Consider the following 115343-nt stretch of genomic DNA (forward strand, 5'->3'; position numbering starts at 1 on the left):
TCCCCGCACACACGAGATCAATGAACTCAGTGCGAGTATTCGGCGGAAACAACTTGACCATAAAACGCTCCAATCACTAGAGCGTTGCTACGACCATATGACTTTGCCGAGGCCAATCCCCCCGATAAAGCCGTAACCGAGGTACACGAGCCACAATTGGTGGCTGAAAATGCCCACAGATCCGATCATGAACCCGCCAGACCAGAACAATGCCGCCACGAACATTGCCTTGCGCGGACCGTTCGTGTCGACCCAGGTGCCCATGAAGGCGGCCGACAGTCCGAGCATAACTATGGCGATGGAGAAAATCACGCCGATTTGGGTCAGGCTGGCGTCAAAATGCTCCACTAAAGCGGTCTTGTATACGCTGGATGCATACACCTGGCCAATGCATAGTGCACAGCGAGGGCCGCTGGCGGGATCAACCACCGGTTGAATCCAGGACGAGCAATGGTACGTTCTCGATCGAGCCAGCTCATTGATAACTTCCTTGTTATAGTTGCGACGTTGCGACGTTGCGACGTTGCGACGTTGCGACGTTGGGGCAGCCGGGGCTGCCTGGTGCGGCTGGGTGACGTGGCGCGGCGTGATGCTGCGGACGTAAGAAGGCCGCCAGCGACAGGGCAGTCACCGCGGCCTTCCCCAGGACTACATCGGTGCTCTCGCTGTCTTACTTACCGCCACTGCCGGGGCTCGACTCACCGCCGGCCGTGTAGGAGGCAGCACCAACGCCAGCAAGTTGACCGCCGTTGACGATGAGATATTCCTCCCGAATAGGTCGATCGGCGAACCAGTCTTCGAGAATCTCCCGGGTACCTGCGGCGTAGCGAGCCTGAGCGGACAGAGTCGACCCGGACACGTGGGGGGTCATGCCGTTGTGCGGCATCGTGCGCCAGGGGTGGTCGGCCGCTGGCGGCTGCGGATACCAGACGTCGCCGGCATATCCAGCGAGTTGCCCGGACTCCAACGCGCGAACGATCGCGTCACGGTCGGTGATCTCGGCTCGGGCCGTGTTCACGATGTAGGAGCCTCGTTTCATTGACGAGATCAGGGCATCGTTGAAGAGGTGATACGTCTCCGGATGCAGCGGTGCATGGATCGATACAACGTCGACGGCCCTCACGAGCGAGGCCGCATCCGGGTGGAAGGTCAGCCCAAGTTCGCGCTCGATTTCGGGGGACAGCCTGTTCTTGTCGGTGTAGTGCAGGCGAACATCAAAGGGTGCGAGTCGGCGCAGAACGGCACGACCGATGCGGCCGGCCGCGATGACACCGACGTTCATTCCTTCGAGGTCATAGGCGCGCTCGACGCTGTCGGATATGTTCCAGCCACCATTGACGACCCACTCGTGCGAGGGAAGGTAGTTGCGAACGAGAGCGAGGACTTGCATGACAGCGTGCTCGGCGACACTGATGCTGTTGCTATAGGTCTCCTCGACCACGGTGATACCGTGGCTGATTGCTGCGTCGAGATCAACGTGATCCGAACCGATGCCGGCCGTGATCGCGAGCTTCAATTTTGGCGCCTTCGCGATCCTTTCTGCGGTCAAATAGGCGGGCCAGAATGGTTGGGAAATCACGATGTCAGCGCTCACGAGCTCGCGTTCGAATACCGAATTCGGACCGTCCTTGTCCGAGGTGACCACCAATTCGTGTCCGGCAGCTTCCAGGAACCTGCGCAGACCGAGTTCGCCGGAAACCGATCCCAGGAGTGCACCGGGGGTGAAGTCGATGGCGGAAGGGCTCGGCAGTGTCTGACCATCTGGGTAGCCATCAAGTACAGGGATGCTGTCGCGTGCGTACTGCGGCGGGTACCCGGTGACGGAATCTGGGTAGAGGACGAGAAGAATCTTGGCCATGTGGACTCTTTCTGTGACGCCGGTTTGGCAGGTGCCCGCCCGGCTGATGCGCTGTACCCAGTGTCTGCCTCACTTTGCTGGCCTGTCCAAGACCAGAAATCGACCGGCCGATAACTGGCGGCTATCGAAGCGTCGGCGCCGTCGGCGCGGTCGTAGCGGAAAAGCCAGCTGAAAGCTCCTGGTTGAAGAGCTCGCCCAGCCTCTGGTCGAACAATTCGCCGAGCGAGAGTTTGGCGGCGACTGCCGCGAAGGCGCGGGCAATAACCGAACCGGGCGAGGCCGCACTGATCGCCACGACAACGCGAGCCGTTGCGACGGGATCGACCAGCGGTACGATCCGTGTCCGCGCCGGAGGGGTGATGGTTTGCACCCAGGTGTGCGGGACAATGCTGGCCCACCGGCCCGTCCTCATATGGGCGTGGAGGGACGCGATCGAGTCCGTCTCTACCTGAGGCACCAGCTGCACATGGTTCCGTTCGAACGCTGCGTCGATCACTTGTCTACTGCGCATTTTCGTCGTTAACACGGCAAGTGGTAATCGGGATGCCTGCACCCACGACATGGAGGTGGAAATGTCCGGTATGAGCATTTCAGAGGCAATCAGCACGTAGCGCTCCTCGTAGAGGGGCACGACATCGAGCCCCGGGTCGTCGCTAGCGTCGACGTACGTCACGCCAGCATCCAACTCGAAGTCATGCAATCGGTGTGCGATTTCGGTTGACGACAGGCCCGACTTGATCTGTACCTTGACCAGCGGATGCGCGGCACAGAACGCCGCAACCGGTAGCGCGACCGTTGTCGATGCGCTGGGCACGACGCCAAGACGCAGTACACCGGTCACGCCGGATTTGAGAGCGTGAACCTCCGCCTTGAGCGCGTCACGCTCCGCCACAATCCGTTTGGCCCACATCACCAACAGTTCGCCCTCCGGGGTCAACCCCTCAAAAGCATGACCACGGTTGATCAGTGAGACATTGAGCTCCTGCTCCAGCTTGCTGATTCCCGCGGAAAGGGCGGGCTGGGAAACGTGACAGGCCGCAGCGGCGTGCGCGAAGTGTCGTTCCCGTGCGACAGCGACAAAATATTCCAGTTGGCGAAAAAGCACGCGTTCTCCTTTGATTCGAGGGTAATGACCCAACCGCCTGCTCGACTCTAGTTGCTGCCAGACAGTGGACCGGCGCGTTGACTTGCCAGCCGAGCTGAATTAGGACATGCTTATGTCATGTTAATAGCTCACCGCCGCGGAAGCGCGGGCACAGAAGGGTCGCACCCTGGAGCGAATGGTCTGGAGGAACGCACCTGGGACCGCGTGCGGCAGATGCTCGCGGAGGATGGCCCACTGTCCGCAGCCGATCTGGCCGCGCGCTTGGGACTTACGCCCGCTGCCGTGCGCCGTCACCTCGACCAGCTGGCCGAGGAAGGGGCCGTCGAAGAACACGTGCCCGCTACATCAGGTGGCCGCGGCCGGCCGGCCCGCGCCTATGTCCTCTCCGTGTCCGGTCATGCCGGTCTGGGGGCTGACTACGTTGATGTGGCGACCTCGGCGTTACGCTTTCTCGCCGAACGCGCCGGAGCGGATGCCGTTGGCGAGTTTGCCCGTGAACGCAGCGCACGACTCGAGCGGGGGTATGCCGCACAACTGCCCTCGACCGGCGGAGATGTCCGCGCCCGTGCAGAGGCACTGGCGTCGGTACTGAACGACGAAGGTTTCGCGGCGTCGATCCGGCCGGTCGGAGCTGACCTGCCAGCGAATGGTGTGCAGCTGTGTCAGGGGCACTGCCCTGTTCTGCATGTCGCGGCCGAGTTTCCGGAGTTCTGCGACGCCGAGACCGAGGCATTCTCTCGGCTGCTCGGAGTTCCGGTTCAACGACGCACGACTCTGGCGGGGGGCGCGCACAGCTGCGCGACGTTCATCCCCCTTGACGCTCTGGCCACGACGACCACCTCCGACACGAACAATCGCAACGATGGGACAAATGCATGAGTACCAGTGCAGGACTAATCACGGGAGTGCGTCCGATCACCGGCTCCGAGGCCATCAGTTCTGACGTCGGCGCGAACGCGGCATTCAGTATCGAGGAGTCGGCCGCCATCCGTAGCGACTTCCCGATTCTCTCGCGTCTCGTGCGCGGCGGAAAACCATTGGTGTACCTCGACTCCGGGGCCACGTCACACAAACCGCGCCAGGTACTCGATGCCGAACGCACCTTCTATGAGCAGCACAACTCCGCGGTTCACCGTGGTGCTCATCAGCTGGCCGAGGAAGCCACCGAAGCATTTGAATCGGCGCGCGCGACCGTTGCACGGTTCATCGGCGCACAAACTAAGGAGGTGGTGTTCACCAAGAACGCCACCGAAGCCCTAAATCTCGTGGCGTATTCGTTCAGCAACGCGGCCGCTACCGGGGCCATGGGCGGCGTCGAAGCGGATGTTGCGGCGCGCTTCAAGCTCGGCGTGGGCGACGAGATCGTGATCACCGAGATGGAGCATCATGCCAATCTCATTCCCTGGCAGGAACTTGCCCGGCGCAGCGGCGCTACCCTGCGGTGGATCGGTGTCACCGATGACGGTCGCTTAAACCTGAACGACCTGGAGACGGTCATCACCGACCGTACCAAGGTGGTCGCCTTCACGCATGTGTCCAATGTTTTGGGTACCATCAATCCGGTTTCGGCCATTGTGGCTCGGGCCCGGAAGGTCGGGGCTCTGACCGTGCTCGACGCCAGCCAGTCGGTGCCGCACCTGGGGATCGACGTCGTCGATCTCGACGTCGACTTTCTGGCCTTCAGTGGCCACAAGATGTTCGGCCCCCTCGGGGTCGGCGTGCTCTGGGGCCGCTCTGGCCTCCTGGAAGCCATGCCCCCCTTTCTCACCGGAGGCTCGATGATCCACACCGTGCACATGGAGGGCTCAACCTACGCCGCACCGCCGCAACGTTTCGAGGCGGGTGTCCCGGTGGCCGCGCAGGCCGTCGGCCTGGCTGCGGCCTGTGATTACCTGACCCGGTTGGGGATGCCGCGGGTGAGCGCCCATGAGCAGGCCCTCACCGAAGTCCTGCTGGCCGGCCTGGCCCAACGCCCGTGGATCCGTGTCATCGGACCGGCCGATGGTGCGGACCGTACCGGTGTGGTGTCTTTCGTGGTCGACGGCGTGCACGCGCACGACGTTGGCCAAATCCTCGACGATGCCGGAGTCGCGGTGCGAGTCGGCCACCACTGCGCCTGGCCATTGCACCAGCGTCTGGACGTGGCCGCGACCACGCGAGTGACCTTCGCGGCCTACAACACGGCGGCCGAGATCACCGTGTTGCTCAACGCTCTCGACCAGGTCCCCGCGGTGTTCGGGGTGGAGACACTGTGACCTACGTCATCGCCTTGCCCTGCGTGGACGTCAAGGACAGGGCGTGTATTGATGAATGCCCGGTCGATTGCATTTATGAGGGTGACCGGGCGCTCTACATCCACCCCGATGAGTGCATCGACTGCGGAGCCTGTGAGCCAGTCTGCCCGGTCGAGGCGATCTTCTACGAAGATGACGTGCCGGAGCAGTGGGCCGACTACTACAAGGCCAACGTTGAGTTCTTCGACGACATCGGCTCCCCGGGTGGAGCGGCCAAGGTCGGCCCATACGCCAAGGATCACCCGCTGATCGCGGCACTTCCCTCACAGCGTCGCTGACCGAAACGATCGGGCTGCTCGCAGCCAACAACAACTGATATGGAGACGAAATGAGTGCACCCACAACCTCGACTGGTATCTCTGACGAGGTCCGCGAATTAGCGAACCAGGAATATCAGTATGGATTTGTGACCGATCTGGAAACTGACGTCGCACCCCGCGGGCTGAACGAAGACATCATCCGGCTGATTTCGAGCAAGAAAAATGAGCCGGATTGGCTGTTGGAATGGCGGCTCCGTGCCTACCGGCACTGGACCACGCTCACGGCACCGACCTGGCAGCACGTCACCTATGGGCCGGTCGACTACCAGGACATCATTTACTACGCCGCTCCCAAGCCGAAAAAACGCGTGGAGAGCATGGACGAGGTCGACCCGGAGCTGCGGGAGATGTTTGACAAGCTCGGCATTTCGCTCGGTGAGCAGGAGCGTCTCAGTGGCGTGGCGGTCGACGCGATCGTCGATTCGGTCTCGGTTGCGACGACGTTCAAAGACAAGTTGGCCGAGGTTGGAGTGATCTTCTGCTCCTTCTCGGAAGCCGTTCAGGAGCATCCGGATCTGGTGCGTCAGTACCTCGGCTCTGTGGTTCCGTACAACGACAACTTCTTCGCCTGCCTGAACGCGGCGGTGTTCACCGACGGTTCGTTCTGTTACATCCCCAAGGGCGTGCGCTGCCCGATGGAGCTGTCCACCTACTTCCGCATCAACGCCGCCGACACCGGCCAGTTCGAGCGAACCCTGATCATTGCCGAAGAGGGCGCTTATGTCAGCTACCTCGAGGGCTGCACGGCGCCTGTTCGTGATACGAACCAGCTGCACGCCGCCGTGGTTGAGCTGGTGGCACTGGACGATGCCCAGATCAAGTACTCGACGGTGCAGAACTGGTATCCCGGAGATGCCGACGGCAAGGGCGGCGTGTACAACTTCGTCACCAAACGGGGCATGGCTTCCGGCCGCAACGCAAAGATTTCCTGGACCCAGGTGGAAACCGGCTCCTCGATCACCTGGAAGTACCCCGGTGTGGTTCTTAAGGGTGACAACTCGGTCGGCGAGTTCTACTCGGTGGCATTGACGGCCAGACGTCAGCAAGCGGATACCGGCAGCAAGATGGTGCACATCGGCAAGAACACCAAGAGCACCATCATCTCGAAGGCTATTTCAGCCGGTCACGGGCAGAACACCTACCGCGGTCTGGTGGACATGCGACATTCGGCCGTCGGAGCCCGCAACTTCACCCAGTGCGATTCGCTGTTGATCGGCAAAGACAGCGGTGCCCACACGCTGCCATACATCGAGGTGAAGAACCAGACCGGGCAGGTTGAGCACGAGGCATCGACCTCCAAAATCGGCGAGGAACAACTCCTGTACTGCCGGCAGAGGGGTATCCCGGAAGAAGAGGCGGTGTCGATGATTGTGAACGGTTTCTGCCGTGAAGTCTTCAAGATGCTGCCCATGGAATTCGCCGTTGAGGCGCAAAAACTGTTAACCGTAAGCCTGGAAGGAAGCGTTGGCTAATGCTGAAAATCGAAGAACTGCACGCCAGTATCGAGGACAAAGAAATATTGCGAGGGGTGAACCTGCAACTGAAGCCGGGTGAGGTGCACGCGATCATGGGCCCGAACGGTTCGGGAAAAAGCACCTTGGCCAGTGTATTGATCGGCCGCGAGGGGTACCAGGTCTCTGGCAGCGTCACGTATGAGGGTCAGGACCTGCTGACCTTGTCACCGGAAGAGCGCGCTGCCGCCGGTGTATTCCTGGCCTTCCAACATCCGGTTGAGATTCCCGGCGTCGGAAACATGTACTTCATGCGCACCGCCTTGAACTCCCTGCGCCGCCAGCGTGGAGAAGAAGAACTGGATCCGGTGGACTTTCTGGCGCTGGCTCAGGAGAAGATGAAGCTCGTTGAGATGGACCAGACCTTCATGAATCGCTCGGTCAACGAAGGATTCTCCGGCGGTGAAAAGAAACGCAACGAGATCCTGCAAATGGCGATCCTGGAACCCAAACTCGCGATTTTGGATGAGACCGACTCCGGTTTGGACATCGACGCTCTGAGGGTGGTCGCCAGCGGGGTGAACGCACTCCGGAGCGAAGGCCGCAGCATGCTCGTCATCACGCACCACCAGCGCCTTTTGGACTACATCGTGCCCGACCAGGTGCACGTGATGACCGCCGGCCGGATCGTGCGTTCCGGGGGCAAGGACCTGGCCGTCGAGCTCGAAGCGCATGGCTACACCGGTACGCAGGAAGCTGACGCAGATCGATTGAGCACGGCCGGGATATTGCGATGACCGTTCTGAGCGCGGCCAGCGGAGTGCTCGCTGGCTTCGAACCTCGGCTCGGCGCGCGTGATCCCGCCTGGCTCGCCGAGGCGCGGGTAGCCGCCCTCCAGTGGGTGGGTGAGCACGGCTTCCCGACCCACAAGGATGAGGACTGGAAATACACCGGGTTGGCCCCGATCCTCGCCGTACCGTTCGATGCCGCCACCGTGGCATCCGGCAGCCGGGTGACGGCAGAAATGATCGACGAGGCAGCGGTCGATCTCGGTGGTCCACGGTTGGTCTTCGTCAACGGCCATTTCTCGTCCGAATTCTCGCGAGTGACCGGGGTGCCGGCCGGTGCAGTCGTCACGACCCTGGCCGCGGTGCTGGCAGCCGGGCCTGATCGCCTCGAACCCTTTTTTGCGCATGCACCGGGAGTGCGTCACGCCTTCGCAGCGTTCAATGACGCTCTGGCCGAGGATGGCGCATTCATTCATCTTCCCAGCGGCACCATCGTGGACGAGCCGATTCAGCTGGTCTACTTCTCCGACACCGGTGGAGTCCCGCTGATATCCAGTCCACGTTCGGTGATAAGCGCCGATTCTGACTCTCGTGCCACGATCGTCGAGACCTACGCCGGGATCGATTCCGACGTGTATTGCACCAACGCCGTCACCGAACTCCTCCTCGCCGAAGACGCCCACATTGAGCACTACAAGGTGCAAAACGAGCCGACGAGTGCTTTCCATGTGGCGCTGCTGTCCGTGCGGCAAGGGCGGGGCAGCCGATTCTCTTCCCGTTCCATCATGCTCGGCGCCAGCATCGCCCGGCACGAGGTGCGAGTTCAACTGGATGGCGTCGGCGCCGAGGTCAGCCTCGACGGCGTCTACCTGCCCCAGGGCGATCAACTCCACGACAACACGATCTTCGTCGATCACGCCGCGACCGACTGCACCAGCCACCAGCTGTATAAGGGAGTGTTGGACGGCCGGGCACACGGTGTGTTCAACGGTCACATTATGGTTCGTCATGGCGCTGACGGTACCGATGCGAACCAGAAGAACAAGAACTTACTGCTCTCCGACCGCGCCGAAGTCGACACCAGGCCCCGGCTGGAAATCTATACCGATGATGTGAAGTGCACGCACGGTGCTGCGGTGGGCCAAATGGATGAGGAGGCTCTGCTCTATCTTCAGACGCGTGCCATCCCGCTGGAAGCGGCCAGGGGCCTGCTCATCTACGCGTTTGTACACGAAATGGTGGACCGGATTGAGTTGGATCTACTGCGCGCCCAGTTGGAACGCGTGGTCGCCACCCGGTTCGGGAGTGACGCCACTGTGGTCGCTCCATGACGGCCGGCCCAGGGATCGCTTCGTTCAGTGCGGGAATCGCGGGTCTTTACCAGGAAATGGTCATCGACCATGGCCGCCGGCCACGGAATTTTCGTACAATCGACCGCGCGACGTGCTCGATCGAGGCCGTTAACCCGCTATGCGGCGATCAGTTAACTCTCGCCATTCAACTCACCGACGGCGTCATCGCCGACGTTGCCTTCACGGGGAGCGGATGCACCATTTCCCAGGCATCCGCTTCGCTGATGACCATGGCCGTCAAGGGTATGGCAGAGGAGGAAGCCCTGACGCTGTTCGCTCGCGTGCACACCATGCTCACCAGCGAATCCGAGGGGGAAGCGGCATTGGCCGAGGTGGGCAAGCTCGCGGTGCTCTCTGGCGTATGGGAGTACCCGACCCGGGTCAAGTGCGCCTCCCTGGCCTGGCAGGCGTTGCGCAGCGCGCTGGAAGGTGACGACCGCGCCGATGGCAGCCGTGTCGTCGGAACGGAGAAGTAGCCGATGGACTCAGGCCAATACAAGATCGTTGAACTCGAACACAGCTGCCAGGCGACGGTAATCCCGGGCGGGCAGCCGATGCTGCTTCAGGCCGGCGAGCAGGTTGTCATAACGCAAACCCTCGGTGCGAGCGTCACCGTCCAAACCTCAATGGGCTACCTCGTTCGGATCAGTGCCGAAGACTCGGCCGCGCTCGGCCTGAGCTGGCTGGTCGCCGAAACCGTGACCATGAATGACGGTCCGTTCGACCTGGACCAGGTGCTCGATGCGCTCAAGAACGTGTTCGACCCGGAAATCCCGATCAATGTTGTCGATCTGGGGCTGATCTACCTGTGCGAGGCGGAGCCGCTGCCCGATGGCACCCACCGGGTCGAAGTCAACATGTCAATGACCGCTCCGGGCTGCGGCATGGGCGATGTGCTCAAAGAGGATGCCCGCACCGCAATTCAGGCGGTTCCGGGCGTCGGCGAGATCGATATCGAACTGGTCTGGGACCCACCGTGGGGCCAGGACCGGATGTCGGAAGCAGCTCGGCTCCAACTCGGAATGTACTAACCAGGCACGACAATATCGGGCAGTTGATGGCGCCCAATGGAGACAGATGAATTCAACGCAGGGAATGCTCGCTCCGCAGATCTCCGTCGGGAACGCGCCGGTCGCGTTCAACGAATTTCTGAACCGGCCCGGCGCTGTCGGTGCCGACCAGGCGGTCGATGCCGGAGTGGCTGCCCACTATGGGGACCCCCTCGACGAGCAGCGCGCACTGGCTGCAGGAACCGCGATCGTGGACCTCTCACACCGGGCTGTGATTACCATCAGCGGTCCCGATCGCCTCAGCTGGATAAATTCATTGACCAGCCAGAGTGTCGCCGGTTTGGCGCCGGGCGAATCCTCGGAGACCCTTCTACTCAATATGACCGGGCGGATCGACTATGCGGTGCGCCTGTTTGATGACGGAACCGATCTGTGGCTGCTGATGGAGCGAAACGAAGTAGCAGGGCTGCTCACATGGTTGGGCAGCATGCAATTCGCGCTGCGGGTAGAACTGATGGATCGTTCCATCGAATTCGCGACCATCGGAACCCTCGGCCAGCCGACGCTTCCGGTTACGGCCCCTCATGGGCTTCCCGTGGTCTGGCGGGACCGGTGGATGAGCGTTGGCCCGGGTGGATTTCAGTACGCGAAGGCTACCAGGCATCCGGCGGCGGGCTGGACCTACAGCGAGGTATTGGTGCCGCGAAGCGCCCTGGCAGGGATCGTCGCCTCCGATATTCCTGTCGCTGGACTTGACGCCCTCGAGGCCTTGCGCATAGCAGCCTGGCGGCCACATTTTTCCTCGGAGGTTGACGAAAAGACGATTCCCCATGAACTTGATTGGTTGCGCACAGCCGTGCACCTGAACAAGGGCGGTTATCGCGGCCAGCAGACGGTGGCCAAGGTGCACAACATCGGGCATCCCCCGCGCCGGCTCGTGATGCTCTACCCGGAAGATGCGCACAGTGCTGATAAACACAGTGTGCGGCCCGCGCGCGGCGACGAAGTTGTGGCACCGAACAAAGACGGTGCGGACCAGATCGTCGGGCGGGTGACTTCGGTTGCCCGGCATTTCGAATTGGGTACGGTCGCGCTCGCGGTCATCAAACGCGGCACCGATCCAACGGCCGAACTTTTGGTGCGAACGGCCGGCTGCGATATTCCGGCCAGGCAGGTCGTGATCGTCCCGCCGGACGCGGGCGCCGCAGCCACCGTAACCGTTTCTCGGCTGCCGCGCCGGGGGTAACGAACCTGAAGATGGTGCAGCCGAGTTCGGGTGGGAGTGATCTAGCCCTGGGGGAAGAGGAGGGGGAGTTGCAGCGTCAGCCAGGGGCTGAACGCCCACGGGGTGATGCGTACCGCCGTCACGAGGTCGTCGCGCGGCACCCACCGCCATTCCATTACTTCGTCGGCACGTGGCACGACCGTCGAGTGCGTGATCGCCGTGAAGACCGGGCATATTTCGTTCTCCACGATTCCGGAGGCGTCGATCGCCCGGTAGCGAAAATCGGGCAGCACCAGGGTGAGTTCGGTCAGGGCGATACCGAGTTCATGGCCCGCTCGGCGCCTGGCCGCATCAGCCAGGGTTTCGCTCGGTGCGGGGTGACCACAGAAGGAGTTGGTCCACACGCCGGGCCAGGCCTTTTTGGTCAGCGCCCGCCGGGTGACCAGGATACGCCCGTTCTCATCGAAGACGTGGCACGAAAAAGCCAGGTGCAGGGCGGTGTTATCGTCGTGCACGAGTGCCTTGTCGGCCGTGCCGATCGGTGTTCCATCGTCGGCCACCAGCACCACGGTCTCGATCTCAAGAATGTCGAGGTCTTTGGTCAAGCTGTTCTGCCCCACGTTTGTCCATCCTCTCAAGGTCTGTCCTTCAAATCTACGCCAGTGACGCGCGTAAAATTGGGGTTGATCGTTCAGTGTCGAATTGAAATGGAAAGTCTGTGGCCAAAGTTCCGCCCGCAACCCGCACCGCCCGATTGGATGCCCTGCCGTTTACCCGGGAGCATCGACGCCTTCTGGTCGGGTCCGGCCTGGGCTGGGCGTTGGACGCCATGGATGTGGGGCTCATCTCCTTCGTGCTGGCCCAATTGGCGGTGCAGTGGAACACGAACGGCATGGAATTGTCCTGGATCGCTTCCGCCGGTTTCGTCGGCATGGCCGTTGGCGCTGTTCTCGGTGGACTCTTGGCCGATCGCATCGGACGCCGCCAGGTATTTGCGCTGACCCTCCTCGTTTACGGCGTGGCGACGGGGGCATCCGCTCTTTCCGGATCGGTGGCCGTGCTGATCGCCTGGCGCTTCGTTGTGGGGCTCGGTCTCGGCGCTGAGCTTCCGGTCGCCTCGACCCTCGTTAGCGAGTTCGCGCCGCCGCGAATTCGCGGTCGGATCATCGTGTTGCTGGAATCGTTCTGGGCGATTGGCTGGACCCTCGCGGCAGTGATCGGATATCTTGTGGTGCCGTCGTCGGAGAACGGATGGCGCTGGGCCCTGGCCGTCGGCGCGGCCCCGGCCCTCTACGCCATGTTCGTGCGGTTGCGGCTTCCGGAATCGGTCCGTTTTCTTGAATCGCGTGGGAGGTTTGTACAGGCAGAGTCGACCGTTCGCCGCTTCGAACTCTCGGCCGGAGTCACGGTCCCACCCCCAGCATTGGACCCGGCCGATCGGGCCGGAGCCGAACGAAAGGTTTCCGCAGGAGGCTTCACCGCGCTGTGGTCGCCGGGACTGCGTGGCCGCACGGCCGCCCTCTGGTTGGTCTGGTTCTGCGTCAATTTTTCCTATTACGGTGCCTTCATCTGGTTGCCTACCGTTCTGGTCGCCTCAGGCTTCTCACTCGTGCGTTCCTTCGCGTATACGCTGATCATCACCGTGGCGCAGCTTCCGGGCTATGCCGCTTCGGCGTATCTAATCGAACGGTGGGGCCGACGTAGCACCCTCGCTGTGTTCCTGGTCGGTTCGGCCAGTTCGGCTGCTCTGTTTGGCCTCGCAACGAATGCCAGCCAGGTGATTGCAGCGGGCATGCTGCTCTCGTTCTTCAACCTGGGAGCGTGGGGTGCGCTCTACGCGGTGACGCCGGAGGTCTATCCCACTCGCATTCGGGCCACTGGCTCCGGGTGGGCGGCAGGCAGTGGTCGCATTGCCGCGATCGTCGCACCGCTGGCGGTGCCCCTCCTGCGCGATACCGGCGGAACCGGGCTGCTCTTCGCGGTTTTCGCGGGGTTCTTCGTGGTCGCTGCGCTCGGCACCATAGGACTCCCGGAGAAACGGGGCCTGGCTTTGAATGATTGATATCTTTCGGCCAGTGATGGTTCTGGTGTTGTGCGTGTTTCGGTTTGTCCTCCCGCCGTGCAGCATCAGAGTGAATCCCGTTTAGGGGGGTGGTGATGGGGGTAGCGGTCGCCAGAGCGATGGGAACAAACTAAGCCCAACGGTCCCGTAAAATTTTGCAAACTTCAGATTCGGCGGGGCAGGGCCGGACGAAGGAGTTCATTCCATGAGAATAACGTGCCCGTATTGCCATTCTGAGGCCAGACTGAGACCGAATCCGGCTCCAGCTGACGGGGTCACTTCACCCCGATACGAACTCGAGTGCAGCGGTTGTAACGCCACTTCAGTCCGGCCCAACCAGGGACGGCGGCAACCTCGCTGCTCAGCGGACGGGACCTTTATCCCGGAATCGCTGGCTCGTGCTTCGGCGGGATAATTTACTTCAGGCCCAGGCCCAGGCGCCACACGGGGCATTCTCTCTGGTCAGGACTCGCGCCGTGCCTTCCATGAGCGTTGGCCTGCCGTGGATCTGTGGCCTAATCCCAATGCTGTTCACTTATGTATTAAAATGTTAACTTTCTGGCATGGCATGGCGCGAATTGGATGGGTAACTCCGGTAGGTCCGGAGCGGTTGAGTGATCATGTTTCTTTGGGCGTGTTGACGCGGGTCTTCCCGCCCGATGTGGTTGATGCCGTGATCGAGCGGACGGGTGCTTTGTAGCAGCGGAATCGGCTGTTGCCGTCCCGACTGATGGTCTACTACGTGATGGCCTTGGCCCTGTTTTCCGCTCGCTCGTATGAGGAAGTCATGCGGTCGTTGTTGGCTGGGATGGAATGGGTCACGGGGCGATTTCGCGAATGGACTTTGCCGTCCAGAGCAGCGATTTTTCATGCACGGACTCGGTTGGGCTCGACGATGATGGTCGAGTTGTTCGCCCAGGTCGCTAAACCCTTCGGAGTTTCGGGCGGTAGCGGATTTTCCCGAAAGTGGCCGTTAGTTAGTGTCGACGGGACGACCCTGGATTTGGCGGATGTCCCAGCTATTGAGCGTGCCTATGGCCGTCCGGGGACAAAGACGGAATTCAAGAGCGCATTCCCGCAGACACGGGTGCTGGGCCTGGTCGAAGGCGGCACCCATGCGGTAATTTCTGCGGTGGTCTCCGGGTATCACACCGCTGAACATGACCTGTATCCGGCGCTGCTGGCAGATCTGAAAAAGGACATGCTGCTGGCAGATCTGAAAAAGGACATGCTGCTGTCGGCCGACCGCGGGTTCTATTCGTACTCGGCCTGGAAGGACAGCGTCGCCACGGGCGCTGACCTGCTTTGGCGGATGAAAGCCAACAACCTGCTGCCCGTGCTGAAGGAACTCGCGGACGGGTCCTACCTCTCGACCCTGTACCCCAGCAGCAAGGACCGGCGCAACAACACCGCGGGGATCCCGGTGCGTGTCATCGAATATGACGTCACCACCGGCGAGGATGTCAGCACGTTTCGCCTGATCACCAACATATTGGACCCGGTGGCCGCCGATGCGGACGACCTGGCCAGCGCCTACGCCAAGCGGTGGGAAATCGAGTCCTGTTTCGACGAACTCAAAACCCACCAACGCGGACCCGGACTCGTTCTGCGATCCAAAACACCCGACGGGGTACTGCAGGAAATCTATGGATTCCTGTGCGTGCACTACGCGATCAGATCCCTCATTGGCACCGTTGCTCAACACTTCGAGGAAGACCCGTTGCGCTTCTCCTTCACAGGCACCCTCCGGGCCGCGCGGCGATCCCTTGCCGCGCGCCCGGCTTTTTCCCCCTCAGCGATTGGCTGGAGCCTTCACCAACTTCTGCCAGGAAATCATCCACGAGCTCCTGCCCTTACGACGTCACCGCGTCGTCCCACGTGCCGTCAAACGCAAAATGTCCAAATGGCCAGTCAGGAAAATACTCAAACCAAGAACTTAAGTGAACAGCATTGGGCCTAAATCCCCCGATTGATGAATCTTGGCCGGCGCGCACGCTCCGGCCACCCGCCTCAGGTCGCGGTTTCGTTCGCCTCAACTGAGGCGCAGCGACTCGCGTTGCGGCACGACGGAAAAACCCAGCGCCTCGGCATGGGGTTTTTCCGTCGTGCCGTTCGGTGTCGGTTAGACGAACAAGTTCGCGCGCTCGAGGTCTTCGGCGAAATCCACCTCGACGGCGTAGAAGTCGGAAATGTTCACCGGCTCCACCAGCATGCGGTTCTGCTCGATCGCAAGCTCAATGCCGCGCTCGAAGTAGTCCTGGTCGGCTACCTTGCTCAGTTGGCGGATCAGTGTCGCCTTGTCGGCACTCGACACGTAGTTGATGCCGACGGCTTCGCCGAGTCCGCCCTTGACGGTCTTGGACAACTCCTTGATATAGCCCTCGGCGCTCGTCGTGTACTTGACCTCTTCATCGGACACCTTGTCGGTGTTCACGGTGACGAAGGACTGGTCGCGGGCCATCATGGCGGCCGCGCGGTCGAGAATGGCCGGGTCGAAGACGACATCACCGTTCATCCAGAGCACGCCGCCCGACTTCGACGCCTGCAGGGCACGCAGCAGGCTTTTCGACGTGTTGGTCTGGTCGTATTCTTCGTTGTAAACGAAGGATGCCTGTGGGAACGCTTCGATGATGTGCTCGAGCTTGTAGCCGACGACGATGGTGACCTTGGCGGCATTGCCGAAGGCGTGGGCGATGTTGTCGAACTGCTGCTGCATGATGGTGCGGCCATCGTTAAGTTCGGTGAGCGGCTTCGGCAGAGAGCGTCCGAGGCGGCTGCCCATGCCGGCGGCCAGAATAACGACCTGCGTCTTGACCGACTGCGTCTTACCTGCCTGTGTCGTCACGATTATCTCCTCAAGAATGGTTGGGGCTACGCCTGAAACCCCACTCGCTTGCGAAGAGTTTGCTTAGGATTCACCTACATGTTCACGTAAAGACACACCGTTATGTCAACTTCACCATAACCCGTCGGGTCGTTCCGCGGGCAGAAACGGCGCAGCACGTGTCCATTTCGTGACCCGGCATGGAGCGTACTCACAGGTTGAAATGGCTGTCAAGCGGCCTTCCGCGCCCTCAGGTCGGTGGTCCTTGGTAGGTTAGCTGAGTGACTTTTGTGCCGCTTAACTCCGAACCTGACGACGAATCTGTCACTGTCACTTCCGCTGAATCGAAAGCGCCTAACGCCGTGGAACGAAAGATCGTGGAACTCAACGCCGCGGGTCCGGCGGCAATTGAGTCAGCTCTCGTTGAACCAGCCACGCTGGAACCTCCCGTTCCGAAGCCGGCTGCGCGTAAACCTGCCGTGCGTAAACCTGCTGCGCGTAAACCAGCTGTACGCAAGCCAGCTGTACGCAAGCCAGCCGCTGGGGCATCGGCTGCGGCCACGGCTAAGAAATCGACCGCGCCTGAACCGAACGCATCAACCTCCTCTGACACAACGGCCACACCGGCCAAGCCGGCCGCACGCAAGCCGGCTGCACGCAAACCGACCGTGCGCAAGCCGGCGGTTCGAAAGGCATCCATCCCCGCGTCAACGACCGCTCCGGCACCATCCGCGGCCACGACGTCGTCGCTCGCCAACAGAGCGACCGACGAAACGACTCGTCCCTATGCGACGCGTGATGCGCTCCAGGACCGGCTCCGCACCGCTGCGCCCACAGACCCGGCCGCGCCGGATCCCCAGACCGAGGTTCTAGCCGAGCTGGAGCCACAGACCGAGGTTCCGGCCGAGCTAGAGCTACAGACCGAGGCTCAATCCGAGATTCAAACGGCGCCCCAGTCAGCGCCCAAAACGGCACCCAGAACGGCCCCTAAGGCCGGACCGAAGGCGAGCCTGAAGGCACAACCGAAGTCCGTGCTCGCATCCGTGGCCAAGCCGGCCCCGATTGTGATCGAGGCCCGTGGCCTGATCAAACGCTTCGGACAGACCATCGCGGTTTCCGACCTCAACCTGACTGTTCGTGCCGGGTCATTCTATGGCATCGTCGGACCGAACGGTGCCGGCAAGACCACGACACTGTCCATGATCACCGGGCTGCTTCGGCCGGCAGCCGGAACCGTCACCGTGCACGGAATCGACGTCTGGAAGCGACCCAACGACGCCAAGCGCGTCATCGGGGTGCTGCCCGATCGGCTTCGGCTGTTCGATCGGCTGACCGGGGCGCAGCTGCTTTATTACGCTGGCACGCTCCGCGGGCTCGACAACGACACTGTGCGTACCCGGTCGGCGGATTTGGCCGCGGCGTTCGGCCTCGAGGACGCACTCAACCGGCTGGTCGCCGACTACTCCGCCGGCATGACCAAGAAGATCGCCCTGGCCTGTGCCATGATCCATTCCCCCCGCGTACTCGTGCTCGATGAACCCTTCGAGTCGGTCGACCCGGTTTCCGCGGTCAACGTCACCGAAATTCTGCAGAAGTATGTTGCTGCCGGTGGCACCGTCGTGCTGTCCAGCCACGGTATGGATCTGATTCAGCGGGTCTGCGATCACGTCGCGATCATCGTGCAGGGGCGGGTCCTGGCTGCCGGCACCGTTGACGAGGTGCGTGGTCAGAAGACGCTCGAAGACCGGTTCGTTGAACTCGCCGGTGGGCGCAAGGTGGCGGAGGGCATGGAATGGTTGCACAATTTTTCGGATTGAAACTCCGGCTGCTCGCTAACCTATTTCGCCGGAGTCCCTGGCAGGTCGTCGGCCTGCTCGTCGGCCTGCTCTACGGGCTCGGCGTTGCCATCACTTTTCTCGTCGCCCTGATCTCCCTGCGATTCGTCGGTGACCCGGTTCTGATTCGTGATTCGCTCATCGTGGCCGGATCGGTGGTGGTGCTGGGCTTTCTGCTCATCCCGATCGTCGCCGGAATCGACGACAGCATGGACCCACGCAAGTTCGCCTTCCTGGGCATTCCGAATCGTTCCCTGTCGCTGGGCCTGGCAGGGTCGGCTCTCATCGGTGTTCCGGCCGTCACGCTGAGCATTGTTCTGCTCGGCACGGTGTTTACCTGGTCGCGTGGCGTGGGCCAGACGCTGCTCGCGCTCGTCTCAGCCGGACTCATCCTGGCCACCTGCATTCTGTTGTCGCGAGTGAGCGCATCCCTTGCAGCATTTCTGCTCTCCACCCGGCGTTCGCGAGAATTCACCGGCCTCATCGGAGTCGTCGTGCTGGTCATGATTTCCCCGGTGGTCGTGGTGCTGATCAGCACGGACTGGGCCCGGCACGGCCGTACCCTGCTCGGCACACTCGCCTCAATTCTGGGCTGGACGCCGCTCGGTGCAGCCTGGGCAGTGCCCGGGGACGCCTCCACTGGTGCCTGGGGCCCGGCCATTCTCAAGCTCGTGATCGCTGCAGCGTCGGTCTACACCCTGTGGTTGATCTGGCAGCTGGTCGTGGCGCGTATGCTCGTGTCGCCTGGTCGCGAAGCGGCAGCGAAGCAGTATTCTGGGCTGGGCTGGTTCGACCGCATGCCGCACAACGCCGTCGGCGCCATCGCGGCGCGCACCTTCACTTACTGGGCCCGTGACTCGCGCTACTGGGTATCGCTCATCATGATCCCGATCGTTCCGATTATCGCGGTCCTGCCACTCATTATCGCCGGTGTGCCCTTGCACTACCTCGCCTTGGTCCCGGTTCCGCTCATGTGCGTCTTCCTCGGCTGGACTATGCACAACGACGTCGCCTACGACAGCACGGCCATCTGGCTGCACGTTGCCTCCGGTACGCGCGGGGTAGCCGACCGCATCGGTCGGCTCGTTCCCGCATTGGTCATGGCCATCCCCGTTATCGGCATGGGGTCGGCCATCAGTATCTGGTTCTACGGAGACTGGACGGTGCTGCCATCCATGCTGGGAGTGAGCACCTGCATCCTTCTGGCCGGTCTGGGTTTTTCGAGCTACACCTCGACGAGGTTTCCGTACCCGGTCACGAAACCCGGCGACAGCCCGTTTGCGCAGCCGCAGGCCTCCGACACGGCAGCGGCTCTGGTGCAATCGTTGACCTTCACCGGCTCGATCGTTCTCGCGCTGCCCGCGCTCCTGTTCGCGTACCTGGGAATTACCGAGGATCCGGTCTGGCATCTGCGTAGCCTGGGAGCTGGAATCGGGCTCGGTCTGCTCGCCGTGATCGTCGGAATCTGGCTCGGCTCGCGCACCTTCGAACGACGTGGACCCGAGATGCTCGCCTCCGCGCAGCGCGCCTGATCACCACCTACCTGATCACCCCGTGCCAGCCCAGCCGGCCCGAGATTGCTTAGACTGGTGCCATGACTGAATTTCGCGCGAGCATTGCAGAACCCGGCCAGCCCGGCGGCGGAACGTCCACCCTCGACCGTGAGCTTGAAGAACTCATCAAGCAGGAGCAGCTTGAACCGGGCGACCACGAACGGTTTTCGCACTACGTCCCGAAAGACAAAATCATGGAGTCGGCCATTTCCGGCAAGCCGGTCAAGGCGCTGTGCGGCAAGAAGTGGTTGCCGGGGCGCGACCCGGAGAAGTTTCCGGTCTGCCCGACCTGCAAGGCCATCTACGAAAAGATGAAGGCCAAGTAGCAGGTAGTCCGGCCGCAGCTAGCGGTACGAGGTCGGAATAACAGCCTCGCCGCGCCCGAGCCGAAACGCTTCAATCGGCAATTCCTGCATAACGGATGCATTATGCGCGCGAGCGCGCAGGGTCCCGGCAGATCCCAGGTAGCGATTGTCGACAGTGCCGCCTTCGATGAGGGGCACGAGGAGTGTTCGTTCCAGTCCGCTGCGGGAATCGAACTGGGCAGCGGGCCCATGGTCGAGCACGACGATTTCTTCCTGCGCGATACCGGCGCCATCCACTCGGCGCAGTGCGCTCTTGCGTCCACCGATGGAGAGTTTCGCGGTTGAGGTCTTGGCAACGGAAATCCAGTCATCGCCGTGTCCCTTGTGTGCGACGAGCTTGTAGACCAGGCCGGCGGCCGGCTCGCCAGAACCGGTGACCACCGAGGTACCGACGCCAAAGGCGTCGACCGGGCTGGCCGACAAGGCAGCGATGGCGAACTCGTCGAGATCGCTCGTGACCGTGATCTTCGTGTTGACCGCGCCGAGCGCGTCAAGCTGGGCGCGCGCGGCGGCCACGACGGTGGGTAGATCCCCGGAGTCGATGCGGATTGAACCGAGGTCGGGGCCAGCGACCTTGACCGCCCGGGCGATGCCGGCGGGCACGTCGTAGGTGTCCACGAGCAGCGTCGTAGCCGCACCGAAGGCATCCACTTGCGCCTGGAATGCTTCTTCTTCGCTGTCGTGCAGCAAAATAAATGAGTGCGCGGCGGTGCCCATCGTTGGCAGGCCCCACTGGCGGCCGGCTTCGAGGTTGCTGGTCGAGGCGAAGCCGGCGATGAATGCGGCGCGGGCGGCAGCGACCGCCGAATGCTCATTGGTGCGGCGTGAGCCCATTTCGGCGATCGGGCGGCCGAGGCTGACCGAGACCATGCGCGCGGCCGCGCTCGCGACCGCGATGTCGTAGTTGAGCACGCTCAAAATGAGTGTCTCCAGAATGACGCCCTCGGCGAAGGTGCTTTCCACCAGCAGAAGCGGCGACCCGGGAAAGTAGGCTTCCCCTTCCTGATAGCCCCAGATGTTGCCGCTGAAGGAGTAATTGGCGAGATAGTCGAGGGTGGGCGTGCGCACGACCCCGTTCTGCTCCAGCCAGGTCAGTTCTTCGGTTTCGAAGCGAAACTGCCGAATCAGGTCCAGCAGTCGGCCGGTGCCGGCGACGATGCCATAGCGGCGGCCCGCCGGCAGGCGCCGGGCGAAGGCCTCGAACATGCACTCGCGATCGGCGGTCCCACTTTGGATTGCGGCGTCGACCATCGTGAGTTCGTAGCGGTCGGTTCGCAGTGCCGGTGAGTGCAGTGCCGGCGTGCGGGCGGCCGGGTCGCCATCTGCGGGAACGGGGAAAGTGGGGGACGGGGTCACCCGGCACAGCTTATCCGCTCGGTCGGGCTAGGCTTGATCTTTGTGACGGATGCGCCGATTGGTATTTTCGATTCCGGAGTGGGCGGCCTGACCGTCGCCCGGGCGATCAAGGACCAGTTACCGAACGAATCCATCCTTTATATCGGCGATACGGCGCACTCGCCCTACGGCTCGAAGAAGATCGCCGATGTGCGCGGTTTCGCACTCGACGTGCTCGATGACCTCGTCGCCCAGGACGTGAAACTGCTCGTCATTGCCTGCAACACGGCGTCGGCGGCCATGCTGCGCGATGCCCGCGAACGCTACAGCGTTCCGGTGATTGAAGTCATCCAGCCCGCAGTTCGGCGTGCGGTCGTGACCACGCGTAACCAGCGGGTCGGGGTGATCGGAACGGTCGGCACCGTCAACTCCCGCGCCTACAACGATGCCTTTGCTGCGGCGCCCCAAATCTCCCTGTTCAGCCAGGCTTGTCCCCGTTTTGTGGAGTTCGTCGAGGCCGGTGTCACGACCGGCGCCGAGCTGCTCGCCGTCGCCGAGGAATACCTCGCACCGCTGCGCGCGGCCGAGGTCGACACCCTGGTGCTCGGCTGTACCCACTATCCGTTCCTGCGCGGCGCGATCTCATATGTCATGGGGGAGGGCGTGACTCTGGTCTCCAGCGACACCGAAACCGCCAACGACGTCTACCGGGTGCTGGTCAGCCAGGGGCTCGAACGTGGCCGCACGAGTCCGCCGACCTATCGCTACGAGGCCACCGGTGACAGCGCCGAGGATTTTCTGGCCCTCGCTCATCGCCTGATCGGCCCCGAAATCAACCGGGTCGAACTGATCGAAACCGGCGCGATCAATCTGAGCGCACTCGCATCGCCACCCTTTTCCGTCTTGAACCCGAACCACTAGGAGTACACCGTGACCGAAACCCTGCGCGCCGACGGGCGCACCAACGACGAACTGCGCCCGATCACGATCGAGCGCGGCTGGAGCGACCAGGCCGAAGGATCGGCACTGATCTCCTACGGGCGCACCAAGGTGCTCTGCACGGCATCGTTCACCAATGGCGTTCCGCGCTGGATGAGCGGCAAGGGCAAGGGCTGGGTCACTGCCGAATACTCGATGCTGCCCCGCTCGACCAACAGCCGCATGGACCGCGAATCGGTTAAGGGCAAGATCGGCGGCCGCACCCACGAGATCAGCCGCTTGATCGGCCGCAGCCTGCGCGCTGTCGTCGATATGAAGGCGCTGGGCGAGAACACCCTGGTGCTCGACTGTGACGTGCTGCAGGCCGACGGCGGCACCCGCACCGCGGCCATCACGGGCGCCTACGTGGCCCTCGCTGACGCGCTTGAGTGGGGTCGCAGCAAGAAGTTCATCTCGCAGAAGGCGCAGCCGCTCATCGACAGCGTCTCGGCCGTGTCAGTTGGCATCATCGGTGGTGTCCCCATGCTCGATCTGGCCTACACCGAAGACGTGCGAGCCGACACCGACATGAACGTGGTCGTGACCGGTCGGGGCAAATTCGTCGAGGTGCAGGGCACCGCCGAGGCGGCACCGTTTGACCGCAGTGAACTCGACACGTTGCTCGATCTGGCGCTGAAGGGCGCCGTCACCCTGACCGAGTTTCAGACCAGCGCGCTGGGGAACTGACACGTGCAGATCGTTCTCGCCACGCACAACGCCCACAAGGTTGAAGAGCTGCGGCGCATCCTGGCCCCACAGCTTCCGGGCGTTGAGGTGCTCGCCTACGACGGCCCCGAGCCGGTCGAAGACGGCGTCAGTTTCACCGAGAACGCCCTGATCAAGGCCCGTGCTGCCGCGGCGCACACCGGGCTGCCGGCCATTGCCGACGATTCCGGCATCTGTGTCGATATTCTCGGCGGAGCGCCCGGCATCTTTTCTGCGCGCTGGTCTGGCCCGGCCAAAGATGCTGGCGAGAATCTGCGCCTGTTGCTCTGGCAGCTCAGCGACGTTCCCGAGCAGCACCGCGACGCGCACTTCACCTGCGTGGCAGCCCTCGCGCTGCCCGACGGCACCGAACGTGCCGTGACCGGCGAATGGCCGGGGCAGCTTCTGTTCGAACCGGCCGGCGAGAATGGATTCGGGTACGACCCGATCTTTCTGCCGGAGGGCTATGCCATCTCGGCCGCCGAACTCTCGGGGCACGTGAAAAACCAGGTTAGCCATCGGGCGATCGCCTTCGAGGGTCTCGTTCCGGTACTGCGCGAGGTGCTCGGCAGCTGATTCACTGCCAACTCGCCGGGCGGCTGGCGAGCAGCCCACCACGGCCCTAACCTTGTGCCATGGGCCACGATCACGCGCACGGCACCGGATCGAATCGGAGGCGTTTGTCGATCGCCATCGGCATCGTGGGTTCCGTTCTGGTGCTCGAGGTACTGGGAGCCTGGCTGACCGGCTCGCTCGCCCTGTTGGCCGACGCCGGGCACATGCTCTCCGACCTGTTCGGGCTCATCGTCGCGTTGACCGCCACCCTGGTCGCGGCAAGGCCAGCCACGGACCGGGCCACCTTCGGCTTTCAGCGCGCTGAGGTATTCGGCGCGCTCATCAATGGTCTGATCCTGCTCGTGGTGGCCGGTGTCGTCTCCGTCGCGGCGGTGCTGCGGCTGGTGCGCCCGAGCGACACGGAGGTGCTCGGCACTCCGATGCTCGTCGTTGCGATCATCGGTCTCGCCGCGAACGTGGCGGCTATGGTGCTGCTGCGTCCGGCCGCCGCCGGGTCGATCAACATGCGTGGCGCCTACCTCGAGGTGCTCGGTGACGCTCTCGGGTCGGTAGCTGTGATCGTCGCGGCCATCGTCATCCTCTTGACCGGTTTTGCGGGGGCGGATGCTGTCGCTTCGCTGGTCATCGCCGGAATGATCGTGCCGCGCGCTTACTTCTTGCTGCGGGACGTCGTGCGGGTGTTCAGTCAGTCAACACCGGCCGACACGGACGTGTCCGAGATTCGGCGCCACCTGCTCGGTACCACTGGTGTCGTCGCCGTGCACGACGTGCACGTTTGGGCCATTACGAGCGGCGCGCACGTGTTCACCGCCCACGTCGTCGTCGAACCGACGGTGCTCGCTGCCGGCACGGGCACCCTGCTCGACGAGCTGTCGGGGTGCCTGGCGAAGCATTTCGACGTCGCCCACTCCACCTTTCAGCTGGAACCGTCCGAGCACGCCGAGCACGAAGACCAGCAGCACCGCTGAGCTGATCAGAACCAGTTGATCAGAAGCAGCTGATCAGACCTCGTGCCGGCCGGAGTGGTTCGTCTTGAACGTGTCGGGGTCGAGCAGGTGGCTGCCGGTGGCTTCGCTGGGCCGATCGCGCAGGCGACGGGCCTTCACGACCGACTGCACGTAGTGGTACACCGTCGGGATCAGGGTGATCACGACGGCACCGATTAGGATCAGGTCGATGTAGGCCGTCACGAAGTCAGCGACCGGCGGAATGTAGCCGAGAAAATAGCCTGCAAGGGTCAGCCCGGTTCCCCAGAGCAGGGCACCGATCAGGTTGTACAGGGTGTACTTGCGGTAGTCCATGTGGCCGACACCGGCGGCGACCGGGGCAAAGGTACGCACGATCGGCACAAACCGGGCCACGATGACGGCGACGCCGCCGAAACGCACGAAGAATGCATTGGTGCGGTCGACGTTTTTAATGCTGAACAGGCCGGATTCCTTGCGTTCGAAGACGCGCGGGCCGAACTTATGACCGATGAGGTAGCCGACCTCGCCGCCGAGAAATGCCGCAAAGCCGATGGCCAGTGCGACCCACCAGATGTCGATCTGAATCACGCCGGCTGCGGGGAACGCGAGTAGGCCGGTGATGATCAACAGCGTGTCCCCGGGGAGGAGAAATCCGACGAGCAATCCGGTCTCGGCGAAGACGATGGCACAGACGACGAGCAGCGCCCACGGACCGGCCGATTCGATGATCTGGGTCGGGTCGAGCCAGGGAATCAGTGCGGTGGGATTCATGCAGGGAACTCCAGTTGGCGGCGGGCATTTATCGGGTGAGTGCAGCGGATAACGAGCCCAGAGTATCGCGCAATCGTGGGAAATTGCCCGGCCGCTCCGCCCCGGCATTAGGGGGAGGTGACGCCCGATGACCGTGTGCGGGAGAGGGGACTTGAACCCCCACGCTCGAAAGCACAGGAACCTAAATCCTGCGTGTCTGCCAATTCCACCACTCCCGCCGGTGTGCTCCTAGTCTAGACGGCCAGTTGCGCGGCAGGATCTCGCTGGCCGTCGTGATGACCAAGCAACGCCGCGGCATACGATTCCATCTGGGCACGCAGGGCGCCCACCAGTGCCGCCACGGCGGGCAGCCGCAGCGATTCGGTGCGCAATACCATCCAGTACGGCAGTCGCTCCTGAAAACTTTGCGGCAGCACCCGTACCAGATCAGCGTGCTGATCGGCCATGAAACACGGCAGGAAGCCGATTCCAGCGCCGGCCCTGGTGCCCTCGACATGCACGAAGACGTTCGTCGAGCTGAGCGACTCCCGCATCTGCGGTACCAGCCGCCTGGGCGCGTCGAGATCGTCGACCTGCAGCATCGAATCCACAAAATAGACGAGCGGATGCTGCGTCAGCTCCTCCACCGTCGTCGGAGTGCCGTGTTCGGCCAGGTACGGCCGGGAGGCGTACATACCGAGGTGGTAATAGCCGAGCAGGATCGATTCGGCCCGGTGCACCTGCGGCTCACCGACCACGACCTCGATATCCAGGCCGGAGCGGTGCTGCAGGGCGCGACGTGTCACGGTGACGATTTCAACTCGCAGCAGCGGATGCCGTCGCTGTAGCGCTGCCACGGCCGGGGCGGCGATGTAGGCGCTAAACCCGTCGGTGGCCGACATGCGCACCACTCCGGACAGCTGCGGGGAATCTGTCGCGGAGCTGCGCAGCAGGGTGAGCGCCGATTCGACGCCTTCGGCCGCAGTCAGGGCTCGGTGTCCGAGCTCGGTCAACTCCCAGCCGCCGACAGCGCGGGCCAACAGACGACCGTCGAGCGCCTTCTCCAGAGCGGCGATCCGCCGGGACACCGTGGTGTGGTTGAGGCCCAGGCCCTCGGCGGCGGTCGTGAAACGCCCGGTGCGGGCAACGGCCAGAAAGATCAGCAGATCATCGGGGTGTGGGTCGGTACCAGCCGGTTCAAAGGTCATATCTGCAATTATGCACACGCGCTCTGTCATTTTGACTCTTGTTGCCCGGCCGTCCTGCGGGAATACTCAGTCAGGTCGTGCTTCAGCCAGGCGGCCGAAATCTTCCGCGCACTTCTCACCGCACAGCACGTGTCATTGACGACACAAAGGAGACAGACAATGAGTGTCAATCAACGCGTTGGGGCTGCCGATTCCGGTAAGACCACGCCAACCGCCGGCAGCGAAACTGAAAAGTCCGGCCTCAAGAAGATCGTCGCCGCGTCGATGGTGGGCACGGTCGTGGAATGGTATGAGTTCTTTCTCTATGCCACGGCCGCGAGCCTGGTCTTCGGCACGGTCTTCTTCCCGAACGCCGGCAGTGAGCTGGACGGCATTATCGCCGCCTTCCTCACCTACGCCGTCGGGTTCATTGCGCGGCCTTTGGGCGGCATCGTGTTCGGCCAGATCGGTGACAAACTCGGTCGCAAGCACACCCTGCAGGTGACGATCATCATGGTTGGTGCCGCCACCTTCCTCATGGGCTGCCTGCCCGGCTTCGACACCATCGGCTACTGGGCCCCCGCGCTGCTCGTGGCCCTCCGCTTCATCCAGGGCTTCGCCGTCGGTGGCGAGTGGGGCGGCGCCGTTCTGCTCGTCGCCGAGCACAGCCCGAACGCGTCGCGTGGCTTCTGGTCAAGCTGGCCGCAGGCCGCCGTTCCGGTGGGCAACCTGCTCGCCACCCTCGTGCTGCTGACCATGACCTGGCTCCTTCCGCCCGAGCAGTTCCTCAGCTGGGGCTGGCGTGTGGCGTTCTGGCTCTCCGCGATCATCGTCGTGATCGGCTACTACATTCGCACCCACGTCAGCGAAGCCCCGATCTTTCTCGAGGCCCGTGCCCAGGTTGAGGCCGAGAAGGCCGTCAACTATGGCGTGCTCGAGGTCGTGAAGAAGTACCCCAAGGGAATCCTCGGAGCCATGGGTCTGCGCTTCGCCGAAAACATCCTGTACTACATCATCGTGAGTTTCTCGATCGTCTATTTGAAGACGGTGCACGAGTACGACACGGGCCAGCTGCTGATCGCCCTGCTGATCGCCCACGTCGTGCACTTCATCGTGATTCCGCAGGTCGGCCGCCTTTCGGACCGCCTCGGCCGTAAGCCCGTCTACCTCGCCGGTGCCGTGCTAGGTGCCAGCTGGGCATTCTTCGCCTTCCCCATGTTCGACACGCTGAACCCGGTGCTCATCATTCTCGCCGTCACGGTCGGGCTCTGCTTCCACGCCCTGATGTATGCCGGTCAGCCCGCGATCATGAGCGAAATGTTCCCGACTCGGATGCGCTACTCCGGGGTATCACTCGGCTACCAGGTCACGTCGATTCTGGCCGGGTCGATGGCGCCGATCATTGCCGCCGCGCTGCTGCAGCAGTACAACACGTGGGTTCCCGTCGCGATCTACATCATGATCGCCTGCGCGATCACCGTGGTCGCCGTCGTCACCCTGAAGGAGACCAAGGGGGCATCGCTGCGCGAGGTCGACGCGGTCGACGCCCGCAAGCATGGGCTCGAGCCCGCCTCCTCCGGCAACTGACCGGCTCAACTCATTCGATCGTCTGAGGTGGGGCGCCGTGGGTGCCCCGCCTCAGACCGACCCACCCTGCAGCGATCGCGCAACCAAAAGGAACCAAATGACTGATCTCACCGACGCCGTCAGCGCCAACACCTTCCTTGCCAGCAGCGTCTCCGTTCGAACCCTGAGCCAGCCCCTCGCCGGTCGTCGCGCCTTCGTCACCGGCGGGGCGAGCGGAATCGGCGCGGCCGTCGTTCGAACGCTCGCCGCTCGGGGCGCGCACGTCGTCGTCGCCGACATCGACACAGCGGAGGCGACCGCCCTGGCCGAGGAGGTCGGTGGATCAATCTGGACCGTCAACCTGATGGCCACCGAGGCCCTCACCGATAACGCTCTTGCCACTGCTCTCGACGGCGTCGACATTCTGGTCAATAACGCGGGAATTCAGCGGATCAATCCGATCCAGGACTTCAATCCGGCCGATTTTCACAACATTCTCACGCTTATGCTGGAGGCCCCGTTCCTGTTGATTCGGGCCGTACTGCCGCAGATGTACGCGGCGAACTTTGGGCGCATCATCAACGTGTCCTCGGTGCACGGCATTCGTGCCTCGCCGTTCAAGAGTGCCTATGTCTCGGCCAAGCACGGGCTTGAAGGCCTGTCCAAGGTGACCGCCCTCGAGGGCGGGGCGCACGGAGTGACGAGCAACTGCGTGGCCCCCGGTTACGTGCGCACCCCCCTGGTCGAGAAGCAGATCACCGACCAGGCTCTGGTGCACGGTATTCCGGAGGCCGAGGTGCTCAGCAAGATCATGCTCACCGAGAGCGCGATCAAACGACTGGTTGAACCAGCCGAGGTCGGGTCGCTCGTGGCCTGGCTCGCCTCCGACGATGCTGCCATGGTCACCGGGTCGAGCTACACGATGGACGGCGGCTGGTCAGCGCGCTGACGCTGGGTCGATCGCTGATAATCGCAACGGATGCCCGGCATCCGTTGCAACCATTTTTGGGGCTCGGGGCACCTAAAAACAAGCCCTGTGGATAACTTATACGCAGAACGGCAAATGAGGCCATTATACGGGGATGACCGAAGCCGTTCGTATCATCACAGAGCAAGTGCGATCGCGGGTGCGCCGCGAGGGCGTCGACCTGGCGGCCAATAACGCGCTGGTCGAGCAGTACGTGCGCGACGAACTGCGCCGGTACAGCGAGCGGGCGCTCAGCGGGCTCGCGCCGATGATCGCCGACGAGCACCAGGCCGCCCGCGAGGTTGTGGCCGCGCTGACCGGTTTCGGCGTCTTGCAGCCGTTTCTGGATGATCCGGAGATCGAAGAGATTTGGATCAATGGCCCGGCCCGGGTATTCGTCGCCCGCGACGGGGTCCCAGAGCTGACCACGCTGCTGCTCGGCGAGCAGGACGTGCGCGACCTCGTTGAGCGGATGCTGCAGGCCTCCGGTCGCCGAGTCGACCTCTCGTCGCCGTTCGTCGACGCCTCGCTACCGGACGGTTCCCGACTTCACGTCGTGATCCCAGATATAACGCGAAAATATTGGGCGGTGAACATCCGCAAGTTCACCCGGCGTATTCGCGATCTGAACCAGCTCGTCGGGCTCGGCTCACTCACCCAGCAGGCCGCCGATTTTCTGCGGATCTGCGTGCTCGGCGGCCAGAATATTCTGGTCTCCGGCGCCACCCAGACCGGCAAGACCACGATGCTGAACGCCTTGCTCTCGTCGACGCGGCCGGGTGAGCGCATCGTGACCGTCGAGGAGACCTTCGAACTCGATCTGTCGGCCCGAGACGTCGTCGCGATGCAGTGCCGGCAGCCCAGCCTCGAGGGCACCGGCGAAATCACCCTGCGCCGCCTGATCAAGGAATCCCTGCGCATGCGGCCCGACCGGCTAGTGGTCGGTGAGGTGCGCGAGGCTGAAAGCCTCGACCTGCTGATCGCCCTTAATAGCGGGCTCCCCGGAATGTGCTCGATTCATGCCAACAGTGCCAGGGACGCGCTGGCCAAGCTCTCCACCCTGCCGCTGCTGGCCGGCCGCAACATCGACTCGTCGTTCGTGCTGCCGACGGTGGCCGGCTGCATCGACATCGTGGTGCACTGCGAGATTGATCGGCACGGCCGTCGCCGGGTCACCGAGATCATTGCGCCGAGCGGCCAACTGGCCGGCTCGACGATCGAGGCGAGCCCCCTGTTTCTGTCCCCGCACGGGCACCTCGAGCCGACCGGCTCGCATCCCACCAAGCTCGCCAAATTTCGTGCCGCCGGCGTCGACCCGGCACTGGTGTTGCGGCAGGGTGCCGCATGACTCTCGTGCTGGGGTGCCTGCTCGGGAGTGGGCTCGTGCTGCTGCTGGCGCCGTGTCTCTGGCCGGCCGGCGCTGTATCCGCGGGAGGCCGGGCGGGCGCCGGGGAGCGGATGCGGGTGCGCCTGGTTCAGGGCGGGCTGCGGTCGGTGCCGGTGTCGGCGTTCCTGGCGGTGTCGACGATCGTGGGTGTGGCATCCGCTGCCCTGATGCAGGGCCTGTTCGCCGTACAGGCCCTGAGCGCCGTCGCCGGACTGGTCGGAGTGCTGCTGCCGTGGCTGATCGTCTCGTGGCGGGCCGCGGCCCGGCGCCGGGCCAATCGCACGGTCTGGCCCGATGTCGTCGATCATCTCGTGTCGGCACTGCGTTCCGGGCTGGCCCTGCCCGACAGCGTGAGTAGCCTCGCTCAGGCCGGACCGGTGGCCACCCGCACGGCGTTTGCCCAGTTCGAGCGGGAGTACCGGGCCACCGGCAATTTCAGCTACTGCGTCGACGAACTCAAACGCTCCCTCGCCGATCCGGTCGCCGATCGCATCCTGGAAACCCTGCGCATGGCCCGGGAAGTGGGTGGAAGCGACCTCACCGTGGTGCTGCGCAGCCTCGCAGCCTGGCTACGACAGGATGCCGCGGTACGGCTCGAAGTTGAGGCGCGGCAGTCCTGGGTCGTCAATGCGGCCCGACTGGGGGTGGCCGCACCGTGGATTATCCTGGTGCTGCTCGCGTCCCGCCCGGAGGCTGCCGTCGCCTACAACTCGCCGGCTGGCGTCGCCGTGATCGCGAGCGGCCTGGCCCTGTCAATCGTGGCCTACCGGGTCATGCTCGCGCTCGGCCGGCTGCCGGAGGAACGCCGATGGTTCGCGTAGCCGGCGGGTGCAGGCCATGAGCGCGAGCCTGGGCTGGGCCGTCCTCTGCGGCAGCGGTCTCGGTGTGGGGCTGTGGTCGCTCGTGAGCCTGACGCCGCGGCTGACCCGGCCCCGTCTGATCGATCGGGTCGTGCCGTACATTCTCGACGTCTCCGCCGAAGCCCGCAGCATCGTCGCCCGAAAAACCGTCAACCCGATTCCTGTGCTGGGCAGCCTGTTTGCGCCGCTGTTCGGGGCGCTCACCCGCGGGTTGTCGAACCTGCTCGGCGGCAGCGAGTTCATCGCGCGCCGGCTCCACCAGTCAGGCTCGGCGAAGACCGCGCTGGAGTTTCGCTCGGTGCAACTGGTCTGGGCGCTTCTCGCCTTTGCCGCCGGCACGGTGATCACCATCGTCACCCTGCCGGAACTGCCGTGGCCGGCGCGCGTGGTAGTGCCGTTCGTGGCGGGAATCGGTGGCGCCGTGTTGCGGGACTGGCTCCTGCAACGGGCCGCCACCGCCCGGTTGGCCCGCATGCGCAGCGAGTTGCCGACCATTCTCGAATTTCTCACCCTGTCGCTGTCGGCGGGGGAAGGCATCCTGGATTCGATCCGGCGGGTGTCCCGCACGAGTTCGGGGGAGCTGTCGCGAGAATTCGCGGGGGTGATCACCGAGGTGCACGCGGGGGTACCGCTCGGGGTGGCGCTCTTGGCGCTGTCGCGGAGCATCCAGTTGCCGGAGGTGACCCGATTTGTCGATCAGGTCACCGGTGCTCTCGACCGGGGCTCGCCGATCGCCGAGGTGTTGCGCGCGCAGGCCCAGGATTCCCGCGACCAGACGAAACGCTCGCTACTCGAGATAGCCGGCAAGAAGGAAGTTGCCATGCTCGTGCCGCTGGTTTTTCTGATTTTGCCGATGACCGTTCTATTCGCTGTATTTCCCGGCCTGGTTGTTCTGCAGTCCGGCTTCTAAACGCACTGCCCGGTACCGTTCCGCTCACCAGAAAAGAGAATGCCATGTCCCGAATCATGCTTCGCCTAAAGGGTCTGCTCCGCGACGAGACGGGTGACGTGCCCGGTTGGGTGCTGATCACGCTCATGACGGCCGGTTTGGTTTTGATCATCTGGGGGCTCGCCGGTCCGGCCCTCAGCGGGGTCTTCCAGCAGGCCATGGATCGCGTCAGCAGTTTCTGACCGACCCATGCATAAGCGGATGCGGCGGCTCGCCTGGTTGCGCCTTCACGAGTTGCGCGACGAGGCGGGTAGCGCCGTGGCCGAGTTTGTCATGGTGGTGTCGTTGCTGACCTTTCTCACGCTCATGGTCATGCAGCTGGCGCTCGCGCTGCACATTCGCAACACTGTGCTCGATGCCGCGGCCGAGGGCGCCCGCTATGCCACACTCGCCGATAGCAGCCTGCCCGCCGGAGCTGCGCGAACGCGCGATCTGATCACGACCGCCATCGGATCGACCTATGCCACCGATGTGGTCGCTCGCTACGGCACCCGTGCCGACTACCCGAGCGTCGAAGTGCGGGTGGTGGCGCCGCTGCCACTGATGGGCCTGCTCGGTGCCCCGCGCGGACTGGAGGTGGTCGCGCATGCCGCGGTCGAAACGCTGGAGTAGTCGCTCCGGGGCGCCTGGAAGTGAGGCCGGTTCGGCCTCGCTGGAATTCATCACGGCGGGAATGATCCTGCTGGTTCCGCTGGTCTACCTCGTGCTCGCCCTGTCGTCGTTGCAGGGCGGTGCGCTCGCCGTGGAGGGAGCCGCGCGGCAGGCAGCCAGGGTCTACGTGCAGGCGCCGGACCAGGCCACGGCGACCGAGCGCGCTCGGCGCGCCGTGGCCTTCGCGCTCGAAGACTACGGACTGGATGCCGGAGATGCCGAGGTGCAGATCGAGTGCTCCGGTGGGCCGAGCCGATGCCTCACCCGCCAGGCTCTCGTGACGGTCACCGTGCGCATCGGCATCGCCCTGCCGCTCGTGCCCGACCTGCTCGCGCTCGAGCAGAGCGCGAGCGTGCCGATGACCGCGGCATCGACGCAGATCGTGTCCCGATTTGGCGGCCTCGAATGAGCGGGCGCCTGCCGCACGCCGGGGCCGAAGACGGGTCGACCCTGCTGCTCATCATCTTCTACGGCTTCCTCGCCCTGAGCCTCGTGCTCGTGGCACTCTCAGCGACGTCGCTTTACCTCGAGCACAAGCGGCTGCTGAGCCTCGCCGACGGGGCGGCGCTCGCCGGGTCCGAGGCCTTCACCCTCGGCGAGGTGCAGGTCGGCATGGTGGGCCCTCGGCCGCAGCTGCGCTCCGATGACGTGTCGGCCGCGGTGGACGAGTACCTGCGCCTCGTTCCCCATCCCTCGTTCGAGGCGCTCGGCGTGACGAGCGCGGCATCCGCTGATGGGCAGAGCGCGTCGGTGACCCTGCGGTCGTGGTGGCGCCCACCCGTGCTCACCCTCGTGGTTCCCGACGGGGTGCCGCTTGAGGTGACGGTGGTGTCCCGGGCTGTGTTCCACTAGCAGCGTCCCCTTCCGCGAGAGCGGGATAATTGCTGCCTCAGCACCCGTGAAGCAACACATTTCCCGCTCTCGAGGGAGATGGCCGGGGTAGGCGGGGAGCGCCCACAAAGGCGCACTAGCTTTTTCAGGATGGAAGCGTACTATGCACAGACACGTAGCCGACACGTAGCCGACACGGAGGCCTCTTACCCGTAGGAGGCATCACATTTTTACGCAGTCGAAACTCGTTCCAGCCCCGGTCCCCGGTTGGTAGTGCTGGCGACCTCGGGTCGTCGTTCAACCGGGCTGGTCGCCACCGGTTGACGTGGCCCAGCATGGCGGCTGAGAATTACCGAGAACGGCTGTTAATTCATGGATGCATTACTAGACCGACACGAAGTCGATGAGCACAGTGTGGAGCAGCTCGACTTCGAGTCTCTTCTCCCCTGCGAGGGAGTGCATCACTACCGCGGATTGAGCGGTCACGATCCGGCCGAATCGGGTGGCTTCATGGTGATCTCGCCGTGCTGTGGGCCCAAGGTCATCCAATGCTCCTCCCGGGTCGACGCGATGCGCGTGTCCGGAGTGCTCTACTGCGGTGCCTGCCAGCACGAACATTTGACCAGCGAATACACCTTCGTTCCGCTGCAGCCCTAGGCCGCGGTCGTCCGCGCATGCTCAGAGCGGATGCCGCGCGCGGTACCCTCGCTAGGTGCCCTGACGGCGCCGACAGGAGTAGTGTGCGTACCAAGCGGGGGCAGTGGAAGGGTGCGGGAGCTCAACTCGCCACCGAAGTCAGCATCAATTTCGGTTCGTCGCTGGCCGGACTGCTCATTCCCCTCGTCGGCTCGCCGGTCGTCGTCGCGGCCCGACAAATCGTCATGGTCATCGTCGTGCTGCCGCTGGCGCGGCCCAGGCTCAAGAACCTGACCTGGAGCCGCATCTGGCCGCCGCTTGCCCTCGGCGTCGTGCTCGCCGTGATGAATCTCAGCTTCTACCAGGCCGTGAGCATGCTCGGGCTGGGCGTTGCGGCGACCATTGAATTTCTCGGCCCGTTCGCTCTCGCCCTCGTTACCAGCCGCCGCATCCTGGACTTCGTGTGCGCCGCGGCCGCCGCCGGGGGTGTGTTTCTGTTGACCTGGTCGGACGGCACGCTCGACCTGCTCGGCATTGCGCTCGCCCTGACCGCAGCGGCTTCCTGGTTTTGCTACATCCTGCTGACCCGCAGGGTGGCGACCGAATTTGCCGGCCTTGAGGGTATCTCCATTGCCAGCCTGGTCAGCCTCGTGATCGTGGTGCCGTTCGCCGTGCTCACCCTCGACCTGTCGGCGTTCACCTGGGGCGTTGTCGGGTTGCTCCTGCTCGTCGGAGTGGTTTCCTCGGCCTTCCCGTACACACTCGACACGTACATTCTGCGGCGGATCAGCCCTCGGCTGTACGCGATCATCACAAGCTTCGGCCCGGTGATCGCGGCCGGGTTCGGCGCGCTCGTGCTCGGCGAGACCTTCACGCTGCTGCAGCAGATCGCGATCGTCGTGGTCTGCGTGGCCGCCGGGGCTGCGATCGCGACCCAGCGCGACCAGCCGAAGTCCGACCTCGAGCTGACCGCGGTCGCGATTCCCTGACGCGGCGACCCCGCGCGGGCGGCCGTACGAGGCCGGCCCGGGCATCCGCTTATCGAGCGGCGTCGAGGCCCTGCTTATTCGACGCGCAGGCCGAGGTGGGCGGCGAGAAGCGGCGCCAGCATGCCGAGCTGGGCATCGTCGATCGTGGCACCGCGCAGGCCCTCGAGGCCGTGGACGGCCGAGAAGTCACTCGAGCGCAGGTCGACGTCCTTGAGCTTGGCGCCGCCGACATCGAGGGTGCCGATGCGGCAGTTCTGCAGTTCGAGGCGCTGCACGGTGGCGCTGCCGAGGTCGAGCTCGTCGATAATGCAGTTGCTCAGCAGCACATCGGTCAGGGTCGCGTTGCGCAGATTTACGAAATCGAGCTTCGACCCGTCGATGTGCACCGAGCGCAGCGTCGCCTCGTAGGCCTCGACCGAGCCGAGTCGGGCGTGGTTGAGCTGCACGTCACGCCAGTTCGAGCGCGGCGCGCTGAACACCGGGGCGTGCAGATCAGTGGCGAGACATTCCGAGAAGGATGCTCCGCGCAGCTTGGTCTCATGCAGCGAGACTCCCGCAAATTCACACTCCCCGAAGGTGATACCGGTCAGGTCGCGGCCGTCGAGGTTCACGCCGGTGTAGCGCTCGGCCTCGCGACCGTCGCCGGAGCAAAGCTGCGCCCCGTCGTCGTCGGCGAGGTCGGGCAGCGTGATGCGGTCGATCGACGCCTTGCGGGTGGCTGCTTTCGCCACCTTTATTCGATGGGTTCGAGCACGAAAACCGGAATCTTCCGCTCGGTCTTGACCTGGTAGGCGGCGTAGTCGGGGAACGCTGCCACGGCGCGCTCCCACCAGACGGCCTTTTCGTCGCCGGTGATCTCGCGGGCGCGCATGTCCCACTTCTCGGGCCCGTCTTGCAGCTCCACCTCGGGGTGCGCGATGACGTTGGCGTACCAGACCGGGTTTTTGGGGCTGCCACCGAGCGAGGCGACAGCGGCATAGTGGCCGTCGTGTTCGACGCGCATGAGCGGTGCCTTGCGCAACTTGCCGCTCTTGAGGCCGACGGTGGTGAGTACGATCACGGGCATGTCACGCAGAGTCGTGCCCTCGGTTCCGCCGGACTTCTCGTACAGGTCGACCTGGTCGCGCACCCACTGGGCGGTGCTTGGCTCGTATTCTCCGATGAGGGGCATATTTGGCCCAACGCGCGAGCCGCCGAGAACATTCCACCCGGTCAGGTTCGCCCTGTCAGAGCAGGCGGCCGGGGCGATGCGGGGCGTAGCGCGGAATGTAGCGGCGCAGCAGCACCGCGCCGCAGAGGCCAATTGCCCCCATGACGCCGCTGGCGACCGAGAGCGAGACCAGGGCGGTGATGCCGGCGACCGCCAGGGGAGCTGCGGCACTGCCGAAGTCGGCAGTGAACCGCCAGGCGCCCAGGAACGGTGCGGGATTCGGCCGCGGAGCGAGGTCGGCGCCGAGCGTCATCAGCAGGCCGCTGCCGACCCCGTTGGCGAGCGAGAGGAACATGGCCACGCCGATGAACCACCCCACGTTGCTCGGCAGGTCGTGGGTGAACGCGAGTGCCAGGTGGCCGGCACCGAGGCCGATCATCGAGGGCAGCGCGCTCCAGATGCGGCCGAACCGGTCCATGATCTGGCCGCTGACATAGAACAGGGCGAAGTCGATGCCGCCGGCGATGCCGATGATCAACGCCGTGTCGGGGGCGCTGATGCCGATACTGACCGCCCAGAGTGGCAGCATCACCGTGCGGCTGGCCCGCATCGCACCGATCAGACCGGCGCCCGTACCGAGCCGCAAAAGCACTCCGCGGTGACTCCAAATGGTCTGGAACAATCCCTGCACCGGCACGGCCGGTCGCGCCGTTCCGGTGCTGCTGATCGCGCCGGTGCTCGTGTCGGTGGCGTCGAATATGGTCGTATCAGCGGAGGGAGTGGCAAAGGTTTTCGACGGGTCTGGCAACAACAGCAGCGTCGCTGATGCGGCGACGCAGCAGATGATGAACACCCAAAACACGGCCTGCGTACCACCGGTGAGGTGAATCAGGCCGGCCGAGAGAAAGGGGCCGACAAACCAGCCGGCTCGAAACACGCCGCCGAGGGTCGACAGCGCGCGGGCCCGGTAGACCAGCGGCACATAGTTGGTCATGAAGGCATGCCGGGCGAGCGCAAAAATGGCTGTGGCGAGGCCCACCAGAAAAATGCCGAGACCGAGCACGAGTGGGTTGGGAGCGACAATGCAGACGATCACTGCACCGATGGTGAGAGCGGATGCCCAGATCATCGCGTTCCGTTCCCCGATGCGCGAGACGATCCAGCCGCTGGGAATATCGCCGACCAGCTCACCGAGCATGACCATCGCTGCAATCACACCGGCAATGGCCAGGGATGCACCGAGGTCAGTCGCAACCAGGGGAATCAGCGGGATAATCGCGCCCTCGCCGATCGAGAACAGCAGGGTCGGTAGGAACGCGACCAGGGCGACCGAGCGCAGGCTGAAGGGGCGCTCGTGGTTGCTCATCGGTTCGATGCTACTCGCAGTGCAATCCCGACCGTGCTATCCCGACCCGTGCTGCTCAGACCCATGCGATCCCGCCCCTGTAATCCGGCACGTGCGATCCCGACCGTGTTTTCCGGAGTGCTGTTCGAGTGGTGCGCCCACCAGCTCGGCAGCACCGCGCCTTCGCCCGGTAGGCTGAACAGAACATGATTGACTTGGATTTCTCAGTACAGATCGCCGCGCTGCGGACCACGTTTGGCGACATCCGCTCGGTGATCGACATTGATCGACTGCGCGCGGAGATTGACGACCTCAGCGGCGAGGCCGGTATGCCCGACTTGTGGGACGACACCGAGCACGCCCAGAAGGTGACGAGCGACCTCAGCCACCGGCAGTCGCAACTGGCCCGCATCGAAAGCATCGAAGTCCGCCTCGATGACCTCGAGGTGCTCGTGGAGATGGCCAATGACGGCCAGGGTGACCAGGAACTGGCCGACGAGGCCGGCGTCGAACTCGTCAGCCTGCAGAAGCTGCTCGGCGAGCTCGAAGTGCAGACCCTGCTCAACGGCGAATTCGACGAACGCAACGCCGTCATCACCATTCGCGCCGGCGCCGGGGGAGTGGATGCCGCCGACTTCGCCGAAATGTTGCTGCGCATGTACCTGCGCTACGCCGAACAGCACGACTACCGCACGACCGTGCTCGACATCAGCTACGCCGAAGAAGCCGGCATCAAGAGCGCGACCTTCGAGGTCGATGCCGCCTACGCCTTCGGCACGCTCAGCGTCGAGGCCGGAACCCACCGCCTGGTACGGATGAGCCCGTTCAACTCGGCCGGCAAGCGCCAGACCTCATTCGCCGCGGTCGAGGTGGTGCCTTTGATCGAACAGACCGAGTCTATAGAGGTGCCCGACGGCGATATTCGAGTGGATGTCTTCCGCTCGAGCGGCCCTGGCGGCCAGTCGGTCAACACCACCGACTCCGCCGTGCGCATCACCCACCTGCCCACCGGCACCGTGGTGAGCTGCCAAAACGAGAAGAGCCAGATTCAGAACCGGGCCGCCGCCATGCGCGTGCTGCAGTCCCGGCTGCTGGTACTCGAGCGCGAGAAAGAGGCCGCGACCAAGAAAGAGCTCGCCGGCAACATCACCGCGAGCTGGGGCGACCAGATGCGCAGCTACGTGCTCGCGCCCTACCAAATGGTCAAGGACCTGCGCACCGAGTACGAGGTGAACAACCCCAGCAACGTCTTCGATGGTGACCTGGACGGTTTCATTTCGGCCGGCATCCGCTGGCGCAAGAAAGCCCCCGAAGACTAAACGGATGCTGAGCCTTCCCCCTCTCGGGTATGTCGCAGTAGGGAAAACGCCAGCGGGTGCCTAGGCTCTAAGAGCTATGATCCGCTTTGATCACATAACCAAGAAGTATCCCGGCACCTCTCGGCCGGCCCTGAACTCGATCGACGTCGAGATTTTGCGAGGCGAATTCGTCTTTCTGGTCGGCGCCTCCGGATCGGGCAAATCGAGCTGTCTGCGGCTCGTGCTCAAGGAGGAGAAGCCGACCAGCGGCAGCATCCACGTGCTCGGGCAAGACCTGCGCTCGATCTCCAACCGCAAGGTGCCCTACTTTCGCCGCAACATGGGCGTGGTCTTTCAGGACTTTCGGCTGTTGCCGAACAAGACGGTCTTCGACAATGTCGCGTTCAGCCTGCAGGTCATCGGCAAGAGCCGTGGCTTCATTCAGGAAGCCGTGCCCGACACCCTGAAGATGGTCGGCCTGGCCGAGAAGGCCCAGCGCCTGCCGCACGAACTCTCCGGTGGTGAGCAGCAGCGCGTGGCCATTGCCCGCGCCATCGTGAACAAGCCCCAGATTCTGCTGGCCGATGAGCCCACCGGAAACCTCGACCCCACCACGAGCGCCGAAATCATGGCACTGCTCGCGAGCATCAACGCGGGCGGCACCACCGTGATCATGGCCACCCACGAGGCCGGCATCGTGGACAAGATGCAGCGCCGCGTGATCGAACTGGTCAACGGCGAGATCGTGCGGGATGAACGCCAGGGCGGCTACGCCACCGCGTCCATCCCGACCATCGTGCCGTCGTCTGAAGCGGATGCCGCAGCGAGCGACCCCGTGCCGGTCGCGTCGGCCGCCGTCGCAGCGCGGGCCGCGGCTCAACCCTCGTTGACGCATCCGTCGGCGCCGGTTCCCGAAACCTCCGTGTCCCTGCACCAGGCGGCGGCAGCTGCGGTTGCAGCGGCGGCCGCGTCGGTTGTTCCGACACCGTTTGAGTCGGCTCCTGCGGCCGAATCTCCTGCTGCAGAGGAGGCCGGTCCCGCCGTGGCCACGCCATCGATGGCGCGCCCGGTTCTTCCGGTCGCCCCGAACGACGCCCCCGAACAGCTCACCCTCGCCGAGAAACTCGGCCTGCGGGCGCCGGGCGAGAAACCCGACCAAACCGGCGAACAGAACGTGGGGCCCAACCGATGAGGCTCGGACTGGTGCTCTCCGAGGCCGCGAACGGTCTGCGACGCAACGCATCCATGGTCGTCTCCGTGGTACTCGTGACTTTCATCTCGCTGACCTTCGTCGGCGCGGCCGTACTGATGCAGATGCAGATCGGCCAGATGAAGAACTTCTGGTACGACAAGGCGCAGGTCGGTATCTACATGTGCTCCGACATCTCGCCGGGCGAAACCTGCACCGGCGGCGACGCCTCGGCAGAGCAGATCGCAGCCGTCGAGGCCCAGCTCGAATCGCCGACCCTGGCGCCGTTCGTCGACACCTACTATTTCGAGACGCACGAGCAGGCCTTCGAGAACTTCAAGAAGCAGTTCGCCGGCAACCCGGTGGCCGATTACGTGACCGCGGATCAGTTGAACCAGACCTTCTGGGTCAACCTCCAGGACCCGTCCCAGTCCGCCGTGCTGGTCGAGAGCTTGTCCGGGGTGGCCGGCGTAGAAAACGTCGCTGACCAGCGCAAATACCTGGACCAGATTTTCTCGGTACTCAACGTCGCGAGCTACACCGCCATCGGCATTGCCGGGTTGATGCTGATCGCAGCGGCGCTGCTCATCGCCACGACCATCCGTTTGTCGGCGTTCTCGAGACGCCGCGAACTCGGCATTATGCGACTGGTCGGCGCGAGCAACCGGTTCATTCAAACGCCGTTCATTCTCGAGGGCGTCTTCGCGGCGCTGCTCGGCTCGCTGCTCGCCGGCGTCGCGATTGTGGCGCTGGTGTACTTCTTCGTGCAGGGCTATCTCGGGGCCAGACTCACCGGCTTTGCCCTGGTCGGTATGGATGATGCGCTCGTTGTGGTGCCCATCCTGCTGGTGGTCGGCGCGGTGCTCGCCGCGTTCTCGGCCAACTTCGCGATCACCCGCTACCTCAAGGTCTAAGCGTCAAGCGGATGCCCGCGCGCAGCGACCAGGCGCGGGGCCGGTAGACTGGTGGGCTGTCTGCCGGATCTTTCGGCGGCATCCACTTGACGAATAAGAATTGAGGTGAGCACATGCCCAGGGAACGTGGCGAAAAGGTCGTGGCGACCAACCGCAAGGCCCGACATGACTACCTCATTAGTGACACCTACGAGGCCGGAATGGTCCTGAGCGGCACCGAGGTCAAGTCGCTGCGCGCGGGCCGGGCCACCCTGGTTGACGGCTACGCCTTCATCGAGGGCGGCGAGGCCTGGCTGGATGCGGTGCACATTCCGGAGTATTCCGGCGGCTCGTGGACCAATCACCCGCCGCGCCGCAAGCGCAAACTCCTGCTGCACAAGAAGGAGATCATTAAAATCAGCCACAAGACCAAGGAGGGCGGTTACACGCTCATTCCGCTGCGGATTTACTTCGCGGATGGTCGGGCCAAGGTTGAGATCGCCGTCGCCAAGGGTAAGAAAGAGTACGACAAGCGTCAGACTCTGCGGGAACGCACCGACAAGCGCGAATCGGACCGCGCGATGTCGGCGCAGCGCCACCTCGGCGACTAGGCAACTTCTGTAGTAGTATGGAGGGCTGCACCGAAACTGGTGCAGATTGGTAACTCAACAGCGTGTGACACGAACCCATCGCATGAGCTTTCATTTGGAAAGCGTGTGATGTGTAGGGGGATGATCGGTTTCGACATTGTTTGCGCAATTGTGAGAAGCGGGTCGAGGATGCAGGGTTATCTCGTAAACGATCTCTGCAAAACAATAAGTGCCAATTCAAAGCGCACTGACTTCGCTCTCGCTGCCTAAGCGAAAGCACTAAAGAAGTCCGCCAGACCGGGAATGCTCTCTACCCGGATCCTGACGCCATTTAGAGAGATTGCTTCTACATTGAGCCACGGGGTGTAGAGGGACTTAAACGAAGGCTGGGCCTGTCGGAGTAGATGCCAGTGGCAAATTCCGGGGCCGAGAAAGCGATTTCACTGGATACACCCGTAGAAGGCATATGACCACAGCAGTGGACCGGGGTTCAATTCCCCGCATCTCCACCACCGGTTCTGTCACACGCTGTTACCGATCCTGAGGCCGCCCATTGGGCGGCCTCATTTGGTTTAAGCGGATGCTATGGTCAGCGCAGGCGCAGGCCGACCGACGGGCGGATGGGTTCGCGCTGGCCGCCGGAGTGCACGATGAAGTCGCCGTCGACACTGAGCTGGCTGGCATGGCAGCGGAGGGCGGCCACGACGGTGGCGCGATAGGCGTCGAGGTCGAACCATTCCGTATCCTCTGTGGGGGAGTGGAGAATCTCGGCGTAGGGGATGGCGAGTGCTCGGCTGGCGGCGAGGGCGGCGTCGTGTACGCGGACGTGGTCCGGGTGGCCGTAGCCGCCGGTTCGGTCGTAGCTGATGACCAGGCTCGGTTGCACGTGCTGGAGAACGGCGACGAGGTCGGTGGTGACCTCGGCGAGCGGAGCTCGGGCGAGGGCATCCGCTGCGGAATCGGCGGCAGGGCCGGCCAGGCCGGGGCGGATCCACTCCATACCGGAGTCGCGGTAGTGGCGCGGCGCGAGCCCGGGCGCGCGGGCCGGTGCCTCGCCGAGCCAGAATCCCTCGTTGATGCCGAGCGTCCGGGCGGCGCGCTCGAGTTCGCGCTCGCGTTCCTCGGCCAGGGCGGCAGTGCCGACGAGCGCCGCGAGCGGCCCCGCGACGACTTCACCGCGTTCACCGCGGGTGGCCGTAACCAGGGTGATGCGGATGCCGCGGCTCGCGAGATACGCGATGAGGCCGCCGGTGCCGATGGTCTCGTCGTCGGGGTGCGCGTGTACGAACAGCACCGACCTGACGGCGTCCAGAATGCTCATCGGGCAGAATCTCGATCGCTCTTCGGCGTGACAGTCGGGGGGACAGCGGATTCGAGAGCCATCCGTCGAGCCTATCGCCGACCGCCCGTGGCGCCCCACGTACGCCATAGGGCAAAAGATGGCACCTCGCGTAACACGCGCTTCGAACTGCGCGCGCTGCCCGGTACAGCTAGCCGCGAAGGACCGTTCGTGAAATGGACGTGCTCCCCGGAGCTTGACTCGATGGCGGCGACGATGGCGGTGGCGGGTTGGGGTCGACGAGGTCGTCATGGTGGACAGAGTCGCCGTGGATGGAGTCGACGAGGGTGTGCAGGGGTTCGTTGCTCCCGCCCCACTGCAGGGAGATGATCTCGGCCGCGATCGAGACCGCTGTCTCCTCCGGCGTGCGGGAGCCGAGATCGAGGCCGATCGGACTGCGCAGCCGGGCCAGCTCGCTATCTGTCACGCCGACCGCCCGCAGTCGTTCCAGCCGGTCGAGGTGGGTGCGGCGGGATCCCATGGCGCCGATATACGCCACCGATGGGCCGTGCAGGGCGGCTTCAAGCAGGGGAACGTCGAATTTCGGGTCGTGGGTGAGCACACAGATGACCGTGCGGGGATCGATGAGGCCGGCCGCGATCTGTTCGCGCAGGTAGCGGTCGGGCCAACTCACCACGACTTCGTCGACCCCGGGAAAGCGGGCGGCGGTGGCGAACACGCCACGGGCATCGCAGACCGTTACCCGGTAGCCGAGAAAGGTTCCGAGCCGGGCCAGAGCGGTGGCGAAATCGATCGCTCCGAAGACCAGCATGCGGGGCCTGGGCGCGTAGCTCGCGAAGAACACCCGCATGCCCTCGCCGCGACGCTCGCCGTCTGGACCGTAGGTCAGAGTCGTGTTGCGGCCGGCGGCGAGCAACCCCTGGGTGTCGTCGCCGATGGCGTGGTTGGCGCGGTCCGATCCGAGATCGCCCGCGAATCCCTGCGGCCGCACCACGAGGTGGCGGCCGATCCAGCCGGCATCCGGATGCTCGATCACCGTGGCGACCCCCACCGGGCGCCCGGCGTCCACATCGTCATACACCCCCTCGAGCAGCGCGAAGGTTCCGCGGGAGACGGGTTCGATGAAGACGTCGAGGATACCGCCGCAGGTCAGCCCCACCGCGAAGGCGTCGTCGTCGCTGATGCCGTAGCGCACGAGTACCGGCACGCCGTCCTCTACGACCTGGGTGGCCAGTTCGTAGACGGCGCCCTCGACGCAGCCGCCAGAGACCGAGCCGGCGACCGTGCCGTCGGCGCTGACCAGCATCGATGCGCCGGCTGGCCGAGGTGCCGACTGGAAGGTGCGCACGACGGTCGCGAGACCCGCCGTCGCGCCGCCCTGCCAGCCAGCGAAGAGGGTAGTGAGAACTTCACGCATGCCGGGCTCCCTTCTGTCGTCGGTCGACTCTAACGGCCGGATGCCCGTCGACCGATTCGGTATGCGATGAACGCTACCGTGGCCAGCAGACCCACAAGTTTCACCGGGTCGCTCAACTGGTCGGCAATGACGCCCTTGACCAAGCTCAGAGCGTCGAGGCTCGGGGCCGGCGCTGCCCGATAGGGCGCGCCGCGATGCCCACCAGCGGGCGCCCCGCGATGGCCGTCTGCCGGAGCCGCGCGCGGTGGCACTGGGCGCGGCGGCACGGCGCTGGGCAGCCGGGCGGGGGCATCCGGCGTGACGTTAGGGAGAGTATCGGCGGCCGGGGCATCCGCTTCACCGTCGGAATCAGCAGCGGCACCGCCCTCGATCAGGTCTTGCAGATTGCCGGCGAACAGCCCCATCATCTGCTCGGTGACGCTGCTGATGACGCCCTTGCCCATGGCCGCCGCCTTGCCGGAGAGGGACAAATCGGCGCTGACCGTGCCCTGGGTGACACCGTCGGTTTCGACCAGAACGAGGGTGACCGTGGCCTGGGCTGTACCCTGACCGCGGGTCTCCTGAGCCTTGCCGGAGAATACGGCCCGGTGTGCCTCGGCGTCGCGCTCGTCGACGTTCATCTGCCCGCGGTACTGCATCGTGACCGGGCCAAGCTTGACCTTCATCCCCACCTGGTAGTTGTCATCGCTGAGTTGGTTGAGAATCTGAGCGCCCGGCACACACCCGGCGACACGTTCGAAGTCCATCAGGGTGTCCCAGACCGTGTCGACGGGGGCGATAACGGTGAAGGTGCTGTCAAGTTGCATCAGGGTGTCCTCTGCTCGGTCAGGTCGGTTGGTGGGAGATTGCTCGTTGATCGGATGCTGGCGGGTCGCCGCGAATCGCGGCCGCCACCTCGGCCAGGGCGGCGTAGCTGTGGCCGCTGACGAAGGCGTCGCAGTAGGGGAGCGCGGCGGCCATGCCGCCGACGAGCGGCCGGTAGTCGACGGCGACCTTGCGCGGGTTCACCCAGATGATGCGGTGCGCGAGTCGGCGCAGGCGTGCCATCTGGGCGTCGACGTCGACTGGGTCGTCCTGCGCCCAGCCGTCCGAGAACACCACGATCACCGCTCCCCGGGCCAGACCGCGTCGCCCGAAATCGTCGATGAATCGACGGATGCTCGCGGCCAGCCGGGTACCGCCGGCCCAGTCCGTCGCGGTGGCGGCCGCCTGCGCGAGTGCCTGGTCCGGGTCGCGGAGCGCGAGCTGACGGGTCAGCCGGGTGAGCTGGGTGGAGAACACGAACGCTTCGGCCCGCGCGCCGGACGCCGCGCCCTGAAGCAGCGACAGGAACACCCGGGTGTAGGGCTCCATCGAGCCCGAAACATCGCAGAGCAGCACGAGTCGGCGCGGCTTCGACCGGCGGCGGGCGTGGTGCAGGGCGATCGGATCGCCCCCGGTACGCTGCGCTGACCGCACGGTGCGGGCCAGATCGAGCCGGTCACGGCTGTGCCGCGACGGATGCCTGCGGCGGCTCAGGCGGGTCGGCGTCGACAGCACGATGCGGGCAACGAGCTCGCGCAGGCGGGCGAGTTCGTCGGGGGCGAGGTCGGCGAATGCCATGTTGTGCAGGTGTTCGTCGCTCGAGGCCAGGGCGAGGATGGCGTCGTGCTCCGGGGCCTCGTTATCGTTGTCGCTCGAGTCGGTGCCGGGCAATGGGGCCGGCGGGCGATCGGCCCCAGGCTCGGGAGCTGCGGCCGGACGATTGGTCGGCGGGGTGGCCTGGGAACGGGTTTCCGAGCCGATCGCCGGGGGAGCATTGGGATCACCGCGGCTTTCGGCCGGGTCGAGTCGACCGTCGAAGACGGCGCTGAACACCGCGTCGAACCGGGCAAGGTGCTGCTGCTGGGAGACGAACACGATCCGGCAGGCCCAGTACAGGGCGGCGCGGTCGGTCGGGGGGACGAGGCGGAGCGCCTCGGCCAGCCGGGCCGCCCGGTCGGGCGACACGGGAAGTCCGGCGCGGTGCAGGGCCGTGCTGAACCCAGCGGCGAGGGCCGCAGCTTCGATCGGCAGGATCCGGCCCTGGGCCGGCGGCTTCGGAAACCTCGGTGAGGCCGACTCGATGTCGCGCTGACGCGCGTCGGGCTTGCTGGTGCCTGGCTCACTTCTGCCGGGCACAGGTGCGCCGCGGTCAGGCACCGGCGGCCTCGACGACCCAGGCGGCCCCGCGAGCGGTAGCGAGATCGAGGTCGTCACGGTTCTTCAGCACGAAACCCCAGGTCTGCTCGACCGCCCGGCCGCTCAGCTGCTCCATGCCGAGCACCCCGAGCGCGCCCACCCAGTCGATGGCCTCGGCGATTCCGGGCGGCTTCACCAGGTCAAGCGAACGCAGGCGGGTGATGGCCTGTGCGGCCTCGGTCGCAATCACCTGTGAACTGCTCGGTACCCGGCGGCGCACGATCTGCGCGATCCGCTCCGGCCCCGGGTAGTCGATCCAGTGATAGAGACAGCGCCGGGTCAGCGCGTCATGCAGATCGCGGGTGCGATTGCTGGTGAGAATCACGATCGGCGGATGCGTGGCCCGCACGGTTCCGAGCTCGGGGATGGTGACCGCAGCCTCGGCGAGCAGCTCAAAGGTGAAGGCTTCAAACTCGGCGTCGGCCCGGTCGATCTCGTCGAGCAGCAGCACGGCCGGCCGCGGGCCCGCGTGCTCGATCGCCTGCAACAGCGGGCGGCGCAGCAGGTAGTCGCGGCCGAACAGCTCGGTCTCGGCCAGTTCAACCCCGCGCGCCTCGGCCAAACGGATGCCGAGCAGTTGCCGCGGGTAATTCCACTCGTACAGTGCCTCCCCGGCCGAGATGCCTTCGTAGCACTGCAGGCGAAACAGTTCGGTGTCGAGCAGTCGGGCGAGTGCCTTGGCGATCTCGGTCTTGCCGACCCCCGGTTCGCCCTCGAGTAGCAGCGGCTGCCGCATGCGGACGGCTAGGAACACCGCGGTTGCGAGCCCGTCGTCGGCCAGATAGTCCTCGGTATCGAGGGCGCGCTGTAGCGCGGCGACATCGGGCACGATCTCGGGCAGAGTCACCAACGCAGCCACCCCCATTGTGAAGTCGGGCGGTTACCGCGCGGGTGCCTACCGCGCGGTCGCATACGGCTCCGGATTCGCCAGAAACGCCTTGCGGCAGCCCGCCGCACAGAAATAGACGGTCTCGCCGTTGTGCTCGACCTGCAGCGTCGACGGCAGCGCGGCCACGGACATGCCGCAGACCGGGTCGATCGCGACGCCGGCGGCCTGCGACTCGGCAGCAGGTGGGTCGGTAGCACGCGCTTTGGCGTCAGGCGGCTCTGCGGCGATCGCCGAATCCGCCGCTCCCGCCACCGCACCGGCACCAGCCGCGCCCACACTAACCGCGCCCACACCAACCGGATGTCCCCGCCCGGCCCGCTCCTGCACCAGCTGCGCCAGAATCGACACCGCAATCTCTCCGGGCGTTCGCGCCCCGAGGTCAAGGCCCGCCGGACTGAACACCCGCGCGCGCTGCTCCGGCGACACGTTGAGCGACGCAAGCACCGCCGCACCGCGCCGGGGACTGGCCACGAGCGCCACGTACGGCACCCCCACAGCCAGCGCCGCCAGCAGCGCGGACTCCTCGTCCCTGCCGTGGGACGCGACGACCAGCGCAGCGTCGCCGGCCTGCGGGGCGGCAGAGGCGCCATCCGTTTGCAGGAGCTCGAAACCGACGAGCGGTGCGAGGGTGGCAAGGGCCGTGGCGTCGGGCGTCGACCCGACCACGATCAGGCGCGGCAGGGGAAGGCGCGGTTCGAGAAAGATCTCGATCGCCCCGCCGCTGACACAGGGGTTGGAAACCTCGACCGCGCCGTCCTCCACCGTGCTCGACGGTACACCGGCCACGACCTTGAGCAGCAGCGGCTGGCGGCTTTCGAGCACCTGCAGGCTGTACAGGCGAACGGATGCCTCCACGCAGGTTCCGCCGACGAAGCCCTCGATCTCGCCGGTCAAGCGCACGAGCGCCGTGTCGCCCGCGTGCGCGCTCGTCGGGCGCACCGCGCGCACCACGGTCGCGTGCACGAACGGTTCGCGGCGCGCCTCGAGCTCCCGCTCCAGCACAGACTTCATCTCGGGCATGCTAAACCGGCGGTCTCGTGCGGCCCTGCATGGCCTCCCAAACCCGGGATGGTGTGCACGGCATGTCCATGTGCACCACGCCGAACGGGGCGAGGGCATCCACGACGGCGTTGACGACGGCCGGCGGTGACCCGACCGTGGCAGACTCACCAACGCCCTTTGCTCCGATCGGGTGGTGCGGCGACGGAGTCACGGTGAAGCCGGTCTCCCAGTCGGGTACCTCCATTGCGGTGGGGATGAGGTAGTCCATGAACGAGCCGCCGAGGCAGTTGCCCTCGTCGTCGAACTCGATGATTTCCATCAGTGCCATGCCGACACCGTCGGTGAGGCCACCATGAATCTGGCCCTCGATGATCATCGGGTTGATTCGGGTGCCGCAGTCGTCGACGGCGATGAAGCGGCGCACCTTGACATGGCCGGTGCCCGGGTCGACGTCGACGACGCAGATATAGGCGCCGAACGGAAAAGTGAGGTTGGGCGGATCGTAGGTGACCTCGGCGTCGAGATTGCCGTCGATACCCTCGGGCAGCGCGACCGTGCCGTGGGCGCCCATCGCGATCTCGGCCATGGTCTTGCCCACGCTCGGATCGCCCTTGACGAACCAGCGGCCCTTCTCCCACTCGAGGTCTTCCGGCCGGGTCTCGAGCATGGCCGCGGCGATGAACCGGGCCTTCTCCCGCACCTTGCGGGCGACGAGCGCCACGGCGGCGCCGCTGACCGGAGTGGACCGGCTGCCATAGGTGCCGAGGCCGAACGGTGTCTGGTCGGTGTCACCGTGCACAACGTCGATGTCTTCCGGGGGGATGCCGATCTCCTCCGCCACGATCTGCGCGAACGTCGTTTCGTGGCCCTGACCCTGGCTTTGCACCGAGATGCGCACGACGGCCTTGCCGGTGGGATGGATGCGCAGTTCGGCGCCGTCCGCCATTCCGAGGCCGAGAATGTCCATGTCCTTGCGCGGTCCGGCACCGACCGTTTCGGTGAAGAATGAGATGCCGATGCCCATGAGCTCACCGCGTTCGCGTTTCTCCTTCTGTTCGCGGCGCAGTTCGTCGTAGCCGGCCATCTTCATCGACAGCCGCATGGTGGGTTCGTAATCGCCCGAGTCGTACTCCCAGCCGGTCTTGTTGGCGTAGGGAAACTGCTCCTTCTTAATGAAGTTTTTCAGGCGCAACTCTGCCGGGTCCATGTCGAGCTTGCGGGCCAGGATATCGACCATCCGCTCGACCAGGTAGACCGCTTCGGTGACCCGGAACGAGCAGGCGTAGGCCACGCCGCCGGGCGCCTTGTTGGTGTACACGCCGGTCACGGTGCAGTGCGCTGCCTGAAGGTCGTAGCTGCCGGTGAAGATGTGAAAGAACCCGGCCGGATACTTGGTGGGCTGGGCGGTGGCGTTGAACGCGCCGTGGTCGGCGAGTACGTTGGTGCGCAGGGCCAGGATCTTGCCGTCCTTGGTCGCCGCGATCTCGCCCTGCATAATGTAGTCCCGGGCGAACGAGGTGCTCATGAGGTTCTCGGAGCGGTCCTCGACCCATTTCACCGGTTTGCCGGTGACGATGGAGCCGACTACGGCGAGAATATAGCCCGGGTAGATGCCGACCTTGTTGCCAAAACCTCCGCCGATGTCGGGGGAGACCACCCGAATCTTGTGCTCGGGAATGCCGGAGACCATCGCGAACAGGGTGCGGTGGGCGTGGGGCGCCTGCGTCGTCTCGTACAGGGTGAGGCGGCCGTCGACGGCATCGAAGTCAGCTACGGCGCCGCAGGTTTCCATCGGCGCCGGGTGCACCCGCGGGTAGACGATCTCCTGCTTCACCACGACGTCGGCGCTCGCGAAGACGGCATCCGTTTCGGCTTTGTCGCCGGCTTCCCAGTCGAAGATGTGGTTGTCGGTGCGGCCCTCGAGGTCGTCGCGAATGACGGGAGCGCCCGGGTCCATCGCCTTGCGGGCGTCGACGACGGGCGGCAGTACGTCGTACTCGACCTGGATCAGTTCGAGGGCGTCGCGGGCGGCGTAGCGGTCGTCGGCGACGACAAAGGCGACCTCCTGGCCCTGGAAGCGCACCTTGTCGGTGACCAGCACGGCCTGCACGTCCATCGAGAGGGTCGGCGCCCAAGCCAGGCCGAGGGCCTGCAGGTCGCTGCCGGTGATGACGGCGTGCACGCCGGGATGGGCGAGCGCCGCGGTGGTGTCGATCGAGACCAGCCGGGCGTGGGCGACGGGAGCGCGCAGGATCGCACCGTGCAACATTCCGGGCAGCACGATGTCGTCGACATAGTGGCCCTTGCCACGCACGAATCGCGGGTCTTCCTTGCGTTGCATACGCCCGTGGCCGATTGGCCGGTCGTGGTCGCCGGCCGCCGGGTTCGACGGGCGGTCTTCGAGGATGGTCATGCGCGCACCTCTTCATCTTCGGTTGTGTCAACGGCGGCAACGAGCGGATGCTCGGCGGCCCACTGAATCGACCGCACGATGGTGGCGTAGCCGGTGCAGCGGCAGATCTGTCCCGAGATAGCCTCGCGAATGTCGAGCGGTTCGGGGTGCGGATTGTGGTCGAGCAGGGCGCGGGCGGTGAGCATCATGCCGGGGGTGCAGAAACCGCACTGCAGGCCGTGCTCCGCCATGAAGCCCTGCTGCACCGGGTCGAGAGTGGCGCCGTCGGCGAGTCCTTCCACCGTCGTGATCGTGTGGCCGTCGGCCATGGCGGCCAGCACGGTGCACGATTTCACCGGCTGGCCGTCCATGAGCACCACGCAGGTGCCGCAATTACTGGTGTCGCAACCCCAGTGCGTTCCGGTGAGCCGCAGGTCGTCGCGAATGAAGTGCACGAGTAGTACGCGCGGTTCGATCTCGCGGGTGACATCGGTGCCGTTGATGGTCAGGCTGATTTGCATGAGGGCTCAACTCCTAGATCGTGATCTCAGAAACGGATGCGGCGGCGCGGCGGCAGGCCGCCCGCAGCACCCTGCGGGTCAGCTCGTCGGCGAGGTGCCGCTTGTAGTCGACCGCTCCGCGCTGGTCGGTGAGGGGGTCGCAGGCGATGGAGGCCAAGCGCCCGGCCTCCGTGAATAGCTCCTCGGTCGGAGCCTGGCCGACCAGCACGGCTTCGACCTCGGTTACATTGCGGTCGAGTCCGACCGCGGTGAGGCCGACGGCCACCTGGCCGATCGTGCCGTCGGACGCGAGGCTGACCGAAGCGCCGGCCGCGGCGACGGCCCAGTCTCCGACTCGTCGTTCGACCTTTTCGTAGGCGCTGCCGGAGCGCTCCCGAATCGGCACGCGCACCTCGATCAGCAGTTCGTTCTGGGCCACCGCGGTCTCGTACGGGCCGCGATGGAATTCGGCCATCGACAGCATCCGCTCACCGGCCGGCCCGCGCACGACGGCGACCGCTTCGAGCACGTGGCACACCGTGGAGAGATCTTCGGCCGGGTCGGCCTGGCAGAGCGAACCGCCGATGGTGCCGCGGTTGCGCACGATCGGGTCGGCGATGACCCGTTCGGCGTCGGTGACGATGGGGAACAGGCGCTGGACGTCGTCGGATTCGAGCAGCGTCGTGTGCCGGGTCATGGCGCCGATGCGCAGCACGTGCTGATCAACGAGCACTCTGTCAATCAGCAAGTAGTCGAGCTCGAACAGGTCGTTGATGTCGATGAGCCAGTCCGGCCGGGCCAGACGCAGTTTCATCATGGGCAGCAGGCTGTGACCGCCGGCGACCACCCGGGACTCGGGCCCGTGACGATCGAGCAGGGCCAGGGCATTTTCGACCGAACTGGCACGAACATAATCGAACGGAGCCGGAATCTGCACGGGCTTCTCCTCACGAAAGAAGGTTCCTTGGCCCCACGCATCATTGCGCGACACCATTGTGTGCCACAGCTTGCTCCCCGCGCCCACCCGCTGTCAATAACGACCTCGGCGAAGTTAGGCGTTCCGGCGCGCTCTACCGGGCCAGATACTCGTCATGCTGCCGATGCGCCTCAGCTACCTGCTCTCGGATGCGGTTGATGTCCTTGGCCTTGTCGCGGTATTTCAGGTCCATGGCCAGGACCTGTTCTTCTTCCGCGGTCAGCATTCGGTAGATCCGCTCGCGCTCGGCCAGATCAGCGGTGTAATCCAGATCGAGGTAGCTGACCGCGTGGCGGCGCGCGTTGTTGATGGCGGTCTGGGCTTTGCCCGCCTTACTCAACAGCGAGGCCACGACGGTGATCGTGAGCGCTCCGATGATGACGCTCAGGGACAGCCCCGTGCTGATTTCCACGACCGGGACCGGTACACCACCGTTGATGAACGGCAGATTGTTCTCGTGGAGCGCGTGGAGCACCAGCTTGACGCCGATGAACGCCAAGACGAACGCCAGGCCGTAGGAGAGGTAAATCAGCCGGTCCAGGAGCCCGTCGATCAGGAAGTACAGCTGGCGCAGTCCCATCAGCGAGAACGCGGTCGCTGTGAAGACAATGTAGACGTTCTGGGTCAGCCCGAAGATCGCGGGAATGGAGTCCAGCGCGAACAGGATGTCCGTACCGCCGATTGCCACCATGACCAACAGCATGGGAGTGAGGGCCTTCTTTCCCTCGTGCATGGTGAACAGCTTGTCGCCGTCGTAGTGGTCGGTGGTGTGAAAGCTCCGCTTGGCCAGGCGGATCATGAAATTATCCGCCTGATTATCGCCGTGTGCTTCGGGCTTGAGCAGATTGCCCGCGGTGATCAGCAGAATCAGGCCGAAGATGTAGAACACCCAGGCGAAGGAATTGATCAGCGCCGCGCCCAGAAAGATGAACCCGGTGCGGGCAATCAGGGAGAAGACGATGCCGAACAGCAACACTTTCTGCTGGTCTTCGCGGGGAACCCGGAAGCTCGCCATGATGATCAGGAAGACAAACAGGTTGTCAACGGACAGCGCCTTCTCCGTGATGTAGCCGGCGAAATATTCCGACCCCATCGTGCTGCCGCCGAAGACCAAGACCAGGATGCCGAAGAGGATGGCCAGGCCGACGTAGATGGAGGACCACACAGCGGCTTCCTTCAGCGAGGGAACGTGCGCCTTGCGAATATGAAAGAAGTAGTCGAAGGCGAGCAAAGCCAGGATGACAACGATGGTGATGACCCAGATGAGGGGTGTAACAGTCATGAACCCTGCTTTCCTAAGGTGGCGGCAGTGAGCTTAGCCCAGTTGCGGATGCTGCGTGACTCTTGGCGGCAAAGTGGCGGCTTGCGGTTGCCCAAGGTTAACCGCTTCGTCCGCGCCCGAGTAATCACGGGCGGTTCTTCCACTCCTGCCAAAACTTCGACTCGGCTACGGCTGCCTTCTGCTGCTCGAGGGCGTGCAGGCGGCCGTAGCTGAAGGTGTTCTCGCCGCGCAGGTAGGCGTCGACCGCGCCGCGCTTGAGCAGGCGCTCGCGGGCGATGACGCTGTCGTGCTGGTTGCCGAGAATGGTTTGAAGTTTCTGGGCGAAGGCACTGACCGTGGCGGCGCGCTTGCGGCTGAGCGGATGCGCCGTCTCAGCCGCATAGCGCAGCCGCTTGGCCCGCTTGCGCACCTCGTGCAGGGCGAGGTCGCGCTCGGCGCCCGGCACGGTTTTCGTGGCGGTTCGCACCGCGCGGCGCAGTTTCTTCCATTCCTTATTGATCAGTGCCGGCACGACCGTGCGTGCTTCCTGCCTGGCCACGGCGGTGAACGGCGGTGAGGTCACGAGCGCCGCGAGGGCATCGAGCAGCCGAAAGTAGCGGTGGCTGTTGAGGGCAATCAGGAGCGCGTGATGCGCCGCGTCGGTGTCAGTATCCGCGCGACTGCCGAGACGCTCGCGAATCGGGCCGAGCAGCAGCCCCTCGGGTTCGCGGTCGAGGTGGCCTGTGAGGCGGCGCTGTATCACCTCTTCGTCGCGGGAGCCGCCCAGAACGGCCCCGAGCCAGGCGAGTTCGCTGCGCAGGTGCGGCACCACGGTCGCATCGAGCAGGGAGTGATAGGTGGCGAGAACCGAGCGCAGCCGCCGAGTGGCGACGCGCAGGGCGTGCACGCTTCCGGCTGTGGCCTGCCGTACCTGGGGATCCTGGGCGCGCAGCACCTCGTACTGTTCGTGCAGGTTCAACACCAAAACGTCGCCGGCCCACCCCGAAGACCGGGGCCGCCGGGGCGCAGCGTCCGGACGCTCGGGAAACCGGTCGCCGAGGGCGCGGGCCAGCTTTGACGCGTGCAGCGACAAGTGGATGCCGCTCGCCGCGAGCATGGACTCCCCGGCGTCGAGCAGGGCGTCCGGACCATCGACGAGTTCGAGCTCCCATTCACGCCAGGCCGTCGTTGCCGGATCGGGGGTGAGACGCTCGGCCTGAACGTGGTCGTCGCAGAGCACCGCGAGGGTCTCGCCGCCCAGGCCGATCAGGGCATGCACCACCCGCTCGGTGTTCAGCCGGGCCACGGGAACGAGCGGGGAGTCACGCACGTGAAACCGCACGAGTTGGGCGAGCGAATCGGGGACGGCATCCGCTTCGCTGTGCCCATTAAAAACGAGTACGTGCTTGCCCAGCGGTGCGTGAATTTCGCGCCGACGCCCGGCATCCAGCGGCAGTTTCAGGTGCCACCCGGCGTCGTCGCCGCCGATGCGGCGACGCAGGGTGACGTGCTGGGCGGTGAGCACAAGATCGGCCGTGTCGAAATAGACGGCCTGAAGATCGTGGGTGACCGGCGCGGCAACCGTCTGCACCCCGGGAAGGTCGTACAACCGGGGCAGCAGCGCCGTTTCGTCGACGTCAAACTTGAGTTCTGTCTCGATGCCGCCGTTAGTATCCACGATTCAGCCTAGCGCGGGACCCGCGCCAGGCTGCCGAGGTCAGACGCCCGCGAGCCAGAGGTCGGGGCCGAAGATCTCGTAGTGGATGCGGTCGGCCGGAACGCCGGACTTTAGCGCCTGGGAGCGGAGGCTCTGCATAAACGGGAGCGGACCGCAGAGATACACCGAGGCGTCCTCCGGGATCGTCACGTTCGCCAGCGACATGAAGCCCTCGTGGTGGCCCTCACTCGGGATCTCCAGCCAGAGTTCGAGTTCGGCCGCCTCCAGCAGGGCGACGTCTTCGTTCATCTGGTCGCGCAGCGCCCAGCGCTCGAGGTTGCTCTCGGCATGCAGTACGAGCACCTCACGCTTTGAGCCGGTGTCTACCAGAGAACGCAGAATCGAGGCGCTGGGCGTGCAGCCGATTCCGGCTGAGGCCAGGACCAACGGGCCGGTGCCCGCATCGAGGGTGATGTCGCCACAGGGCACGGAGAGGATGAGCGTGTCACCGACCTGTACGTCGCGGTGCAGCACGGGGGAGACTTCGCCGTCGGCGTCGAGCTTGGTGGTGAAGACGCGGGTCGTGGACGTGCCGGCCGAGAGCGAATACTGACGCACCTGGCGGATACCGTCGGGCATGACGGCGGTGACGCTGACGTACTGGCCCGGCAGGGCGGGCGTCACGGGAGTGTCGTCGGCCGGTTCAAGGGTGAACGTGACGGCGTCGGTTCCGGCAGCTTCTTTTTTCACAACGATCCAGGGGGCGAGCGGCTTGTCGCTGGCGAGTCCGGCGTAGAGGCCCTTCTCCATCTTGATCAGGGCGTGAGCCATCAACCAGTAGACCTCGGTCCAGGCGGCGGCGATGTCGGCGGTGATGACGTCGCTGAGTTCGTCGGCGATGGCCTCGAACAGGTACTTGTAGACGACGTCGTACTGCTCGGGCGTAATAGAAAGGGAGACGTGCTTGTGGGCGATGCGGGAGAGCATGGCCTCCGGCGTGGTATCAGGGTTCTGCACGAGGTGGGTCGCGAAGACGGCGATGCTGCCGGCGAGGGCCTGCTGCTGCGTGCCGTTCCTCTGGTTGGAGCGGCTGAACAGCCCGTCGAACAGTTCGGGGTGAATGGTGAGCATGCGGTGGTAAAAGTTCTTCGCGATCTGGGGCATCCGCTCGCCGACGAGCGGCAGGGTGGCTTCGATGAAGGGGAGAGACTGGGGCGAGAGCATGAATACTCCTTCTGCGTGGCGACACCCGTTCGTGGGGTCTGCGTCAAAAGTAGCATTTGATATACCAATTAAACGGATGTTTTCTACAAGTTGTAGAAATTAGGGACTTTAGTCCTACCGCACCAGACCGAGTTCGACCAGAACCGGTCCATTAGGTTTTCCGTGTGGCAGAGCCGTGATGACGATGCCGTCGAGCTCGCGGTAGAAGGATTCCCGTGCCCGGCGCAGGGCGCCGCGGAGGCCGCATCCGCTCAATAATGGGCAGGGGCCATCGGGCGAGTCGCACGCTGCCAGATCGGTGCGGGTATCGAGCTGGCGCAGGAGAGCCCCGACGGTGGCTTCGCGGCCGAGCGTGCTGATGCGCACGCCGCCGGTGCGTCCCCGGATGACCTCGACCAAGCCCAGCTCGCGGAGCCGCATGATGGCCTTGGTGACGTGGTTGTAGGGCGTGCCGACCTCGGTGGCGACGACCCGTGAGGTGTACGTGATGCTCTCCGGCGCCGCTGCCAGCAGCATGACGACCCGCAGGCACACGTCGGAAAAAGCAGTGATCCTCATTCCCTAACTGTAGGTGCGCGGCTCGCGCCCCGAGAGTAGGAGAGAATGGGGCAAGTGAACACTGAGTCGGAGACGCTGTTTGAGATAATCCGCTTCGTGGACCTGGCGGGCGTGCTCGCCAATGCCATTCTCGGCGGCGTCGCCGCGCGCACCGCACGCCTCGACATTGTCGGCTTCGTGGTGCTCGCGATCATGAGCGGGCTTGGCGGCGGCATGATTCGCGACACGCTGCTGCAGCAGGGCACGCCGGCCGCACTGCTCGACCCGGCCTACCTGATCTGCGCCATCCTCGGCGGGGTCATCGCCTACTTCGTGACCTTCAACGGTCGCTGGACTCGCCGCGTGCTGCTGCTGCTCGACGCGCTCGCCGTGGGCTGCTGGTCGGCGGTCGGGGCGCAGAAGGCGCTCGAGGCCGGTCTCGGCTGGCTCCCGGCGATTTTGCTCGGCATTATCACGGCCGTCGGCGGCGGCATGGTGCGGGACATTCTGCTGCTCAAGGTGCCGACGATCTTCGGCGGAAACACGCTCTACGCCACGAGCGCGCTGCTCGCGAGCACCGAAATGGTCATCCTGAGCAAGCTCGGATTCGTCGCGATCGGCACCGGAGTCGCGATTCTCAGCGGCGCCGCGCTGTCACTGCTGGCCAAACGCTACGGCTGGATTCTTCCGACCGGGTACGCGCTGCGCATCCCCAAGCCGATTCTGCTGCTCAACCCCCGGGCTTGGCGGCAGCGCCGCCTCGATGCGCGCAACGCCCGCAACGGTGTGAATCCCGACGATCCGGGTGCCGGAGTCTAGTTTCGGCGCCCTCAGGCCGGGTTCAGCACGGCGAGGGTTGCCGCGTGCAGCAGGCCGTTCGTGGCCAGGGCGCTGCCGTGCCACGGTCCTGGCTGGCCGTCGATCGAGGTGAAGATGCCGCCGGCTTCCTGCACGATCGGGGCCAGGGCGGCCATGTCGTAGGGCTGCAGGTCGAATTCGCCGGCCACGTCGAGGTGCCCCTCGGCGAGCAGCATGTACGACCACATGTCGCCGTAGGCGCGAGTGCGCCAGACCTGGCGCGAAAGCGTGACGAGCTCGTCGAGGTGCCCGGCCTGATCCCACTGCTGCAGGCTGCCGTAGCTGATGGATGCTTCGGCGAGGGTTGCGATGCCGGAGACGCGTAGGCGGGTGGGGGCGGCATCCGCTTTGCTGCTGCTGCTGCTGCTGTCGGCGGTCGTACTAGTTGACCAGGCGCCGCTGCCGGTTGCGGCCCACCAGCGTTTACCGAGGGCGGGGGCGCTGACCACGCCGAGCACGGGGACGCCGTCGATGGCGAGCGCGATGAGGGTGGCCCAGATCGGGATGCCGCGGAGGAACCCGGCAGTGCCGTCGATGGGGTCGATGATCCACTGGCGCGTGGTTGATCCGGCCGTGCCGAATTCCTCGCCGAGAATGCCGTCATCGGGGCGCTCTTTGGCCAGCCGGTCGCGGATGGCGCGCTCGACCGCCCGGTCGGCATCCGTCACCGGGGTGCGGTCGGGTTTGGTCGTCACGACGAGATCGAGCGCTGTGAAGCGGGCACGGGAGATCACGTCGGCAGCATCGGCGAGGGCAAGAGCCAGCTGTAGGTCGTCGGAAAGGGCGTAGTTTTGCGGTTCGGTCACGGTCTCAAGGATAGTAATTTCACGAACGGATGCCGGTCACCGCCGCTTTTCGGCCTCGATTGGCATCATGCCCTCCTGGGGTGTTAGGGTTACACGTTGCCGCGGATAGTTCCGCTGTTTGACATGCACCTCTAGCTCAATTGGCAGAGCAACTGACTCTTAATCAGTGGGTTCCCGGTTCAAGTCCGGGGGGGTGCACCATCAAACCCCGTCGTTACTGTCTCACAGTGCGGCGGGGTTTTTTCTGCCCGTTTCGGGGCCTGATTGTCGGGTTTGCGCTCCCCGCTCTAGTTTGAACACGTGCCACCTTCTGAGTCACATGCCGCGAGACCCCGAGGCGTCGCTGGCCGTGCACGCGGCGCGGAGGAGAATTGCTGTGCACACTTGCTCTGGACGGAGTGTGCAGAGCAACTATGATGTGATCATGTCACTGGCACACTTGACGGTCAATCCCGAGGACGTACGCTCGAACACTCGCGACAGCGACCCGCGCCCGGCCTGGCTGGAGCAGGTTGCCGCCTACGTACAGCGGGCCGCCGCCGAGGGCGCCTCGGTGACGCTTACATCAAAGCAGCGGATGTTGACGCCCGATCAGGTCGCCGCAGCGTTGGGGGTCTCTCGGTCGACGATCTCGCGGAAAATCAAGGCTGGCGAGATCCATGTAGTGAAGGTCGGCAACCGTAACCGCATTCCATACGAGGAGTTCGAGCGGTTCTGGGATGCGACGATGGCGAACGACGCGGCGCTGGTGGACGACGATATCGAGGCTGAGTTCTTTGGTGAAGCTAGGGAATCCTGTCACTAACTCGGGGTAGCAGATTCGTTATCCCGACTTAGCTCGTGAAGCCGTGATAGGGCACTAGATGTGGGCCGTCACGGAGAGGTGGGCGAACTCGACAAACTAACCAGGTGATCGCTCGCGCCGTAACAGCCGCTGGCTCCGTAATGCCGTCTTGGCTGCTTCTTTGTGCATGGCAATTTGCGAGGCGGGCGAGGTCGGCGATGAGCCGTTCAGAGCTGTGGCGGGACTTATTGGCTAACGAGCTGCTGTGCCCTTTGATGTGAAATGTGGAGCGCCAGACCAATGTCCCGAACGGTGAGCCCCTGGTTGCGAAGTTCACGAGCGGCGGCGGACCACTCTGCCGCAGCCCTCGATCGCGCCATAGCTTCAGCGTGGCGAGCAAGGTGGACCGCCGCGACATGTTCCTGAACGGCCGCGGGGAGTTCCACCGAGATATCCATCTCAAAGCTGTCTTCCGCAACCTCCAGGAAAGATGCGATGTAGTCACGCGTCATTTCCTCCACTTCTGACAACGAGCGCGCCTGAGTCGCACCTTCCAGAGCGGGGATTTCGATGTACCAAAAACGTCCGTCGCGGCGGACCGTAGCTGCATAGGTGTCCATTGCCGATGTCCAATCGTTATTCCTCAACTACTTACTGAGGGCTTGCTGAAGTCCTTCAGAATTTTCGCGGCGAGCATTTCGCCGCGCTGTCCGAGATCACGTCTCGATGGCGGGGATCATGATCACGACTCCATTGAACGTGAACTTGTCGTGCTTTGTTCCACTCGCCGGAAGCCACTCAACATTGTTTGTCTTTGCAAGCAGCACGATGCGTTTCTCGAGAACCGCCCTCTCAGCTAGTAATAGTCGAGTTAGCTAAAGACACTTCAGTCTAGTGCACCATAGACAAAACTCAAGCTGGCTCGTGGTCACGGGCCGTTCGGGCGTGCGCCAGGCACTGCGTCGCTCGCACCAGTCGTCGAGGGGATGGAATGGCGTTTAGGGCTCGCGGCCACTTTAAGAAAAAACACCCATTATGGGTACATTTACTGGTAAATTTCCGCGAGGTGGCAGATTCCGTCAGTGGAAATCGGACATCAGTTCCACTCTTTCCCTACGAACGAGGAATCTGTGATTGTGAAAAACCTATTTTCCCGGCGAAGCGTGCGCAAGCCTGTCATTGCCGGCCTCGCGGTCGCTGCGCTTGCAACCATGGTTCTCGGCTTAACCGGGGTCTCCCCGTCGTTCGCAACGGACGAGACGAACCTGCTGCCCGGGGCCAGTGTGAAGAATTCGGCGGGTTTGATGGGTATCGTCGGCGAGAACTTCGACAACGGCGCTTGGGTCTATTCAGGTCCCGCCGTGGACGAAGAAGTCACCGGGGAAGATGCGGACTGCTCAGAGTATTGGAACGTGGTCGTGATCCTCTGCGATCCGTCACCCACGACCGGATCCAGGGGAGTTCTCACCCAGTTCTCGTCGGATACAGGATTGACGTGGGAAATGAACGGACAGAATTCGGTCGGATTCGTTGTTCTGGACCTCGGTCAGGAGTCGACGTTCAGCTCACTCGAGGTCTATCAGATGAAGGGTTCCGACGGCCAGACGACACGTGCGCAGCTTTTCGTGAGCAGTGCCGATTCAGAGACCTGGCCGACTCAGAGCGACGGCTCGTGGACCAGCGTCGCCTCGGGACCGGTGGCGGACGGGCCGGCTCAGACCGGTACTGGACCGGTGACCAACACGGCCGTCACGACTTATGACTTCGCGGCGACCACTGGGCGGTACGTGATGCTGTACTCGGAGAACGATGGCAGCCTCGATGAGGACGACTGGATCGAGACCGCTGGTGCGAAATTGTTCGGCTTCGTCGGCGCTGGGCCAGTGCCCACGGTCGAGCCGACGGTCGAGCCCACGGTCGAGCCGACGGTCGAGCCGACGGTTGTGCCGACAGTTGTGCCCACCCTAGGCTTCGATCTTGGCTTCGCCGTCGGAGACGTCGTCGACGGCTCAGAGATCACCGTGTCGGGTGCCGGTTTGCTTCCGGATTCCGCCTATGACCTAGTCGTACGCTCAACCCCGGTCACGATCGCGTTCGGATCTGCCAACTCCAGCGGTGCCTTCTCTGGCACCGGTGTGATGCCAGCCGGTCTCGCGGCCGGAGTGCACACGGTCACCCTGAGTGGTATTGCCGCAGATGGTACCGCGATCACTCGCGTGGCCTACTTCACCGTCAGTGCCTCCGGAACGGTGACCTATTTGTCCTTTGATGCGGCCGAGGCGCTCGCCTCGACCGGCTTCGCTGGTGCCCCGATCGGCCTCGCAGCTCTGCTGCTGCTCGCAGTGGGTGGCGCGCTCGTGATTCGTCGTCGTCAGGTCGCCCACTAGGCTCCCGCGAGAGCGGAGATTTTGCTGCTTCACGATCGCTGAAGCACCAAGATCTCCGCTCTCACTTGCGCTCAATCGGGTCTAGTCGCGGGTGGTGTGTGGGAGGGCTTCGATGGGGCAGGCTCTAGACTGTGGCCAGAGTCCGGGTTCGTGCAGGAACCGGCCGCATTGTCGCGGAGAGGTCACGTTTGTCCCACACCGAGTTGTCCACAGCCCAGTCCAGCGACGCGTCGAGTGCGGAATTGAGCGGCGAGGTGCTGCTGCAGCGGGACGGATCGCTGGCCCGCATCATCCTGAACCGGCCCAAGGCCCTGAATGCCCTCACGCACGACATGATCCGCAGTATCGCCGCAGCGCTCACCGACTGGGCTGACGACGAGACCGTGCAGACCGTGCTGCTCACCGGCAGCGGCGACCGCGCCCTGTGCGCCGGCGGCGACATCGTCTCGATCTACCGCGACGCCCGCACCGATCCAGACGAGAATGCCCGGTTCTGGGCCGATGAATACACCCTGAACGCGCAGATCAAGCGGTACCCCAAACCCTTCGTCGCCCTGATGGACCGCATCGTGCTCGGTGGGGGAGTCGGCCTCTCCGGCCACGCCTCACACCGCGTCGTGACCGAACGCACCCGACTCGGCATGCCGGAGACCACCATCGGTTTCGTGCCCGACGTCGGCGGTACCTACCTCTACTCGCGCACCCCCGGCGAGCTCGGCACCCATCTCGCCCTTACCGCCGCGATCATGACCGGTTCCGACGCGATCGCGCTCGGGCTCGCCGACAGTTTCGTCGACTCGACCCGGCTCGATTCCCTGGTCGAGGCCCTCAAACGGATGCCCGTTCCCGCGGCCATCGCCGAGTACGCCGAGTCGACGGTGCCCGCGGCCCCGCTGCTGGCCGAGCGCACCTGGATCGACGAGTGCTACGTCGGCAACAGCCTGCCCGGGATCATCGATCGGCTGCAGAACTCTCCCGTTGCTGCGGCCCGCGACGCCGCCATGGCCATTCTGGCCAAGTCGCCCACCGCGCTCACGGTCACCCTCGAAGCCCTCCGCCGCGCCCGTGAACTCGACAGCCTCGAAGCGGTGCTCGAGCAGGAATACCGAGTCTCCCTGCGCATGGTGGCCGGCCACGATGTGGTCGAGGGCATTCGCGCCCAGGTTATCGACAAGGACCGCAACCCGAACTGGCAGCCGAGCAGCCTGGACGCCGTGTCCGGCACCGATGTGCAGGCGCACTTCGCGCCGTTGGGGGAGCGCGAGCTGCGCCTGCCACGCGTACACGTTCCCGCCGAGCCCGAAACGAGCGTGCAGCCAAGCACGAGCGTCGAGCCCGGCATGACCGGCGAAATCCACACGACCGGCGAACTCCGCCAGAACACCGAACGGAAGGCCACCGTATGAGCGACACAACCCAGACCGAAACTCTGACCGACGCCGACACCTACGAAAACATCCTGCTCGAGCGCCACGGCCGGGTCGGCGTGATCACGCTAAACCGCCCGAAGGCACTGAACGCCCTCAACTTCCACACCATGCAGGACGTCGTCGGTGCCGCCACCCGGCTCGACACCGACCCCTCGATCGGCGCGATCATCATCACCGGTTCGGAGCGGGCCTTCGCGGCCGGCGCCGACATCAAGGAGATGGCATCGATGAGCTACATGGATATGTACCTCCAAGACTGGTTCGCCGGTTGGGACAAGCTCGCCGCCGTGCGCACCCCGGTCATCGCCGCTGTTTCCGGCCACGCCCTCGGTGGCGGCTGCGAACTCGCCCTGATCTGCGATTTCATTATCGCCTCCGACACCGCGACGTTCGGCCAGCCCGAGATCAAGCTCGGCGTCATACCCGGCATGGGCGGATCCCAGCGCCTGACGCGCGCCGTCGGCAAGGCCAAGGCGATGGAGATGATCCTCACCGGCCGTACTATCGACGCCGTCGAAGCCGAACGGGCCGGTCTCGTCGCCCGCATCGTGCCCGCCGCCGACCTGCTGGCCGATGCCCTCGCGAGCGCCACGGAGATCGCGGCCAAATCGGCACCGATCGCGATGCTCGCCAAGGAGGTCGTCAACGCGGCGTACGAATCGATGCTGAGCGGCGGCATCCACTTGGAACGTCGCCTGTTTCATTCGGTGTTCGCGACTGAAGATCAGAGCGAGGGCATGGCCGCCTTCATCGAAAAGCGGTCACCGAATTTCACGAACCGCTAACGACCACGCTTCCAGCTGTACTCATTCTCCGGCCGCCCGGGCGTGCCGTAGCGCGGCGCGCGCAGCACGAGACCGGTGTTGGCGAGATATTCCAGGTAGCGGCGCGCGGTCACCCGGGAGAGCCCCAGCGGCTCCATCAGCTCACTCGCCGAGACCGGCGCGGTCTGGGCCTGCAAGTAGGTGACCAGCGGATTCAGCGTCGAATCGGCCAGGCCCTTCGGAAGCGGAATATCGGTCGGCGCGCGCAGGCTCGCGAACGCGTTATCAACCGCCGACTGCGTCACAACGGATGCGTGCGCGTTCAGTTCCGCACGAAAGTCCCGGTAACTAGACAATTTCGCAGCGAAGGTCGAGTAGGTGAACGGCTTGATCAGGTACTGCACGACGCCGGCCGCGATCGCCCCGCGCACATTGTCGAGGTCGCGCACCGCGGTGATGGCGATGATATCCGTGGCCAGACCGGCCGAACGGATGCGCCGGCTCACGTTGAGCCCGTGGCTGTCCGGCAGGTTCATGTCCATCAGCACGAGGTCGATCGGGGTGCCGGCCGAGGCAGCGGCCGCTACCCGGCGAAAGGCCTCCTGCCCGGTGCCGACCGTGGCGACGAGCTCGAACCCGGCCAGGCGACCGATGTAGACGGCGTGCGCCTCGGCGGCGAGTGGTTCGTCCTCGACGACGAGCACGCGAATCGGTGCAGAGTCAGTCATGATCGACCGCCGCGGCGAGCGTTTCGGGCGGTGTCGGTGCGGCCGTGGTGTCTGCTGCTGCGGGCAGAGGCGCTGCGGGCAGAGCAATCGCCGGAATCGTCACCGTGNCGGCACCCTCGCGACGCCCGATGGTGAGTGTGCCACCGAGGCGCGTGACCGCCTGGCGCACCAAAGCCAAACCGAGGCCGCGGCCGCCGACCGGCCCAGTGCCCTTGGTGCTGAATCCCAGCCGCAGCACCTCATCGATGACATCGAGTGCCACACCGGCACCGCTGTCGGCCACCTCGATCACGACGGCCTGCTCGGTCGACGACACCGTGACAGATACGCGGCGTGGGTCGTCGCCGCCCGCCGCCGCATCGAGCGCGTTGTCGACCAGATTGCCGAGCACCGTCACGAGGTCCTGGATCGACAGCCCGGACTGCGCGAGCGTGCCGGACGCCGTGACGGTCAGGGTGATACCCAGTTCGTTGGCCTGCGCCGATTTGCCCATGATCAGGGCGCTGATCACCGGTTCGTCGACCGAGCCGACCATCTCGTCGGCGAGTCGCTGGCTCAATTCGAGGTCTTTTGTGGCGAATTCGAGTGCCTGCTCGGTGCGGCCGAGTTCCATCAGCGACACGATCGTGTGCAGCCGGTTGGAATGCTCGTGGGTCTGCGCTCGCAGTGCATCGGACAGGGTCCGCATTGACTGCAGCTCACTGCCCAGGTTCTGCAGATCGGTGTGGTCGCGAATCGTCGCCACGAACCCCATCGGTTCCGCCCGGGCACCCGCGTTCCCCGAGGCGGTCGCCGGCTCCTGGTTCACTACGAGTACTCGCGTGCCGGTCACATGAATCTCGTCGTGCGCGTTGCGGCCGCTCCGCAGCAGATCTCCGAGACTCGGCGGCAGGCTCAGGGCGGTCAAAGCCTGCGGTCGCTCGAAACTTCCCGCAGCCGGGCGCGGTGGAATCCCCAGCAGGGTGGCCGCCTGATCGTTGTAGAGCACGAGGTCACCGTGCAGATCGACCAGCACCAGACCCTCCCGCACGGAGCGCAGCACGGAGTCGTAGTAGACGAACAGTTGCGCGAGGTGCTCCGGTCCCCAGCCCAGGGTGACCCGGCGCAGATAACGCCCAAGCAGCCAGGTGCCGACCGACCCGGACGCCAGCAGCGCCAGCGCCAGGCCCAGCACCGAAGGCAGCTGTGCGTTCAGGGCGATCGAGATGTTCGTCGTCGTGGTGCCTACCGCGACGAGCGCGCGAACCGTATCGCCGGCATCCGTTACCGGCACGACGGCACGAACGGATGGCCCGAGCGTTCCGGTGCTGATTTCGGTGAAGGCCGTTCCGGACACGGCTGGCTGGATCGCGCCGATGTAGTTCTGGCCGATTTCGGCCGCGTTCGGATGGGTCCAGCGGGTGCGGTCCGGGGCCATGATCGTGATGAAGTCGAGCCCGGCGTCCTGCGTCAGCTCGAGGGCGTAGGGCTGCAGCATCGTGCTCGGGTCGGCGGCTTCGCTGGCCGCGAGCACGAGGGGACTGTCAGCGATGGCGGTGGCGACGGCCAGCATCCGGTTGCTGGTCTCGTCGTAGCCACGATCGCGAGCTTCGACGAACAGAATGGTCGCGACCAGGCCCGACAACACGACGATGAACAGCGCGTGCGCGACAAAGAGCCGCCTGGCTATGCTCCATTCCCTGCGCATTCGTAGGTACCTTTCTGTGACTCATGAACAATATGACCGCAACCGTGACCCCGTGAGCCGTGTCGACCAGTGTGGAACACATTGCAGCAGCCGGTGCCCGCAGTGGCTCCGATAAGCCTAGACAAAGGAGTCTGCCATGGCATCGACGCCATCACCCCGTACCAAGTCGAAGAAACCCGCCAAGCCCAGGAAGAAGATCGACTCGTCGCACTACCTCTATATGGCCGTTATTATCGCGGTCATTCTCGGTATCGTCGTTGGTCTGGTCTGGGGCGGCGAGAAGGGCTTCGCTGTCTCGCTCAAGCCGCTCGGTGACCTGTTCATCGCCCTGATCAAGATGATGATCGCGCCGATCATTTTCTGCACCATCATTCTCGGCATCGGCTCGATCGCCAAGGCCGCCACCGTCGGCAAGATCGGCGGCCTGGCACTCGGCTACTTTCTGGTCATGTCGACCTTCGCGCTCGGCATCGGCCTGGTCGTCGGCAACATGATCCACCCGGGCGACGGCATCGACCTGTCGGATGCCACCTACAAGGCCACCGAATCCGCCGACACCCAGGGTTTTTTGCTCGGGATCGTCCCCGCTACTCTGTTCTCGTCGCTGACCAGCGGCAACATTCTGCAGACGCTGCTCGTGGCTCTCATCGCCGGCTTCGCGCTGCAGCGAATGGGCCCGGCCGGCAAGCCGATTCTTGAGGGCATCGCCCACGTGCAGGCCCTGGTCTTTCGCATTCTCATTATGGTCATGTGGCTCGCCCCGATCGGCGCATTCGGCGCGATCGCGGCGGTCGTCGGTGCCACCGGCATTCAGGCCGTGATCAGCCTGTTCACTCTCATGGTCGCCTTCTACATCACCTGCATCCTCTTTATCGTGGTCATTCTTGGCGGCCTGCTCAAACTCGTCACCGGCGTGAACATTTTCAAGCTCATGCGCTACCTCGGCCGGGAATACCTGCTCATCGTCTCGACTTCGTCGTCGGAAGCAGCCCTGCCGCGCCTGATTGCCAAGATGGAACACCTCGGCGTCTCCAAGCCCGTTGTCGGCGTCACCGTGCCCACCGGCTACTCGTTCAACCTCGACGGCACCGCCATCTACCTCACCATGGCGTCGCTGTTCATTGCCAATGCGCTCGGCCAGCCGCTCGCGCTCGGCGAGCAAATCGGCCTGCTTGTGTTCATGATTATCGCGAGCAAGGGAGCCGCCGGAGTATCCGGTGCTGGCCTGGCCACCCTGGCCGCCGGACTGCAGGCGCACGCCCCGCAACTGGTCGGCGGCGTCGGCTTTATCGTCGGCATCGACCGCTTCATGTCCGAGGCCCGCGCGCTGACCAACTTCACCGGCAACGCGGTCGCGACCGTCATGATTGGTTCCTGGACCAAAGAAATGGACCGGGTGCAGGTCGATCGCGTGCTGGACAAGCTCGAACCGTTTGACGAACGCACCATGCTCACCCACGGTCACGTCAGCGTCGCCGACACCCAGCGCACCGAAGAGAAGGCCGCGCAATCCCGGGTATTGGAACGCGTTTGAGTCGAAAAGGCGAGTATTAGACTCGCGCTAAGGGTGTCGTCCGGAAGAATCCTCCCGGGCGGCACCCCCTTTTTTTTCTGCCCTTTCGGGCAACCGAAACCGGGGTGTGTTAGGATTGTAGACGGTCTTACAACCCTTCACCAGGACGCGCAGACGTAGCCACCATTTGAGATGGAACGGCCGCCTTCGTATGGTGCGGCACCGACGGATGCGATCCCATGATTGCTCCAGCCCGCGTTGACTATCGCGTTTGGGCCGCTTGGCGCCAACCCGTCCGACAAGAGAGCACGCCCCAGTGTCAGCCGTGAAATCGGCTACGTTCGGCGTGCACCGGAGAACGCGTGACCGAGAGTTCAGAAACCATAGCCGTCAAGGCAGATCACCTCTACAAAGCATTCGGACGTCGTCCGCATGAAATCGTCAAGAAGCTCAAGGCCGGCAAGAGCCGCGCCGAAATCTCTTCCCTCGGAGTGGCCGCCGTCATCGACGCTTCCTTCGAGGTCAAGAGGGGCGAGATCTTCGTCGTCATGGGCCTGTCCGGCTCGGGCAAATCGACTCTCATCCGCATGCTCAACGGCCTGTGGGAGACCACCTCCGGCACCGTCACCGTTGGCGGCACCGACATCACCGACGTGTCGGCCAAGGAATTGCGCGACGTGCGCCGCAAGAGCATTTCCATGGTCTTCCAGCACTTCGCCCTGCTGCCACACCGCACCGTGATCGACAACGTGGCCTACGGCCTGGAGATTCAGGGCATGGGGCGAGCAAAACGCCTCGCCAAGGCCCAGACGATCATCGACCTCGTCGGTCTCGCTGGTTGGGCCGACAACCTGCCGTCCGAGTTGTCGGGCGGAATGCAGCAGCGAGTGGGCCTCGGACGAGCCCTCGCCGCCGACACCGACGTGCTGCTCATGGACGAAGCCTTCTCGGCCCTCGACCCGCTCATTCGCCGTGAGATGCAAGAGCAGCTCATCGAGCTGCAGGCCGCGCTCGGCAAGACCATCATTTTCATCACCCACGACCTCAACGAGGCCATGTTCCTGGGCGACCGAATCGCCGTCATGCGTGACGGCCGCATCGTGCAGATCGGCACGCCGGAAGAGATCCTGACCGACCCGGCCAACGACTACGTCGCCCAGTTCGTGCAGGATGTCGACCGGGCGCGCGTGCTCACCGCGACGACCGTCATGGAACCGGTTCGGGCTGTCGTCACCAAAACGGCTGGCCCGCGAGCCGCGCTCCGCACGATGCGAGACCTCCAGACATCCGTTGTTTTCGTGCTCAACCGCGACCGCAGTTTCGCCGGAATCGTGCGCGACCGCGACGTGCTCAAAATGGTCAAGGTCGGGGACGCCGACCTTCGAACAATTATTCGAGACGATGCCACCACAGTTGCGCCCGATACTGCCCTTGTCGATCTCGTCGAGCCTTCCGTCGGCAGCGACCTGCCCATCGCAGTCGTCGACTCGAAGAGTCGCTTGCTCGGAGTCATTCCGCGCGTCACCCTGCTCGCTGCAATTGGCAACGTCACCACGAGCACTGGTGAACTGCCGGTGATCCACCCGCCGGCGACTATTGCGGTCAACGTTATTACCGATATTTTGCGCGACACCGCGCTGGACGGAGCCGAAGCGTGAACGACTTCCGTATTCCCCTCGGCACCTTGATCGAATCCTTTATCGAATGGATCACGGTTACCTTCGGGTTTGTTTTTGATTTCATTCGCCTGATTGTTGACGGTGCCTTCGGAGGCGTAGCCTTCGTGCTCGTCGCGCCGCCGTTTTACGTCATCATCGCGATCGCGGCGGCCATCGGCTTCGCCGTCCGCGGCTGGAAGTTCGCCGTGGGAACAGTGATCGGCCTCGGCCTCATTCTCGGTGTCAATCAGTGGGAAAACGCGATGTTGACCCTCGCCCTGGTTCTCGTGGCAAGCATCATCGCCATCGGGCTGAGTGTTCCGCTCGGTATTCTCGCGGCCAAATCTTCGGTCGCCTCGAGTGCCATCCGGCCGATGCTGGACTTTCTGCAGACTATGCCGGCCTTCGTCTACCTGGTTCCGGCCCTCATTCTGTTTCGGGTCGGCGAGGTTCCCGGCATCGTGGCGACCATCATCTTTGCCATGGCACCCGGTGTGCGGCTCACCGAACTCGGCATCCGCGGGGTCGACAAGGAGGTCGTCGAGGCCGGCCAGGCCTTCGGCGCGAGCCCGTGGCGTATCCTCAGGCAGATTCAGCTTCCGCTGGCAACGCCGACGATCATGGCCGGCATCAACCAGGTCATCATGCTGTCGCTCTCGATGGTCGTCATCGCCGGCATGGTCGGCGCCGGTGCTCTCGGCGGTGAGATTGTGGCGGCGCTGTCGCGTCTCGACGTCGCCCTCGGTTTCGAGGCCGGTCTCGCCGTGGTCATCTTGGCGATCTTCCTCGACCGTGTCACCGCCGCGCTCGGCAATGGAAGCACTCCGCTCGGACGTATGCTCGCTGCCCGTAAGGCCAATCGCGTGGCTGCGAACTCTGCAGCACAGCCGGCAAACGTGCCAGCATCGGCTCTCGTCTGACCTGGTCATTCCGAGTCCCTCCTCCCAACGGATGCCCCGCATCCGTTCCATGTGCGCAGGCTCCAAGGGAGCTGGCGCACGCACCACGAGTCAATCCCCAGTCGCCCGCAGCGGGTGGCACGAAAGGAAGACGCATGAAAATTCGTTCAACACCCCTTATCGCCCTTGGAGCGGTTTCGCTCCTCGCCCTAGCGGGCTGTGCCGCCGAAACCAAGGTCGACACGGTCGGAAACGGCAACGACGACCAGAAGAACGTCACCCTCGCCGTGTTCAACGGCTGGGATGAAGGCGTCGCGGTCTCCGAGCTGTGGAAAGCCATTCTCGACGAGAAGGGTTACAACGTCGAACTCGAGTACGCCGACGTCGCCCCCGTCTACGAGGGCCTCTCCACTGGCGACTACGACCTCACCATGGACATCTGGCTGCCCGACACCCACGGCAAGTACCTCGAGACCTACGGCGACGAGATCACCGACCTGGGCGCCTGGAACAACGAGTCCAAGCTCACCATCGCGGTGAACGCGGACGCCCCGATCGACTCGCTTGCCGAACTGGCCGAGAACGCTGACCTGTTCGGCAACCAGATTGTGGGCATCGAAGCCGGCGCCGGCCTGACCGCTGCGACCGAAGACCGTGTCATTCCGTCTTACGGCCTGGAGGGCATGGAATTCACCACGTCGTCGACGGCGGCCATGCTGACCGAACTCAAGGCAGCCACGGATGCCGGCGAGAACGTCGTCGTGACCCTCTGGGAGCCGCACTGGGCTTACGGTTCGTTCCCGATCAAGAATCTCGAAGACCCCGAGGGTACCCTTGAGTCCGTCGAGAGCCTGCACTCCTTCGGCAGCGCCGACTTCTCGGAGAAGTTTCCCAAAGCCAGCGGCTGGATCGAAGGCTTCGAGATGGACCTCGAGACTCTGTACACCCTCGAAGAGGCCATGTTCGTCGACTACGACGGCTCGGACTACGCTCCGATCGTCGCCCAATGGATCGAAGACAACCAGGAGTACGTGGACGGCCTCACCAGCTAATCACGGATTCTGAACGAAGAACGGCCCGCGTCCTCGGACGTGGGCCGTTCTGTTTATTGTCGCGGAGTAAAACTTGTCGATAGATACATGCTTCTGACATAACGTCGCCGTGGTCAGCCATCAGCTGTTCATGGAGTTACCGGCGCGACTCTCGGTACAGCGGAGGTGGTGTAGGCCACGCCGGGTGTGGAATCCCCAACGTTTGTCGCTTAAGCGGAGTCGCGCCAGACGATAGGTGTCTGAAGAAGGATGCCGTCGGCGGGTTGCTCCTCGCCGCGCAGCTGGCCGAGCACGCACTCCGCTGCTCGCTCACCCAGGCCGAAGGCCGGCTGGTGCACGGTCGACAGGTGTGGCTGGGTGCGCAGCGCCCAGGAACTGTCGTCAAATCCGACGATGCCGACGTCACCGGGCACGCTGCGCCCGGCATGGCGGAGCGCTTCGAGTGCTCCCGCTGCTACGGCGTCAGAAGCCGCGAACACGCCGTCAATCAGTGGGTCGCGTTCAAGAAGCGTGCGCATGCCTTCAATCCCGTCGGTGAAGGTGTAGAGCGGTACTCGGGCGACGAGAGCAGGGTCGAAGCGGTCGCCCAGGGCATCCGTGAAGCCGGCGAGTCGGTCGGCGCCGGAATCGCGATCGAGTGCGGCTGCGACCATGCCAATGCGCTTGCGTCCGGTCTGCATGAGGCGTTCGGTGATCGCGCGCGCTGATGCCCGATTGTCGATTCCTACGAATGGCAGCGGGCTCTGCTCTGGCGGATGTCCAACGAAAGCCGCCGGAAGACGCAGCTTCTCGATGACTCGGGTGATTGGGTCTTCGCGGCGGGCGGAGACGATGATTACCCCGTCGACGAAACCGCCGCTGAGGTAGCGGGCGACGCGGTCGGAGTCGCGCTGGGAGTCGATGACGAGACTGACCATCTGGTAGTCCGAGTGGGAAAGCACGGTGTTGGCTCCGAGCAGGATTCCGCCGATGTTCGGGTCATCCAGAAATAGCGAGTGTGGCTCGTGCACAATGAAGCCAACCGCTTCTGAGCGCTGCATGACCAGGCTGCGCGCTGCGTTGTTCGGTACATAACCGACCTTCTCGATGGCGGCTTCGATGGCGATGCGGGCTGACGCCGAGACGTAGGGTTCGTCGTTTACGACCCGACTGACCGTGCCGCGGGACACGCCAGCCTCCACAGCGACGTCGTGAATCGTCGCGCGTTTGCGTCGAGACGGAATTATCACCATTTGATAACTGTAACGCGCACGAACAACCGCCGCGCTTGACAGGACCGCCGGCAGATACTTAGTCTGTGTACGTTCACAGAAAACCCAATGGAGAGTTTTTTCTTGATTCTGTGTACGTTCACAGAGCCGTCAACAGTGTGTCGCCAATACGGCTTGCACGCCACAGTCAGGGAGCGCATGAACTCGCGAGCAGCCACTTTGAACGAGACGGCCACGGCCGCTCCGTTCGTGCACGAGGGCATCGCCTACGGCTGTGACTACAATCCCGAGCAGTGGGGGCCCGAGACGTGGACCGACGACGTGCGCCTGATGCGCGAGGCCGGCGTTGACCTCGTCGCCATCAATATCTTTGGCTGGTCCCACCTCGAACCGCGGGCGGGCGAATACGACTTTGCCACCCTCGACACGATTATCGAGCTCTTGCACGCCAATGGCATCCGGGTCAATCTCGGCACCGGCACCTCCTCGCCGCCGCCGTGGCTGACCACGCTCCACCCCGAGATGCTCCCGGTCACCGCCGAAGGCACCGCCCGCTTCCCGGGCGGCCGCCAGGCCTGGTGTCCGAGTTCGGCCGTGTTCCGTGAGCACGCGCTCGCCCTGGTGGAGAAGGTCGCCGAGCGGTACGGCCACCACCCGGCCGTCGCCCTCTGGCACGTGTCCAACGAACTGGGCTGCCACAACGCGCTTTGCTACTGTGATGACACCGCGGCTGCGTTTCGCCTCTGGCTGCAGGCGCGCTACGGCACGATTGACGCTCTCAACGCCGCCTGGGGTACCTCGTTCTGGAGCCAGCGCTACGGCGAGTGGGCCGAGATCCTTACCCCGCGGCTCACGCTGTCCAGCCGGAACCCGGGCCAGATGCTCGACTTCCACCGATTCAGCTCAGCCGAACTGCTCGACTACTACCGCCTCGAGGCCGCGGTGCTGCGCCGCCACTCGAACGTGGCCGTGACCACCAATTTCATGGTCACCGCGCACATCCGTAACCTCGACTACTGGTCTTGGGCCGGCGATATGGACATTATCGCCAACGACCACTACCTCGACCATCGCCTCGCCGACCCAGCCATCGAACTCGCTTTCGCCGCTGACCTCACTCGTGGGCTCGCCCAGGGGGAGCCTTGGCTGCTCATGGAACAGGCCGCCGGCGCCGTCAACTGGCAGCCGCACAACCTGGCCAAGGTGCCCGGCGAGATGACTCGCAATTCCCTCGCCCACGTCGCCCGCGGTGCCGATGGCATCTGCTTCTTCCAGTGGCGCGCCTCCCTGCAAGGGTCAGAGAAGTTCCACTCCGCCCTGGTACCCCACGCTGGCACCGACACCGTGCTCTGGCGCGAGGTCGTGGCCCTGGGCGCGACCCTTGATCGCCTCGTCGAGGTCGCCGGCAGCCGGGTCGTCGCGGATGCCGCGATCATCTTCAGCTGGGAGGCCTGGTGGGCCGGCGACGGAGAGTCTCGCCCCTCCCATGCGGTGCGCTATCTCGACCAGGTGCACGCCGCCTACACGGCCCTGCACCAGCTCGGCGTCACGGTCGACATCGTCTCGCCCGACGCTGATTTCTCGGCCTACCGCCTCGTTGTCGCCCCGTGCCTCTACCTGATCTCTGACGAGCAGGCCCGGAACCTGGGTTCCTATGTTGCGGCCGGCGGCCACGCCCTGATCACTTTTTTCAGCGGCATCGTCGACGAAGACGACCGGGTGCGCTCCGGTGGCTACCCTGGCGCGTTCCGCGAGCTCCTCGGAATCACTGTGGAAGAATTCTCACCGCTGCTGCCCGGACACGTTCTCACCCTCGACTCTGGCGCCGCCGCGAGCCTATGGAGCGAACGCCTGCGGGTGGACACCGCCGAGGTGGTGGCGAACTACCTTGACGGGCCACTACCCGGAATCCCCGCCATCACTCGCAACGGTCACGGAAGCGGGACCGCCTGGTACGTTGCGACCGCGCTGGAGCCCGGAGCATTGAGGAACCTCATGCGCACGATTGCTGAGGAAGCACGCGTTACCGCGGTTGGCCCGGAGAGCGCGGGAACCATCGAGGTCGTTCGCCGAGTGAACGCCACCGGCAGCTACCTGTTCATCATCAACCACGGTCACGACGACGTTGAGCTTCCGGCCTCCGGCCATGAACTTGTCGTCGGAGAGCCCATCGGTCGAGTCGTGCGCGTGCCGGCCGGCGCCGTCCGCGTGATTAGAGAGGACCCCGCATCATGAGCGCACCTGCCGTTCCTATGACGGATGCCGCGGGCGCCGCCGCTGGGAAGGGGCCCCGCGCAGCCAAGCCGCCAGGAGCAAAGCCCCGCGTGCAGCACAAAGGAGCGATCCTCGCGTTCGTGATCCCGTTCGGTGTACTGTTCGCCCTGTTCTACCTCCTGCCGATCGGCTATGCGATCTACCAATCGCTGCTCGTGATCGAGCGCGAGGGCACTTTCGGTCAAGCGACTCAGGTCTTCGGCGGACTCACCCAGTACATCCTGGTCTTCCAGAACGGGCCTTTCTGGGAGTCGATCGGCCGGGTGCTCGCCTTCGGCGCCGTGCAGGTGCCGATCATGCTCGGCCTCGCACTGCTATTCGCCCTGCTGCTGGACTCGCCGCTCGTGCGCGGAAAGAAGTTCTTTCGGCTGGCGTTCTTTGTTCCCTACGCGGTGCCCGGCGTCATCGCCGCGATCATGTGGGGCTACCTCTACTCGCCCAACCTGTCACCGTTCAGTGCCGTCACCGAGAACATCAATTTCCTCTCGGCGGACCTCGTTCTCTGGGCCATCGCCAACGTCGTCACCTGGGTCTTCGTGGGATACAACATGCTCATTATCTACTCGGCGCTGCTGGCGATCCCGGCCGAGCTCTACGAGGCCGCCCGCCTCGACGGGGCTGGGCAGCTGCGCATCGCCTGGTCGGTCAAGATCCCGCTGATCATGCCGGCGATCGTCCTGACCGCGATCTTCTCGATCATCGGCACCCTGCAGCTGCTCGCCGAACCGCAGGTGTTCCGCAGCTTCAGCTCGGCTGTGACCAGCACGTTCACTCCGAACCTGACGGTGTACTCCACCTCATCGATCCCGAACTTCAACCTGGCCGCCGCGTTCTCCGTGGTGCTGGCCCTGGCCACGTTCATCCTTTCCTTCACGTTCCTGAAGTTCACGCAGCGGAAGGAAAGCAAGTGAGCACCCTGACACCTACCAAGCCGGCACGCGGAATCCGTTCCTTCGAGGGCAAGACACCGCGCGCGCAGCGAGAGAGCCCGTTCGCCCGGGCCAGCGCCATGATCGTCATGGGCGTCTTCACGCTCTATTTCCTTGTGCCGATCTGGTGGCTGCTTGTCGCGGCCTCGAAGAACCGCTCCGAGTTCAACAGCACGAACCCGCTCTGGTTCGCTGACTTCTCCCTGTTCGAGAACATGGCAAACCTGGTGGCCTACCGCGACGGCGTCTACCTCAAGTGGATGCTCAACAGCGCGCTGTACGCCGGTGGCGGCGCCCTCGTGGGCACGCTCATCGCCGGAATGTGCGGGTACGCACTGGCCAAGTACAACTTCCCGGGACGCGAACTGATCTTCAACGTCGTGCTTGGCGGGGTGCTCGTGCCCGCCACGGCTCTGGCACTGCCGCTGTTCCTGATCTTCAGCCAGATCAGCCTGACCAACACGTTCTGGTCGGTGTTCCTGCCCAGCCTGGTCAGCCCGTTCGGGGTCTACCTCTCCCGCATCTACGCGTCGGCCAGCGTTCCCGACGAACTGATCGAGGCCGCCCGCCTCGACGGCGCCGGCGAACTGCGCACCTTCTTCACTGTCTCGGTGCGGATGATGGTGCCGGCCCTCGTCACCGTCTTCCTCTTCCAGTTCGTCGCCATCTGGAACAATTTCTTCCTGCCGCTGATCATGCTGCGCGACGAGACCCTGTTCCCGGTCACGCTCGGCCTCTACGCCTGGAACTCGCAGGTCAACCAGATCCCCGTGCTGCGCGATTACGTTCTGATCGGCGCTCTGCTGTCGATCATCCCGCTGATCATCATCTTCCTGCTGCTCCAGCGCTTCTGGCGAAACGGCCTCAGCGCCGGTTCGGTGAAGTAGCCAGCTTCACCCCCTCGCTTTCCCCCCCCAGCTGCACCACCCCCACCCCCAATAGAAAAGAAGAATAATGCAGATCAAGAAGAGAGCAGCCACCGTCGCTTTGCTCACCGCAGCCACGGTCGTGCTGGCTGGCTGCGCGTCCGGCTCGACCACGCAGGACAGCGGCGACGCCGCAGCCTGCGCACCCTCGGACGGCAAGGTTGATCTGACCTTTACGACCTGGATCCCGGGGATCGAGGACGTCGTCAAGATCTGGAACGAGGACAACCCCGACGTTCAGGTGAAGGTGCAGACCGGCCCGAACGGCAACGGCGGCACGTACCAGAACTTCTTTAACCAGCTCAAGGCCGGCAGCGCGCCCGACCTCGGCCAGATCGAATACGATGCCCTCCCCAACTTTCGCGTGCAGGACGGACTGACCAACCTCGCTTCCTGCGAGGGTGTGCTCGATGCTCAGGACAACTTCGTGGATTGGACCTGGGGTCAGGTCAACTTCGGTGAAGCAGACGCTGTTTACGCGGTGCCTCAGGATGCCGGGCCCATGGCCATGTTCTACCGCGCAGATCTCTTCGCGGCCAACAACATTGCGATCCCCACCACCTGGGAAGAGTTCGCCGTTGCCGCAGAGGCCGTGCGCGCCACCGGCGGATACATCACCAACTTCTCGCAGAGCGACATCAACCAGTTCGCCGGATTCGTCTGGCAGGCCGGCGGAAGCTGGTTCGAGAACGATGGTGATAACTGGACCATCGACCTGACCAGCCCGGAGTCCGTCAAGGTTGCCGACTATTGGCAGGACCTGATCGACCGCGACCTCGTCTCGACCAACCCGCCGTGGACCGACGAGTGGAACAACGCCTACAACACCGGCTCCAACTGGACCTGGAACTCCGCAGCCTGGGGTGCGAACTCCATTGCCAGCGGCGCTCCGGACACCGCCGGCAACTGGTCCGTCGCCCTCTCACCGCAGTGGGCTTCCGGCGACAACGCCGCCGGCAACTGGGGTGGCTCGTCGACCGCGGTCTTCAAGGGCTCGAAGCACCCGTACGAGGCCGCCCAGTTCGCGCTGTGGCTGAACACCTCTGACGAGGCGCTCACGATGCTGAACGAGTCGGCCAACCTGTACCCGGCCGCCAAGAGCGGCCTGGAACTGCCGGCCCTCAAGGAAGGCGTTGAGTTCTACGGTGGCCAGCCCATCTATGACGTGTTCGCCGAGGCGTCAGCTCAGGTATCGCCCGACTTCGTCTGGGGCCCAACCATGACGCAGGTGTACAACGACACCTCGGACGGCTTCAAGGGCGCTGTCACGGGTAATGGCACCCTGACGGAGGCTCTCACGAGCGCTCAGCAGAGCACGATCAACGCTCTTGAGGCTCAGTCGATCCCGGTCAACAAGTAGCATCAGTTCTACTGTGCCCATTTCCTACCTCCGTGCCGCGGGCACCAGCCTGGTGCTGGACGCCCGCGGCACGGGGGTGCCCGTCATCGTGCACTGGGGTGCCGACCTGGGCGATTTGAGCGCCGCTATGCTGACGACGTTGGCCGACGCATCCGTGCCGGCGATCGCGCCAAGCTCGATCGACGTGCCTCTGCGGCTCACCCTGCTGCCCACCCTCGCGCAGGGGTGGAGCGGACGCCCGGGAATCAGCGGTTTCCGGCCGGGCCTGGGCAGCCCGGCCATCGACCTTAGCCTGGTCGGCGTTCGAGCCGGTGAGCGCCCCGCGGGGCGCGCCGCATTGCCCGGTACCCAGACCCTGACACTCTTGCTGGCCGATGCCGCCGCACAGATATCCATGCGCACCGACCTTGAACTCTCGGTTCAGGGGGTGCTTCGGCTGCGCCACACCGTGACTAATACGAGTACCGCCGCCGGCGACGCAGCATTCGAACTCGGTTCGCTCGACGTCATCCTGCCAATTCCCGGTCGGGCCGGCGAACTGCTTGACTTCACCGGGCTGTGGACTCACGAGCGCCGGCCGCAACGCAGCATCCTTGGCCACGGCGTGTGGAGCCGGGAGTCCCGACACGGCCGCCCCGGGCATGACGACTCCTTTCTCATGGTGGCCGGAACACCCGGATTCGGTTTTCGTTCCGGTGAAGTGTGGTGCACCCACCTCGCCTGGAGCGGTGACAAGCGCGCCTGGGCGGAGAACAGCCCCTTGGGCTTTTCGGTGCTCGGAAGCGGTGAACTGCTGGCTTCCGGCGAGCTGGGTGTGGCCGCCGGTGAGAGTTACAGCACCCCCTGGACCGTTGCCGCATACTCGGAGGCTGGGCTCGACGGGCTGTCGGCGCGGCTGCATCCGTGGATCCGATCGTGGTCAACTATTAAGACGCCGCGCCCGGTCGTGATGAACACGTGGGAGGCCGTCTACTTCAAGCACGACCTGCCTACTCTGGCTCGACTTGCGGATGCCGGGGCGCGGGCCGGCGTGGAACGATTCGTCCTCGACGACGGCTGGTTCACCAATCGTCGAGATGATCGCCGTGCCCTCGGCGACTGGTTCGTCGACCCCGTGACCTGGCCCCATGGCCTGCATCCTCTGATCGAACATGTGCACGCGGTCGGCCTGGATTTTGGCCTCTGGGTCGAACCGGAGATGGTGAGTCTCGATTCGGAGGTGGCCCGTGCGCACCCGGAGTGGGTGCTCGGTGGAGTCTCGGAATCCGCCGCCGGTGAAAAAGTGGCGCTGACCTGGAGGTTCCAGCGCGTGCTCGACCTTGGCCATCCGAAGGCCTTTGCGTGGGTCTTGGCACGGCTCACCGCCCTGCTCACGGAGTACCCGATCGCCTACCTAAAGTGGGACCACAACCGCGATCTGCTGGCCGGTTCCGCGCACCGGCAGACGGCGGCGCTGTACCGGCTCATCGATGCGGTACGCGCGGCGCATCCGGGCGTCGAGATCGAGTCCTGTGCGTCAGGGGGAGCCCGGATCGACCTGGGTATCCTCGAGCGCGTCGACCGGGTCTGGACCAGCGATACCAACGACCCGCTCGAGCGACAGCAGATCCAGCGCTATACGGGTGTGCTCATGCCGCCGGAATACCTCGGGGGGCATCTCGGTGCGGCCACGGCGCACACCACCGGACGCACCTCCGAGCTCAGCTTCCGACTGGCGACTGCCCTGTTCGGCAGCGCCGGCATCGAGTGGGACCTCACCAGCGCCAGCGCCGAGGAGCTCGGGCAGATCGCTGAGTGGATCACGCACTATAAGCGCCTGCGCCTCCTACTGCACTCCGGCGTCGTTGTAAGGGCCGACCCCAGCGACCCGGCCCTCGAATTGCACGGCGTCGTCTCGCCCGACCAGAACACGGCCCTCTTCGCCCAGGTGGCCCTCACCGCTCCGCGTTCGGCGCTGCCCGAACGGATGCGGTTTCCCGGGCTCGCGCCAGAGCGGCGCTACCGAGTGTCGCCGCTGCTGCTCGGAGGCGCCCCGCGCGCAATTCAGGATGCACCGCCGGCATGGAATGCCGCGGGTGGAGGCTCAAGCGCCGCTTCACGGACCGTCGACGAAGCTGCCATTGGCAGTGTCGGAGGATCGGTTACGCTGACCGGAGCGGTGCTCGCCCTCGTCGGGCTGACCGCGCCGCTGCTTGCCCCGGAGCAGGCCGCACTTTTCGCGGTCGACGCGGTCGACTGAACGATTCTGTCTGTGCCGGGTGTTACGCGGCTTCGAGCTCGCGCACCTGCTGCAGCCAGACGTCGAACAGGTCGCTGTCGAAGTCGTCGACGCTCTTGAGCTTGTACTCGCTCATTTCGGCCGACCCGCTCGCGTTGAGCTTGCCCGAGTGATCGGTGATGGCCTGTCCGCGCCAGAACAACACGGTGACGAAGGTGGGGTACGCCTTGAATCCGGCGACCGGTAGGTCATCGTCGAGCCAGACCGGATGTCCGTGCCACAGTTCCGTCGAGGTCTCCGGCAGGGCCAGGTCGAACTTGTCCCGGAGCAGGCCGACGACGGTCGCGAGCGGCTCGGCCGGCACGGCCACGTACTCGGCGATGGTCGTCGGCTTGGCAGCGGCTGCGACAGTGGCGATAGCCGGGGCGTCGACGTGGAATTCGGTGGGGGCGGAGGTGGACGTGGATGTCAGGTGAATAGCCTCTTTCGATGCTGGAACTCAGGCCCGGCGAGGTGCCGGACAGATTCGTTACTGCTTCCACACTCTCACGGAATTCGCGTTCGTGGCTGGGCGGACACTCAGGAACAGCGCTTCCGGGCACAAGAAAAAGCGCCGCCCGCCGACCGGGTGGTCGACGGGCGGCGCCCGATGAAACGTGAGGTTCTAGGCCGCCGGACCACCGGCAACGGCGAGGATGTCAATGACGAACACGAGGGTGTCGGTACCGGAGATGCCCTGGGTACCCTCCTCGCCGTAGCCGAATTCCGGCGGAATCACGGCCAGGACCTGGGAACCGACGGTCTGACCGACCAGAGCTTCGGTGAAGCCGGCGATCACGCCGTTGGTCGGGAACAGGCTGTAGTCGGCCCGGCCCCAGGAGGAATCGAAGGTTTCGCCGGTGGCCCAGAGGGCACCGGTGTAGGCGACGGCCACGCTCGCGCCATCGGTCACGACTTCTCCGTCACCGGTCTTCAGGTTCGTGATCTTCAGGTCGGTGGGAGCGTCGGTGGCGGGGATGGTGATGGTCGGTGCGCCGTCATCGGCGAGGGCCACGGTGGGGAAGCCGTCTTCGACGGGCTGGTCCTCGCCGGAGGCCTGGGTCGGGACATCCTCGATCACGCTGATGACGTCCATCACGAAGATGACCGGCTCGCCGGCGGCGACGCCGGTCGTGCCCTGGTCGGCGAAGGCATCCGCTGCCGGGCTCACGGTGACAATGCGTTCACCCTCGACAGCGCAATTGGCCGAACGCACCAGGCCCGGCAGAAAGCTCGTGTCATTGATCGGAATCACGAGGCTGGCACCGTCGGTGTTGTAGGTCGTCGGCTGAATGACCTCTTCGGTCTTGGCGTTGTAGAGGGTGATCGCCACCTCGACGATCGAGTCCGTCTTGGCGGTGTCGGTTCCGGTGCCTTTGATGGCGACCGTGCGCTGCGACGCCGTCGGCTCCAGTGGTGCATCGATCGAGATGTCGAGCGGAGCGCCGAAGTCACCGGTGACCTTCACGCTATCGGAGAGCTTGCCCGACTCGGTGCAGTCAGCCGAGGGGGAGCTAGCGGCAGCGGCATCCGTTGCTTCGGTCGTGTCGCTGCTGCCGCAGGCGGTGAGCGCGAGCGTCAGGCCCACAATGGTGAGCAGGGCGGGGATTTTCGACACGGGGCCTCTTTCGAGAACGTAGCAAGTTGGCAGGCAATTGTTCGGTTGGCGCGAACGGCCAAGTGCCTACTCTGCCACGCCTCGCCTCGGAGCGGGCTGAATGGCGCGCGGTGGCGCGATTCAGTCGTCGAGACCGCGCGCGATCAGCGCCTCGCCGAGGGCATCCGCTGCATAAAGTGAGCGCACCACCACCGGTACTGCGATCGACATGAGCGACCACTGCGTACCGCGCGCGGTGCGCGCCTCGAGTACCTCGCTCACGATGTCACTGACCAGCGGAATACAGCGAATGGTGAGGGCCACGAGCAGTCCTACCCTGTCGGGGTCGACGAACCGTCGAAAAGGGCGCAGCAGCGTCTGGAACGCTTCGAGCACCGCCGTGACCGTTGTGGTCATGGTGAACAGGGCGGCGAGGGCGACGGCGACGAGCAACCGGCCAGCCATGAGGGCAGCCACGAGCCAGCCGGAGAGCAGCCCCTGGATGGGCACGGCGATTAGCAAAATGAACAGAATCGGAATGATCTGCCCCGCGGCGGCTCGCACCGGAACGCGGGCGATCACAAACAGCAGCACGACCCCGGCCACGGCGCCGCCGATAAGGCGGAGGTCGGGCGAGGTTCCGATCAGTAAGACGCAGAGCGAGAGCAGAAACAGCTTGAGCAGCGTCGGCGCGCGGTGAATGAACGAGCTGCCGGGGCTGTACAGCCCGATCATGCGAGCAGGGCGCGATAGGCCGCGAGCGACCGTTCCGGCGTGCCGTCGGCCACGACTTCGCCCTCCTCGATCACGATCACCCGGTCGAATTCTTCGACCAGGTGCAGGTGATGGGTGACCACGATGACCTGCTGGGGGAGCGTCTGCAACAGTTCGCTGATGCGCCGCACATTGCGGGCGTCGAGCAGAGTGGTCGGTTCATCGGCGACAATCGTCGCCGGCTCGGCGACCAGCACGGCGGCGAGAGCCAGCAGCTGTTTCTGCCCGCCGGACAGGCGATGCGCCGGATGATCGGCGTGCTCGCTCAGCCCGAACTGAGCGAGCGCGGCCGTCGTGCGCTCGTCGATCTGCCCCTTATCGAGGCCGCGGCGCCGCAGCGTGAAGGCGACGTCTTCCCGCACCGTGGGCATTACGATCTGGTTGTCGGGGTTGGTGAAGATGAACCCGATCTTGCGCCGCACGTCGCGGGCGTGCCGGCCCACAGTCTGCCCGTCGACTGTCACGGTGCCGCTTTGCGGGGTGACGAGCCCGTTGATCAGGCGCACCAGGGTGGACTTGCCCGAGCCGTTCGCGCCGACGATACCGATGCGCTGCTCGGTCAGGTGCAGGTTCACATCACGCAGCACCGAGCGGGCGCCGAACGCATGCGAAACCTGCTCGAAGCGGATGCTGCTCACGCGTGGCCCTGGCGCCCCTTCGGCAGCGCGATCAGGCCGGGGTAGGCCTTGTGTACCTGGCGGGCGACCAGCACGGTCACGATGACCTTGATCAGGTCGCCGGGCAGGAAGGCGACGTTCAGGCCGATCGCAGTCCAGAGCGGCAGCCCGAGATTGATGGCCATGACCGGAATGCCCAGGAGATAGACGGCGACGATGCCGCCAAGAATGGTGGCACCGAGGGCCGGCCAGAACGGGTACTTCGGCAGCAGCCGGGCGGTGAGGTAGCCGGTGACGAAAGCACCGAGGAGCCAGCCGTACAGGTAGCCGGCAGCCGGGCTGACGGTGAAGACGCCGATTCCACCGCGGGCGCCGGCGAGCAGGGGCAGCCCGACCGCGGTCAGCACGAGGAACAACAGCACGGCGAGGGTTCCCTTGCGCGGGCCGAGAATGGCGCCGGCGAGCATCACGCCGAGGGTCTGCATCGTGATCGGCACCGGGCCGATATTGAGCGGTCCCGGCAGGCCGAGCGCGGCGATGAGGGCGGCGAAAATAGCGATCTGGGCAAGATCACGGGCGGGCAGAATGCGGCGAGCCGGAGCGCTCGAGCGGATGGTGTCGGTCATGTTTTCAATTTAGATATCGGCAGGTACCCGGCGCTGAAGAATACCTACAATAAAAAGCGCTGAACTGTAGAGGTTGTGATTTTTAGCCCGCCAGCACTCGGGTGGGGGAGGCCAGGCCCGCGACGATGGCATCCGCTGCCCGCACCAGCGCCAGGTGGGAGAGCGCCTGCGGGGTGTTGCCGGCCTGGTGCCCGCCCGCAACGTCGTACTCCTCGGAGAGCAGGCCGACATCGCTGACGAAGCCGAGCAGGCGGTTCATCAGTATGTTGGCATCGTCGATGCGGCCGGAGGTGGCGTACTGCTCGACCAGCCAGAACGAGCAGGCCAGAAACGGATGCTCACCCGGCGGCAATCCGTCCACCCCGGCAGTCGTGCGGTAGCGCAGGAGCAGGCCATCGCGGCAGAGGTCCGCCTCGATCGCGGCCACGGTACCGAGCATGCGCGGATCGGTCGGTGCGCAGAAGCCGACCTGAGGGAGGACGAGGAGGGAGGCATCCACTTCGGTACTGCCGTAGTACTGCACGTAGCTGCCGAGGTTTTCGTTGAAACCGCGGGTTTCGATGTCGGCGCGCACCTCGTCGCGCAGCGTCTTCCAGCGTTCGAGCGGACCGTCGAGGCCGCACTCCTGGATTCCGCGCACGGCACGGTCGAAGGCGGCCCAGACCATGACGCGGGAGTGCGTGAATTCGCGGGCCTGCCCGCGCACCTCCCAGATGCCCTGGTCGGCCCGGCGCCAGTTCTTCTCGAGAAAGCTCATGAGTGCTCGCTGCAGCGGCCAGGAGAACTCGGTTTCGCGCACCCCGGCAGCGCGTGCGGCGTGCAGGGCGACCATGACCTCGCCGATGACGTCGGACTGGAACTGGTTGACCGCGTCGTTGCCAACCCGCACGGGGGAGGAGCCGTTGTAGCCGGGCAGGCTGCTCAGCTCGCGTTCGGGGAGGTAGCGCTCGCCGGAGAGCCCATACATGATCTGCACGTCGCTCGGATCTCCGGCAATGGCGCGCAGCAGCCAGGCCCGCCAGTCGCCGGCTTCCACCTCGTAGCCGTGGCTGAGCAGCACCTCGAGCGTGAGTGAGGCGTCCCGCAGCCAGACGTAGCGGTAATCCCAGTTGCGGGTGCCACCGGTCTGCTCGGGGAGTGACGTGGTCGCTGCGGCCACGATGCCGCCGGTTCGTTCGTGCGTCAGGGCGCGCAGCACCAGCAGCGAACGAACCACCTGGGCGCGCAGGGGGCCGTCGTGGCTGCAACGGGATGCCCAGCTCTGCCACCAGGCGCGGGTCGAGCGGTAGGCCGCATCGATGTCGATGGCCGGTGGAATCTCCCGGTGCGAGCGATACCAGGTCATTTGGGCATCGACGGTTTCGCCGGCGATGACATCGAAGTGCGATTCGTGCCGGTGGTCTGACGCGCGGAGCGCCGGGCCGCGCACGACGATGGCGTCGGGTCCGGCGATCGCGACCAGGCCGCACACCGACTCGCCCTTCAGCTGGCGCACCCACGGAATCGTCGTCGCATAGCCAAAGCGGATGCGCAGATCCTGCGTCATCGCCATCGTGCCGGTGATGCCGCGCACCCGGCGCACCAGGTCGGCCCGGCCATCACCGTGCGGCATGAAGTCGAGCACCTCGACCTGCCCGGTGCTGGTGGTCCACAGTGTCGATAGCACGAAGGTGTCGCCGTCGTAGCGGCGGGTGGCGATGGCGTTTGGGTCGGCGGGAGCGAGCAGCCAGCGGCCATGGTTTTCATCGCCGAGCAGCGCACCGAACATTGACGCGGAGTCGTAGCGGGGCAGGCAGAGCCAGTCGATGCTGCCATTGAGTCCGACGAGTGCCGCCGAATGGCAGTCGCTGATCAGTGCGTAGTCCTCGATGGGGAGTGCCATCAGGCCATCCTGTCAGCAGGAGGGTGAGAGTGCGCTGACGATCTGCTTAGGCTACGAGGCGAGCGGAGGCGAGGGTGGCCGACGCTTTGTCGATCCAGGCAGCGGATGCTGCGGCGAGGTCGTCGTCCGAGCTGGCCACGGTTGCAATGGGGGCCGTGTTGATCAGCTGGGTGTGGATCGGGGCTGCGTCGATTGGCTGCGCGGTGATCGGGACGGGATCGTTCCAGGAGACAATCGGGGCCGGGGTCCAGGACAACGCCGTCGGTTCGCCGCTGCTTTCGCCGCGCAGCGTCGCCTGCTCGGTGAGGATGGTCTCGGTCAGTTCGACCGCGATCTCCCGGGCCTTGAGCCCGTGAAATATGACGTCGGTATCGCCGGGGGTCCGGGGCGAGAGCGTCCAGTCGCCGTTTTCGCCGATGAGTTCGCGGAGTTTGTCGTGCAGCAGCTCAAAAATCTGTTCGTCGCCAAGGACCGGGGCTGCGGCCACGCTCATCGCCGCGCTCGCGGCCAAACGTCGGCGTCGACGACCAAACATGACGAGCCCCTTTCAGATGCAGCCGACAATCAGCTACTGCCTCCAGTTTCGGTCACCAAACCGCGACTCGCCGGACGGCGCGCCGACCAGCAGCCGAACTCAGCTGTCGATTTCGCGTTTATTGGCGTCTTCGATGACCGTGCCGATGGCCACAGCGGCGCTCAGCGCCCACCCCAGCCACAACATCACCAGACGCCAGTCGCGCGGTCCGTGCCTGGTGGCCTGCACGGTGTTCCATCCGCCGGCGATGACGCCGATCATGGCACTGCTGAATATGAACTTTCGCATGTGAACCTCCGGCCTAAGGTTACCCGGAGCCTCCCCGGCCTGGGCAAACCCGAATAGGCTGAGAAAAACCCCTGAACTGACCGATCGGACAGGATCTGACCGATCGGTCAACTAGCCTGTGGTCGTGCCCATTCTTCCTGCGACATCCGCTGCACCGCCGGCCGGCGGCATCCGCTCACAAACCGGCGCCGACCTGCGCCAGGTCGCGCTGACCCAGTTCGCGTCGGTGGGATTCGCGGCAACCTCGCTGCAGAATATTGCCGACATCGCGGGCTTCTCCAAATCCAGCGTGCTCTACCACTTCGCCTCCAAGGAGATGCTGCTCGAGCAGGTGCTCACGCCGGCCATCGACCAGCTCGAGGTCGTTCTCGACCGCTTCGTGACCGAGCCCGAGACCATTGCCACCCGTGAGCGGTTCGTCGATGACTTCATCGACTTTCTGCTCGAGTTTCGGCTGGAACTGCACACCTTCATCAACCAGGCCCAGTCGCTGCGCGGCATCGCCATCATCGACCGGGCCGGACTGCTCATCGTTCGTCTCGCCGCGAGTATCTGCCACGACGACGCGAGCAATGAAGACCGCCTGCGGTTCGGCTTCGCCCTCGGCGGTGCCGCCTACTCGCTCGTGGCCGGCATGACCTTTCTGGGCGAGGCCACCCTGCCCGACGACGACCTGCGCCCGGCGCTGCGCACCGTGATGACCGAACTGCTCGCCCCCGTCTCCGTACACCCGCGCCCCGCTCACTCCTGAATTTCTGCGCCGTCCGAAAGTAGTTTTCATGGCAACCGTTCTGTATCGTCTCGGCCACTTCGCCTACCGGCGGGCCTGGCTCGTCATCGGCATCTGGGTGCTGCTGCTCGCCGGCATCTTCGGCGGCGGCATGGCCCTCAACGGCCAGACGCAGGAGTCCTACGCGATCCCCGGCACCGAGTCGCAGGATGCCATCGACTCGCTCGCCGCAGTGTTCCCCTCGGCGGCCGGCGCGCAGGTGCAGGTCGTTTATCACGTGCCGAGCGGGGCATCCATTGATGATGCGCCGTACCGGGCCGCCATCGAAAGCATGGCCACAGAGATCGGCGTCATCGACGGCGTCGACACCGTGATCACCCCGTTCAGCGACTACGCAGCGGATGCCGTCTCGAGCGACTCCGAGACCGCTTTCAGTCAGGTGGCGCTCACTGGGCAATCCACCGACGTGTCCACGGACACCCTCGACGCCCTCGTGGCCACTCGGTCGATCGGGGAGGACGCCGGCTTGCAGGTCGCGTTCGGCGGCCAGGTCTTCCAGGACAACACCTTCGGTATCACCGTCACCGAGGTGCTCGGCGTGCTCTTCGCCGGCGTCGTGCTGCTCATCACCTTCGGTTCCCTGCTCGCCGCCGGCATGCCGCTTCTCATGGCCATGATCGGCGTCGGCGTCGCGATCGGCGGCATCACCGCGGTGAGCGCCTTCGTCTCGGTCTCGAGCACCGCCCCCATGCTCGCGCTCATGCTCGGGCTCGCGGTCGGCATCGACTACTCGCTGTTCATTTTGTCGCGGCATCGATCCCAGCTGGCTACCGGCATGAAACCGCACGAATCGGCCGCGACGGCCGTCGCCACCGCCGGTGGCGCCGTGGTCTTTGCCGGCATCACCGTGATCATCGCCCTGCTCGGACTACTGGTGGTCGGCATCCCCTTCTTGAGCGTGATGGGACTCGGCGCCGCATTCGCCGTGCTGGTCTCGATCGGCGTGGCCGTGACCCTGCTGCCCGCCGTGCTCGGCGTGGTCAAGGGCAAACTCATCCCCAAAGTCGGCGGACGGGCCCACCGTCGGGCGACCACCCCCGACGATGGAAGACCGACCCTGGGCCGGCGCTGGGTCGGACTGGTACTCAAGGCCCCGATCGTCGCCGTCATTGTGGTGGTCGGCGTGCTGGGAACCCTCGCCATTCCCGCACTCAGCCTCGACCTCAACCTGCCGGACGGCGGCTCCGAACCGGCCGGCTCGACCCAGCGGGAGGCCTACCAACTCATCAACGACGGCTTCGGCCCCGGCTACAACGGCCCGCTCGTCGTCGTCGTCGACATCACCCAGACCACCGACATCTTCGGTGACCTCGACACCATCGGCGCCCAGATTCGCGACCTGCCGGGCGTCGCCTACGTGGGCACGGGTACCCCAAACCCCACCGTCGACACGGCCATCATTCAGGTGATGCCCGACAGCGCACCGGATGCCGCGGCCACGAAAGACCTCGTGCAAATGATTCGAGACCTCGGCCCGGGCATCACCGCGAGCCTCGGCACCCCGATCGCCGTCACCGGCGCGACTGCCGTCGGCATAGACATCTCCAACCGGCTGACCGACGCGCTCATTCCCTTCGCGCTCATCGTGGTTGGGCTCTCGATCATTCTGCTCATGATGGTGTTTCGCTCCGTCTTCGTGCCGATCAAGGCCGCGCTCGGCTTTTTACTGTCGGTGTTCGCCGCCATCGGCGCCACCGTGGCGATCTTTCAGTGGGGCTGGTTTCCCGACCTGTTCGGCGTAGAAAACCCCGGCCCCATCCTCAGCTTTCTGCCAATTCTGCTCATGGCGGTCTTGTTCGGCCTCGCGATGGACTACGAGGTGTTCCTCGTCTCGGGAATGCGCGAGGAATTCGTGCGCACCGGCAACGCCCGGCAATCGATCATCCACGGCTTCGCCCATGCCGGCCGGGTTGTCACCGCCGCGGCCCTGATCATGTTCTTCGTCTTCTTCGCGTTCGTCCCCGACGGCACCGGCGCCATCAAAGGCATCGCCTTCGCGCTGGCTGTAGGGGTCATGCTCGACGCCTTCCTGGTGCGCATGACGCTCGTTCCGGCCGCGATGGCACTCGCCGGAAACGCCGCCTGGTGGCTGCCACGCTGGCTCGGGCGGCTGCTGCCGAACGTCGATATCGAGGGGGAAGGACTGCGCCAGCACCTGCACGACAGCGCGTGGGCGGCGGAGCAGACCGATGCGATCACGGCCGATGAAGTCGTCTTCGGCCTCGAGACCGCGCCGATCGGTCCGCTCAGCCTGAGTATTCCGGCTGGTTCGCTCGTGCGGCTCACCGGCACGGCCGGTCACCGCCGGGTATTCGCGGCCACCCTCGCCGGACGACTTGATCCGGTCAGCGGACGACTGCAGGTGCTCGGCTACCCGCTGCCATCCGACCGGCAGCAGACCCTGCGCCGGGTTGCCCTCGCCGATATCGGTGAGCATCGGGACACCGAGATCACCGTCGGAGAACTGCTCGCCGAACGGCTGCGGCTCACCCTGCCCTGGTACCGGACTGCCGCGGTCGCTAGCCGTCGCGCCGTCTGGATCAGCAGTATTAACCGGGCCCTGGGTGCCGGTCAGTCGGTGACGGCCGCCACGACGATTTCGGCGCTACCGGCCCACGGTCGGGCGACCGTGCTGGTCGCGGCGGCGCTCACCGAACGCCCCGGTGTGGTCTTCGTCGACCTCGGTGAGGGCCTCCCCGAGCCCTTTCTGGGCCGGGACCTGGCGACGGTACTGGCCATGCTGGCACCCCCGACAACCACGCTGGTGCTCGGCGCTGCACGCTTCGACATCGATGGCCCGGAATCGGCGCACGATCGACCGTGGCAGCAGATCGATCTCGACGCGCCAGTTGACGACGACCTGATGATGGATTCCCTCGATGGAAAGGCTCTGCAGCGATGAGCACCGCACTCGACAAACTGTTCAGCCGTACCGCGCGGCAGCGGCGGCTGACCGTCGCCGCTCTCGTGGCCGTCGTGGTCGCCGTGCCGCTCGCCGTGGCCGGACTGTTCACGGTGGCTCTCGTCTCGGCCGATGACCGGGTCGACACCATTCCCGCGATCGTCGTGAACAACGACGAATTCGTCACGACCACCCTGCCGGACGGCACCGAACAACAGGTTCTAGCCGGTCGATTGCTCGTGACCGAACTGACCGCGCCCAGCGCCAGCGATGCCAGCACGGCCGGATTCGACTGGACTATCTCCAACACGGCCGACGCGCAAGCGGCGCTCGCCGCCGGAGACGCCTACGCGATTCTGACCATCCCCAGCGATTTCTCCGCCTCGATCAACTCGCTCTCGGGCAGCACCCCGGTGCAGGCAGACCTCGATATTCGCACCGATGATGCCCATTCCTACCTCGCCGGCTCGCTGGCCCAATCGGTCGGCTCGGCCATGACGGGCGCCTTCGGCCAGGCGATCACCGCGCAGTATCTCGAAGGCCTGTACACGAATCTCGCCCTGCTTGGCTCGTCCCTAACGGATGCCGCCGACGGCGCGGCCGCGCTCTCCACCGGTGTGAGTGGGGTCAAGGCCGGCCTCGATTCCCTTGCGGCCGGCACGGCGACCGCCGCTACCGGGGCGGCATCCGCTGCCAGCGGAGCGACGAGTTATGCCTCGGGCGTGGCCTCCTATACCGACGGCGTCACCGGGCTGAGCGCGGGGCTGACCGAGCTGAAGTCCGGCGCCGGCGCGCTGGCTCCGCTCGAAACCGGGCTCCCGGCCTACGCCTCGGGAGTGCAGGGAACGGCGGCAGCGTTCACGGCCCTCAACGCGCAGATGCAGGCTGACCCGAACGTCGCAGCCTACGCCGGCGCGCTCGCGCAAATTCAGGGCGGCCTCACCGCACTCGGCGCCCAAAGCCCGGGCATCGGGGCAGCTGGCACCGGAATTGGGTCGGTGCTGGACGGCATCTCGTCGAGTGCGAACGGTGCGCTTACGCTCGCGGCCGGCGGCCCAGCCTTGTCAAGCGGCGCAAGCGATCTCGCGACCGGTGTGCAGGGAATTTCCGCCGGGCTCGGTACCCTCGCTTCCGGCACCCAGTCGGCCCAGGCCGGGACGCACGCACTGGAAGCCGGGGCCGCCGAGCTCGCGACCGGGCTGGCGGACGGCGCGGCGGGGGCATCCGTTTTCACCGATACCGATACCGATGCCGCGACCACCGCCGCGGTCGTCTCCGAGCCGGTCAGTGTCACGACCGAGCGCGACCACTTGATCGACTCAGCCGGCCCGATCATCGGCATGATTTTCGTGCCGGTCGGCCTGTGGATCGGCGCCCTCGTCGTCTTTCTGCTGTTCAAACCGCTCACAGCATCCGCCCTGGCGTCGACGACGAGCACCGGCCGGTTGCTGCGTCGCGGCCTCGGCCGGGCCTTCGCCATCGTTGCCGGCCAAGCCGTTCTGGTCACCGTGCTGCTGCATACCGCCCTCGATGTGGCGTGGACGCTGCTGCCGGCCACCCTCGGCTTCGCCCTGCTGTTGGCCTTCGTGTTCGTGGCCGTGCAGCACTGGCTGAGCGTCGCGTTCGGTCGGGTCGGCATCGTCATCTCGCTCGTGCTGCTCGCCCTGCAACTCGCCGCGGCGAGTGGGCTGTACCCGATCGAACTCGTCGCCGCCCCATTCCAGGCGTTGAGCCCCTTTCTGCCGCTGACCTGGGCCGTGAACGGCCTGCAGGCGATTGTCAGTGAAAGCGGGGGAGCGGATGTTGCCGCCGCCGCCGCAATACTGCTCCTGTTCGCGATCGGTAGCGTGCTGCTCTCGTTCTGGAGTGTGGCCCGAGCGCGCGGAGCCCGCTCGTTCGGGCTGGGGCTGGCCAGGGCGTAGGGCGCGGTGCCCCCATGAGACTGGGGGGCGACTGGTATCCTTGGGAGGGCAACACAGGCGCGCACCGCGGGTGTGCCCGGAACGGATGATCCATTACTTATTCAGCCGACTCCACGCGGTTCGACCGCGACCAGACCGCACTCGACGATTCAGGGGCTGACGCTGCGCCCGATGACACCGCAACCGGTGCGTACACGCTCGTCGTCGTCTCCAACCGGCTGCCGGTCGATTTCGAGGAGGGCGACGACGGTGCCGTCACCTGGCGCACTTCACCCGGCGGCCTGGTCACCGCACTCGAACCGCTCATGCGTGCGTCAAACGGCGCCTGGGTCGGCTGGCCCGGCGTCGCTGATCGCTCCTTTGCGCCGTTCGATAATGACGGCATCTCGCTCGTGCCCGTGCGGCTCAACGAAGAAGACATTGAGGACTACTACGAGGGCTTCTCCAACGACACCCTCTGGCCGCTCTACCACGACGTTATTGCGCCGCCGAGCTATCACCGCGAAACCTGGGACGCCTACGTCAGGGTGAACCGTCGATTCGCTGCCGCCGCCGCAGCGGTCGCCGCCCCCGGAGCCACGGTCTGGGTGCACGACTACCAGCTGCAGCTCGTTCCGCGCCTGCTGCGGGAGGCCCGCCCCGACCTCGTCATCGGCTTCTTCAATCACATTCCATTTCCGCCATATGGCATTTATGCTCAGCTGCCCTGGCGTAAACAGATTCTGCACGGCCTGCTCGGCGCCGACGTTATCGGCTTTCAACGAGTAGCGGATGCCGGCAATTTCTCCCAAGCGGTGCGTCGCCTCTATGGCTATGCCACCCGCGGCGTCGTTATCGACGTGCCCACCGGTGACAACGGCCAGAGCGGCCAGACAGGGGAGACTCGTCGTGTCATCGCCAAGCACTTTCCCATCTCGATCGACGCGGCCGCCTATGAAGAACTGGCTAGACGCCCCGATATCCAGGCCCGCGCACGTCAGATTCGGGAGGACCTCGGCAACCCGAAAACGCTCATGCTGGGTGTCGACCGGCTCGACTACACCAAGGGCATCGGCCACCGCATCAAGGCCTTCGGGGAACTGCTCGCCGACGGACGCCTGAGTGTCGAAGACGTCACCCTGGTGCAGATCGCGAGCCCGTCCCGCGAACGGGTCAGCACCTATATGGCCCTGCGCGACGAGATTGAACTCGCCGTCGGTCGACTCAACGGTGACTTCTCCACGATCAGCCACACCGCCATCAGCTATCACCACCACAGCTACCCGCGTGAAGAAATGGTCGCGATGTATCTCGCCGCTGACGTCATGCTCGTCACCGCGCTGCGTGACGGTATGAACCTCGTCGCCAAGGAATACGTCGCCGTGCGCTTCGATGCCGACGGGGTGCTCGTGCTGAGCGAGTTCGCCGGCGCCGCCGATGAACTCAAACAGGCCATCCTGATTAATCCGCACGACATCGACGGAACCAAGGACGCCATCGTGCGCGCGGTCGAGATGCCCCGGCGGGAACGCGCTAGACGTATGCGGTCGCTGCGCCGCAAGGTCGCGGAGAACGATGTTGCCGCCTGGTCGGCCTCGTTCCTGCGGGCCCTCACCGGCGGCGCTGCCGTGGCGGCCGGAATCCCCGACGATCTCGACCTGGCCTTGCAGAGTCTTGCCGGTGCCGAGAACGTGCTCATCGCCCTCGACTTCGACGGAACGCTGGCCCCGCACGTTGACCACCCCGAAGACGCCCGTGCAATCACCGGCACCCGGGAAGCCGTTCAAGCCCTGCTCGACCTGCCCGGGGTGCGCGTAGCCTTCGTTTCTGGGCGCGCCCTGGTGAGTCTGCAGCACGTTGCCCAGCCGCAGAGTTCGGTGTTGCTCACCGGCTCGCACGGCATCGAGGTTCAGCTGGACACCCCCGAGATTGAACTCAACCTGGTCTCCTCTGAGCTCGAACAGCTCGACACCCTTGCCCGGGTGCTCACCAGCATCTCCGGATCGATTGCCGGGACCACCATCGAGCGCAAGCCCGCCGGTCTGGCCCTGCACACCCGGCTCGCGACCGAGAAAGACGGCCAAACTGCCCAGCGCGAGGCAAGGGAACAGCTCACCGATCAGCTGCCCGGACTTACCGTTCGCGAAGGTAAGAACGTGCTGGAATTCTCGGTACGCTCCAGCACCAAGGGCGATGCCCTCGAGAAGCTGCGCGAGTACACCGGGGCCGACCGGGTGTTCTACGCTGGCGACGATGTGACCGATGAAGACGCCTTCGCGGCATTGCGTGACGACGATCTCGGCCTCAAGATCGGCCAGGGCGCGACCCTCGCCGGCTACCGGGTGCGCAGCCCCAAGGAAGTCACTCAGGTCCTCGTGCGCATCGCCGCACTCCGTGCTGGCCTTGCGCTCTGAGGCCCCATTGAAAATAGAGGGCGCCCTGAGGTTCTAGACTCGGGGCATGTCTGAGATCGATGTGAAACCCCGTAGCCGCGCCGTCACGGATGGAATCGAGGCCACCACATCTCGTGGAATGCTTCGCGCCGTCGGCATGGGCGACGCCGACTGGGACAAGCCCCAGATCGGCATTGCGAGTTCGTGGAACGAGATCACGCCGTGCAACCTCTCGCTCGACCGCCTCGCCCAGGCCGCCAAAGAAGGCGTGCACTCCGGTGGCGGCTACCCGCTGCAGTTCGGCACCATCTCGGTCAGCGACGGCATTTCGATGGGCCACGAGGGCATGCACTTCTCGCTCGTCTCGCGTGAGGTCATCGCTGACTCGGTCGAGGTCGTCATGCAGGCCGAACGTCTCGACGGCAGCGTGCTGCTGGCCGGTTGCGACAAATCCCTGCCCGGCATGCTCATGGCCGCCGCCCGCCTCGACCTCGCCAGCGTGTTCCTCTACGCCGGATCGATCGCCCCGGGCTGGGTCAAACTTTCCGACGGCACCGAAAAAGACATCACCATCATCGACGCGTTCGAGGCCGTCGGCGCCGTCAAGGCCGGCCGCATGAGTGAAGCGGATGCGAAGCGCATCGAGTGCGCGTTCGCTCCGGGCGAGGGCGCCTGCGGCGGTATGTACACCGCGAACACCATGGCCAGTGTCGCGGAAGCCCTCGGAATGAGTCTGCCCGGCTCGGCAAGCCCGGCATCCGCTGACCGTCGCCGTGACTATTTCGCCCACCGCTCGGGCGAGGCCGTGGTCAACATGCTGCGCCTCGGTATCACCGCCCGCGACATCCTCACCCGCAAGGCATTCGAGAACGCCATCGCCGTGGCCATGGCCTTCGGCGGCTCCACCAACGTCGTGCTGCACCTGCTCGCCATCGCCCGCGAGGCCGAGGTCGAGCTGACCCTCGACGACTTCAACCGCATCGGCGACAAGGTTCCGCACATCGGCGACCTCAAGCCGTTCGGCAAGTACGTCATGAACGACGTGGACCGCCAGGGCGGCGTGCCCGTCGTCATGCGTGCGCTGCTCGAGGCCGGCCTGATCCACGGCGACGCGCTCACCGTGACCGGCAAGACCGTCGCCGAGAACCTCGCCGAGATCGACCCACCCGACCTCGACGGTGAGGTGCTGCGCACCCTCGACAACCCGATCCACAAGAGCGGTGGCATTACCATCCTCAAGGGCAGCTTCGCGCCCGAAGGTGCTGTGGTGAAGACCGCCGGCTTCGACGCCGCCGTCTTCGAAGGCCCCGCCCGGGTGTTCGAGCGAGAGCGCGCAGCGATGGACGCCCTGACCGAGGGGAAAATCTACAAGGGTGACGTCGTCATCATCCGCTACGAAGGCCCGAAGGGCGGGCCGGGAATGCGCGAAATGCTCTCGATCACCGCCGCCATCAAGGGCGCTGGGCTCGGCTCCGATGTACTACTATTAACGGACGGTCGATTCTCAGGCGGCACAACCGGACTGTGCATCGGCCACATAGCACCCGAAGCGGTGGACGCAGGTCCAATCGCCTTCGTGCGCGATGGGGATCTGATACGGGTCGATATCGCAGCTCGCACGCTTGACCTACTGGTCGCACCTGCTGAGCTGGCCGCCCGGCAAGTCGGCTGGGCGCCTCTTCCCCCGCGCTATACCCGGGGCGTCCTGGCAAAGTACGCAAAGCTCGTGCATTCCGCCGCCGAAGGCGCCATCACCGGCTGACGCTGCGCACCGGCTCACCGGCACACCCCGTGGGGACACGCTGATAGATGTCGCAAGACCGATTTCAAAGTAGGGATTCTACGATCATGACCACGGAAACCACGCCTGTGCCCTCGGCCCCCGCGTCCGCGGAGCCGGAAATGCTCACCGGTTCTGGGGCGATCATTCGCACCCTGGAGCTGCTCGGTGTTACCGACGTTTTCGGTATCCCCGGCGGCGCCGTCATCCCGCTGTACGACGAGCTGATGACGCAAACCAAGATCCGCCACATTCTGGTGCGCCACGAACAGGGTGCCGGTCATGCCGCCGAGGGTTATGCCTCCGCAACCGGCCGGGTCGGCGTGGCGATCGCCACGAGCGGACCGGGTGCCACCAACCTGGTCACGGCCATTGCAGACGCCTACATGGACTCGGTCCCGCTGCTCGCGATCACCGGCCAGGTCTTCTCGACGTCCATGGGAACGGATGCCTTCCAGGAGGCCGACATCATCGGCATCACGATGCCGATCACCAAGCACTCCTTCCTGGCTCGCCGGGCAGAGGAGATTCCGGCGGCCATCGCCTCGGCGTACCACATCGCCTCGACCGGACGCCCCGGCCCGGTGCTCGTCGACATCACCAAGGACGCGCAGCAGAACTTGGCACCGTTCATCTGGCCGCCGAAGCTCGACCTTCCTGGTTACCGGCCGATCGTCAAGGCCCACGGCAAGCAGGTGCAGGTTGCGGCCCAGTTGCTGCTCAATGCCAAGAAGCCGGTGCTCTACGTGGGCGGCGGTGTGATCCGGGCCAAGGCCTCACCCGAGCTCCTCGTGCTCGCCGAGACGACCGGCGCACCGGTCGTGACCACCCTGATGGCACGTGGCGCCTTCCCCGACTCGCACCCGCAGCACCTCGGAATGCCGGGCATGCACGGCACCGTTCCCGCCGTGCTCGCGCTGCAGGAGAGCGACCTCATCATTTCGTTCGGAGCACGCTTCGACGACCGGGTGACCGGAAAGATCAGCGAATTCGCCCCGAATGCGAAGATCGTGCACGTTGACGTCGACCCGGCCGAAATCTCCAAGATTCGTCTGGCCGATGTACCCATCGTCGGTGATGCCAAAGATGTCATCGCCGATCTCATCGTTGCCTGGCAGGAGGCGGTTCAGGCCGCCGCCCCCGACGCCGGTGTTCCCGACACCGCTGAGTGGTGGACCTACCTGCGTGGCTTGAAAGACGAGTTCCCGCTCGGCTTCACCGAGCCCACCGACGGCCTGTTGGCCCCGCAGTACGTGATCCAGCGAATCGGCGAGCTCACCGGCCCGGAAGCGGTCTACGCGGCCGGCGTTGGCCAGCACCAGATGTGGGCGGCGCAGTACATCAAGTACGAGCGTCCCAATTCCTGGCTCAACTCGGGCGGAGCCGGCACTATGGGGTACTCGGTTCCCGCGGCGATGGGCGCCAAGGTCGCCGAGCCGGACCGCGTGGTCTGGTCGATCGACGGCGACGGTTGCTTCCAGATGACCAACCAGGAACTCGCCACCTGCACGATCAACAAGATCCCGATCAAGGTCGCGATCATCAACAACTCCTCCCTCGGCATGGTGCGCCAGTGGCAGTCGCTGTTTTACGACGGGCGGCACTCCTTCACCGACCTGAACACCGGTCACGGCACCGCCATGGTTCCGGACTTCATCAAGATGGCGGATGCCTATGGTGCGCTCGGAATTCGGGTCACCAGCAAGGACCAGGTCGATGACGCCATCAAACTGGCCCTCGCCACCAATGACCGCCCCGTCGTCATCGACTTCATTGTGAGCCCCGGCGCCATGGTGTGGCCGATGGTTCCGCAGGGAGTCAGTAACAGTTTCGTTCAGTACGCCAAAGACCATGCACCCACCTGGGGAGACGAGTAACCGTGACGAGCCACGTTCTGAGCCTGCTCGTCGAGGACAAGCCCGGCCTGCTCACACGCGTCGCTGGCCTGTTCGCGCGTCGGGGCTTCAATATTGAGAGCCTCGCCGTGGGGCACAGCGAGATCGCCGGGCTGTCCCGCATCACGATTCTGGTTGACGTCGAGGACATCCCGCTTGAGCAGGTGACGAAGCAGCTCAACAAGCTGATCAATGTGATCAAGATCGTCGAACTCGACCCCACCCAGTCGGTGCAGCGCGAACACCTCCTGATCAAGGTCAAGGTGGACAACACGACCCGGTCGCAGGTGCTCGAAGCGGTCACCCTGTTCCGAGCCCGGGTCGTCGACGTCGCCGCCGACGCCCTCGTCATCGAGGTCACCGGTGACACCGGCAAGACCCAGGCGTTCTTGCGCATTCTCGAGCCGTTCGGAATTCGTGAACTTGCGCAGTCGGGCATGCTCGCCATCGGCCGCGGTTCCAAATCGATTACCGAGCGCGTCTTCAAAAACTAACGGTTTCAACTTTTTCTACTAATCAATTCACGAGGAGAAATACACATTGTCTGAGATTTTCTACGACAAAGACGCCGACCTGTCGATCATTCAGGGCAAGAAGGTGGCCGTCATCGGCTACGGCTCGCAGGGTCACGCCCACGCGCAGAACCTGCGCGACTCCGGCGTCGAGGTCAAGATCGGCCTGAAGGACGGCTCCAAGAGCAAGGCCAAGGCCGAAGAAGCCGGCTTCACCGTGCTGTCCACAGCGGATGCCGCGGCCTGGGCCGACGTCATCGTCATCCTCGCGCCCGACCAGGTGCAGCGTCACCTGTACAAGGACGACGTGCTGCCGAACCTGGCTGCCGGTAAGGCCCTCGTCTTCGGACACGGATTCAACATCCGCTTCGGGTACATCACGGCGCCCGACGGCGTTGACGTCGTCATGGTCGCCCCGAAGGGTCCGGGCCACACCGTGCGCCGCGAGTTCGAAGCCGGTCGCGGCGTTCCCGTGATCGTCGCCGTCGAGAAGGACGCCTCGGGCAACGCCTGGCCGCTCACCCTCAGCTACGCCAAGGCGATCGGTGGCCTGCGCGCCGCCGGCATCAAGACCACCTTCACCGAAGAAACCGAAACCGACCTGTTCGGCGAGCAGGCAGTGCTCTGCGGCGGTACCTCACAGCTGATCCAGTACGGCTTCGAGGTTCTCACCGAGGCCGGCTACCAGCCGCAGGTTGCGTACTTTGAGGTGCTGCACGAGCTCAAGCTCATCGTCGACCTCATGTGGGAGGGTGGCATCGCCAAGCAGCGTTGGAGCGTCTCCGACACCGCCGAGTACGGCGACTACGTCTCCGGCCCGCGCGTCATCGACCCGAGCGTCAAGGAGAACATGAAGGCCGTTCTCGCCGACATCCAGAGCGGCGCGTTCGCCGAGCGCTTCATCGCCGACCAGGACAACGGCGGAGTCGAGTTTCTCGCCCTGCGCAAGAAGGGCGAAGAGCACCCGATCGAGGCCACCGGCCGCAGCCTGCGCAAGCTCTTCGCGTGGAATGCCTCGAACGACGACGACTACACCGACGGTTCGGTGTCGCGCTAAGCATCCGCTTAGATTGAGGAAGGGGTTCTCGTTCGCGAGAGCCCCTTCTTCGTTCCCCGGCACGAGCGTCGAAAGGGCAGACGAATGACAACGGATGCCGTGGGCACCGAAAATCAAACGGTGTGGCGCAACCGCATGTCGGCCCTGGCCATGCTCGGCGTGTGCCTCTACGTGTTCATCGACGTGGCGCTGCAATTTCTGCCGCCGCACTACAGCCCGATCAGCGACGCCGAGAGCAACCTCGCGGTCGGGCCGTTCGGCTGGATCATGAACCTCAATTTTCTCGGGCGAGCGGTGTTCTGCGTCGCCGCCGTAGTGGCGATCGCGCTGGCGGCCAGGCTGCTGGTCCCACGGCGTCGGGACCTGCTGCTCGGCGCCGGCCTCGGGCTGTTTCTTGTTGGGGGAGCCAGCTCGGCCGTGCTCGCTTTCTTTCCGACCGATGTCAGCGCGTCCCACGAGAGCACCCTGCAGACGTCGACCACCGTCGGCGCCATCCACCTGGCCGTAGCGTCCTTCGGCTTCGTCGCGGCCCTGATCGCCATCCTGCTACTTACGGCCTGGTTGCGCATCCGCCGGGTTATGCCGCGGGTGCAGCCGTGGGCGATAGTTTTCGCGGCGTTCACCCTGACCGGTCTGCTCGCAGTGGTCGCCGCCAGTGCCTGGGCGCCCGGTGTGGTCGGGCTCGCGGAGCGCGTGGCCCTCGTGGGTATTCTGGGGTGGACGTGGTGCGTGAGCGCCGGAATCCGTCGACTGGCCTGACTTACACCAGCCGGCCCGCGCTGAACACTCGGTGAACAGAATGATCTCACTGCTAAGTATTCGGCAGTCGCCCCCAAACTGGGGTGATGTCTACTCTCTCTCGACGTGATCTCTTCTCGGCCGGTGTTTTCGTTGTTGCCGGCGCCGCAGCAGCGACCGTGGGCGGCCAGCCAGCCAGCTCGAACGCCGCCGTCCTGTCCGCCGGCACCCGATTCGACCACGGCGTTGCCTCCGGAGACCCGCTGCCCGACGGCATCCTGCTCTGGACTCGGGTCACTCCGATGACCGAAACCGTACCCGGGTCGGGCCTGGGCCCCGACGTCTCGGTGACCTGGGAGGTGGCCGAGGACTCGGGCTTTTTGCGGGTCGCAGCGAAGGGCACGACCATAACCGGTGCAGCCCGGGATCACACGGTGAAGGCGACACCCACCGGGCTGCGGCCGTCCACCATCTACTGGTTTCGCTTCAGGTCCGGCGGAGTCGCCTCCCCGGTCGGTCGCACCAAGACAGCCCCGGCCGCCGGTGTCGCCATCGATCGCCTGCGCCTCGGTGTCGTGTCCTGCGCCAACCTGCAGGCGGGCTTCTTCACCGCGTACCGCCACCTCGCCGATCGCGGCGACCTCGACGTCGTGCTGCACCTCGGGGACTACCTCTACGAATACGGCGTCGGTGAGTACCAGGCCCGTGACGTGGTCGTGCGGCCACACGACCCCACGACCGAAATGATCACCCTCGAGCACTACCGTCGTCGGCACGCGCAGTACAAATCCGACCTCGACCTGCAGTCGCTGCACGCCGCGGTGCCCGTCATCGTCACCTGGGACGACCACGAATCCGCCAACGATGCCTGGTCGGAGGGCGCCGAAAACCACGCCGAGGGCGCCGAGGGCACCTGGAAGGCGCGGCGGGAGGCGTCCCAGCAGGCTTATGCCGAGTGGATGCCGGTGCGCTACGACGTGGGCGGCCAGCTCTATCGTCGCTTCGGCTTCGGCGACCTGGCGAGTGTGTCGATGCTCGACCTGCGCAGCTACCGCAGCGAGCAGGCCGCGAACATGGTCAGCGCCGACATCTCCAGCCCCGACCGCACCATCACCGGCACCGCACAAATGGACTGGCTCCTCGACGGGTTCACGCAAACCGACACGCAGTGGAAACTGGTGGGGAACCCGGTCATGATCGCGCCGGTGCGCTTTCCGTCGACGTTGTCCACCGCCGAGATCGGGGGAGTGCAGGCCCTCCTTGGCACCACGACGATCGACGGCGTGCCGTACAACGTCGACCAGTGGGACGGCTACGCCGCCGATCGCAGTCGTGTGATCAGTCACCTGCGCGACCACGGCGTCACGGATACCGTCTTCCTCACCGGGGACATCCATTCCGGCTGGGCCTGCGACATTCCGGCCGACCCGCTGACCTACCCGACAACCGGCACCTCCGTCGCCACCGAACTGGTCTGCACCTCGGTGACCAGCGACAATCTCGACGACATTCTCGGGGTGCCGCCGCGCACCGCGTCCCTCGCCGTTGAAACCGCGTTCCGGACCGCGAACCCGCACGTCAAATACCTCGACTTCGACTCGCACGGCTTCTCCGTGCTCGAGGTGACACCGGCAGCGGTGCGGATGGACTGGTACGTGCTGTCGGAGCGCACCAGCCCGGCGTCCACGAGTTCACTGTCGACGTCGTTCCGGGTCGCGGCCGGTACGCAGACGGTGACGGCCGCGTTGTGAGCGGCCTCGATTCGCTGACAGCGGTGAGCCAAGCAGACGGCATCGCCAACCGTCGGACATTTCTCAAGATCGCCGTGGGCGCCGGAGCTGCCGTCGTGCTGTCCGCTGCGCCGGGAGCGGCCTGGGCCGCGACATCCGCTGCTGCAGACCCAAGAGCCCCCGCCGCCCGTACTCGGGTGTACGTGCTGGTCATTGACGGATGCCGCCCCGACGAGATCACGCCCGAGCTCACACCCCGCCTGCACGCGCTGCGTACACAGGGCGTCAATTTTCCGGCGGCCCGGTCGCTCCCCATCATGGAGACCATCCCCAATCACGTCATGATGATGACCGGCGTCCGGCCGGACCGCTCCGGTGTTCCGGCGAATGCCGTCTACGACCGTGCTGAAGGTGTTGTGCGCAACCTGGACCGACCGAGCGATTTGCGGTTTCCGACCGTGCTGGAGCGGCTGCGAACCGGTGGCCTGACCACCGGATCGGTGCTCAGCAAGGAGTACCTGTTCGGAATATTCGGCGAACGCGCGACCTACCGGTGGGAGCCGGCGCCGCTCGTACCGGTGAGCGGCCACGCGCCCGACCAGTTCACGATGGACGCCCTCATCGCCATGGTCACGGCGTCCGACCCCGACCTGGTCTTCGCCAACTTCGGCGACATCGACCGGTTCGGGCATTCTGACGAAACCGGCTCTTCGGTCAAGATCGCCCGCACCGCCTCTCTTGCCCGGAGCGACTCTCAGATCGGTCGTTTCGTCGATCACCTGGTCACTGTCGGGCTCTGGGAGAGCAGTGTCATCATGGTGCTCGCCGACCACTCGATGGATTGGTCGATCCCCTCGAACCTGATCTCGATTGATCTGATTTTGCAGGATCACCCAGAACTGCGCGAGCAGGTCGTCATCGGTCAGAACGGCGGCGCCGACCTAGTGTACTGGGTGGGCAGCGACGCCGGCCGTGCTGCCGGACTCGCCGAAGTCCGTGCTTTGGTCACGGCCCACGAGGGGGTGCTCGCGGTGCATGAACCGGCAGAGCTGCGACTGGGCGCAAACGCCGGTAACCTCGTGGCCTACTGCCGGGCGGGCTGGCGTTTTTCTGATCCGGGCGTGCTGTCGAATCCGATTCCGGGCAATCACGGGCATCCGACGACGGAGCCGATTCCGTTCTTCATCTCCGGTGGAAGCCCGCGCGTGCGCACCGGAATCACCCTGTCGGACCCGGCGCGCACGATGGACGTAGCACCGACGGTGGCCGCTTTTTTCGGTCTCGCAGCGCCGGCCGGTGGCTATGACGGAGTCGACCGGGCGGTGGCCTTCACCTCCGTGTGAAAACCCGTTGATTACCCCATTATGGGTAGAGTCGAGGAATGCACCGGTCGCATGGCCGGTTCCGCTGGTCCTGTGCACCGATGCACAGCTTCGCCGCAAGTCCTGCAAAACGGGGGCCTGTGGGGCCTCCTTTCCACTCGCGTAAGGCCGGTACCACCATGACCTCAGGCAACAACACCGGCGACGTCAAGCTGGTCTCCCCTGCCCCCCTCGACGACGGTCCGCTTCCCAAATGGAAGATCGTTGGCCCCGGACTGGTCGTGGCCGCGACCGGCGTCGGAGCCGCCGACATGGTTGCCACCCTCGTCGCCGGATCCCGATACGGCTACGCCCTGCTCTGGGCGGTCATTCTCGGCGTGATCCTTAAGATCGTGCTGGTCGAGGGCGCCGGCCGGTACACCCTCGCTACCGGCATGACCATCTTCGAGGGCTGGCGGTCCCTCGGCAAGTGGACCACTTGGTACTTCGGGCCGTACATTATGTTGTGGGGATTCGTCTACGGGGCCACAGCCATGTCCTCCGCTGCCCTGCCCCTCGCCGCACTGTTTCCAGTCTTTCCGCTGCCGGTCTGGGCCGTTCTCATGGGTCTCGCCGGTCTGACCATGGTCTGGTTCGGCCGCTACGCCTTCTTCGAGAAGGTCACAGCAGTGCTCGTCGGCATCATGTTCATCACCGTCGTCGGCCTCGCCGTCATCGCCGTGCCCGACTTTCCGGCCATGCTCACCGGCCTCGTGCCGATCATTCCTGAGGGGGGAGTGCTTTACACGCTCGCTTTGGCCGGCGGTGTCGGCGGCACCATCACCCTCGCCGCCTACGGCTACTGGCTGCGCGAAAAGGGTTGGTCCACTCCGCGCTGGATGAAAGTCATGCGCATCGACAACCGCATGGCCTACGTCATGACCGGCATCTTCGTCGTCGCCATGCTCATCGTCGGCGCCGAGGTGGTCGCCGCTGCCGGTATCACCCTGAGCGCGGGGGACAAGGGACTGCTCGACCTCTCCACGGTGCTCAACGAGAAGTACGGCGTCGTCGTCGGTACCGGATTTCTGGTGGGCTTCTGGGCGGCATCGTTCTCATCGATCATCGGTGTGTGGAACGGCGTGAGCCTCATGTTCGCCGACTTCTGGGGCAATATGCGCGGTAAGAAGTCCGGCCACCCCGACACCCTCGTCGGTGGCAAATACTTCAAGTTCTACCTGTTATGGCTCACCTTTCCGCCCATGATCCTGTTTTTGCTCGGCTCACCGATCGGCCTCATTCTGGCCTACGGCGTACTTGGCTCACTGTTCATGCCGTTTCTCGCCATCACCCTGCTGGGACTGTTGAACGGCAAGCGCATCCCGCGGGAATGGCGCAATAAGTGGTTCACCAACGGTGCGCTGGGCATCTGCGCGCTGCTCTTCATCGTGTTGGGCGTGCAACAACTGGTCACCGCTCTGAAGCCGCTGTTCGGGTAGCTTCGGCGGCAACCGGATACTCTGGAAAAATGAATGCGACACGCGACGACGATGCGCTGAACTGGGCCGGTGACGACGACCCGACGTTGGCTCCCGGGGGAACCGGTCGGGCCGCGCCAGAGACGACCAGCCTGCCGGAGGGGTGGACCACCCCCAAAAAGGATGCTGCCCCCACCGACATCGCAGCGGATGCCGAGAAGACCGAATCGGATGGCGCGGCCGCGAGCTCGGCCGCCCTGGTGGGCATGGGCATCCTCGCCGGAATGTACCTGCTCTACTCGATCGGCTGGTTCATTGGCGTGTCCCGTCTCGCGCGTTCGACGGTTCTCACTTCGGGCGATCCCGTCGCCGATTTTATGACCTCCCTCGGCGGTTGGTTGGCCGTGGCGGCACCCGTGATCTGGTTTGGGGCGACCTTCTGGCTCACCCTGAGCCAGCCGCGCGCACGCTGGGTCTGGTTGCTGATCGGCGCGGTCGTTTTGATTCCCGTGCCCTTCCTGCTCGGATCGGGGCTCCCCGGATGAGCGACCTCGAGCCCACCGGCACCGTTGGTACGAATACCGTGCACCGTCGCCGCCCGCCGCGCTGGATCCTGCTGACCATCGCACTGTTCATCGGGCTGTTCTACGCCTACGACGTCTGGGAAGCCATCGGCAACCTGGTCGGTCTGAATTTGCAGGCGCAGTCCCTCGACACCCAGCTGAGCGGCTTCGGCTGGGCCGTGCTGATCTTTGCGGTACTCCTGCCGGTGCTGGTCTACGCCCTGGCCTTCTGGCTCGGCCGCAACCGGGCCTTCGGAGTGCAGGCGCTGACCCTGCTCGTCGGACTCTGTGCTGTTGCTGCCCTGTCGCTCGACATCGCCACGGTGTTCGGCCTCGGTCGGCTGATCGCCTGACTAGATCACGGCGACCACGATCAGAGCCATCAGCACCAGTTGGGCGATGAGTCGGGGAACGAACGGAATCGCGATCCGCCCGAATCGTTTCTTGTGCCGGGCGGCATAGGCGTTAGCCGGAAACACCGCCGCCAGAAACAGCACGAGAGCCCCAGCAGCTAGCAGCATAGTCGGGGGATACAGCAACCCGAAGCCGCCGGCCAGCTCGCACAGCCCGGTGAACAGTACGAGGTTGGTCGGGTTGGTCCAGCCCGCCGTGCGCAGTCGCGGCGGAATCATCGCCGCCATGGTGCGCTGCACCGAGGGCAGAAAATGGATGATCCCGGCGCCGATGAAGACCACCGCGAGAATAACCCGCAGGGCCAGTTGGAGTCCGTCTATTACGTCGCTGCTCATGGCTCTATTGTGCAGCCGGTAGGGTGGAAAAAGAGTGGCGCCTATTGCCCTGCCACCAACACCCGCAATCTAAGGATCCGATTTTATTGTCGAAGCCCGTCGTCCTGATCGCCGAAGAACTTTCCCCCGCCACCGTCGATGCTCTCGGGCCCGACTTTGACATTCACCAGGTAGACGGCACGGATCGCTCCGCGCTGTTCGCCGAGCTCGCCACCGCGCAGGCCGTTCTGGTGCGCTCCGCCACCAAAATGGATGCCGAAGCGATTCAGGCCGCTCCGTTCCTGAAGGTCATCGCTCGTGCGGGCGTCGGCCTGGACAACGTTGATATTAAGGCGGCCACCGCGGCCGGCGTCATGGTCGTCAACGCTCCCACCTCCAACATCATCTCGGCCGCTGAGCTGACCGTCGGGCACATCCTGAGCCTCGCCCGTCACATCCCCGCCGCCTCCGGCGCTCTCGCCGACGGTCAGTGGAAGCGCTCCAAGTACACCGGCACCGAGCTGTACGAAAAGACCATCGGCATCATCGGTCTCGGCCGCATCGGCGCCCTGATCACCGCGCGCATGCAGGCCTTCGGCACCAACGTCATCGCCTACGACCCCTACATCACCTCGGCGCGCGCCCAGCAGCTCGGCGTGACCCCGGTCACCCTCGATGAACTGCTCGCGCAGTCCGACTTCGTCACGATTCACATGCCGAAGACGCCGGAGACCACCGGAATGATCGGTGCAGCCCAGCTCAAGCTCATGAAGCCGACCGCGTTCGTCGTCAACGTCGCCCGCGGCGGACTCATCGACGAAGACGCACTGCACGAAGCCCTCGTCGCCGGCACCATCGCCGGCGCCGGCCTCGACGTGTTCGTCAGTGAACCGCCGACCGGCTCGCCGCTGCTCGGCCTCGACAACATCATCACCACGCCGCACCTCGGTGCGTCGACCGACGAGGCGCAGGAGAAGGCCGGCGTCTCCGTCGCCAAGTCCGTGTGCCTCGCACTGTCGGGCGAGCTCGTGCCCGACGCGGTCAACGTCGCCGGTGGCGTCATCGATCCCTACGTGCGTCCCGGCATCCCGCTGGTCGAAAAGCTCGGCCAGGTCTTCTCCGGTCTCGCCGCCCACAGCCCGCTCACGAGCGTCGACATCGAGGTGCGCGGCGAACTCGTCGAGTACGACGTCAGCGTGCTCAAGCTCGCCGCGCTCAAGGGCATCTTCACCAACGTGGTCAGCGAAACCGTCTCCTACGTCAACGCGCCGCTGTTGGCCGATCAGCGCGGTGTCACCGTGCGCATGCTCACCGACGCTGAATCGCCCGAGTATCGCAACGTGATCACCCTGCGCGGAGCCCTTGCCGATGGTTCGCAGGTCTCCGTCTCGGGTACCCTTACCGGCACCAAGCAGATCGAGAAGATCGTCGAGATCAACGGTTACGACGTCGAGGTTCCGTTCGCCAAGAACCTTATCGTCATGCTTTACACCGACCGCCCCGGAATCGTCGCCGTGTATGGCCGCGAATTCGGTAACGCCACCATTAACATCGCCGGCATGCAGATCGCCCGCCACGTGGCCGGCGGCAAGGCTCTCAGCGTTCTGACCGTCGACTCCGAGGTTCCGGCCGGTCTGCTGGCCTCTGTTCGCGCGGCCATCGAAGCCGAGATCATGGTGGAGATCGTCCTCACCGACTAGCTCTCTTCAAAACGGATGCGAGTGGGCAGAGGCAAGGCCGGCGCCCACTCGCATCCGCTGTTAAACGACTCCGACGCGCGAAGTGAGTCCGAAGGATCGCAAATCGTACTGCCGGGGTTGGTTTAGGACGTTTTACGACCCCGCGCGGCGTGGGCTGCGGGATATCCGGTTCAGGTCTGCGACAGGATCCGGCCGATCAGGGTGATCAGCCGGGTCATGGACTCGGCGGTGTGCTCCTGCGGCGCCAGTTCGTGTTCGGCCAGCGAACTGTTGACGTAGAGTCCGTCGCTAATGAGCATGATCGCCTCGGCGGTATCCGGGTCGTGGACAGCGTCTTCGATGACCGAGAGCCAGCGCCGCCGAATGTCGCCGAGCACCTGCATGGCCCGTGGATCGCGACCCTGGGCGAGGCGGGAGCCAGCGATGTAGGCGCGGTCGAGCGGGCTGCCGGTGTGCACCGAGGTTCGAATGAGGTAGTCGACCGGGCCGGCCGGGGCCGTGCGGATGTTCTCGGCATCCTCATTCGCGAGCGCATCGAGACGGGCCAGCATTCCCTCGATCAGGGCGCCTTTCGAGCTGAAGTGATAAAGCAGTCCGCCCTTGGAGACCGCAGCGGCCGCCGCGACGGCATCCAGCGTTGCCGAGCGCTCTCCGCCCTCGACCAGCAACTCCTCGAAGGCATCGAGCAGACGATCCCGGGTAGGAACGGATGATGCTGGCACTTTATTCGACATTGGCCCATGGTACCGAAATGGGCGGGCTTCACGCTGGACAACTATACCGTCCAGCCGGTACAGTAAACCTTGTGCCGCTGAAGGAGCGGTCGCAAAAACTACCCAGAGAGTGTTGAGATCGTGTCTGCCCCTGTTGTTCCCACCAAGCCCCTTGACCTGACCAGCACCGCCCTGAGCAGCGCGACCCCGCAGGCGCGCGGCGCCGTGTCCGCTCTGACAGTCGTGCACGATCGCCGACGATGGTGGGCGCTCGCGGTGCTGATGCTTCCGGTGCTGCTGGTGTCGATCGACAACACAGTGCTCAACTTTGCGCTCCCCGCCATCTCGGAGGCGACTCGGCCGACCGGGGTGCAGCTGCTCTGGATGGTCGACATCTACCCGCTCGTGCTCGCCGGCCTGCTCGTGGCAATGGGCAGCCTGGGCGACCGCATCGGACGTCGCCGCCTGCTGATGATCGGTTCGGCCGGCTTCGGTGTGGTCTCGGTGTTCGCGGCCTTCGCCCCGAGCATCGAGGGGCTCATCATCGCCCGCGCCGCCCTCGGATTCTTCGGCGCCATGCTCATGCCGTCGACTCTGTCGCTGCTGCGTTCCACCTTCGTCGACCGCGACCAGCGTCGCCTCGCTATCGCGATTTGGGCCACCGGCTTTGCGGCTGGCAGCGCCCTTGGCCCGGTGGTCGGCGGCATTCTGCTCGAGCACTTCGCCTGGGGCTCGGTCTTTCTGATCGCCGTTCCCGTTCTGCTGCCGCTGCTCGTGCTGGCGCCAATTCTGGTGACCGAATCGCGGGATCCGCACCCGGGGCGCATCGACCTGCTCAGTATTGCCCTCTCACTCGGCACCATGCTGCCGATCGTCTACGGCATCAAGAGCATCGCCGAGCACGGCGTGACCTGGATCACGGTCGCCCCGATCGCGCTCGGACTGGGGCTCGGCGTCTGGTTCGTGCGTCGACAGCTGCATGTGCCGAACCCCATGCTCGACATGGGGCTGTTTCGACGCGGCGCTTTCAGCGGCGCGGTCGGCGTCAACTTGCTCAGTGTCACGGCGCTGGTCGGCTGCCTGTTCTTCATCTCGCAGCACCTGCAACTCGTGCTCGGGTTGTCGCCGTTGAACGCTGGGCTGGTGCTCGTTCCCGGCCTGGCCGCGATGATCGTGGCCGGACTGCTGATCGTGCCGATTGCACGCCGGGTACGGCCGTCGCGGGTGGTGCCCGTGGCGCTGCTGGTGTCGGTGGCTGGATTCGCGTCGATCGCGCTGCGCGGCGGTGCAATCGATGCGTTCTGGATCGGCGTCGCCTTCGTGCTGCTCGGCATCGGAATCGGCGCGGCCGAAACCGTCTCGAACGAGCTCATCGTGGCGACCGCGCCGGCCGACAAGGCAGGGGCGGCATCCGCTGTGTCTGAAACAGCCTACGAACTGGGAGCGGTGCTCGGAACGGCCGTACTCGGCACCATCCTCACCGTGTCCTACCGGGCGGCGGTACTGTTGCCGGACGGCCTGAGCGCGGCCGACCGGCTGGCGGCGGGGGAGACTCTCGGCGGGGCGGTGTCCGTGGCTCGTCATCTTTCGCCCGCGGCCGGGGAGCAGCTGCTCGAGTCGGCCCGACACGCCTTCGACAGCGGTGTGGGCCTGACCGCCTGGATCGGCGTCGCGCTGGTGCTCGGAGCGGCCGTCGTGGCGCTGCTGTCGCTGCGCCGGGCCCGCTAAAGCCCGCGAAAGCGGGTGAAGCGTTGTTTCGCGAGTGCTGAAGCAACACTTCACCCGCTTTCGCGTGCTGGGGCCGAGCTACAGGTCGTCGATCGAGTTCTCGCGACGGGTGACCTGCTCGCCGTTCGCCGGGTCGGCGATTGTGCGGGTGGTGCTCACGCTGTTGCGGCGGCGGGTCATCAACACGATGCCGAGGATCGTCACCAGCGCTCCGGCCGCGAGCAGAATGTAGCCGACGAGCGTCAGATCAATGCCGGTGACGGTCACGTCGAGGGCCCAGACCAGAATGGCGCCGACGACCAGCAGAAAGATTCCTAGTCCGATACTCATGATTTCCTGCTCTCCATTGGTGGTGCCTTGGAGACAAGCCTAGGCACTTCGGCGACAAAGGTAAGGTTTGACTATACGCAATTTAGGTGTTCGTTGACTGTTCGGAGCCGCATGTCTCGTACTATCAAACTCGCTGTCATTCCCGGAGACGGGATTGGACCGGAAGTTGTCGCTGAGGCCGTGAAGGTACTCGGCGCCGTCACTGCCCGCGATGACGTCACGATTGAGACGAGCACCTTTCAGCTGGGCGCCGCGCGGTTTCTCGAAACCGGTGATGTGCTCACCGACGCTGACCTCGCGTCGATTCAGCAGCACGATGCCATTCTGCTCGGCGCCGTCGGCGGCGTTCCCGGCGACCCCCGGCTGAAAGACGCCAACATTGAGCGGGGCTTGCTGCTCGGCCTGCGCTTCGCCCTCGATCACTACGTGAACCTGCGGCCCTGCACGATCTACCCCGGTGTGACGAGCCCGCTCGCCGCCCCCGGCGTGGTTGACTTCGTCGTCGTGCGCGAGGGAACCGAAGGCCCCTACGTCGGCAACGGCGGCGCCATTCGCCGTGGCACCCCGCAGGAGGTCGCCAACGAGGTCTCGGTCAACACCGCCTACGGCGTCGAACGCGTCGTGCGCTACGCCTTCGAGGTCGCCCAGGGGCGTGAGCGCAAGCGCCTCACCCTGGTGCACAAGACCAACGTGCTGGTCTTCGCCGGCAGCCTGTGGCAGCGCATCGTGAACGAGGTGGCGCTGGAGTACCCCCAGGTTGCGGTGGATTACCTGCACGTCGACGCGGCGACCATTTTCTTTGTCACGAATCCGGGTAGATTCGATGTACTCGTCACGGACAACCTCTTTGGCGATATTCTCACCGACCTGGCAGCGGCAATCAGCGGCGGCATCGGCCTGGCAGCCTCCGGCAATATCAACCCGACGGGCCGCTTTCCCAGCATGTTCGAGCCGGTGCACGGCTCGGCCCCCGATATCGCCGGCCAGCAACTCGCCGACCCGACCGCGGCCATCCTCTCGGTGGCGCTGCTGCTCGATCATCTCGGGCTGACGGATGCCGCGGCTCGCGTCAACGACGCGGTTGCCGACGACCTGGCGCGCCGCTCCACTTCGGTGCGACGCAGCACGGCTGAGGTGGGAGACGCCATCGTGACGCTTTTGACAGACAAGGTACTCAAATGAGCAAGACCACAACGTTTCCCCTGAACTTCACCGTCACCCCGTCGACCGAGGCCCGCGCCGAATCCGAACGCGCCGAAATTCTCGCCGACCCGGGCTTTGGCAAGCACTTCACCGACCACATGGTCACCATTGATTGGTCGGTCGATGCCGGCTGGCACGACGCCCGCGTCACACCCTACGGACCGCTGCTGCTCGACCCCGCCTCGTCGGTGCTGCACTACGGCCAGGAGATCTTCGAGGGTCTCAAAGCGTACCGGCACGCCGACAACACGATCTGGACCTTCCGGCCCGAGAAGAACGCCCAGCGCCTGCAGCGTTCCGCGCACCGGCTGGCTTTGCCCGAGCTGTCCGTCGACGACTTCATCGAGTCGATCAGGCAGATGATCGCGATCGACGGCGACTGGGTTCCTTCAGCGCCGGAGACGAGCCTCTACTTGCGCCCGTTCATGATCGCCAACGAGAGCTTTCTCGGCGTGCGCGCCGCCCACCAGGTGAGCTTCTACGTCATCGCCAGCCCGGCCGGCGCCTACTTCGCCGACGGCGTTGCCCCGGTGAAGATCTGGCTGTCGACCGAATACTCCCGCGCCGGTCGCGGCGGTACCGGCGCTGCCAAGTGCGGCGGCAACTACGCCGCGTCGCTGCTGCCCCAGATGGAAGCCTACGAAAACGGCTGTGCCCAGGTGCTCTTTCTCGACGGCGAGACCGGCAGCCACATCGACGAGCTCGGCGGTATGAACGTGTTCTTCGTGCACGGCACCGACACGCTCGTCACGCCGCGCCTGACCGGATCCATTCTGGAAGGCGTCACCCGCGACAGCATCATGCAGCTCGCCCGCGACCGAGGTATGACGGTGGAGGAACGCGAGGTGACGCTCGGGGAGTGGCGTGAGGGTGTCGCATCCGGTGCCATCACCGAGGTCTTTGCCTGCGGAACCGCCGCCGTCGTCACCCCGATCGGCCAGCTCAAGGCGCGCGACTTCGCGATCGGTGACGCGGATGCCCCCGCCGGCGAGATCACCCTGTCGCTGCGCCAGGAACTCACCGACATTCAGTATGGGCGCCTGCCCGACCGTCACGGCTGGCTCACCCGGCTAAGCTGAACCTTTTGGCCTTTGCGGGCGGGAATGAGACACGTGAAGATCGCACGCTACAGCTACCAGGGCGCCATCGCGTTCGGCATCGTTGACGAGCACGAACTGGTCGTGCTCACCAGCGACCCGATGTTCGCCGGCTTCGACACGACCGGCGACCGGGTCGCCCTGGCCGACGTGAAGCTGCTCGCGCCGGTGATTCCGCGGTCGAAGGTCGTTGCTATGGTCTCGGCCGAGGCGTTCGTGCTGCGGCCGAACACCGCCGTCGTCGGCCCCGGCGACGCCATCGTGCTGCCGGCCGCGTCGGAGCAGATCGAGGTCGACGGCCAGCTCGCCATCATCATCGGCAAGATCGCCAAGAACGTTTCGCCAGCGGATGCTTTGAGCCGCGTCTTCGGCTACACCGTCGCGACGGTCGTCACCGCGGCCAACCTCGCTTCGGGTGTAGCGGGCGCCTTCGACACGTTTTTGCCGCTCGGTCCGGTCATCGAGACTGAATTCGATGAGGCGTCGTCAGCGCTGCGCGGGCTTATCAACGACGAGGAATTTCAGGCGGTCGCGCTTGACGATGACGACCGCATGACCGAGGACACGGTTTCTGCCCTGGTCGCGTTCGCCTCGAGCGTGTTCACGCTGTTGCCCGGTGATGTGATCCTGCCCGGACGCCTGGACACGCCCGCGGCCGTCGTCGATGGGGACACGATCACGATGGCGATCGCGGGCATCGGTTCGCTGGTGAACCCGGTGGTGCGCCCCGCCTGACCCGCGAGCGGGCACCAAGATCCAGGCAAAGGCCCGGGCCCGGATCCGGCGCCGGACTCAGTCGGTGGCGTCGGGGAACCAGATCCTGACCTGGTTCGACGCCGTGTTCAGCAGGGCGATCGCCTCATCCCGGTTCACCCGGGCGACGAGCATTGCGCTCAGGGACAGGGAGGCCAGGGTGCGCACGCGCTCGTCGACGGATTCCGCTGCTGACGATGACGATGACGATGACGGTGCCGCGGCCGATTCGAGTGCGTGCCTGAGCGCATCGGTCAACTCGATGCGGTATCCCTCCACGACGGCGCGGGTCGGCTCGTCGTGCGCGGCGAGGCCGGCGGCGCAATTGACCAGAAGGCATCCGGTCTGCGCTGAGTCGGGGGCCTGCGTGACCGTTGCGCGGGCGAGGCCGGCGAAGTACTCGAGCAGGGCTGAGGAATCGCGGGGCCCCGCTCGCAATCCGGCCAGCCGTGGCCGGATCACCGTCTCCAGATAGTCGGTGACCGCGGCGTCGAAGAGCCCGCGTTTGCTCCCGAACGCGTGGTACAGGCTGGACCGCCCGACGCCCGTGGCCGCCTCCAGCTCGGCCAGGGATGCGCCGTCGAATCCCTTGTCCCAGAACAGGTTTCGCGCAGCCTGCACGACCACTCCGCTGTCAAAGGTCTGCATCCGCCCCATGTTCGCTCCTTGAATTCTGTCCGACGATCGGACAATTTTGTGCACCGATAAGTCTACTATATAGTAAAACGATCGTTCTAGAACTAGCAGAGGAGCCGACCATGGCGTCAAATACCGTCAGTACCCAGATCCAGCTCGTGAACCGTCCCGTCGGCTGGCCGACGGATGCGGACTTCCGCACCGTGACCGTCGACCTGCCGGAGCTTGCGGCCGGCCAGATTCGAGTCGCGAATGAATTCATCTCCGTCGACCCGTACATGCGTGGCCGGATGAACGATGTGAAGAGCTACATACCGCCGTTCGTGCTCGGTGAGACCATGACCGGCGCGGCTGTC

The 115343-nt window shown here is 64.9% G+C and carries 106 protein-coding genes, 2 tRNA genes, 1 other RNA gene and 2 pseudogenes (1 of these 111 running past the window's edge); 69 read left to right on the plus strand and 42 right to left on the minus strand.

Translation table 11 applies throughout. The features are described 5' to 3' along the window. Window positions 1-105 precede the first annotated feature (105 nt). The 3 genes and pseudogenes from E3T41_RS10485 to E3T41_RS10495 form a co-directional block, all read right to left on the minus strand. Window positions 106-479: pseudogene (locus E3T41_RS10485) on the minus strand (MFS transporter); the annotation flags it as partial. Between the two features lie 191 nt (window positions 480-670). Beyond that, window positions 671-1858 carry an NAD-dependent formate dehydrogenase gene (locus E3T41_RS10490; RefSeq protein WP_092449403.1) on the minus strand — a complete coding sequence of 396 codons (1188 nt, stop codon included), beginning with the start codon at window positions 1856-1858 and terminating at the stop codon, window positions 671-673. Between the two features lie 121 nt (window positions 1859-1979). Next, on the minus strand, window positions 1980-2963 hold the full coding sequence (locus E3T41_RS10495) for a LysR family transcriptional regulator (RefSeq protein ID WP_092449401.1): 984 nt from the start codon (window positions 2961-2963) through the stop codon (window positions 1980-1982). Window positions 2964-3080: 117 nt separating this feature from the next. Between E3T41_RS10495 and E3T41_RS10500 the strand changes: the two genes are divergently transcribed. The 9 genes from E3T41_RS10500 (at window position 3081) to E3T41_RS10540 (ending at window position 11424) form a co-directional block, all read left to right on the plus strand. Further along, window positions 3081-3842, plus strand: coding sequence for a metalloregulator ArsR/SmtB family transcription factor (locus tag E3T41_RS10500; RefSeq protein WP_092449399.1), 762 nt, complete (start codon window positions 3081-3083; stop codon window positions 3840-3842). Continuing rightward, window positions 3839-5218: a SufS family cysteine desulfurase gene (locus E3T41_RS10505; RefSeq protein ID WP_092449398.1), complete on the plus strand. Its 1380-nt coding sequence runs from the start codon at window positions 3839-3841 to the stop codon at window positions 5216-5218. The genes E3T41_RS10500 and E3T41_RS10505 overlap by 4 nt, the downstream gene beginning before the upstream one ends. Continuing rightward, window positions 5215-5535: a ferredoxin gene (gene fdxA, locus E3T41_RS10510; RefSeq protein WP_092341486.1), complete on the plus strand. Its 321-nt coding sequence runs from the start codon at window positions 5215-5217 to the stop codon at window positions 5533-5535. Before E3T41_RS10505 ends, fdxA begins: the two co-directional genes overlap by 4 nt. A gap of 50 nt (window positions 5536-5585) precedes the next feature. Beyond that, window positions 5586-7049, plus strand: a complete 1464-nt coding sequence (gene sufB, locus E3T41_RS10515) for a Fe-S cluster assembly protein SufB (protein ID WP_092449396.1) — start codon at window positions 5586-5588, stop codon at window positions 7047-7049. Further along, window positions 7049-7825 (plus strand): Fe-S cluster assembly ATPase SufC, encoded by a 777-nt coding sequence (gene sufC, locus E3T41_RS10520; RefSeq protein WP_092449394.1) that lies wholly within the window; start codon window positions 7049-7051, stop codon window positions 7823-7825. Before sufB ends, sufC begins: the two co-directional genes overlap by 1 nt. Beyond that, window positions 7822-9147 (plus strand): Fe-S cluster assembly protein SufD, encoded by a 1326-nt coding sequence (gene sufD / locus E3T41_RS10525; protein WP_198416411.1) that lies wholly within the window; start codon window positions 7822-7824, stop codon window positions 9145-9147. The genes sufC and sufD overlap by 4 nt, the downstream gene beginning before the upstream one ends. After that, window positions 9144-9644 carry a Fe-S cluster assembly sulfur transfer protein SufU gene (gene sufU / locus E3T41_RS10530; protein ID WP_104132672.1) on the plus strand — a complete coding sequence of 167 codons (501 nt, stop codon included), beginning with the start codon at window positions 9144-9146 and terminating at the stop codon, window positions 9642-9644. Before sufD ends, sufU begins: the two co-directional genes overlap by 4 nt. 3 nt (window positions 9645-9647) lie before the next feature. Beyond that, window positions 9648-10199 (plus strand): putative Fe-S cluster assembly protein SufT, encoded by a 552-nt coding sequence (gene sufT, locus E3T41_RS10535; RefSeq protein WP_134478514.1) that lies wholly within the window; start codon window positions 9648-9650, stop codon window positions 10197-10199. A gap of 64 nt (window positions 10200-10263) precedes the next feature. Then, the gene (locus E3T41_RS10540; protein ID WP_092449389.1) at window positions 10264-11424 is read left to right on the plus strand and encodes a folate-binding protein YgfZ; all 1161 of its coding nucleotides are present in this window, start codon (window positions 10264-10266) and stop codon (window positions 11422-11424) included. A 41-nt stretch (window positions 11425-11465) separates the two neighbouring features. On the opposite strand, the gene idi is transcribed toward E3T41_RS10540, so the two are convergent. Continuing rightward, window positions 11466-12023 carry an isopentenyl-diphosphate Delta-isomerase gene (gene idi, locus E3T41_RS10545; RefSeq protein WP_233195327.1) on the minus strand — a complete coding sequence of 186 codons (558 nt, stop codon included), beginning with the start codon at window positions 12021-12023 and terminating at the stop codon, window positions 11466-11468. A gap of 98 nt (window positions 12024-12121) precedes the next feature. On the opposite strand from idi, the gene E3T41_RS10550 reads away from it, so the two are divergent. Beyond that, window positions 12122-13465 carry an MFS transporter gene (locus tag E3T41_RS10550; RefSeq protein ID WP_241991126.1) on the plus strand — a complete coding sequence of 448 codons (1344 nt, stop codon included), beginning with the start codon at window positions 12122-12124 and terminating at the stop codon, window positions 13463-13465. A gap of 568 nt (window positions 13466-14033) precedes the next feature. Further along, a pseudogene (locus E3T41_RS10555) lies at window positions 14034-15257 on the plus strand (IS4 family transposase); the annotation flags it as partial. A 330-nt stretch (window positions 15258-15587) separates the two neighbouring features. Here E3T41_RS10555 and E3T41_RS10560 read toward each other — a convergent pair. Then, a complete protein-coding gene (locus tag E3T41_RS10560; RefSeq protein ID WP_255411851.1) occupies window positions 15588-16310 on the minus strand; it encodes a phosphocholine cytidylyltransferase family protein in 723 nt (240 codons plus the stop codon). An 857-nt stretch (window positions 16311-17167) separates the two neighbouring features. On the opposite strand from E3T41_RS10560, the gene E3T41_RS10565 reads away from it, so the two are divergent. The 3 genes from E3T41_RS10565 (at window position 17168) to E3T41_RS10575 (ending at window position 20003) form a co-directional block, all read left to right on the plus strand. Next, window positions 17168-18106 carry an ABC transporter ATP-binding protein gene (locus tag E3T41_RS10565; protein WP_370257539.1) on the plus strand — a complete coding sequence of 313 codons (939 nt, stop codon included), beginning with the start codon at window positions 17168-17170 and terminating at the stop codon, window positions 18104-18106. After that, window positions 18082-19656, plus strand: coding sequence for a hypothetical protein (locus E3T41_RS10570; RefSeq protein ID WP_092449387.1), 1575 nt, complete (start codon window positions 18082-18084; stop codon window positions 19654-19656). Before E3T41_RS10565 ends, E3T41_RS10570 begins: the two co-directional genes overlap by 25 nt. Window positions 19657-19718: 62 nt before the next feature. Beyond that, a complete protein-coding gene (locus tag E3T41_RS10575; protein WP_092449385.1) occupies window positions 19719-20003 on the plus strand; it encodes a DUF3039 domain-containing protein in 285 nt (94 codons plus the stop codon). Between the two features lie 18 nt (window positions 20004-20021). On the opposite strand, the gene E3T41_RS10580 is transcribed toward E3T41_RS10575, so the two are convergent. Further along, the gene (locus E3T41_RS10580) at window positions 20022-21293 is read right to left on the minus strand and encodes a nicotinate phosphoribosyltransferase (protein WP_233195346.1); all 1272 of its coding nucleotides are present in this window, start codon (window positions 21291-21293) and stop codon (window positions 20022-20024) included. Between the two features lie 147 nt (window positions 21294-21440). Here E3T41_RS10580 and murI point away from each other — a divergent pair, with 147 nt between their 5' ends. From murI to E3T41_RS10600, 4 genes are read left to right on the plus strand one after another with little or no spacing between them, the layout of a single operon-like run. Further along, window positions 21441-22298, plus strand: coding sequence for a glutamate racemase (gene murI, locus E3T41_RS10585; protein WP_104132669.1), 858 nt, complete (start codon window positions 21441-21443; stop codon window positions 22296-22298). A gap of 9 nt (window positions 22299-22307) precedes the next feature. Further along, on the plus strand, window positions 22308-23042 hold the full coding sequence (gene rph / locus E3T41_RS10590) for a ribonuclease PH (RefSeq protein WP_104132668.1): 735 nt from the start codon (window positions 22308-22310) through the stop codon (window positions 23040-23042). A gap of 3 nt (window positions 23043-23045) precedes the next feature. Continuing rightward, window positions 23046-23636, plus strand: a complete 591-nt coding sequence (rdgB, locus tag E3T41_RS10595) for an RdgB/HAM1 family non-canonical purine NTP pyrophosphatase (protein WP_092449379.1) — start codon at window positions 23046-23048, stop codon at window positions 23634-23636. Between the two features lie 59 nt (window positions 23637-23695). Beyond that, window positions 23696-24604 (plus strand): cation diffusion facilitator family transporter, encoded by a 909-nt coding sequence (locus tag E3T41_RS10600; protein ID WP_104132667.1) that lies wholly within the window; start codon window positions 23696-23698, stop codon window positions 24602-24604. Window positions 24605-24637: 33 nt separating this feature from the next. Here the strand turns inward: E3T41_RS10600 and E3T41_RS10605 are convergent, their stop codons facing one another. The 3 genes from E3T41_RS10605 to E3T41_RS10615 form a co-directional block, all read right to left on the minus strand. Further along, window positions 24638-25375, minus strand: a complete 738-nt coding sequence (locus E3T41_RS10605) for a DedA family protein (RefSeq protein WP_092449375.1) — start codon at window positions 25373-25375, stop codon at window positions 24638-24640. Between the two features lie 136 nt (window positions 25376-25511). Then, a tRNA-Leu gene (locus tag E3T41_RS10610) sits at window positions 25512-25593 on the minus strand. A 15-nt stretch (window positions 25594-25608) separates the two neighbouring features. Next, window positions 25609-26562, minus strand: a complete 954-nt coding sequence (locus E3T41_RS10615) for a LysR family transcriptional regulator (protein ID WP_198415547.1) — start codon at window positions 26560-26562, stop codon at window positions 25609-25611. Window positions 26563-26721: 159 nt separating this feature from the next. Here E3T41_RS10615 and E3T41_RS10620 point away from each other — a divergent pair, with 159 nt between their 5' ends. From E3T41_RS10620 to E3T41_RS10665, 11 genes are all read left to right on the plus strand, one after another. Further along, the gene (locus tag E3T41_RS10620) at window positions 26722-28128 is read left to right on the plus strand and encodes an MFS transporter (RefSeq protein WP_092449371.1); all 1407 of its coding nucleotides are present in this window, start codon (window positions 26722-26724) and stop codon (window positions 28126-28128) included. Window positions 28129-28291: 163 nt separating this feature from the next. Continuing rightward, the gene (locus E3T41_RS10625) at window positions 28292-29056 is read left to right on the plus strand and encodes a 3-hydroxybutyrate dehydrogenase (RefSeq protein ID WP_092449456.1); all 765 of its coding nucleotides are present in this window, start codon (window positions 28292-28294) and stop codon (window positions 29054-29056) included. Between the two features lie 133 nt (window positions 29057-29189). Next, a complete protein-coding gene (locus E3T41_RS10630) occupies window positions 29190-30422 on the plus strand; it encodes a CpaF family protein (RefSeq protein ID WP_134442692.1) in 1233 nt (410 codons plus the stop codon). Next, the gene (locus tag E3T41_RS10635; RefSeq protein WP_134478516.1) at window positions 30419-31282 is read left to right on the plus strand and encodes a type II secretion system F family protein; all 864 of its coding nucleotides are present in this window, start codon (window positions 30419-30421) and stop codon (window positions 31280-31282) included. Before E3T41_RS10630 ends, E3T41_RS10635 begins: the two co-directional genes overlap by 4 nt. Before the next feature lie 16 nt (window positions 31283-31298). Then, the gene (locus E3T41_RS10640; RefSeq protein ID WP_134478518.1) at window positions 31299-32231 is read left to right on the plus strand and encodes a type II secretion system F family protein; all 933 of its coding nucleotides are present in this window, start codon (window positions 31299-31301) and stop codon (window positions 32229-32231) included. 44 nt (window positions 32232-32275) lie between these two features. Next, window positions 32276-32452 carry a hypothetical protein gene (locus E3T41_RS17945; RefSeq protein ID WP_166787485.1) on the plus strand — a complete coding sequence of 59 codons (177 nt, stop codon included), beginning with the start codon at window positions 32276-32278 and terminating at the stop codon, window positions 32450-32452. Between the two features lie 7 nt (window positions 32453-32459). Next, entirely contained in the window at window positions 32460-32882 is a 423-nt protein-coding gene (locus E3T41_RS10645; protein WP_233195323.1) for a TadE/TadG family type IV pilus assembly protein, read from the plus strand. After that, the gene (locus E3T41_RS10650) at window positions 32857-33330 is read left to right on the plus strand and encodes a hypothetical protein (RefSeq protein WP_092449365.1); all 474 of its coding nucleotides are present in this window, start codon (window positions 32857-32859) and stop codon (window positions 33328-33330) included. Before E3T41_RS10645 ends, E3T41_RS10650 begins: the two co-directional genes overlap by 26 nt. Then, window positions 33327-33773, plus strand: a complete 447-nt coding sequence (locus E3T41_RS10655) for a pilus assembly protein TadG-related protein (RefSeq protein WP_092449363.1) — start codon at window positions 33327-33329, stop codon at window positions 33771-33773. The genes E3T41_RS10650 and E3T41_RS10655 overlap by 4 nt, the downstream gene beginning before the upstream one ends. 351 nt (window positions 33774-34124) lie before the next feature. After that, window positions 34125-34409: a hypothetical protein gene (locus E3T41_RS10660; RefSeq protein ID WP_104132650.1), complete on the plus strand. Its 285-nt coding sequence runs from the start codon at window positions 34125-34127 to the stop codon at window positions 34407-34409. An 83-nt stretch (window positions 34410-34492) separates the two neighbouring features. Continuing rightward, complete coding sequence (locus tag E3T41_RS10665) at window positions 34493-35377, plus strand: DMT family transporter (RefSeq protein ID WP_241979031.1); 885 nt, start codon at window positions 34493-34495, stop codon at window positions 35375-35377. Between the two features lie 74 nt (window positions 35378-35451). Here E3T41_RS10665 and E3T41_RS10670 read toward each other — a convergent pair whose 3' ends face one another. From E3T41_RS10670 to E3T41_RS10680, 3 genes are read right to left on the minus strand one after another with little or no spacing between them, the layout of a single operon-like run. After that, window positions 35452-36108 (minus strand): pentapeptide repeat-containing protein, encoded by a 657-nt coding sequence (locus E3T41_RS10670; protein ID WP_092449357.1) that lies wholly within the window; start codon window positions 36106-36108, stop codon window positions 35452-35454. 2 nt (window positions 36109-36110) lie between these two features. Then, window positions 36111-36548 carry a nitroreductase family deazaflavin-dependent oxidoreductase gene (locus E3T41_RS10675; protein WP_092449355.1) on the minus strand — a complete coding sequence of 146 codons (438 nt, stop codon included), beginning with the start codon at window positions 36546-36548 and terminating at the stop codon, window positions 36111-36113. 55 nt (window positions 36549-36603) lie between these two features. Further along, complete coding sequence (locus E3T41_RS10680; RefSeq protein ID WP_092449353.1) at window positions 36604-37893, minus strand: MFS transporter; 1290 nt, start codon at window positions 37891-37893, stop codon at window positions 36604-36606. A gap of 185 nt (window positions 37894-38078) precedes the next feature. Here E3T41_RS10680 and prfB point away from each other — a divergent pair, with 185 nt between their 5' ends. The 5 genes from prfB to ssrA all read left to right on the plus strand — a co-directional run bounded on the left by prfB (window position 38079) and on the right by ssrA (window position 42354). Next, the gene (prfB, locus tag E3T41_RS10685) at window positions 38079-39191 is read left to right on the plus strand and encodes a peptide chain release factor 2 (RefSeq protein WP_092449351.1); all 1113 of its coding nucleotides are present in this window, start codon (window positions 38079-38081) and stop codon (window positions 39189-39191) included. 76 nt (window positions 39192-39267) lie between these two features. Further along, window positions 39268-40362, plus strand: a complete 1095-nt coding sequence (gene ftsE, locus E3T41_RS10690) for a cell division ATP-binding protein FtsE (protein WP_092449349.1) — start codon at window positions 39268-39270, stop codon at window positions 40360-40362. Beyond that, complete coding sequence (gene ftsX / locus E3T41_RS10695) at window positions 40359-41273, plus strand: permease-like cell division protein FtsX (RefSeq protein ID WP_134478520.1); 915 nt, start codon at window positions 40359-40361, stop codon at window positions 41271-41273. Before ftsE ends, ftsX begins: the two co-directional genes overlap by 4 nt. A 113-nt stretch (window positions 41274-41386) precedes the next feature. Beyond that, a complete protein-coding gene (smpB, locus tag E3T41_RS10700; protein ID WP_092449344.1) occupies window positions 41387-41863 on the plus strand; it encodes an SsrA-binding protein SmpB in 477 nt (158 codons plus the stop codon). 116 nt (window positions 41864-41979) lie between these two features. Further along, window positions 41980-42354, plus strand: a transfer-messenger RNA (tmRNA) gene (gene ssrA, locus E3T41_RS10705). A gap of 77 nt (window positions 42355-42431) precedes the next feature. Here the strand turns inward: ssrA and E3T41_RS10710 are convergent. From E3T41_RS10710 to E3T41_RS10770, 13 genes are all read right to left on the minus strand, one after another. Next, window positions 42432-43163 (minus strand): PIG-L deacetylase family protein, encoded by a 732-nt coding sequence (locus tag E3T41_RS10710; RefSeq protein WP_134478522.1) that lies wholly within the window; start codon window positions 43161-43163, stop codon window positions 42432-42434. A gap of 169 nt (window positions 43164-43332) precedes the next feature. Next, window positions 43333-44559, minus strand: a complete 1227-nt coding sequence (locus tag E3T41_RS10715; protein WP_104132643.1) for an XdhC/CoxI family protein — start codon at window positions 44557-44559, stop codon at window positions 43333-43335. A gap of 29 nt (window positions 44560-44588) precedes the next feature. Next, window positions 44589-45365, minus strand: a complete 777-nt coding sequence (locus E3T41_RS10720; RefSeq protein WP_092449337.1) for an SRPBCC family protein — start codon at window positions 45363-45365, stop codon at window positions 44589-44591. A 19-nt stretch (window positions 45366-45384) separates the two neighbouring features. Beyond that, window positions 45385-46719, minus strand: a complete 1335-nt coding sequence (locus E3T41_RS10725; protein ID WP_241991127.1) for a VWA domain-containing protein — start codon at window positions 46717-46719, stop codon at window positions 45385-45387. A 13-nt stretch (window positions 46720-46732) separates the two neighbouring features. Further along, a complete protein-coding gene (locus E3T41_RS10730; protein ID WP_241991128.1) occupies window positions 46733-47638 on the minus strand; it encodes a MoxR family ATPase in 906 nt (301 codons plus the stop codon). Between the two features lie 36 nt (window positions 47639-47674). Then, window positions 47675-48679, minus strand: coding sequence for an XdhC family protein (locus tag E3T41_RS10735; RefSeq protein ID WP_241991129.1), 1005 nt, complete (start codon window positions 48677-48679; stop codon window positions 47675-47677). A 10-nt stretch (window positions 48680-48689) separates the two neighbouring features. Further along, a complete protein-coding gene (locus E3T41_RS10740) occupies window positions 48690-51083 on the minus strand; it encodes an aerobic carbon-monoxide dehydrogenase large subunit (protein ID WP_134478528.1) in 2394 nt (797 codons plus the stop codon). Further along, entirely contained in the window at window positions 51080-51583 is a 504-nt protein-coding gene (locus E3T41_RS10745) for a (2Fe-2S)-binding protein (RefSeq protein WP_104132640.1), read from the minus strand. The genes E3T41_RS10740 and E3T41_RS10745 overlap by 4 nt, the downstream gene beginning before the upstream one ends. 13 nt (window positions 51584-51596) lie before the next feature. After that, window positions 51597-52556, minus strand: coding sequence for a xanthine dehydrogenase family protein subunit M (locus E3T41_RS10750; protein WP_241991130.1), 960 nt, complete (start codon window positions 52554-52556; stop codon window positions 51597-51599). Between the two features lie 76 nt (window positions 52557-52632). Beyond that, window positions 52633-53820, minus strand: a complete 1188-nt coding sequence (locus E3T41_RS10755; RefSeq protein ID WP_104132639.1) for a TerC family protein — start codon at window positions 53818-53820, stop codon at window positions 52633-52635. A gap of 124 nt (window positions 53821-53944) precedes the next feature. Continuing rightward, complete coding sequence (locus E3T41_RS10760) at window positions 53945-55477, minus strand: CYTH and CHAD domain-containing protein (protein ID WP_134478529.1); 1533 nt, start codon at window positions 55475-55477, stop codon at window positions 53945-53947. Window positions 55478-55516: 39 nt separating this feature from the next. Continuing rightward, complete coding sequence (locus E3T41_RS10765) at window positions 55517-56680, minus strand: globin domain-containing protein (RefSeq protein WP_134478531.1); 1164 nt, start codon at window positions 56678-56680, stop codon at window positions 55517-55519. Window positions 56681-56794: 114 nt separating this feature from the next. After that, window positions 56795-57238, minus strand: a complete 444-nt coding sequence (locus E3T41_RS10770) for an Rrf2 family transcriptional regulator (RefSeq protein ID WP_092449320.1) — start codon at window positions 57236-57238, stop codon at window positions 56795-56797. A 54-nt stretch (window positions 57239-57292) separates the two neighbouring features. Here E3T41_RS10770 and E3T41_RS10775 point away from each other — a divergent pair, with 54 nt between their 5' ends. Then, window positions 57293-58036, plus strand: coding sequence for a trimeric intracellular cation channel family protein (locus E3T41_RS10775; RefSeq protein ID WP_092449318.1), 744 nt, complete (start codon window positions 57293-57295; stop codon window positions 58034-58036). A gap of 11 nt (window positions 58037-58047) precedes the next feature. Here E3T41_RS10775 and E3T41_RS10780 read toward each other — a convergent pair whose 3' ends face one another. Further along, complete coding sequence (locus E3T41_RS10780) at window positions 58048-58881, minus strand: inositol monophosphatase family protein (protein WP_134478533.1); 834 nt, start codon at window positions 58879-58881, stop codon at window positions 58048-58050. 125 nt (window positions 58882-59006) lie between these two features. Between E3T41_RS10780 and E3T41_RS10785 the strand changes: the two genes are divergently transcribed. Further along, window positions 59007-59082: transfer RNA gene (locus E3T41_RS10785), tRNA-Lys, on the plus strand. A 223-nt stretch (window positions 59083-59305) separates the two neighbouring features. Continuing rightward, on the plus strand, window positions 59306-59686 hold the full coding sequence (locus tag E3T41_RS10790; RefSeq protein WP_198416412.1) for a helix-turn-helix domain-containing protein: 381 nt from the start codon (window positions 59306-59308) through the stop codon (window positions 59684-59686). Window positions 59687-59910: 224 nt separating this feature from the next. Here E3T41_RS10790 and E3T41_RS10795 read toward each other — a convergent pair whose 3' ends face one another. Then, entirely contained in the window at window positions 59911-60285 is a 375-nt protein-coding gene (locus tag E3T41_RS10795) for a hypothetical protein (RefSeq protein ID WP_092449314.1), read from the minus strand. A 516-nt stretch (window positions 60286-60801) separates the two neighbouring features. Between E3T41_RS10795 and E3T41_RS10800 the strand changes: the two genes are divergently transcribed. The 3 genes from E3T41_RS10800 to E3T41_RS10810 all read left to right on the plus strand — a co-directional run bounded on the left by E3T41_RS10800 (window position 60802) and on the right by E3T41_RS10810 (window position 64267). Next, on the plus strand, window positions 60802-62052 hold the full coding sequence (locus E3T41_RS10800) for a hypothetical protein (protein ID WP_134478534.1): 1251 nt from the start codon (window positions 60802-60804) through the stop codon (window positions 62050-62052). A 188-nt stretch (window positions 62053-62240) separates the two neighbouring features. Beyond that, on the plus strand, window positions 62241-63458 hold the full coding sequence (locus E3T41_RS10805) for an enoyl-CoA hydratase/isomerase family protein (protein ID WP_241991131.1): 1218 nt from the start codon (window positions 62241-62243) through the stop codon (window positions 63456-63458). After that, window positions 63455-64267 (plus strand): enoyl-CoA hydratase, encoded by an 813-nt coding sequence (locus tag E3T41_RS10810; protein WP_104132634.1) that lies wholly within the window; start codon window positions 63455-63457, stop codon window positions 64265-64267. Before E3T41_RS10805 ends, E3T41_RS10810 begins: the two co-directional genes overlap by 4 nt. Here E3T41_RS10810 and E3T41_RS10815 read toward each other — a convergent pair. Both E3T41_RS10815 and E3T41_RS10820 read right to left on the minus strand, forming a co-directional pair. Next, window positions 64264-64974, minus strand: a complete 711-nt coding sequence (locus tag E3T41_RS10815; protein ID WP_134478536.1) for a response regulator — start codon at window positions 64972-64974, stop codon at window positions 64264-64266. The genes E3T41_RS10810 and E3T41_RS10815 overlap by 4 nt on opposite strands. Next, window positions 64967-66661, minus strand: a complete 1695-nt coding sequence (locus E3T41_RS10820) for a sensor histidine kinase (protein WP_134478538.1) — start codon at window positions 66659-66661, stop codon at window positions 64967-64969. Before E3T41_RS10820 ends, E3T41_RS10815 begins: the two co-directional genes overlap by 8 nt. Window positions 66662-66797: 136 nt before the next feature. On the opposite strand from E3T41_RS10820, the gene E3T41_RS10825 reads away from it, so the two are divergent. From E3T41_RS10825 to E3T41_RS10840, 4 genes are all read left to right on the plus strand, one after another. Then, window positions 66798-68195, plus strand: a complete 1398-nt coding sequence (locus E3T41_RS10825) for a cation:dicarboxylate symporter family transporter (RefSeq protein ID WP_092449305.1) — start codon at window positions 66798-66800, stop codon at window positions 68193-68195. 341 nt (window positions 68196-68536) lie between these two features. Further along, the gene (locus E3T41_RS10830; RefSeq protein WP_092449304.1) at window positions 68537-69832 is read left to right on the plus strand and encodes a glycine betaine/L-proline ABC transporter ATP-binding protein; all 1296 of its coding nucleotides are present in this window, start codon (window positions 68537-68539) and stop codon (window positions 69830-69832) included. Further along, window positions 69829-70752, plus strand: a complete 924-nt coding sequence (locus E3T41_RS10835) for a proline/glycine betaine ABC transporter permease (protein WP_092449303.1) — start codon at window positions 69829-69831, stop codon at window positions 70750-70752. Before E3T41_RS10830 ends, E3T41_RS10835 begins: the two co-directional genes overlap by 4 nt. A 134-nt stretch (window positions 70753-70886) precedes the next feature. Next, the gene (locus E3T41_RS10840) at window positions 70887-71783 is read left to right on the plus strand and encodes a glycine betaine ABC transporter substrate-binding protein (protein WP_134478540.1); all 897 of its coding nucleotides are present in this window, start codon (window positions 70887-70889) and stop codon (window positions 71781-71783) included. Between the two features lie 209 nt (window positions 71784-71992). Here E3T41_RS10840 and E3T41_RS10845 read toward each other — a convergent pair whose 3' ends face one another. Continuing rightward, entirely contained in the window at window positions 71993-73015 is a 1023-nt protein-coding gene (locus tag E3T41_RS10845; protein ID WP_092449301.1) for a LacI family DNA-binding transcriptional regulator, read from the minus strand. 177 nt (window positions 73016-73192) lie between these two features. Between E3T41_RS10845 and E3T41_RS10850 the strand changes: the two genes are divergently transcribed. The 5 genes from E3T41_RS10850 to E3T41_RS10870 all read left to right on the plus strand — a co-directional run bounded on the left by E3T41_RS10850 (window position 73193) and on the right by E3T41_RS10870 (window position 80722). Continuing rightward, window positions 73193-75229 carry a beta-galactosidase gene (locus E3T41_RS10850; protein WP_134478542.1) on the plus strand — a complete coding sequence of 679 codons (2037 nt, stop codon included), beginning with the start codon at window positions 73193-73195 and terminating at the stop codon, window positions 75227-75229. Further along, window positions 75226-76179 carry a carbohydrate ABC transporter permease gene (locus E3T41_RS10855; RefSeq protein ID WP_104132628.1) on the plus strand — a complete coding sequence of 318 codons (954 nt, stop codon included), beginning with the start codon at window positions 75226-75228 and terminating at the stop codon, window positions 76177-76179. The genes E3T41_RS10850 and E3T41_RS10855 overlap by 4 nt, the downstream gene beginning before the upstream one ends. Next, the gene (locus E3T41_RS10860; protein ID WP_369828684.1) at window positions 76176-77084 is read left to right on the plus strand and encodes a carbohydrate ABC transporter permease; all 909 of its coding nucleotides are present in this window, start codon (window positions 76176-76178) and stop codon (window positions 77082-77084) included. Before E3T41_RS10855 ends, E3T41_RS10860 begins: the two co-directional genes overlap by 4 nt. 67 nt (window positions 77085-77151) lie before the next feature. Beyond that, complete coding sequence (locus E3T41_RS10865; protein ID WP_134478544.1) at window positions 77152-78483, plus strand: extracellular solute-binding protein; 1332 nt, start codon at window positions 77152-77154, stop codon at window positions 78481-78483. A 13-nt stretch (window positions 78484-78496) separates the two neighbouring features. Next, window positions 78497-80722 (plus strand): alpha-galactosidase, encoded by a 2226-nt coding sequence (locus tag E3T41_RS10870; RefSeq protein WP_134478545.1) that lies wholly within the window; start codon window positions 78497-78499, stop codon window positions 80720-80722. Between the two features lie 22 nt (window positions 80723-80744). Here E3T41_RS10870 and E3T41_RS10875 read toward each other — a convergent pair whose 3' ends face one another. The 8 genes from E3T41_RS10875 to E3T41_RS10910 all read right to left on the minus strand — a co-directional run bounded on the left by E3T41_RS10875 (window position 80745) and on the right by E3T41_RS10910 (window position 87059). Beyond that, window positions 80745-81071 carry a DUF1801 domain-containing protein gene (locus tag E3T41_RS10875; RefSeq protein ID WP_158251640.1) on the minus strand — a complete coding sequence of 109 codons (327 nt, stop codon included), beginning with the start codon at window positions 81069-81071 and terminating at the stop codon, window positions 80745-80747. A 294-nt stretch (window positions 81072-81365) separates the two neighbouring features. Beyond that, on the minus strand, window positions 81366-82358 hold the full coding sequence (locus E3T41_RS10880; RefSeq protein WP_092449295.1) for an FKBP-type peptidyl-prolyl cis-trans isomerase: 993 nt from the start codon (window positions 82356-82358) through the stop codon (window positions 81366-81368). Window positions 82359-82478: 120 nt separating this feature from the next. Then, window positions 82479-83072 (minus strand): energy-coupling factor transporter transmembrane protein EcfT, encoded by a 594-nt coding sequence (locus E3T41_RS10885; RefSeq protein ID WP_134478547.1) that lies wholly within the window; start codon window positions 83070-83072, stop codon window positions 82479-82481. Beyond that, the gene (locus E3T41_RS10890; protein WP_092449293.1) at window positions 83069-83749 is read right to left on the minus strand and encodes an energy-coupling factor ABC transporter ATP-binding protein; all 681 of its coding nucleotides are present in this window, start codon (window positions 83747-83749) and stop codon (window positions 83069-83071) included. The genes E3T41_RS10885 and E3T41_RS10890 overlap by 4 nt, the downstream gene beginning before the upstream one ends. Beyond that, window positions 83746-84354 (minus strand): biotin transporter BioY, encoded by a 609-nt coding sequence (locus tag E3T41_RS10895; RefSeq protein ID WP_092449292.1) that lies wholly within the window; start codon window positions 84352-84354, stop codon window positions 83746-83748. Before E3T41_RS10895 ends, E3T41_RS10890 begins: the two co-directional genes overlap by 4 nt. An 82-nt stretch (window positions 84355-84436) precedes the next feature. Then, window positions 84437-86236, minus strand: a complete 1800-nt coding sequence (locus E3T41_RS10900) for a glycoside hydrolase family 15 protein (protein ID WP_134478549.1) — start codon at window positions 86234-86236, stop codon at window positions 84437-84439. Window positions 86237-86282: 46 nt separating this feature from the next. Further along, window positions 86283-86771, minus strand: coding sequence for a hypothetical protein (locus E3T41_RS10905; RefSeq protein WP_134478551.1), 489 nt, complete (start codon window positions 86769-86771; stop codon window positions 86283-86285). Between the two features lie 99 nt (window positions 86772-86870). After that, window positions 86871-87059: a hypothetical protein gene (locus E3T41_RS10910; RefSeq protein ID WP_092449289.1), complete on the minus strand. Its 189-nt coding sequence runs from the start codon at window positions 87057-87059 to the stop codon at window positions 86871-86873. Between the two features lie 124 nt (window positions 87060-87183). On the opposite strand from E3T41_RS10910, the gene E3T41_RS10915 reads away from it, so the two are divergent. The 14 genes from E3T41_RS10915 to E3T41_RS10980 all read left to right on the plus strand — a co-directional run bounded on the left by E3T41_RS10915 (window position 87184) and on the right by E3T41_RS10980 (window position 106452). Then, the gene (locus E3T41_RS10915) at window positions 87184-87810 is read left to right on the plus strand and encodes a TetR/AcrR family transcriptional regulator (RefSeq protein WP_241991132.1); all 627 of its coding nucleotides are present in this window, start codon (window positions 87184-87186) and stop codon (window positions 87808-87810) included. Between the two features lie 28 nt (window positions 87811-87838). Further along, window positions 87839-90751: an MMPL family transporter gene (locus tag E3T41_RS10920; protein WP_134478553.1), complete on the plus strand. Its 2913-nt coding sequence runs from the start codon at window positions 87839-87841 to the stop codon at window positions 90749-90751. Beyond that, window positions 90748-92673, plus strand: a complete 1926-nt coding sequence (locus E3T41_RS10925) for a YhgE/Pip family protein (RefSeq protein WP_134478555.1) — start codon at window positions 90748-90750, stop codon at window positions 92671-92673. Before E3T41_RS10920 ends, E3T41_RS10925 begins: the two co-directional genes overlap by 4 nt. 92 nt (window positions 92674-92765) lie before the next feature. Then, window positions 92766-95066: a bifunctional alpha,alpha-trehalose-phosphate synthase (UDP-forming)/trehalose-phosphatase gene (locus E3T41_RS10930; RefSeq protein WP_092449286.1), complete on the plus strand. Its 2301-nt coding sequence runs from the start codon at window positions 92766-92768 to the stop codon at window positions 95064-95066. A 46-nt stretch (window positions 95067-95112) separates the two neighbouring features. Beyond that, complete coding sequence (gene ilvD / locus E3T41_RS10935; RefSeq protein ID WP_104132618.1) at window positions 95113-96807, plus strand: dihydroxy-acid dehydratase; 1695 nt, start codon at window positions 95113-95115, stop codon at window positions 96805-96807. Between the two features lie 86 nt (window positions 96808-96893). Further along, entirely contained in the window at window positions 96894-98702 is a 1809-nt protein-coding gene (locus E3T41_RS10940; protein WP_092449284.1) for an acetolactate synthase large subunit, read from the plus strand. A gap of 2 nt (window positions 98703-98704) precedes the next feature. After that, window positions 98705-99214 (plus strand): acetolactate synthase small subunit, encoded by a 510-nt coding sequence (gene ilvN, locus E3T41_RS10945; protein ID WP_092449283.1) that lies wholly within the window; start codon window positions 98705-98707, stop codon window positions 99212-99214. Between the two features lie 46 nt (window positions 99215-99260). After that, window positions 99261-100289 (plus strand): ketol-acid reductoisomerase, encoded by a 1029-nt coding sequence (gene ilvC, locus E3T41_RS10950; protein ID WP_092449282.1) that lies wholly within the window; start codon window positions 99261-99263, stop codon window positions 100287-100289. Between the two features lie 84 nt (window positions 100290-100373). Further along, window positions 100374-101048 carry a DUF998 domain-containing protein gene (locus E3T41_RS10955; RefSeq protein ID WP_092449281.1) on the plus strand — a complete coding sequence of 225 codons (675 nt, stop codon included), beginning with the start codon at window positions 100374-100376 and terminating at the stop codon, window positions 101046-101048. A gap of 86 nt (window positions 101049-101134) precedes the next feature. Continuing rightward, a complete protein-coding gene (locus E3T41_RS10960; protein WP_134478557.1) occupies window positions 101135-102778 on the plus strand; it encodes an alkaline phosphatase in 1644 nt (547 codons plus the stop codon). 23 nt (window positions 102779-102801) lie between these two features. Next, on the plus strand, window positions 102802-104100 hold the full coding sequence (locus E3T41_RS10965; RefSeq protein ID WP_092449438.1) for an alkaline phosphatase family protein: 1299 nt from the start codon (window positions 102802-102804) through the stop codon (window positions 104098-104100). 158 nt (window positions 104101-104258) lie between these two features. Next, the gene (locus E3T41_RS10970; protein ID WP_092449279.1) at window positions 104259-105557 is read left to right on the plus strand and encodes an Nramp family divalent metal transporter; all 1299 of its coding nucleotides are present in this window, start codon (window positions 104259-104261) and stop codon (window positions 105555-105557) included. A gap of 29 nt (window positions 105558-105586) precedes the next feature. Continuing rightward, a complete protein-coding gene (locus tag E3T41_RS10975) occupies window positions 105587-106081 on the plus strand; it encodes a DNA polymerase III subunit gamma/tau (RefSeq protein WP_134478559.1) in 495 nt (164 codons plus the stop codon). After that, a complete protein-coding gene (locus E3T41_RS10980; protein ID WP_092449277.1) occupies window positions 106078-106452 on the plus strand; it encodes a hypothetical protein in 375 nt (124 codons plus the stop codon). Before E3T41_RS10975 ends, E3T41_RS10980 begins: the two co-directional genes overlap by 4 nt. Here the strand turns inward: E3T41_RS10980 and E3T41_RS10985 are convergent, their stop codons facing one another. Further along, window positions 106453-106848 carry a DoxX family membrane protein gene (locus E3T41_RS10985; protein WP_092449276.1) on the minus strand — a complete coding sequence of 132 codons (396 nt, stop codon included), beginning with the start codon at window positions 106846-106848 and terminating at the stop codon, window positions 106453-106455. An 86-nt stretch (window positions 106849-106934) separates the two neighbouring features. Here E3T41_RS10985 and serA point away from each other — a divergent pair, with 86 nt between their 5' ends. Next, window positions 106935-108527, plus strand: coding sequence for a phosphoglycerate dehydrogenase (gene serA / locus E3T41_RS10990; protein ID WP_134478561.1), 1593 nt, complete (start codon window positions 106935-106937; stop codon window positions 108525-108527). A 170-nt stretch (window positions 108528-108697) separates the two neighbouring features. On the opposite strand, the gene E3T41_RS18765 is transcribed toward serA, so the two are convergent. Continuing rightward, window positions 108698-109261: a TetR/AcrR family transcriptional regulator gene (locus E3T41_RS18765; protein WP_134478563.1), complete on the minus strand. Its 564-nt coding sequence runs from the start codon at window positions 109259-109261 to the stop codon at window positions 108698-108700. A gap of 204 nt (window positions 109262-109465) precedes the next feature. On the opposite strand from E3T41_RS18765, the gene E3T41_RS11000 reads away from it, so the two are divergent. Further along, window positions 109466-110968: an MFS transporter gene (locus tag E3T41_RS11000; RefSeq protein WP_241991141.1), complete on the plus strand. Its 1503-nt coding sequence runs from the start codon at window positions 109466-109468 to the stop codon at window positions 110966-110968. Window positions 110969-111046: 78 nt separating this feature from the next. On the opposite strand, the gene E3T41_RS11005 is transcribed toward E3T41_RS11000, so the two are convergent. Then, window positions 111047-111298: a DUF6458 family protein gene (locus E3T41_RS11005; protein WP_092341415.1), complete on the minus strand. Its 252-nt coding sequence runs from the start codon at window positions 111296-111298 to the stop codon at window positions 111047-111049. Window positions 111299-111409: 111 nt separating this feature from the next. Between E3T41_RS11005 and E3T41_RS11010 the strand changes: the two genes are divergently transcribed. Genes E3T41_RS11010 through E3T41_RS11020 form a run of 3 tightly spaced genes read left to right on the plus strand, consistent with a single transcriptional unit; the run spans window position 111410 to window position 114333 of the window. Next, the gene (locus E3T41_RS11010; protein WP_092449273.1) at window positions 111410-112480 is read left to right on the plus strand and encodes a 3-isopropylmalate dehydrogenase; all 1071 of its coding nucleotides are present in this window, start codon (window positions 111410-111412) and stop codon (window positions 112478-112480) included. Then, a complete protein-coding gene (locus E3T41_RS11015) occupies window positions 112477-113580 on the plus strand; it encodes a branched-chain amino acid aminotransferase (RefSeq protein WP_134478565.1) in 1104 nt (367 codons plus the stop codon). The genes E3T41_RS11010 and E3T41_RS11015 overlap by 4 nt, the downstream gene beginning before the upstream one ends. A 24-nt stretch (window positions 113581-113604) precedes the next feature. Then, window positions 113605-114333: a fumarylacetoacetate hydrolase family protein gene (locus E3T41_RS11020; protein WP_370257525.1), complete on the plus strand. Its 729-nt coding sequence runs from the start codon at window positions 113605-113607 to the stop codon at window positions 114331-114333. Between the two features lie 57 nt (window positions 114334-114390). On the opposite strand, the gene E3T41_RS11025 is transcribed toward E3T41_RS11020, so the two are convergent. Then, window positions 114391-115008 carry a TetR/AcrR family transcriptional regulator gene (locus E3T41_RS11025; RefSeq protein ID WP_092449270.1) on the minus strand — a complete coding sequence of 206 codons (618 nt, stop codon included), beginning with the start codon at window positions 115006-115008 and terminating at the stop codon, window positions 114391-114393. 101 nt (window positions 115009-115109) lie between these two features. Here E3T41_RS11025 and E3T41_RS11030 point away from each other — a divergent pair, with 101 nt between their 5' ends. Next, window positions 115110-115343: the 5' end (the start) of an NADP-dependent oxidoreductase gene (locus E3T41_RS11030; RefSeq protein WP_104132610.1), read on the plus strand. It continues 801 nt past the right edge of the window; 234 of the gene's 1035 nt are visible here — the first part of the coding sequence; it begins with the start codon at window positions 115110-115112; the stop codon falls past the right edge of the window.

The organism is Cryobacterium sp. Hh38, from assembly GCF_004403235.1.
GTDB lineage: Bacteria > Actinomycetota > Actinomycetes > Actinomycetales > Microbacteriaceae > Cryobacterium > Cryobacterium levicorallinum.

Bases quoted from the DNA above. Each gene is read 5' to 3' on its own strand.
- E3T41_RS10490 (WP_092449403.1), bottom strand. From the start codon at position 1,858: ATGGCCAAGATTCTTCTCGTCCTCTACCCAGATTCCGTCACCGGGTAC.
- E3T41_RS10500 (WP_092449399.1), top strand. From the start codon at position 3,081: ATGTTAATAGCTCACCGCCGCGGAAGCGCGGGCACAGAAGGGTCGCAC.
- E3T41_RS10505 (WP_092449398.1), top strand. From the start codon at position 3,839: ATGAGTACCAGTGCAGGACTAATCACGGGAGTGCGTCCGATCACCGGC.
- sufB (WP_092449396.1), top strand. From the start codon at position 5,586: ATGAGTGCACCCACAACCTCGACTGGTATCTCTGACGAGGTCCGCGAA.
- sufC (WP_092449394.1), top strand. From the start codon at position 7,049: ATGCTGAAAATCGAAGAACTGCACGCCAGTATCGAGGACAAAGAAATA.
- sufD (WP_198416411.1), top strand. From the start codon at position 7,822: ATGACCGTTCTGAGCGCGGCCAGCGGAGTGCTCGCTGGCTTCGAACCT.
- sufU (WP_104132672.1), top strand. From the start codon at position 9,144: ATGACGGCCGGCCCAGGGATCGCTTCGTTCAGTGCGGGAATCGCGGGT.
- sufT (WP_134478514.1), top strand. From the start codon at position 9,648: ATGGACTCAGGCCAATACAAGATCGTTGAACTCGAACACAGCTGCCAG.
- E3T41_RS10540 (WP_092449389.1), top strand. From the start codon at position 10,264: ATGCTCGCTCCGCAGATCTCCGTCGGGAACGCGCCGGTCGCGTTCAAC.
- E3T41_RS10570 (WP_092449387.1), top strand. From the start codon at position 18,082: ATGGTTGCACAATTTTTCGGATTGAAACTCCGGCTGCTCGCTAACCTA.
- E3T41_RS10575 (WP_092449385.1), top strand. From the start codon at position 19,719: ATGACTGAATTTCGCGCGAGCATTGCAGAACCCGGCCAGCCCGGCGGC.
- E3T41_RS10580 (WP_233195346.1), bottom strand. From the start codon at position 21,293: ATGGTCGACGCCGCAATCCAAAGTGGGACCGCCGATCGCGAGTGCATG.
- E3T41_RS10600 (WP_104132667.1), top strand. From the start codon at position 23,696: ATGGGCCACGATCACGCGCACGGCACCGGATCGAATCGGAGGCGTTTG.
- E3T41_RS10605 (WP_092449375.1), bottom strand. From the start codon at position 25,375: ATGAATCCCACCGCACTGATTCCCTGGCTCGACCCGACCCAGATCATC.
- E3T41_RS10615 (WP_198415547.1), bottom strand. From the start codon at position 26,562: ATGACCTTTGAACCGGCTGGTACCGACCCACACCCCGATGATCTGCTG.
- E3T41_RS10620 (WP_092449371.1), top strand. From the start codon at position 26,722: ATGAGTGTCAATCAACGCGTTGGGGCTGCCGATTCCGGTAAGACCACG.
- E3T41_RS10630 (WP_134442692.1), top strand. From the start codon at position 29,190: ATGACCGAAGCCGTTCGTATCATCACAGAGCAAGTGCGATCGCGGGTG.
- E3T41_RS10635 (WP_134478516.1), top strand. From the start codon at position 30,419: ATGACTCTCGTGCTGGGGTGCCTGCTCGGGAGTGGGCTCGTGCTGCTG.
- E3T41_RS10640 (WP_134478518.1), top strand. From the start codon at position 31,299: ATGAGCGCGAGCCTGGGCTGGGCCGTCCTCTGCGGCAGCGGTCTCGGT.
- E3T41_RS17945 (WP_166787485.1), top strand. From the start codon at position 32,276: ATGTCCCGAATCATGCTTCGCCTAAAGGGTCTGCTCCGCGACGAGACG.
- E3T41_RS10645 (WP_233195323.1), top strand. From the start codon at position 32,460: ATGCATAAGCGGATGCGGCGGCTCGCCTGGTTGCGCCTTCACGAGTTG.
- E3T41_RS10650 (WP_092449365.1), top strand. From the start codon at position 32,857: ATGCCGCGGTCGAAACGCTGGAGTAGTCGCTCCGGGGCGCCTGGAAGT.
- E3T41_RS10655 (WP_092449363.1), top strand. From the start codon at position 33,327: ATGAGCGGGCGCCTGCCGCACGCCGGGGCCGAAGACGGGTCGACCCTG.
- E3T41_RS10660 (WP_104132650.1), top strand. From the start codon at position 34,125: ATGGATGCATTACTAGACCGACACGAAGTCGATGAGCACAGTGTGGAG.
- E3T41_RS10675 (WP_092449355.1), bottom strand. From the start codon at position 36,548: ATGCCCCTCATCGGAGAATACGAGCCAAGCACCGCCCAGTGGGTGCGC.
- E3T41_RS10680 (WP_092449353.1), bottom strand. From the start codon at position 37,893: ATGAGCAACCACGAGCGCCCCTTCAGCCTGCGCTCGGTCGCCCTGGTC.
- prfB (WP_092449351.1), top strand. From the start codon at position 38,079: ATGATTGACTTGGATTTCTCAGTACAGATCGCCGCGCTGCGGACCACG.
- ftsE (WP_092449349.1), top strand. From the start codon at position 39,268: ATGATCCGCTTTGATCACATAACCAAGAAGTATCCCGGCACCTCTCGG.
- ftsX (WP_134478520.1), top strand. From the start codon at position 40,359: ATGAGGCTCGGACTGGTGCTCTCCGAGGCCGCGAACGGTCTGCGACGC.
- smpB (WP_092449344.1), top strand. From the start codon at position 41,387: ATGCCCAGGGAACGTGGCGAAAAGGTCGTGGCGACCAACCGCAAGGCC.
- E3T41_RS10710 (WP_134478522.1), bottom strand. From the start codon at position 43,163: ATGAGCATTCTGGACGCCGTCAGGTCGGTGCTGTTCGTACACGCGCAC.
- E3T41_RS10715 (WP_104132643.1), bottom strand. From the start codon at position 44,559: ATGCGTGAAGTTCTCACTACCCTCTTCGCTGGCTGGCAGGGCGGCGCG.
- E3T41_RS10720 (WP_092449337.1), bottom strand. From the start codon at position 45,365: ATGCAACTTGACAGCACCTTCACCGTTATCGCCCCCGTCGACACGGTC.
- E3T41_RS10735 (WP_241991129.1), bottom strand. From the start codon at position 48,679: ATGAAGTCTGTGCTGGAGCGGGAGCTCGAGGCGCGCCGCGAACCGTTC.
- E3T41_RS10740 (WP_134478528.1), bottom strand. From the start codon at position 51,083: ATGACCATCCTCGAAGACCGCCCGTCGAACCCGGCGGCCGGCGACCAC.
- E3T41_RS10745 (WP_104132640.1), bottom strand. From the start codon at position 51,583: ATGCAAATCAGCCTGACCATCAACGGCACCGATGTCACCCGCGAGATC.
- E3T41_RS10750 (WP_241991130.1), bottom strand. From the start codon at position 52,556: ATGGTGTCGCGCAATGATGCGTGGGGCCAAGGAACCTTCTTTCGTGAG.
- E3T41_RS10755 (WP_104132639.1), bottom strand. From the start codon at position 53,820: ATGACTGTTACACCCCTCATCTGGGTCATCACCATCGTTGTCATCCTG.
- E3T41_RS10765 (WP_134478531.1), bottom strand. From the start codon at position 56,680: ATGCTCTCGCCCCAGTCTCTCCCCTTCATCGAAGCCACCCTGCCGCTC.
- E3T41_RS10770 (WP_092449320.1), bottom strand. From the start codon at position 57,238: ATGAGGATCACTGCTTTTTCCGACGTGTGCCTGCGGGTCGTCATGCTG.
- E3T41_RS10790 (WP_198416412.1), top strand. From the start codon at position 59,306: ATGTCACTGGCACACTTGACGGTCAATCCCGAGGACGTACGCTCGAAC.
- E3T41_RS10795 (WP_092449314.1), bottom strand. From the start codon at position 60,285: ATGGACACCTATGCAGCTACGGTCCGCCGCGACGGACGTTTTTGGTAC.
- E3T41_RS10810 (WP_104132634.1), top strand. From the start codon at position 63,455: ATGAGCGACACAACCCAGACCGAAACTCTGACCGACGCCGACACCTAC.
- E3T41_RS10815 (WP_134478536.1), bottom strand. From the start codon at position 64,974: ATGACTGACTCTGCACCGATTCGCGTGCTCGTCGTCGAGGACGAACCA.
- E3T41_RS10825 (WP_092449305.1), top strand. From the start codon at position 66,798: ATGGCATCGACGCCATCACCCCGTACCAAGTCGAAGAAACCCGCCAAG.
- E3T41_RS10840 (WP_134478540.1), top strand. From the start codon at position 70,887: ATGAAAATTCGTTCAACACCCCTTATCGCCCTTGGAGCGGTTTCGCTC.
- E3T41_RS10845 (WP_092449301.1), bottom strand. From the start codon at position 73,015: ATGGTGATAATTCCGTCTCGACGCAAACGCGCGACGATTCACGACGTC.
- E3T41_RS10850 (WP_134478542.1), top strand. From the start codon at position 73,193: ATGAACTCGCGAGCAGCCACTTTGAACGAGACGGCCACGGCCGCTCCG.
- E3T41_RS10855 (WP_104132628.1), top strand. From the start codon at position 75,226: ATGAGCGCACCTGCCGTTCCTATGACGGATGCCGCGGGCGCCGCCGCT.
- E3T41_RS10865 (WP_134478544.1), top strand. From the start codon at position 77,152: ATGCAGATCAAGAAGAGAGCAGCCACCGTCGCTTTGCTCACCGCAGCC.
- E3T41_RS10885 (WP_134478547.1), bottom strand. From the start codon at position 83,072: ATGATCGGGCTGTACAGCCCCGGCAGCTCGTTCATTCACCGCGCGCCG.
- E3T41_RS10895 (WP_092449292.1), bottom strand. From the start codon at position 84,354: ATGACCGACACCATCCGCTCGAGCGCTCCGGCTCGCCGCATTCTGCCC.
- E3T41_RS10900 (WP_134478549.1), bottom strand. From the start codon at position 86,236: ATGGCACTCCCCATCGAGGACTACGCACTGATCAGCGACTGCCATTCG.
- E3T41_RS10905 (WP_134478551.1), bottom strand. From the start codon at position 86,771: ATGTTTGGTCGTCGACGCCGACGTTTGGCCGCGAGCGCGGCGATGAGC.
- E3T41_RS10910 (WP_092449289.1), bottom strand. From the start codon at position 87,059: ATGCGAAAGTTCATATTCAGCAGTGCCATGATCGGCGTCATCGCCGGC.
- E3T41_RS10920 (WP_134478553.1), top strand. From the start codon at position 87,839: ATGGCAACCGTTCTGTATCGTCTCGGCCACTTCGCCTACCGGCGGGCC.
- E3T41_RS10925 (WP_134478555.1), top strand. From the start codon at position 90,748: ATGAGCACCGCACTCGACAAACTGTTCAGCCGTACCGCGCGGCAGCGG.
- ilvD (WP_104132618.1), top strand. From the start codon at position 95,113: ATGTCTGAGATCGATGTGAAACCCCGTAGCCGCGCCGTCACGGATGGA.
- E3T41_RS10940 (WP_092449284.1), top strand. From the start codon at position 96,894: ATGACCACGGAAACCACGCCTGTGCCCTCGGCCCCCGCGTCCGCGGAG.
- E3T41_RS10955 (WP_092449281.1), top strand. From the start codon at position 100,374: ATGACAACGGATGCCGTGGGCACCGAAAATCAAACGGTGTGGCGCAAC.
- E3T41_RS10960 (WP_134478557.1), top strand. From the start codon at position 101,135: ATGTCTACTCTCTCTCGACGTGATCTCTTCTCGGCCGGTGTTTTCGTT.
- E3T41_RS10970 (WP_092449279.1), top strand. From the start codon at position 104,259: ATGACCTCAGGCAACAACACCGGCGACGTCAAGCTGGTCTCCCCTGCC.
- E3T41_RS10975 (WP_134478559.1), top strand. From the start codon at position 105,587: ATGAATGCGACACGCGACGACGATGCGCTGAACTGGGCCGGTGACGAC.
- E3T41_RS10980 (WP_092449277.1), top strand. From the start codon at position 106,078: ATGAGCGACCTCGAGCCCACCGGCACCGTTGGTACGAATACCGTGCAC.
- E3T41_RS10985 (WP_092449276.1), bottom strand. From the start codon at position 106,848: ATGAGCAGCGACGTAATAGACGGACTCCAACTGGCCCTGCGGGTTATT.
- E3T41_RS18765 (WP_134478563.1), bottom strand. From the start codon at position 109,261: ATGTCGAATAAAGTGCCAGCATCATCCGTTCCTACCCGGGATCGTCTG.
- E3T41_RS11005 (WP_092341415.1), bottom strand. From the start codon at position 111,298: ATGAGTATCGGACTAGGAATCTTTCTGCTGGTCGTCGGCGCCATTCTG.
- E3T41_RS11010 (WP_092449273.1), top strand. From the start codon at position 111,410: ATGTCTCGTACTATCAAACTCGCTGTCATTCCCGGAGACGGGATTGGA.
- E3T41_RS11015 (WP_134478565.1), top strand. From the start codon at position 112,477: ATGAGCAAGACCACAACGTTTCCCCTGAACTTCACCGTCACCCCGTCG.
- E3T41_RS11020 (WP_370257525.1), top strand. From the start codon at position 113,605: ATGAGACACGTGAAGATCGCACGCTACAGCTACCAGGGCGCCATCGCG.
- E3T41_RS11025 (WP_092449270.1), bottom strand. From the start codon at position 115,008: ATGGGGCGGATGCAGACCTTTGACAGCGGAGTGGTCGTGCAGGCTGCG.